Source organism: Variovorax sp. Sphag1AA (assembly GCF_014192575.1).
Taxonomy (GTDB): Bacteria; Pseudomonadota; Gammaproteobacteria; order Burkholderiales; family Burkholderiaceae_C; genus Variovorax.
Window position 1 is genome coordinate 54,328 of sequence record NZ_JACHYC010000007.1, and the last position, 111,544, is coordinate 165,871.

106 protein-coding genes and 1 pseudogene (2 of these 107 running past the window's edge) are annotated in these 111,544 nt (G+C 65.2%); 52 read left to right on the forward strand and 55 right to left on the reverse strand.

Annotated elements, in window-relative coordinates:
• The 3 genes from FHW64_RS26240 to FHW64_RS26250 all read right to left on the reverse strand — a co-directional run.
• Positions 1-814, reverse strand: the 5' portion of a protein-coding gene (locus FHW64_RS26240) for an ABC transporter substrate-binding protein (protein WP_184531180.1). It extends 356 nt beyond the left edge of the window; the window shows 814 of its 1,170 coding nt (coding positions 1-814); it begins with the start codon at positions 812-814; the stop codon falls past the left edge of the window.
• Positions 815-919: 105 nt separating this feature from the next.
• Positions 920-1,252 (reverse strand): hypothetical protein, encoded by a 333-nt coding sequence (locus FHW64_RS26245; protein WP_184531181.1) that lies wholly within the window; start codon positions 1,250-1,252, stop codon positions 920-922.
• A gap of 124 nt (positions 1,253-1,376) precedes the next feature.
• Positions 1,377-1,874 carry a low molecular weight phosphatase family protein gene (locus tag FHW64_RS26250; RefSeq protein ID WP_184531182.1) on the reverse strand — a complete coding sequence of 166 codons (498 nt, stop codon included), beginning with the start codon at positions 1,872-1,874 and terminating at the stop codon, positions 1,377-1,379.
• A gap of 166 nt (positions 1,875-2,040) precedes the next feature.
• Between FHW64_RS26250 and FHW64_RS26255 the strand changes: the two genes are divergently transcribed.
• Positions 2,041-2,487: a MarR family winged helix-turn-helix transcriptional regulator gene (locus FHW64_RS26255; RefSeq protein ID WP_184531183.1), complete on the forward strand. Its 447-nt coding sequence runs from the start codon at positions 2,041-2,043 to the stop codon at positions 2,485-2,487.
• A gap of 16 nt (positions 2,488-2,503) precedes the next feature.
• Positions 2,504-3,625: an FUSC family protein gene (locus FHW64_RS26260; RefSeq protein WP_221210524.1), complete on the forward strand. Its 1,122-nt coding sequence runs from the start codon at positions 2,504-2,506 to the stop codon at positions 3,623-3,625.
• Positions 3,626-3,630: 5 nt separating this feature from the next.
• On the opposite strand, the gene FHW64_RS26265 is transcribed toward FHW64_RS26260, so the two are convergent.
• Positions 3,631-5,028, reverse strand: a complete 1,398-nt coding sequence (locus FHW64_RS26265) for a replication initiation protein (protein WP_184531184.1) — start codon at positions 5,026-5,028, stop codon at positions 3,631-3,633.
• A gap of 651 nt (positions 5,029-5,679) precedes the next feature.
• On the opposite strand from FHW64_RS26265, the gene FHW64_RS26270 reads away from it, so the two are divergent.
• Together FHW64_RS26270 and FHW64_RS26275 are read left to right on the forward strand one after the other, a co-directional pair.
• Positions 5,680-6,894, forward strand: a complete 1,215-nt coding sequence (locus tag FHW64_RS26270; RefSeq protein WP_260306372.1) for an AAA family ATPase — start codon at positions 5,680-5,682, stop codon at positions 6,892-6,894.
• Between the two features lies 1 nt (position 6,895).
• Complete coding sequence (locus FHW64_RS26275; RefSeq protein WP_184531186.1) at positions 6,896-7,957, forward strand: ParB/RepB/Spo0J family partition protein; 1,062 nt, start codon at positions 6,896-6,898, stop codon at positions 7,955-7,957.
• Positions 7,958-8,048: 91 nt separating this feature from the next.
• Here the strand turns inward: FHW64_RS26275 and FHW64_RS26280 are convergent, their stop codons facing one another.
• Both FHW64_RS26280 and FHW64_RS26285 read right to left on the reverse strand, forming a co-directional pair.
• Positions 8,049-8,825, reverse strand: a complete 777-nt coding sequence (locus tag FHW64_RS26280) for a hypothetical protein (RefSeq protein WP_184531187.1) — start codon at positions 8,823-8,825, stop codon at positions 8,049-8,051.
• Positions 8,826-9,013: 188 nt separating this feature from the next.
• The gene (locus FHW64_RS26285) at positions 9,014-9,913 is read right to left on the reverse strand and encodes a LysR family transcriptional regulator (protein WP_184531188.1); all 900 of its coding nucleotides are present in this window, start codon (positions 9,911-9,913) and stop codon (positions 9,014-9,016) included.
• A gap of 104 nt (positions 9,914-10,017) precedes the next feature.
• Between FHW64_RS26285 and FHW64_RS26290 the strand changes: the two genes are divergently transcribed.
• Positions 10,018-11,481, forward strand: a complete 1,464-nt coding sequence (locus FHW64_RS26290; protein WP_184531189.1) for an aldehyde dehydrogenase family protein — start codon at positions 10,018-10,020, stop codon at positions 11,479-11,481.
• Positions 11,482-11,519: 38 nt separating this feature from the next.
• Here the strand turns inward: FHW64_RS26290 and FHW64_RS26295 are convergent, their stop codons facing one another.
• From FHW64_RS26295 to FHW64_RS26325, 7 genes are all read right to left on the reverse strand, one after another.
• On the reverse strand, positions 11,520-12,527 hold the full coding sequence (locus tag FHW64_RS26295; RefSeq protein WP_184531190.1) for an aromatic acid exporter family protein: 1,008 nt from the start codon (positions 12,525-12,527) through the stop codon (positions 11,520-11,522).
• The gene (locus FHW64_RS26300) at positions 12,524-13,039 is read right to left on the reverse strand and encodes a MarR family winged helix-turn-helix transcriptional regulator (protein WP_260306373.1); all 516 of its coding nucleotides are present in this window, start codon (positions 13,037-13,039) and stop codon (positions 12,524-12,526) included. Before FHW64_RS26300 ends, FHW64_RS26295 begins: the two co-directional genes overlap by 4 nt.
• 48 nt (positions 13,040-13,087) lie before the next feature.
• On the reverse strand, positions 13,088-13,552 hold the full coding sequence (locus tag FHW64_RS26305; protein WP_184531192.1) for a DUF6790 family protein: 465 nt from the start codon (positions 13,550-13,552) through the stop codon (positions 13,088-13,090).
• An 11-nt stretch (positions 13,553-13,563) separates the two neighbouring features.
• Positions 13,564-14,925, reverse strand: a complete 1,362-nt coding sequence (locus FHW64_RS26310) for a sigma-54 dependent transcriptional regulator (protein WP_184531193.1) — start codon at positions 14,923-14,925, stop codon at positions 13,564-13,566.
• 8 nt (positions 14,926-14,933) lie between these two features.
• Positions 14,934-16,787, reverse strand: coding sequence for an ATP-binding protein (locus FHW64_RS26315; protein ID WP_260306374.1), 1,854 nt, complete (start codon positions 16,785-16,787; stop codon positions 14,934-14,936).
• Between the two features lie 4 nt (positions 16,788-16,791).
• Positions 16,792-18,135, reverse strand: a complete 1,344-nt coding sequence (locus tag FHW64_RS26320; protein WP_184531194.1) for a dicarboxylate/amino acid:cation symporter — start codon at positions 18,133-18,135, stop codon at positions 16,792-16,794.
• A 220-nt stretch (positions 18,136-18,355) separates the two neighbouring features.
• A complete protein-coding gene (locus FHW64_RS26325; protein WP_184531195.1) occupies positions 18,356-19,603 on the reverse strand; it encodes a cation:proton antiporter in 1,248 nt (415 codons plus the stop codon).
• Positions 19,604-19,804: 201 nt separating this feature from the next.
• Between FHW64_RS26325 and hisN the strand changes: the two genes are divergently transcribed.
• Positions 19,805-20,653 (forward strand): histidinol-phosphatase, encoded by an 849-nt coding sequence (gene hisN, locus FHW64_RS26330; protein WP_184531196.1) that lies wholly within the window; start codon positions 19,805-19,807, stop codon positions 20,651-20,653.
• On the opposite strand, the gene FHW64_RS26335 is transcribed toward hisN, so the two are convergent.
• The gene (locus FHW64_RS26335; RefSeq protein WP_184531197.1) at positions 20,565-21,794 is read right to left on the reverse strand and encodes an MFS transporter; all 1,230 of its coding nucleotides are present in this window, start codon (positions 21,792-21,794) and stop codon (positions 20,565-20,567) included. The genes hisN and FHW64_RS26335 overlap by 89 nt on opposite strands.
• A gap of 260 nt (positions 21,795-22,054) precedes the next feature.
• On the opposite strand from FHW64_RS26335, the gene nadB reads away from it, so the two are divergent.
• Genes nadB through nadA form a run of 6 tightly spaced genes read left to right on the forward strand, consistent with a single transcriptional unit; the run spans position 22,055 to position 27,812 of the window.
• Positions 22,055-23,647 (forward strand): L-aspartate oxidase, encoded by a 1,593-nt coding sequence (nadB, locus tag FHW64_RS26340; protein WP_184531198.1) that lies wholly within the window; start codon positions 22,055-22,057, stop codon positions 23,645-23,647.
• Between the two features lie 30 nt (positions 23,648-23,677).
• A complete protein-coding gene (gene panD / locus FHW64_RS26345) occupies positions 23,678-24,079 on the forward strand; it encodes an aspartate 1-decarboxylase (protein WP_184531199.1) in 402 nt (133 codons plus the stop codon).
• A 6-nt stretch (positions 24,080-24,085) separates the two neighbouring features.
• On the forward strand, positions 24,086-24,961 hold the full coding sequence (panB, locus tag FHW64_RS26350; RefSeq protein ID WP_184531200.1) for a 3-methyl-2-oxobutanoate hydroxymethyltransferase: 876 nt from the start codon (positions 24,086-24,088) through the stop codon (positions 24,959-24,961).
• A gap of 10 nt (positions 24,962-24,971) precedes the next feature.
• Complete coding sequence (panC, locus tag FHW64_RS26355) at positions 24,972-25,799, forward strand: pantoate--beta-alanine ligase (RefSeq protein ID WP_184531201.1); 828 nt, start codon at positions 24,972-24,974, stop codon at positions 25,797-25,799.
• A gap of 28 nt (positions 25,800-25,827) precedes the next feature.
• Positions 25,828-26,709, forward strand: coding sequence for a carboxylating nicotinate-nucleotide diphosphorylase (gene nadC / locus FHW64_RS26360; protein ID WP_184531202.1), 882 nt, complete (start codon positions 25,828-25,830; stop codon positions 26,707-26,709).
• Positions 26,706-27,812, forward strand: a complete 1,107-nt coding sequence (gene nadA, locus FHW64_RS26365; RefSeq protein WP_184531203.1) for a quinolinate synthase NadA — start codon at positions 26,706-26,708, stop codon at positions 27,810-27,812. The genes nadC and nadA overlap by 4 nt, the downstream gene beginning before the upstream one ends.
• A 1-nt stretch (position 27,813) precedes the next feature.
• Here nadA and FHW64_RS26370 read toward each other — a convergent pair whose 3' ends face one another.
• Both FHW64_RS26370 and FHW64_RS26375 read right to left on the reverse strand, forming a co-directional pair.
• Positions 27,814-28,737, reverse strand: coding sequence for an alpha/beta hydrolase (locus tag FHW64_RS26370; RefSeq protein ID WP_184531204.1), 924 nt, complete (start codon positions 28,735-28,737; stop codon positions 27,814-27,816).
• On the reverse strand, positions 28,737-29,489 hold the full coding sequence (locus tag FHW64_RS26375) for a YoaK family protein (protein ID WP_184531205.1): 753 nt from the start codon (positions 29,487-29,489) through the stop codon (positions 28,737-28,739). The genes FHW64_RS26370 and FHW64_RS26375 overlap by 1 nt, the downstream gene beginning before the upstream one ends.
• A gap of 162 nt (positions 29,490-29,651) precedes the next feature.
• Here FHW64_RS26375 and FHW64_RS26380 point away from each other — a divergent pair, with 162 nt between their 5' ends.
• The 6 genes from FHW64_RS26380 to FHW64_RS26405 all read left to right on the forward strand — a co-directional run bounded on the left by FHW64_RS26380 (position 29,652) and on the right by FHW64_RS26405 (position 35,232).
• A complete protein-coding gene (locus tag FHW64_RS26380; protein ID WP_184531499.1) occupies positions 29,652-30,965 on the forward strand; it encodes an MFS transporter in 1,314 nt (437 codons plus the stop codon).
• A 22-nt stretch (positions 30,966-30,987) separates the two neighbouring features.
• Positions 30,988-31,707, forward strand: a complete 720-nt coding sequence (locus tag FHW64_RS26385; RefSeq protein ID WP_184531206.1) for an aspartate/glutamate racemase family protein — start codon at positions 30,988-30,990, stop codon at positions 31,705-31,707.
• Positions 31,704-33,140 (forward strand): dihydropyrimidinase, encoded by a 1,437-nt coding sequence (gene hydA / locus FHW64_RS26390; protein ID WP_184531207.1) that lies wholly within the window; start codon positions 31,704-31,706, stop codon positions 33,138-33,140. Before FHW64_RS26385 ends, hydA (FHW64_RS26390) begins: the two co-directional genes overlap by 4 nt.
• Entirely contained in the window at positions 33,137-33,892 is a 756-nt protein-coding gene (locus FHW64_RS26395) for an aspartate/glutamate racemase family protein (RefSeq protein ID WP_184531208.1), read from the forward strand. The genes hydA (FHW64_RS26390) and FHW64_RS26395 overlap by 4 nt, the downstream gene beginning before the upstream one ends.
• Before the next feature lie 55 nt (positions 33,893-33,947).
• The gene (locus FHW64_RS26400) at positions 33,948-34,664 is read left to right on the forward strand and encodes a GntR family transcriptional regulator (protein ID WP_184531209.1); all 717 of its coding nucleotides are present in this window, start codon (positions 33,948-33,950) and stop codon (positions 34,662-34,664) included.
• Positions 34,665-34,740: 76 nt separating this feature from the next.
• Positions 34,741-35,232, forward strand: a complete 492-nt coding sequence (locus FHW64_RS26405; RefSeq protein WP_184531210.1) for a VOC family protein — start codon at positions 34,741-34,743, stop codon at positions 35,230-35,232.
• 21 nt (positions 35,233-35,253) lie between these two features.
• Here the strand turns inward: FHW64_RS26405 and FHW64_RS26410 are convergent.
• From FHW64_RS26410 to FHW64_RS26440, 7 genes and pseudogenes are all read right to left on the reverse strand, one after another.
• Positions 35,254-35,442 (reverse strand): annotated as a pseudogene (locus tag FHW64_RS26410) (VOC family protein); the annotation flags it as partial.
• Positions 35,443-35,485: 43 nt separating this feature from the next.
• Positions 35,486-36,073, reverse strand: a complete 588-nt coding sequence (locus FHW64_RS26415) for a class I SAM-dependent methyltransferase (protein ID WP_260306375.1) — start codon at positions 36,071-36,073, stop codon at positions 35,486-35,488.
• A gap of 90 nt (positions 36,074-36,163) precedes the next feature.
• Positions 36,164-36,700, reverse strand: coding sequence for a hypothetical protein (locus tag FHW64_RS26420; protein WP_184531212.1), 537 nt, complete (start codon positions 36,698-36,700; stop codon positions 36,164-36,166).
• Between the two features lie 89 nt (positions 36,701-36,789).
• On the reverse strand, positions 36,790-38,184 hold the full coding sequence (locus FHW64_RS26425; RefSeq protein WP_184531213.1) for an amidase: 1,395 nt from the start codon (positions 38,182-38,184) through the stop codon (positions 36,790-36,792).
• A complete protein-coding gene (locus FHW64_RS26430) occupies positions 38,181-38,933 on the reverse strand; it encodes an aspartate/glutamate racemase family protein (RefSeq protein WP_184531214.1) in 753 nt (250 codons plus the stop codon). The genes FHW64_RS26425 and FHW64_RS26430 overlap by 4 nt, the downstream gene beginning before the upstream one ends.
• A complete protein-coding gene (locus FHW64_RS26435; protein WP_184531215.1) occupies positions 38,930-39,862 on the reverse strand; it encodes a polysaccharide deacetylase family protein in 933 nt (310 codons plus the stop codon). The genes FHW64_RS26430 and FHW64_RS26435 overlap by 4 nt, the downstream gene beginning before the upstream one ends.
• Positions 39,859-41,367, reverse strand: a complete 1,509-nt coding sequence (locus FHW64_RS26440; protein ID WP_184531216.1) for an amidohydrolase family protein — start codon at positions 41,365-41,367, stop codon at positions 39,859-39,861. Before FHW64_RS26440 ends, FHW64_RS26435 begins: the two co-directional genes overlap by 4 nt.
• 32 nt (positions 41,368-41,399) lie before the next feature.
• Here FHW64_RS26440 and FHW64_RS26445 point away from each other — a divergent pair, with 32 nt between their 5' ends.
• Positions 41,400-41,879 carry a nucleoside deaminase gene (locus FHW64_RS26445; RefSeq protein WP_184531217.1) on the forward strand — a complete coding sequence of 160 codons (480 nt, stop codon included), beginning with the start codon at positions 41,400-41,402 and terminating at the stop codon, positions 41,877-41,879.
• 17 nt (positions 41,880-41,896) lie between these two features.
• Here FHW64_RS26445 and FHW64_RS26450 read toward each other — a convergent pair whose 3' ends face one another.
• Genes FHW64_RS26450 through FHW64_RS26460 form a run of 3 tightly spaced genes read right to left on the reverse strand, consistent with a single transcriptional unit; the run spans position 41,897 to position 44,723 of the window.
• The gene (locus FHW64_RS26450) at positions 41,897-42,775 is read right to left on the reverse strand and encodes an ABC transporter permease (RefSeq protein WP_184531218.1); all 879 of its coding nucleotides are present in this window, start codon (positions 42,773-42,775) and stop codon (positions 41,897-41,899) included.
• Positions 42,768-43,628: an ABC transporter permease gene (locus FHW64_RS26455; RefSeq protein ID WP_184531219.1), complete on the reverse strand. Its 861-nt coding sequence runs from the start codon at positions 43,626-43,628 to the stop codon at positions 42,768-42,770. Before FHW64_RS26455 ends, FHW64_RS26450 begins: the two co-directional genes overlap by 8 nt.
• Before the next feature lie 3 nt (positions 43,629-43,631).
• Positions 43,632-44,723 carry an ABC transporter ATP-binding protein gene (locus tag FHW64_RS26460; RefSeq protein ID WP_184531220.1) on the reverse strand — a complete coding sequence of 364 codons (1,092 nt, stop codon included), beginning with the start codon at positions 44,721-44,723 and terminating at the stop codon, positions 43,632-43,634.
• Between the two features lie 276 nt (positions 44,724-44,999).
• Between FHW64_RS26460 and FHW64_RS26465 the strand changes: the two genes are divergently transcribed.
• The 10 genes from FHW64_RS26465 (at position 45,000) to FHW64_RS26510 (ending at position 55,741) form a co-directional block, all read left to right on the forward strand.
• A complete protein-coding gene (locus tag FHW64_RS26465) occupies positions 45,000-46,055 on the forward strand; it encodes an ABC transporter substrate-binding protein (RefSeq protein WP_184531221.1) in 1,056 nt (351 codons plus the stop codon).
• A gap of 68 nt (positions 46,056-46,123) precedes the next feature.
• Positions 46,124-46,846 (forward strand): GntR family transcriptional regulator, encoded by a 723-nt coding sequence (locus FHW64_RS26470; RefSeq protein WP_184531222.1) that lies wholly within the window; start codon positions 46,124-46,126, stop codon positions 46,844-46,846.
• 102 nt (positions 46,847-46,948) lie between these two features.
• Positions 46,949-48,304 carry an amidohydrolase family protein gene (locus tag FHW64_RS26475; protein ID WP_184531223.1) on the forward strand — a complete coding sequence of 452 codons (1,356 nt, stop codon included), beginning with the start codon at positions 46,949-46,951 and terminating at the stop codon, positions 48,302-48,304.
• Positions 48,305-48,513: 209 nt separating this feature from the next.
• The gene (locus FHW64_RS26480) at positions 48,514-49,515 is read left to right on the forward strand and encodes an ABC transporter substrate-binding protein (protein ID WP_184531224.1); all 1,002 of its coding nucleotides are present in this window, start codon (positions 48,514-48,516) and stop codon (positions 49,513-49,515) included.
• A gap of 76 nt (positions 49,516-49,591) precedes the next feature.
• Positions 49,592-50,401, forward strand: coding sequence for an ABC transporter permease (locus tag FHW64_RS26485; RefSeq protein ID WP_184531500.1), 810 nt, complete (start codon positions 49,592-49,594; stop codon positions 50,399-50,401).
• 3 nt (positions 50,402-50,404) lie between these two features.
• Positions 50,405-51,178 carry an ABC transporter ATP-binding protein gene (locus FHW64_RS26490; RefSeq protein ID WP_184531225.1) on the forward strand — a complete coding sequence of 258 codons (774 nt, stop codon included), beginning with the start codon at positions 50,405-50,407 and terminating at the stop codon, positions 51,176-51,178.
• Positions 51,162-52,181: an NAD(P)-dependent oxidoreductase gene (locus FHW64_RS26495; RefSeq protein ID WP_260306376.1), complete on the forward strand. Its 1,020-nt coding sequence runs from the start codon at positions 51,162-51,164 to the stop codon at positions 52,179-52,181. The genes FHW64_RS26490 and FHW64_RS26495 overlap by 17 nt, the downstream gene beginning before the upstream one ends.
• Complete coding sequence (locus FHW64_RS26500) at positions 52,174-52,959, forward strand: SDR family NAD(P)-dependent oxidoreductase (RefSeq protein WP_260306377.1); 786 nt, start codon at positions 52,174-52,176, stop codon at positions 52,957-52,959. Before FHW64_RS26495 ends, FHW64_RS26500 begins: the two co-directional genes overlap by 8 nt.
• Before the next feature lie 24 nt (positions 52,960-52,983).
• The gene (hydA, locus tag FHW64_RS26505; protein ID WP_184531226.1) at positions 52,984-54,405 is read left to right on the forward strand and encodes a dihydropyrimidinase; all 1,422 of its coding nucleotides are present in this window, start codon (positions 52,984-52,986) and stop codon (positions 54,403-54,405) included.
• A 49-nt stretch (positions 54,406-54,454) separates the two neighbouring features.
• Entirely contained in the window at positions 54,455-55,741 is a 1,287-nt protein-coding gene (locus FHW64_RS26510) for a cation:proton antiporter (RefSeq protein ID WP_184531227.1), read from the forward strand.
• Positions 55,742-55,747: 6 nt separating this feature from the next.
• Here the strand turns inward: FHW64_RS26510 and FHW64_RS26515 are convergent, their stop codons facing one another.
• On the reverse strand, positions 55,748-56,584 hold the full coding sequence (locus FHW64_RS26515) for a YihY family inner membrane protein (RefSeq protein WP_184531228.1): 837 nt from the start codon (positions 56,582-56,584) through the stop codon (positions 55,748-55,750).
• A gap of 89 nt (positions 56,585-56,673) precedes the next feature.
• Between FHW64_RS26515 and FHW64_RS26520 the strand changes: the two genes are divergently transcribed.
• A complete protein-coding gene (locus FHW64_RS26520) occupies positions 56,674-57,138 on the forward strand; it encodes a bacterioferritin (protein WP_184531229.1) in 465 nt (154 codons plus the stop codon).
• Between the two features lie 12 nt (positions 57,139-57,150).
• Here FHW64_RS26520 and FHW64_RS26525 read toward each other — a convergent pair whose 3' ends face one another.
• A complete protein-coding gene (locus FHW64_RS26525; protein ID WP_184531503.1) occupies positions 57,151-58,128 on the reverse strand; it encodes a tripartite tricarboxylate transporter substrate binding protein in 978 nt (325 codons plus the stop codon).
• On the reverse strand, positions 58,128-59,570 hold the full coding sequence (locus tag FHW64_RS26530; protein WP_184531230.1) for a M20 family metallopeptidase: 1,443 nt from the start codon (positions 59,568-59,570) through the stop codon (positions 58,128-58,130). Before FHW64_RS26530 ends, FHW64_RS26525 begins: the two co-directional genes overlap by 1 nt.
• A gap of 111 nt (positions 59,571-59,681) precedes the next feature.
• Here FHW64_RS26530 and FHW64_RS26535 point away from each other — a divergent pair, with 111 nt between their 5' ends.
• Positions 59,682-60,635 (forward strand): LysR family transcriptional regulator, encoded by a 954-nt coding sequence (locus FHW64_RS26535; RefSeq protein WP_184531231.1) that lies wholly within the window; start codon positions 59,682-59,684, stop codon positions 60,633-60,635.
• On the opposite strand, the gene FHW64_RS26540 is transcribed toward FHW64_RS26535, so the two are convergent.
• The 5 genes from FHW64_RS26540 to FHW64_RS26560 are packed head-to-tail and all read right to left on the reverse strand — an operon-like array spanning position 60,610 to position 65,472.
• Entirely contained in the window at positions 60,610-61,431 is an 822-nt protein-coding gene (locus FHW64_RS26540; RefSeq protein ID WP_184531232.1) for a GntR family transcriptional regulator, read from the reverse strand. The genes FHW64_RS26535 and FHW64_RS26540 overlap by 26 nt on opposite strands.
• Positions 61,432-61,470: 39 nt before the next feature.
• Positions 61,471-61,977: a MaoC family dehydratase gene (locus tag FHW64_RS26545; protein WP_184531233.1), complete on the reverse strand. Its 507-nt coding sequence runs from the start codon at positions 61,975-61,977 to the stop codon at positions 61,471-61,473.
• On the reverse strand, positions 61,974-63,089 hold the full coding sequence (locus FHW64_RS26550; protein ID WP_184531234.1) for a CaiB/BaiF CoA-transferase family protein: 1,116 nt from the start codon (positions 63,087-63,089) through the stop codon (positions 61,974-61,976). The genes FHW64_RS26545 and FHW64_RS26550 overlap by 4 nt, the downstream gene beginning before the upstream one ends.
• Complete coding sequence (locus FHW64_RS26555) at positions 63,086-64,297, reverse strand: CaiB/BaiF CoA-transferase family protein (protein ID WP_184531235.1); 1,212 nt, start codon at positions 64,295-64,297, stop codon at positions 63,086-63,088. Before FHW64_RS26555 ends, FHW64_RS26550 begins: the two co-directional genes overlap by 4 nt.
• Positions 64,294-65,472, reverse strand: a complete 1,179-nt coding sequence (locus tag FHW64_RS26560) for an acyl-CoA dehydrogenase family protein (RefSeq protein ID WP_184531236.1) — start codon at positions 65,470-65,472, stop codon at positions 64,294-64,296. Before FHW64_RS26560 ends, FHW64_RS26555 begins: the two co-directional genes overlap by 4 nt.
• Positions 65,473-65,658: 186 nt before the next feature.
• On the opposite strand from FHW64_RS26560, the gene FHW64_RS26565 reads away from it, so the two are divergent.
• Genes FHW64_RS26565 through FHW64_RS26575 form a run of 3 tightly spaced genes read left to right on the forward strand, consistent with a single transcriptional unit; the run spans position 65,659 to position 68,055 of the window.
• Positions 65,659-66,174 carry a cupin domain-containing protein gene (locus FHW64_RS26565; RefSeq protein WP_184531237.1) on the forward strand — a complete coding sequence of 172 codons (516 nt, stop codon included), beginning with the start codon at positions 65,659-65,661 and terminating at the stop codon, positions 66,172-66,174.
• Between the two features lie 22 nt (positions 66,175-66,196).
• Entirely contained in the window at positions 66,197-67,162 is a 966-nt protein-coding gene (locus FHW64_RS26570; protein WP_184531238.1) for a tripartite tricarboxylate transporter substrate binding protein, read from the forward strand.
• Positions 67,163-67,170: 8 nt separating this feature from the next.
• The gene (locus tag FHW64_RS26575; protein WP_311733366.1) at positions 67,171-68,055 is read left to right on the forward strand and encodes an amidohydrolase family protein; all 885 of its coding nucleotides are present in this window, start codon (positions 67,171-67,173) and stop codon (positions 68,053-68,055) included.
• 5 nt (positions 68,056-68,060) lie between these two features.
• Here FHW64_RS26575 and FHW64_RS26580 read toward each other — a convergent pair whose 3' ends face one another.
• Entirely contained in the window at positions 68,061-68,921 is an 861-nt protein-coding gene (locus tag FHW64_RS26580; RefSeq protein WP_260306378.1) for a CoA ester lyase, read from the reverse strand.
• A 103-nt stretch (positions 68,922-69,024) separates the two neighbouring features.
• Here FHW64_RS26580 and FHW64_RS26585 point away from each other — a divergent pair, with 103 nt between their 5' ends.
• From FHW64_RS26585 to FHW64_RS26625, 9 genes are read left to right on the forward strand one after another with little or no spacing between them, the layout of a single operon-like run.
• Complete coding sequence (locus tag FHW64_RS26585; RefSeq protein WP_184531239.1) at positions 69,025-70,521, forward strand: aldehyde dehydrogenase; 1,497 nt, start codon at positions 69,025-69,027, stop codon at positions 70,519-70,521.
• A gap of 4 nt (positions 70,522-70,525) precedes the next feature.
• Positions 70,526-72,148, forward strand: a complete 1,623-nt coding sequence (locus FHW64_RS26590; RefSeq protein WP_184531240.1) for a thiamine pyrophosphate-binding protein — start codon at positions 70,526-70,528, stop codon at positions 72,146-72,148.
• A 36-nt stretch (positions 72,149-72,184) separates the two neighbouring features.
• The gene (locus tag FHW64_RS26595; RefSeq protein WP_184531241.1) at positions 72,185-73,159 is read left to right on the forward strand and encodes a tripartite tricarboxylate transporter substrate binding protein; all 975 of its coding nucleotides are present in this window, start codon (positions 72,185-72,187) and stop codon (positions 73,157-73,159) included.
• Between the two features lie 5 nt (positions 73,160-73,164).
• Entirely contained in the window at positions 73,165-74,091 is a 927-nt protein-coding gene (locus FHW64_RS26600) for an SMP-30/gluconolactonase/LRE family protein (protein ID WP_184531242.1), read from the forward strand.
• On the forward strand, positions 74,088-75,299 hold the full coding sequence (locus FHW64_RS26605) for an alpha-hydroxy acid oxidase (protein ID WP_184531243.1): 1,212 nt from the start codon (positions 74,088-74,090) through the stop codon (positions 75,297-75,299). Before FHW64_RS26600 ends, FHW64_RS26605 begins: the two co-directional genes overlap by 4 nt.
• Entirely contained in the window at positions 75,296-76,582 is a 1,287-nt protein-coding gene (locus FHW64_RS26610) for an acetyl-CoA hydrolase/transferase family protein (RefSeq protein WP_184531244.1), read from the forward strand. The genes FHW64_RS26605 and FHW64_RS26610 overlap by 4 nt, the downstream gene beginning before the upstream one ends.
• A gap of 55 nt (positions 76,583-76,637) precedes the next feature.
• A complete protein-coding gene (locus FHW64_RS26615; protein WP_184531245.1) occupies positions 76,638-77,600 on the forward strand; it encodes a tripartite tricarboxylate transporter substrate binding protein in 963 nt (320 codons plus the stop codon).
• A gap of 27 nt (positions 77,601-77,627) precedes the next feature.
• Positions 77,628-78,317 carry an aldolase/citrate lyase family protein gene (locus FHW64_RS26620; RefSeq protein ID WP_184531246.1) on the forward strand — a complete coding sequence of 230 codons (690 nt, stop codon included), beginning with the start codon at positions 77,628-77,630 and terminating at the stop codon, positions 78,315-78,317.
• A gap of 51 nt (positions 78,318-78,368) precedes the next feature.
• A complete protein-coding gene (locus FHW64_RS26625) occupies positions 78,369-79,214 on the forward strand; it encodes an amidohydrolase (protein ID WP_184531247.1) in 846 nt (281 codons plus the stop codon).
• Positions 79,215-79,232: 18 nt separating this feature from the next.
• Here FHW64_RS26625 and FHW64_RS26630 read toward each other — a convergent pair whose 3' ends face one another.
• The 3 genes from FHW64_RS26630 to FHW64_RS26640 form a co-directional block, all read right to left on the reverse strand.
• Positions 79,233-79,838 (reverse strand): nuclear transport factor 2 family protein, encoded by a 606-nt coding sequence (locus tag FHW64_RS26630; protein ID WP_184531248.1) that lies wholly within the window; start codon positions 79,836-79,838, stop codon positions 79,233-79,235.
• A 65-nt stretch (positions 79,839-79,903) separates the two neighbouring features.
• Complete coding sequence (garD, locus tag FHW64_RS26635) at positions 79,904-81,502, reverse strand: galactarate dehydratase (RefSeq protein WP_260306379.1); 1,599 nt, start codon at positions 81,500-81,502, stop codon at positions 79,904-79,906.
• A gap of 4 nt (positions 81,503-81,506) precedes the next feature.
• On the reverse strand, positions 81,507-82,805 hold the full coding sequence (locus FHW64_RS26640) for an MFS transporter (RefSeq protein WP_184531249.1): 1,299 nt from the start codon (positions 82,803-82,805) through the stop codon (positions 81,507-81,509).
• Between the two features lie 319 nt (positions 82,806-83,124).
• Here FHW64_RS26640 and FHW64_RS26645 point away from each other — a divergent pair, with 319 nt between their 5' ends.
• Positions 83,125-83,913 (forward strand): FadR/GntR family transcriptional regulator, encoded by a 789-nt coding sequence (locus FHW64_RS26645; protein ID WP_184531250.1) that lies wholly within the window; start codon positions 83,125-83,127, stop codon positions 83,911-83,913.
• Here FHW64_RS26645 and FHW64_RS26650 read toward each other — a convergent pair.
• The 8 genes from FHW64_RS26650 to FHW64_RS26685 form a co-directional block, all read right to left on the reverse strand.
• The gene (locus FHW64_RS26650) at positions 83,910-85,007 is read right to left on the reverse strand and encodes an OmpA family protein (RefSeq protein ID WP_184531251.1); all 1,098 of its coding nucleotides are present in this window, start codon (positions 85,005-85,007) and stop codon (positions 83,910-83,912) included. The two genes, FHW64_RS26645 and FHW64_RS26650, sit on opposite strands and share 4 nt — an antisense overlap.
• Before the next feature lie 189 nt (positions 85,008-85,196).
• Positions 85,197-85,703 (reverse strand): septal ring lytic transglycosylase RlpA family protein, encoded by a 507-nt coding sequence (locus FHW64_RS26655; RefSeq protein ID WP_260306380.1) that lies wholly within the window; start codon positions 85,701-85,703, stop codon positions 85,197-85,199.
• A 19-nt stretch (positions 85,704-85,722) separates the two neighbouring features.
• Positions 85,723-85,875, reverse strand: a complete 153-nt coding sequence (locus tag FHW64_RS26660; RefSeq protein WP_184531252.1) for a hypothetical protein — start codon at positions 85,873-85,875, stop codon at positions 85,723-85,725.
• A 357-nt stretch (positions 85,876-86,232) separates the two neighbouring features.
• On the reverse strand, positions 86,233-86,739 hold the full coding sequence (locus FHW64_RS26665; RefSeq protein WP_184531253.1) for a DUF4262 domain-containing protein: 507 nt from the start codon (positions 86,737-86,739) through the stop codon (positions 86,233-86,235).
• Between the two features lie 77 nt (positions 86,740-86,816).
• Complete coding sequence (locus FHW64_RS26670) at positions 86,817-87,365, reverse strand: GNAT family N-acetyltransferase (protein ID WP_184531254.1); 549 nt, start codon at positions 87,363-87,365, stop codon at positions 86,817-86,819.
• On the reverse strand, positions 87,366-88,010 hold the full coding sequence (locus tag FHW64_RS26675) for a helix-turn-helix domain-containing protein (RefSeq protein ID WP_184531508.1): 645 nt from the start codon (positions 88,008-88,010) through the stop codon (positions 87,366-87,368).
• Positions 88,011-88,240: 230 nt separating this feature from the next.
• Positions 88,241-89,332: a TniQ family protein gene (locus FHW64_RS34890; protein ID WP_409350648.1), complete on the reverse strand. Its 1,092-nt coding sequence runs from the start codon at positions 89,330-89,332 to the stop codon at positions 88,241-88,243.
• A 231-nt stretch (positions 89,333-89,563) separates the two neighbouring features.
• Positions 89,564-90,262, reverse strand: coding sequence for a hypothetical protein (locus FHW64_RS26685; RefSeq protein ID WP_184531256.1), 699 nt, complete (start codon positions 90,260-90,262; stop codon positions 89,564-89,566).
• A 517-nt stretch (positions 90,263-90,779) separates the two neighbouring features.
• Here FHW64_RS26685 and FHW64_RS26690 point away from each other — a divergent pair.
• From FHW64_RS26690 to FHW64_RS26705, 4 genes are all read left to right on the forward strand, one after another.
• Complete coding sequence (locus tag FHW64_RS26690; protein WP_184531257.1) at positions 90,780-91,532, forward strand: hypothetical protein; 753 nt, start codon at positions 90,780-90,782, stop codon at positions 91,530-91,532.
• 410 nt (positions 91,533-91,942) lie between these two features.
• On the forward strand, positions 91,943-92,431 hold the full coding sequence (locus FHW64_RS26695; protein WP_184531258.1) for a hypothetical protein: 489 nt from the start codon (positions 91,943-91,945) through the stop codon (positions 92,429-92,431).
• A gap of 1,042 nt (positions 92,432-93,473) precedes the next feature.
• Positions 93,474-93,983 carry an antirestriction protein gene (locus tag FHW64_RS26700; RefSeq protein WP_184531259.1) on the forward strand — a complete coding sequence of 170 codons (510 nt, stop codon included), beginning with the start codon at positions 93,474-93,476 and terminating at the stop codon, positions 93,981-93,983.
• A 331-nt stretch (positions 93,984-94,314) separates the two neighbouring features.
• Entirely contained in the window at positions 94,315-94,782 is a 468-nt protein-coding gene (locus FHW64_RS26705; protein ID WP_184531260.1) for a hypothetical protein, read from the forward strand.
• A 111-nt stretch (positions 94,783-94,893) separates the two neighbouring features.
• Here FHW64_RS26705 and FHW64_RS26710 read toward each other — a convergent pair whose 3' ends face one another.
• Positions 94,894-95,589, reverse strand: a complete 696-nt coding sequence (locus FHW64_RS26710; RefSeq protein ID WP_184531261.1) for a hypothetical protein — start codon at positions 95,587-95,589, stop codon at positions 94,894-94,896.
• Between the two features lie 523 nt (positions 95,590-96,112).
• On the opposite strand from FHW64_RS26710, the gene FHW64_RS26715 reads away from it, so the two are divergent.
• The 3 genes from FHW64_RS26715 (at position 96,113) to FHW64_RS26725 (ending at position 101,907) form a co-directional block, all read left to right on the forward strand.
• On the forward strand, positions 96,113-96,637 hold the full coding sequence (locus FHW64_RS26715) for a thermonuclease family protein (protein ID WP_184531262.1): 525 nt from the start codon (positions 96,113-96,115) through the stop codon (positions 96,635-96,637).
• 141 nt (positions 96,638-96,778) lie between these two features.
• Positions 96,779-96,952 (forward strand): DUF1328 domain-containing protein, encoded by a 174-nt coding sequence (locus FHW64_RS26720; protein WP_184531263.1) that lies wholly within the window; start codon positions 96,779-96,781, stop codon positions 96,950-96,952.
• Between the two features lie 602 nt (positions 96,953-97,554).
• A complete protein-coding gene (locus FHW64_RS26725; RefSeq protein ID WP_184531264.1) occupies positions 97,555-101,907 on the forward strand; it encodes an ATP-binding protein in 4,353 nt (1,450 codons plus the stop codon).
• A gap of 223 nt (positions 101,908-102,130) precedes the next feature.
• Here FHW64_RS26725 and FHW64_RS26730 read toward each other — a convergent pair whose 3' ends face one another.
• Entirely contained in the window at positions 102,131-102,772 is a 642-nt protein-coding gene (locus tag FHW64_RS26730; RefSeq protein WP_184531265.1) for a hypothetical protein, read from the reverse strand.
• 242 nt (positions 102,773-103,014) lie between these two features.
• Positions 103,015-103,938, reverse strand: a complete 924-nt coding sequence (locus FHW64_RS26735) for a hypothetical protein (RefSeq protein ID WP_184531266.1) — start codon at positions 103,936-103,938, stop codon at positions 103,015-103,017.
• A 792-nt stretch (positions 103,939-104,730) separates the two neighbouring features.
• Here FHW64_RS26735 and FHW64_RS26740 point away from each other — a divergent pair.
• A complete protein-coding gene (locus FHW64_RS26740) occupies positions 104,731-105,405 on the forward strand; it encodes a hypothetical protein (protein ID WP_184531267.1) in 675 nt (224 codons plus the stop codon).
• Positions 105,406-105,599: 194 nt separating this feature from the next.
• On the opposite strand, the gene FHW64_RS26745 is transcribed toward FHW64_RS26740, so the two are convergent.
• The 6 genes from FHW64_RS26745 to FHW64_RS26770 all read right to left on the reverse strand — a co-directional run.
• Positions 105,600-106,307, reverse strand: a complete 708-nt coding sequence (locus tag FHW64_RS26745; protein WP_184535991.1) for a tyrosine-protein phosphatase — start codon at positions 106,305-106,307, stop codon at positions 105,600-105,602.
• An 11-nt stretch (positions 106,308-106,318) separates the two neighbouring features.
• Positions 106,319-106,612 (reverse strand): BMC domain-containing protein, encoded by a 294-nt coding sequence (locus tag FHW64_RS26750; RefSeq protein ID WP_184531269.1) that lies wholly within the window; start codon positions 106,610-106,612, stop codon positions 106,319-106,321.
• Positions 106,612-109,125 carry a pyruvate, phosphate dikinase gene (locus FHW64_RS26755; RefSeq protein WP_184531270.1) on the reverse strand — a complete coding sequence of 838 codons (2,514 nt, stop codon included), beginning with the start codon at positions 109,123-109,125 and terminating at the stop codon, positions 106,612-106,614. The genes FHW64_RS26750 and FHW64_RS26755 overlap by 1 nt, the downstream gene beginning before the upstream one ends.
• A 3-nt stretch (positions 109,126-109,128) precedes the next feature.
• Positions 109,129-109,698 carry a hypothetical protein gene (locus tag FHW64_RS26760; RefSeq protein WP_184531271.1) on the reverse strand — a complete coding sequence of 190 codons (570 nt, stop codon included), beginning with the start codon at positions 109,696-109,698 and terminating at the stop codon, positions 109,129-109,131.
• Positions 109,699-109,762: 64 nt separating this feature from the next.
• Entirely contained in the window at positions 109,763-111,169 is a 1,407-nt protein-coding gene (locus tag FHW64_RS26765; RefSeq protein WP_184531272.1) for a hypothetical protein, read from the reverse strand.
• Positions 111,170-111,205: 36 nt separating this feature from the next.
• Positions 111,206-111,544, reverse strand: partial view of a PEP-utilizing enzyme gene (locus tag FHW64_RS26770; RefSeq protein ID WP_184531273.1) — the 3' portion only. Its footprint extends 78 nt past the window's final position; 339 of the gene's 417 nt are visible here — the last part of the coding sequence; its start codon lies beyond the right edge, outside the window; its stop codon occupies positions 111,206-111,208.

Consider the following 111,544-nt stretch of genomic DNA (forward strand, 5'->3'; position numbering starts at 1 on the left):
TGCCGTTGACCGCCGCGCCGCCGAGTTCGATGAACTTGGGCGAGTACACCGAGCCGCTGGCCGCGATCGGCTGCTTGAGGCCGACGCTGCGCACCTGCCCTGCGATCAGCGCGCCGTCGGGGTAGTACGAGATGAGGACGAGGCCGTCGGGATTCGCATCTCGCACGCGCACCAGGGTCGAGCGGAAGTCCTTCTCGTCAGGCTGGTAGCCCTCGGCGACCACCACCTGCGCGCCACGCTCCTGCGCTGCCTTGACGAAGACATCGCGGCTGGTACGGCCCCAGTCGGTGTTGAGATAGAGCACTGCCACGCGCTTGAAGCCCAGCGTCTTGACCGCGAGGTCGGCGAGCAAGGGCTGCGAATCGGACTGGCTGATCGAAGGACTCCACACATAGTCGCCGCCCTTGGTGAAGTCAGGATGCGAATTGGTGAAGCCCAGTTGCACGAGGCCCGCGCGTTGATAGATCGGCGATGCCGCCATCGAGGCCGGGCTGGAAAAATCGCCGAGCTCGATGCGGATGCGCTTGTCGTTGACGAACTTCTGCGCGAGGCCGACCGCCTGGCGTGGGTCGCTCTGGCTGTCTTCGAACACGTAGGCGAGTGGGCGACCGTGGATGCCGCCGTCGGCATTGATCTGATCGAGCGCGAGGTCGAAGCCCGCCTTCCATTGCGCGCCGTACTGCGCGTTCTGCCCCGTCAGGGGACCGCTGACGCCGAAGAGAACGGGCTCGCCGGTGGCGGGCGCCGCGATGGCGAGCATGGGAGCCAGCAGCAACGTGGCCGCGAAGCGGAGAAAGCGCTGTCGATGAAGCATGGAAGTCTTGCTCTGGAAGTGCGAAAGACGTCCATTCTTGGAACGCGGGGCTGGCGGGTGAACGAATAAAAAGGTACAGGCTTAGCACCTTTTCATATATGCCGATCAGGTCGAGTCGGGCTGCTCTGTGCGGGCCTGGCGCAGGGTGGCTGCGGCCATGCCAATGCCGGCGCGCGTGCAGATCTGCTCGAGCTCTTCGATCAAGCGATCGATCTGCATGAGAAAGGCCCTTCGGTCGATCGGCAGCGGCTGGATCGAAAGGCGCCACGAGAGGTCGGCCAGCCGGCCTTCACCGGCGCGACGGGCCCATGGACGGACCTCGCAGAAACACAGCGCCGCGAGGTGCCCCAGCTCCATGCCCTTTCGCGCATGCCCGATTTCCGCCGCCAGGTCTTCAAGGCGGTCGCGGAGCTGGACGGTGACGCTCTCATCGTTCATGTTGCAATGCAACATTGTCAGTACCGACCGAAGTGCGTCAAGCGCGCGATTAGAGCGGTATCCCTCGGACAGCACTTGACAGAGCCTCCGAAGAACTTCCGCGAAGCGCTTTCGAGCGATTCCGTTACTGCATGTATGCGAGATCGCGCACGTCCGACCGGATCGCATCCCGGTCTGCGCCGTGCAGCGGCAGGCTGATCATCAACTCGAGCCGTCGGCGCAATGCGTAGAGCATCTGGAGCGCTGCACGAGAGGCGTCGTCAGGGTTGCTCATCGCAGCGACGTCCGGAAAGTCCCAGAGCGCGGCGTCAGGCTGACCGGGCCAGTTTGGCTGCAGCGACAGCATCTCGGCGTCGAGCGTGATCACGAAATTGGCCTGCGGCGAACCACTGCGCACCAATTCACCCCAGCTGCGAGGCGTCACTGACGGCACGGGCATGCGCGCGGTCGTGAGTGCGCTGATGGCAGCCGGATCGATGCTGTCGCCGAAATACGCGGGGTGGCCGCACGAGTACGCCGCAAAGCGGTCGCTTCCGAGATGGGTGAGGCAGGCCTGGGCGAGGATGCTGCGCAGGGTGTTGCGACGCGAAACAAAGATCACGACGAACCGCTTGAGGGCCATTGCAAACTGTCTGAAACGAACGGTAAGACGTAGCGTAGGCAAGCCGGACGAAGTCGGCAAGCGATGATTGCCCTGGGGCCCGATGCTGGCCCCTTCTTTTTGCACTGCCGCATGAGCGAAGCACCAAAATCATTTGAATTCAAATGATTTGGATATAATCCCATCCATGGCCACGAAATCCCCCGAACACCATCGACGCATCGGCATCCGTCTCGTCGGGCTCGCCCGTCGCTGGCGGCAGGCGCTCGACGCGCGGCTTTCTTCAGCGGGACTGAGCGACGCGACCTGGTCGGCGCTGGTCCACCTGCACGAACTGGGCGACGGCATCTCGCAAAGCCAGCTTGCCGCCGCCGCGGGGCTCGACGGATCCAGCCTGGTCCGGCTGCTCGACATCCTGGTCGACCAGCAACTGGTCGAGCGCCGGCCGCACCCCTCCGATCGCCGGGTGAAGTTGCTCCATCTCACGCAGGCCGGACGCCGCGCGCTTGCCTCGATCCGCAAGCGACTGGCAGCGATCGAAGACGAGTTGCTCGCAGATATCGACGACGAAGAGGCCGGCGTTCTTCTGCGTGCGTTCGAGAAGATCGAAGCGCGCATCGCCGCATCGAACTGATCCACGCGCACGCTCCATGACTGCCCAATCTGATACCCGGAAGCCGCGCCATGTCGGGCGGGGCGAATCGATCCGCCTCCTGCTGGCGCCGGCCCGCATTCGCGAAAGCCTCTCGGTCGCACCCCGCCCGCCGCTGCGCAACGCGGCAGTCGCGGGCATGCAGGTGTCGATTTCGGTGCTGATCGCGGTAGCGCTCGCGCATTTTTCGCCGTGGGCACATCTCGAGGGCTTTACCGCGCTGGGCGCCCTGGCCGCGCTGTTTGGCCGATTCGCGCCCGCCGGCCGACGCATGCGCATCGTCGCCCTCGCGGGTGCGCTGCTGCTGGTCTCTGTCGGCCTGCCGTCGCTTGTCGCGCACGCTGGCGCGTCGCCCGCATCGATGCTGCTGTGCCTCGCGCTGCTCGCCGGCGCGTTGACCGTGGCGGTGACACAGTGGCGAATCGGCGGACCAGGGGCGGTCATCTTCGTCTTCGCGGCCTCCGCAGCGCTGGGGCCGGTGGATTCATGGGACACCGTGGTCGTGCGCACGGCGCTCACCGCCGCCGGCGTCGCGGTGGCCCTGATCGTGTGCCGCCTCACGGACGGTCTTCGATCCGACAGCACGCCGCCCTCCCCTGCGCCCGGGAGTGTCCGGCCAACGGGTCACTGGTTGATCGCGGCCGGCCGCGTCGCTCTCTGCACGGCCATCGCATCGATGCTGGCGCACGCCGCGGCCCTGCCCTTCCCCGCCTGGGCCGCGATCGGCGCGACGGCAGTCCTGCAGGGCGGCCACTTGCACATCACGATGCACCGGGCAGTGCAGCGGATGGTCGGAACGGTCCTCGGTGCCGCCGTCGCGGGGCTGATCCTCGCCAACCATCCGTCGTTCTGGATCGTGCTTCTTGCCGTGGTCGTGCTGCAGTTCATCACCGAGGTGGTGATCGGCTTCAACTACGCCTTCGGCTTGGTGTTCGTCACGCCGATGGCCTTGCTGATGACTTCGCTTGCATCACCCGCCGCTGCGTCGGCGATGCCCATGGCGCGGGTGCTCGACACGGCGCTCGGCGCGGTAGTCGGCATTGCTTTCGCGCTGGTGTTCTCGACGATGGACGACCGGGTGCATCTGGCGACGCACCACGCCAGGAAGCAGCCCGGCTGAGCCGGTCAGATCACGCCGGCGTCGCCCAGGTGCGCGGCGACGGCGAGCAGGTCTTCGTCGCTGGGGACGTTCCAGCCCGTGCCGATGGTGGCTTCGGCATACATCGCCAGAAAGCGCCCTTTCACCAGTGGATGGGACCAGCCGTCCTTCTTGAAGCGCTTGATGATCTGCGGATGCAAATCCTGCGCTTCCATGGCCGCGAGCAGATCGTGGATGGTCTGCTGCTGGCTCTCGGGTTGGCGCGCGCGGAAGTCCGCCTCGATGTTCGCGAGGCGGCGCTCTTTCCATGCGGTCTCGTAGGCTTGGCGGCGGCGACCCTGGATTTCGAGCGACTCGGGGCTGTCCGGATCCTTGCGGGCTTCCCGCGCGACGGCATTGGCCACCGCGCGTTGTGCATGGCCGGGCATCAGCGACATCAGATAGCGCTCGGGATCGCGCACTGGCGCCGGAAAGGTGCTCTCGACGCGTCGGCGCAGTTCCGGCAGGGCACTCGCGAGCGCTTCCGAGCCGTAGGTGTCGACGATCTTTTCGACGCGGGCATCGGTGATACCCATCTCCCGTGCCTGGCGCATCGATTCGAGGTCGGCTTTTTCGGGCGCCTGCTGCAGTCCGGGCAGGCGCTGGTCCTTCACCTTGATGTTGAACTGGATCTCGTTGATGAAGCGGCCGCTCTTGTGCTCGACCAGTTCGATCGTGAAATCGGTGTTGGCGTTGACCTGCGCGATCGCAGGCTTGAGTACGTCGCGTTTAAAGAACGAGTAGTCCAGCTTCTCGAGCCGATCGGGATCGGGCACCCGGCCGGTCATCGGATCGTGCCACCAGCGCCACGCTTGGCGGGGGCTCTTGGTGACGTTCTGGTAGCGGCAGGCCAGCTCGTAGAGAAAGACGGCGGCATGGGTCGTGAGCTGCGAGACCATGGCGAGGTTCATGCGCGCGAAGACGCGCGGATTCAGCAGCTCGTGGCGCAAGGCCGGCGCGAAGGCCCATGACACCCAGACCTGGTTGCGCACTTTCTCCAGTTCGCATTGGGAAAGCAGGCCGCAGACCGTCCAGCGACTCCCCTCCCCCGTTGTCGGCGACTGCCATTCGACCGTGGTCTTGACCATCGAGCGCAGGTGCTTCTTGACGACCGCGATGTCGTTCGAGTCGTAGCGCAATAGATGAACCACTTCTTCGAGCGGCGCGCGGTGGACTTCCACCTCGGCGCCCTTCCGCAATTCGTCCTGGGCCAGGCTCAGCAACACGTTGTAGGTCTTGCGCGCGAGCACCGTGATTCGCTCGCTCTGCGCCACTACCGCAAGCGCGTTGACCGGCTTCTTGAGCGGTTGGTAGTCGTCGACGACGCCCACTGGCGTGACGTCCTGGCGCAGTTCGGTGTCGACGGATGAGTAAGTAAGGGGCATGTGGAAAGAGCGGTGCGCGGACTGTAACCGCCTTCAGCGTCAGATGAAAGCGCATTTTCATGTATGGAGACCCGGGTCGCGGGCGATGTGAACCGGGGGCCACACACGTGGCGGACAGGCGGCATCACCCTGAATCCCGTGGAAGCTCATGTTGCTTCGCACCAAATTGCCGCATCAGGGGGCCAACTTTTCCCGTTGAAGCTCAGGTCAAAGCCCTCGGAATGAGTCCGCAGCGCCGTTTTTTGGTCTTTTTGCGACGTTTGGGCGCCCCCGAACCCACACAGCTGGGCTCCTGCGGGGCCTCGGATCTGATCCCGAGCCCACCCCGGTTGAATCCTGCAAAAGCTCGAATGCCTCCTGTTGATTCTCGAAAAAGCAATGTAAGTCGTTGATTTTATTAGATATTTTCTCGCCTAAAGGTATTAGAGGCTTTGAAAGGATTTCTATCTCTTCAACCCGTACCCAGGGGGGTTTCAAACCAGAAGAACTCCTCCGGTCCTCTCACATGAGCGATTTCGGGATTTGTGTTGGAGGATTTTGTGCGATCGGGGACAATTTGCCCAAATCACACAAAATGGAATGTGTGAAATGCATCTGAGCAAAGGAGTGTGGATGAACGAACTAACTCAAACAAGTCCGACCGAGATCTTTTTGAAGACTTCGACCATGGCGGACATCAAGCTGCAGGCGCAGCGGGCCAGCGAGATGGTCGGCGCGGTGCGGGCCAAGATGCTGGCGCCGTCGGCCCAGAAGACGAGCCCTGTCTTCATCCAGAAGGAGGTGGCCGAGCGTTGCGGGTTGGAGCCCGGCCAGTTCAGCTATCGGATGAAGAACAGCGACCTTTCTCCCCTGCCCCAAGGCAACTTCGACGCCAAGAGCCGCCGCAGGGAATTCAGTCTCGCGGAGACGCGAACCTGGGTCAAGGAGTTCCGTCGCAACCGGCTGCGGCCGGCTGGCGCCGAGGCAGTGGTGATCAGCATCGCCAACTTCAAGGGAGGGGTCGGGAAGTCGACCACGGCGATGACGCTGGCCCAGGGGCTCACGCTGCTGGGGCATCGGGTTCTGATCATCGACGCAGATCCCCAGGGTTCGTTGTCGACGCTGACCGGCCTGGTGCCGGATCTGGACGTCCAGGAGGAAGACACCTTCATGCTGCTCGCGCTCGGCGAGGAGGATTCCATCCGCTACGCAATCCGCCCGACCTACTGGGACGGTCTCGACATCGTGGCCGCGGCGCCCCTGCTCTTCGGCATCGAGTTCAACCTGCCGGCCCGGCAGGTCAAGGAAATGGCCAACGGATTCGAGTTCTGGAATGTGCTGAACCTCGGCATCGACGATGTACGCGAAGACTACGACGTGATCATCATCGACACCGCGCCGGCGCTTTCCTATGGCACCGTCAACGCGCTGATGGCGAGCAACGGGATCATCATGCCGTTGCCGCCGAATGCCCTGGACTTTGCTTCGGGCGCGCAGTTCTGGACCTTGTTCACCGACCTCACCGAGAACCTGATCGGCGCCGGCGGCAGCACCAAGACCTTCGATTTCATCAACGTATTGCTGTCGCGGGTCGACAGCGATGACGCCAGCACGATGGTGCGTAAGTGGATCATCCAGACCTACGGCGACAAGGTGCTGCCGGCGGAGATTCCCCGAACGGTGGTCACTTCGGCTGCGAGCGCGGAGTTCAACACGGTCTATGACATTTCCAGGTACGACTGGAACGCGCGGACCTACAAGCGCGCCCGCGAGGCCTATGACAACCTGGTGGCTTACATGGAGGGCGTGGTTCGTGCGGTCTGGCTCAAGAACCTGAGTCATGCGTCTGAAGCTCCGGTTCGTCCCGTGATGATGGAAGGAGTCTGAGATGGCGAGTCGTCGATTTCTCGAGAAGGGCAATGCGATCACTTTGCCGTCCGACGCGGCGAGCTTGCCGGAGTCACACCCGCCGGCTGCCAATTCGCCAGTGCCGGCGGCAGTAGCGCCCAGCATCGCAGCGCGGCCACCGCGCACCGCGATCGGCGGCATGGCGGCGTTCATGCAAGCGGAGTCCGTGGCCAACAAGCGGTTGGAGCAACTCGAAAGAGATCATGCGCCGTTTGTGGGTGCGGATCCGGTCAGGCAGTTGGACCCGCGGACCATCCGCCGTTCACGCTGGGCGAATCGCCACCAGACCGCTTTTGCGATGCGCGAGTTTGCCGAACTGAAGGAAGACATCCGAAGCGCTGGCGGCAACGTGCAGGCGATCAAGGTTCGGCCGGTGCGCGAAGAAGATCTGAGCGAAGCGGAGAAGGGCGCGGAACCGCCGATTCAGTATGAAGTTGTGTTCGGGCATCGCCGTCACGCTGCGTGCCTGGAACTGGGCTTGCCGGTCAGTGCGGTGATCAAGTCGATGAGCGACCGCGAGCTGTTCGGTGAAATGGATCGTGAGAATCGCAAACGGGAAGATCTTTCCGCGTACGAACAGGGCGTGATGTATTTGAATGCGCTGGAATCCGGCCTGTTCGAATCGATGCGGAAGCTGGCTGAGGCGGTGGGCGTGGACCATGGACTGGTCAGCAAGGCTGTGGGCGTTGCCCAGTTGCCGGACGTGGTGGTGCAGGCTTTCGATTCGCCGGTCGAGATTCAGTATCGCTGGGCAAAGCCTTTGAGCGAAGCCTTGCAGCGAGATCCCGATGGACTGATGGAGCGTGCGCGGCGCGTGCGGCACAGCGGTGCGACCGTGACGCCCGGGACTATCTATGCTGCCCTGATTGGGGAAGCATCGGATGCGGCTCCCGTCTCTTCGGCGTCCGAGATCGTGGGACGCGCCGGCAAGGTCTCCGTAGTCAAGGACAAGAAGGGCCGATTGCTGCTGAAGTTCGATCGACCAGTCAGTGCGGCCCTTCAGGCCGAAGTGGAAAAGGCACTGCGATCAGTTCTGAGTTGACGCGAGCGAAGCTAACAAGAAGGGGGTGGTGAACGGTTCACCACCCCCTTTTTTCATGGAGCCGGGCAGGGTGGTGAACCGTTCACCACCCTCACGAGCCAGGCGCGCCTCGATTCTCAATACGCTCGATGGCCTCCAGGATGTCGCTCATCATCGACTTCAGTACGCCCATGTCGCGATCTCGTCGGGCCTCGACGAGCGGATCGGGTCCGGCGCCGGGAGCATGTCCCGACAGTGCGTCCTGGGCACGCGCGACTGCCTCATCGAGCCTGGTGATGAGGTTGTTGCGCAAGGCGGAGAACTGCGCGAGCTCGCGTTTGACGGCCACCATTTCTTCATGGAGCGTGGCGAGTTGCTCCTCCACCTTTTCCAGAATGACACTGGTTCTGGAGTGGGGCGCCGGGGAAGCTTCGGCAACAGAACCCGACGGCGAGAGTCGCGCAACAGCGGACTGCAGGCGATCGGCTGTGCGGGCGACCGCCAGTTCGACGATGGCCTGCGTGTCGGCATGCACGAGATGAGGCCATTGAATTTGGACGCGCTCGATCGCCAACTCGGTGTTCAGGCGCAGCCCAGGGCGTCCGGCACGTCGTGGTCGACGCAGGCTTTCCTGGGTGAATGACACGCCGGCGTCCGCGATCGCGCCCAGCTCGTCGGACGCGCATCCTTCGAAGATGCCCATGGCGTTCCACTTCTTGAGCGAAGATTCCGAGGGCGCCTGAGGCCCATGCATCATCGTCAGGATGCGTCCCAGCTCTGCGAGTGTGCAAGTCGTCGGCCAAGGCGGAGCGGTGGCTGAAGCCGGAGACGAGGAGGAGGGCGGTGCGTCGGGTTCAATCGGCGCCGACAGGATGTGCGATTCGGTCATGGGCGCTCATAGTATGGTTATTCAATAACCTAATTATGGTCCACTAGCCTGCTCAACAGCAACAAATTCCTTTGTCGACCTCAGTTTCCGTGGAACATCTCGATCAAAACACCTGAAAAAGCACGTAACTTCTTGTCGCGTAAAGAAAAAAACGCACGTATCAAAATGTCGTGAAACAGTGCGGTCGACTAGCGCCGGTTCATCTCGCGAATGAGGTCGATCAATGCGCGCAGCCCCACCGGGACGTGGCGGTGCCCTGAGTAATACAGGCACAGCTCGGGCAGCGGTGCCGCCCATTCGTCAAGCACGCGACGAAGGCGACCGTTGGCGACGTCGTCGGCCACGTACCAATCCGCGATCTGCGCAAGGCCCACGCCCTCGCGTGCCGCTTCGAGCATCAGCAGCGGCGAATCCAGCACCAGAGGGCCCGGCACGTCGATCGTCTCGCCGTGCTTTGCTGAAGGCGCGAAAGCCCAGGGCGAGGGCAGTCCGCTGGGCAACCGCGCACGGATGCAGGCGTGATGGGCAAGTGCCGAAGGCGTTTCCGGCGTGCCGTGGCGCTCGAAGTAACCAGGCGAGCCAACGACTGCCATCCGGACCGGCCGGCCGATCGCGACCCGGATCATGTCTCGCGGCACGTTCGGGCTCAGCCGCAAGCCGGCGTCGAAGCCCTCGGCGACGATGTCGACGAGGCGCCCCTCGGTCACGACGTCGACCGTCATGTCCGGATAACGGCGAAGGAACTCGGCCAGGATCGGCCGAAACACCATGAGCGCCGCGCCCAGCGAGCTGTTGATTCGAAGCGTGCCAGCCGGCGCACCGGAGCGATCGCCGGCCGTGGCCACCGCTTCCTGAATCTGCGCCACCGCCGGCCCGATGCGCGCGACGAAGTCCCGGCCCGCTTCGGTCAGCGAGACGCTGCGCGTCGTGCGGTGGAACAGCCGCACGCCCAGCCGTGCCTCCAATCCCGCCACCGCGTTGCTGACGGCGCTCGTCGACATCTCCAGCTCGACGGCGGCCAGCCGGAAACCTTGCCGGCGCGCGACCGCGAGCACTACTTCGAATTCGGTCAGGCTGTCCTTCTGCATGTGGGGATTGTTCCGTCTTTCTGGATGAATCATCCACCAATGTCCGGCTTATCGAAACACGCCTCAACGCCTAGATTTGCCTCGTTCATCCACGAGGAACAGCCTTGCAGACCATCGACCAGATCTACATCGACGGCGCCTTCGCCTCCGCGACCGGGGACGAGGTCGTCGACATCGTCAACCCGGCCACCGAGGAGGTGATCGGCCGTGCCCGACTCGCGGGCCTCGACGACGCGCGCCGCGCGATCGACGCAGCGATGCGGGCGCAGCCCGCCTTCGCGCGGACGACGAAGGCGGAGCGCATGGCGATGCTGGAGCGCCTGCAAGCCGCGCTTCTGGCGCATGCCGACGCGATCCGCGACGCCACGATCGAGGAGTACGGCGGTCCCGTGTCGCGCGCCCGGTGGGTCGCCAACTACGCGTCGCAATGTTTCGGAGACGCGGCGCGGACATTGGCGGCGTACGAGTTCGAGCGTCCGGCGGGCGTGGATGGCGTGTCCACGGTCGCGATGGAGCCGGTTGGTGTCTCCGGACTCTTCGCGCCCTGGAACAGCACGGCGGGCACGATGTGCAGCAAGCTCGCCTCCGCGATCGCGGCCGGCTGCGCGACGGTGCTCAAGCCGAGCGAGCTCAGCCCGATTCAGGCGCACGTCGTCACGCGCGCGCTGCATGACGCAGGACTGCCGCCGGGCGTCGTCAACGTCGTGACCGGCCGCGGCGCCGATGTGGGCGCGGAGATCGGCAGACACGGAAGCGTGGCGAAGCTGTCATTCACCGGCTCGACGCCGACCGGCAAGCTGATCGCGCGCGCGGCGGTGGACACGATGAAGCGCGTGAGCCTGGCACTGACCGGCAAGTCGGCGTCCCTGGTGCTGGAAGACGCCGACCTCGACGCGGCGATCCCGCTGGCGATCGCCGCAGCCTTCATGAACAGCGGCCAGGCCTGCGTAGCCGGCACACGGCTCCTGATCCCAGGCGCTCGAATGGCCGAGGCAATCGAGCGCGTGAAGGTCGCCGTCAGTGCGCTGCGCGTCGGAGATCCGCGCGATCCGGCGACCGTGATCGGCCCGATGGTCAATCGCGCTCAGTTCGACCGCGTCCAGCACTTCATCCGCCGTGGCCTCGAGCAGGGCGCGACGCTGGTCGCTGGCGGGGAGGGGAGGCCCGAGGGGCTCGGGCGCGGCTGGTTCGTGCGGCCGACTGTGTTCGCCGGCGTCCGCAACGACATGGACATCGCGCGCGAGGAGATCTTTGGCCCGGTTCTGTCGCTCGTCGCGTTCGAGTCCGAGGACGAGGCCGTCGCGATCGCCAACGATTCGGCCTACGGACTGCAGGCGTATGTGTTCTCGACCGACGAGGCCCGCGCTCGCGGCGTCGCGTCCCGGTTGCAGGCGGGGACAGTACTGATCAATCGCGTTGTGCCAGATCTGCTGGCGCCGTTTGGCGGCGTCAAGCAGTCAGGCGTGGGACGCGAGTTCGGAGTGCTTGGGCTGGAGGCATTCCTGGAGCCCAAGACGATCACGCGCAGTCCCGCCAGTCGCAGTGACGTGGCCATCAAGTACACCTGAAATTCCGTCACGTGGCGGTCAGCAGCCAGTGCCGACCCTCAGCGCACGCGCATTCGCGCAAGACCGATCAGGTCTTGGGACAGCAGCTTTACAGCCACGGCGGTCCATGCGGCTTGAGAGGCACAGCGTTTCAACGGCTGCAGATCCTGCGCTCCGAGACCGGCGATCTGGTCTGCGGTGCTGACGAGCGCGTGCTTCAAGGCCTCGACGAGTTCGCACCGCTCAGGTTCGTTGCTTGGTCCGCCGGCAAGCCGATCAAACAGCCCGACATCATGTGAGAGACGCGCGAGCAATCGCGCGGCCGTCCGGTGCGGACGCGCGGGCGGTGTTTGCGTCCTGCGTTCCCAGAACTGCCGCCAGCGCATCTCGCGGTCCGCGCCCTCGGCCAGCACCGCAAGCTCCCGCAATGCAGCGCGTGCCGCATCGGAAGCTGCTTCGCGCTTCGCAGATGGACGGATATCTTCGAAGATCAGCATGCCCGTGTCGTTCGCGAGCCGGCGCAGGATCGCGCTGCATTCCTCGTCGAAGCGCGCAGCGGCACGCGCGCTCCCGTCAGTCAGCGAGATCAACAGGCCGACCCCGACCCCAACCGAAATCTCGAGTACACGCAGCAACGCAATCTGCAACGCCGAGTGCCCGGCGACTGCGGCGCCGCCTAGAACGATCAGTGCGGCGATCGGCGCGCTGCGCAGCGCTGGCAGCATTGCGCTGCCATAGGCAAGCGCCCCAACGACCCCAACCGTCGCCACTGCGCTGTTCATCCCGTGCTGGTGCAGCCAGACCCCGACAAGGGCGAGCAGCGCACCGAGCACCGTGCCCTGCACGCGCTGCCAGCCGACGCCGAGACTCGAGCCGATCGTGGGCCGCACCACGATGACCGCGCTCATCACCGCCCACAAGCTCTCAGGCAGGCCCATCGCAGCCGAGGCACCGTAGGAAAGCAGCACTGCCGCGACGAGTTGTCCGCCATGGCGCGCCTCCGGCCTGCGCCACCAGCGCGCAGACTCGAGTGCCGCCGCCTCCGCGGAGGCCGGCAACTGGCTCATCGCGCGATGCCCTCGGTGCGCTTCGCCCTCGTGGTGTCCGAGGGTTCTCCGGCGTGCAGTTCTTCCCCAAGACGCTCGAGCAGTGCACAGGCGCGCAAAAGCGCTGTGCGCTCGGCGCCATCGAATCCTCCTGCGATCGCGGCAGCAAGGACCGCCTCGCGCCTACGCGCTTCCCTGGTGATTTCGCGCGCCCCCCGCGCGCTCAGCGCGAGCACGGTCTGGCGGCCGTCCTGCGGGTGCGGGCGGCGCGTGATCCGCCCGTCAGCCTCGAGTTCGGCGAGCAGACGCGTGAGGGTCTGCAGCCGCACGCCTTCATGTTGGGCGAGCTGAGTGGGTGTCAGCGATCCGAAGCGGTGGAGCTGTCCGAGCGTGCTGAGCGCTGCGCGGCCGAGCGTTGAGGGCGTCATTCCGGCGCGCAGTTCGCGGTTGATCTGGGACAGCGCAGCGCGCAGGCGGATGGCGACGGGCGCAGTGTCGGGCGATGGAGACGTCATCGCCAAATAGTAAGACAAATCTTCCTTTTTGAGGAGTCGCCCAGCGTCCGGGTCAGACCGCGTTGGTCAGCGTCCCATGAAGGCAGCGATGCAAGTCCCCAGCAGCACGGCTGCAGCGAACAGGTCGGAAAGCATGGCCACGTTCTCAAGGCGATTGCGGTGCGGCTGCAGCACGTGGGCCACGCCGGCCAGCGCATAGAAGATGCCTCCAGCCAAAGCGGCCGCCAGCTGCCATGACGGGATGGCGATGCTCGCGATGCCTAGCGTGCCGATCGAGAGATTGGCGAATCCAAGCTCGCGCACGACAACCAGGGAGTCGTCGCTCTTCAGTCCCAGGATCGCACGCGCGGTATAGCTGGGCTGGGCGACCTGCCGGACGCCCGCAAGGAACAGGCGCCATCCCACCGCCCAGAACACGTACCACTTCGCAACGAGGAGTGGCGTCAGCGCCGCACCGCCTTGCACCATCTCGCTGACGATCGAGAACAAGGGCAGGGCGAACATCAGCGCAGCCACCACGACGTAGTACATGTGCAGGTCCTCTACTTGAACTCGTCCGCCGAAATGCCGAACCTGCGCAGCTTGTCGAAGAGCGTCTGGCGCGCAATGGCGAGCGCGGTGGCGGTCGCGGTCTGGTCTCCGCGATGCCGGCGAAGTGCCTCGACGATGACTGCACGTTCAAAGGACTCCACCTGTTGCGGCAGTCCGCGCGGAAGATCGTCCGGCGCCTCTGCCACGCCGCGCAACTGCGTGAGGCGTTCCCCCAGCAGGCCCAGCACGAACCGGTCGGCGACATTGCGCAGTTCGCGCACATTGCCGGGCCATGCGTACGCCATGAGGTCGCTCAGCTGGGCGCTGCTCAACAGGGGCGCTGGACGGTCGTACTTGCTGGCCGCGAGCAGGGTGAAATGCTCGAAGAGCAACGGGATGTCTTCGCGACGCTCGCGCAGCGGCGGCAGCTCGATCAAGGCGACGCCGATGCGGTAGTACAGGTCGGCCCTGAACTTCTGCTGGTCGCTCAGCGACTTGAGGTCTTCCTTGCTGGCGGCCACCACGCGGCAATCGAAGGGAATGGGCTTGTTGGATCCGATGCGCTCGATGCTTCGCTCCTGCAGCGCCCGCAGCAGCTTGATCTGCACGGCCATCGGCATGCTTTCGATCTCGTCGAGGAACAACGTGCCGCCGTGCGCATATTCGAACTTGCCCACCCGCATGCGGTTCGCGCTCGTGAAGGCGCCCGCCTCGTGCCCGAAGAGTTCGCTCTCGGCGAGTGCTTCGGGCAGGCCGCCGCAATTGAGCGGCACGAAGTGCTGGCGCCTGCGATTGCCGTGGTCGTGCAGGCAGCGCGCGACGAGTTCCTTGCCGGTCCCGGTCTCGCCGTAGATGAGAACGTCCGCCGACGTTCCGGCCAGGGTCATGACGGTCGCGCGGACTTGCTGCATCTGCGCGGAACGCCCGATCAGCACACCCTGGATGCCGTTCCAGTTGTCGAGCGCGTCGTGCAGCGCGCGCACTTGCAGCGTCAATTGCCGGCGCTCCACGGCGTGGCGCACCGTGGCAATCAGGCGTTCGGACGTGAAGGGCTTCTCGACAAAGTCGTAGGCCCCCTCGCGCATCGCCTGCACCGCCATCGCGATGTGGCCATGACCGGTGACCAGGATCACGGGGAGTTCAGCGTCGATGGTGCGGATTTCCGGCAGCCAGTCGACGCCGCTCGCACCGGGCAAGCGCACGTCACAGACCACCACCACGGGGGCGCCGAGACTGATGTGCCCGCGCGCCCGCTCGACACTGGGGAACGACTCGACCTCGATGCCGGCCAGGCCGAGCGCCTGCGCCGTGCTCTGTCGCACGTCCTCGTCGTCCTCGACCAGCAATACACGAATGGAAATGGACTCTTTCACTGCCTTGTCTACTCCTGGCCCGCAGCGATCGGAAGATCGACCGTAAAGCACGCGCCACCCGCTTCGCGATTGGTCGCTCGAAGCGAGCCGCCGGCGGCAAGCACCAATTGTGACGAGATGACGAGACCCAGGCCCAGGCCAACGCCGGCCGACTTGCTGGTGACGAAGGGCTCGAAGAGCCGCGGCAGGATGTCCGCGCGAATGCCCGGACCGGTATCGCTGACGGTCAGGATCACGCGACCGTCCTGCACCCGCGCGGCGACTATCAGCTTGCGCAGCGGGGCATCCTGCATGGCGTCGATCGCATTGCGCATCAGGTTGACGAGCAGGCTCTCCATCGCCGCCGCATCGGCCATCACGCTGAGCTCTTTCGGCTGCACGTCGACTTCGATGTCGACGGCGCGGGCCTTCGCTTCGGCGTCGATGACGGTCTGCGCATCGGCGATGCTCCGCGCGAGGTGCACCGGCGCGCGCGGCGCGTCGCTCTTGTGCGCGAAGGTCTTCAGCTGGGAGGTCAGCCGCGCAAGTCGGTCCACCATGCCTGCAATGCGGCGGAGATTGCCGCGCACGTCATCAGGGCGGTCCTGATCGAGAAGGATGCCGGCACTGTCCGACAGCGTGCGAAGCGCCGTCAGCGGCTGGTTCAGCTCATGGACCAGGCTCGCGGACATCTGGCCCAGGGCCGACATCTTGCCGGCATGCACCAGCTCGTTCTGCGCTGCTCGCAGTTGCGCAGTCCTTGCGACGACGGTCGATTCGAGGCTGTCATGCGCCGCCTGCAGCGCGGCCTGGTTCGCGAGTTTCTGGCGCACCGCGCGCCGGCGCTGCCACAGCGCAACGACCACCAGCAGCAGGACCGCCATGGCCAGGCTTGCCGTGACTGCGGCGTAGCGCGCCGCCGCCCGCACCGGGGCCATGTCATCCAGCACGACCAATCGCCAGGGCGCGGCCTGAAGTGTTCGCGTCGACGCGAGACTCGTCCGGCCATCGAGGGCAACGATCTGCGCATCGCCATCGAGCGCTTCCACCACGGTCCAGCGAAGCGGCTGCAGGTTCGCGTCGCCGTAGGGGCGGGATCGCGAAACCTCGTCGCGCTGACCTTCGCCCAGCGGCGCCAGTGGCTTGAACTTCAGATCGTCGCGCGTGGAGAGGATGACGACCCCGCGCTCGTCGATCAGCAACACGTCGCCGGGCAGCTTGCGCCATGCATGCTCCGCTTCCTCGAGATTGACCTTGACCGCGACCACGCCGCCCACGTGCGTGCCGCGTCGCAATGCATACGAGAGGTAGTAACCGGGCTTTCGGCTGGTGATGCCTACGCCGTAGAAGCGGCCACGTCCCGCCTTCATCGCATCGATCACGTAGGGGCGAAACGAGAGATCCTGGCCGACGGTGGTGCCGGGCTTGTCCCAATCCGATGCGGCGAGCGAGGTTCCACCGGCATCGAGCAGATAGAGCATCTCGGCCCCGGCGGTGGCGTTGACCCCGTCGAGATAGCGATTGACGGTGTCGCGGAGTTGCGCGTCGGATGGCGTCTCGAGCAGCGCCGGCACGACCGGCGTCATCTGCAGCAAGGCGGGCAGATAGTCGTAGCGCGCGAGGTCGGCACCCAAGCCGGCCGACAGCATGTCCAGCCGGTGCGCGGCCGTCTCGCGCAGGCTCCTCAAGCCGGCCTGCAGTGTGACCTGATGGCCGATGTAGGCGGCGGCCGCGATCAGGGCCAGCGCGCCGATCCACCGCGGCCATCCGCGCTTGCGCTTCGATTGCTTCTGGTGCGATGGAGGGGCGGCCGCTGTCGACATGCGCCATATATGGCACAAGGGATGGCGGGCCGCATCAGTGGGAATCCCGTTCTGCTTCATGCGCTCAGCGCGCCGGGCTCGTGGGCATGTGCGCCACGATGGGGTCGAGGACGCGCTCGGGCTCGTCGGATTCGGCGCTCGTCTCCTGGTCGAGGTGCCGGCGCATCTGCTCGGTGTCGAGGTCGCCCGTCCACTTGGCGACGACGAGGGTAGCCACGCCATTGCCGATCAGATTGGTCAGCGCGCGCGCTTCCGACATGAAGCGGTCGATGCCGAGAATCAGCGCCAGCCCGGCCACCGGCACGTGGCCGACTGCAGAGAGCGTGGCCGCAAGCACGATGAAGCCGCTGCCCGTGACGCCTGCGGCGCCCTTCGAGGTGAGCAGCAGCACCAGCAGCAGCGTGACCTGCTGGCCCAGCGTCATCGGCGTGTTGGTCGCCTGCGCGATGAACACGGCCGCCATCGTGAGGTAGATCGAGGTGCCGTCCAGGTTGAACGAGTAGCCCGTCGGGATGACCAGGCCGACGACCGACTTCTTGGCGCCCAGGTTTTCCATCTTGGCCATCATCCGTGGCAGCGCGGCCTCGCTGGACGACGTTCCGAGCACGATCAGCAGCTCTTCCTTGATGTACCGGATGTACTTCCAGATCGAGAAACCATGGAGTCGGGCGATCGTGCCCAGCACCACGAAGATGAAGAAAAGGCAGGTGGCATAGAAGGTCGCCATCAACGCGCCGAGCGAGACCAGCGAGCCGACGCCGTATTTGCCGATCGTGAACGCCATCGCGCCGAACGCGCCGATGGGAGCGACCTTCATGATGTAGCCGACGATGGAAAAGAGCACGTGCGAGAACTTCTCGATGAAGTCGAACACCAGCGTGCCGCGCCCGCCGAACTTGTGCAGCGCGAAGCCGAACATCACGGCGAACAACAGGACCTGCAGGATCTCGCCCTTGGCGAAGGCATCGACCACGGTGTTGGGAATGACGTTGAGCAGGAACTCCGTCGTCGTCGCCATCTTGCCGGGCCCGGTATATGCAGCGATGGCCTTGGTGTCGAGCGTGCTTGCGTCGACGTTCATGCCCACGCCGGGGCGTACCAGGTTGATGATCACCAGGCCCACGACCAGCGCGATGCTGCTGACGATCTCGAAGTACAGCAGCGCCATGCCGCCTGTCTTGCCGACCTTCTTCATGTCTTCCATGCCGGCGATGCCGACCACGACAGTGCAGAAGATGATCGGCGCGATGATCATCTTGATCAGCTTGATGAAGCCGTCGCCCAGCGGCTTCATCGCCTCGCCGGTAGCGGGATAGAAGTGCCCGACCAGCACGCCGATGACGATGGCCGTGACGACCTGGAAATAGAGCGATCTGTAGAAAGGTTTGGGAGCGGATGAATGGTCCATTGGGGTCTCCTTTGTAGGCATTGACGCTTGACGCACGATGGTGTGCGGCGACCCCTGGCTCAGTGCAACGGGTGTGCCATGCCGCGCGAGCGGCATCGGCCGTGCTAAGTCCTTGATTTGTCAGGGATTTGCATGCGCGAGCTGCGACCCCTTTGCCGGCCTCCCGGAACCCGGTCTGGCCGGCTGTCCGGCCCACCGGACCGGCATGTCAGTGCAAACCCTAGGTTCGCGACGGATGCGCCACCGAGTGGCGGCTCAGGCCGGCGAAGAGGGCCATCAGTGGCGTGGTCATCGCGGTCGTGACCAGTGCCATGACCAGGAGCATGGTGAACATTTCCGGGCCGATCAGGCCGGCGTCGAGACCGATCTTCATGACGATGAGTTCCATGAGCCCCCGGGCGTTCATCAACGCGCCGGTCGCCAGACTGTCGCGCCAGCCGTAGCCGCTGATTCGCGCACCGATCGTGCCGCCGGCGATCTTGCCGATGGTGGCCATTGCCAGCACCAGCAGCATCGCGCCGAGGCCGCCACCGACGAATGCGCCGGGCGTGGTGCCGAGACCCGCGAGCGCGAAGAACAACGGCATGAGCACGACGATGGCGAAGGGCTCGATGCGTTTCGCAAGCGCGTCCAGCAGGCGGTCGTCGCGCGGCAGCGTCGCGCCGAACAGGAATGCGCCGAAGACTGCGTGCAGGTGCAGCCATTCGGTCGCCAGGGCAGTGGCGAGAAGCCCGATCATGAGCCAGGCGAGCACCGGGAGGTTGGGTTCGCCCTCGGGCGCGTGGGTACGCAGCAGCCATGCGAAGACAGGCCGAACAACCCAGACCAATACGCCGAGAAGCACCAGAACGCCCCCGCTGATCTTCGCCAAACCTAGATAGCCATCGCCCGCGCCGACCATCGCCACCACGAAAGCGAGAAGCACCCAGGCGAAGACATCGACGACGGCGGCCGATGCGAGCGAGAGCTGCCCGAAGGGCGTCTGTGTCAATCCGCGGTCCTTGAGGATTCGGGCCATGACCGGAAAGGCGGTGATCGAGAGCGCGGCGGCGATGAAGAGGGCGAAGGGCCAGAACCCCACGCCCGCTGGCGCCAAAGCAGGATGGAGCGCCGGCGCAATGGCAAGGCCGAGGGCCAAGGGCACGATCACGCTGAGGATGCCGACGGAGCCCGCCGAGCGCAGTTGTTCGCGGAAGCTCTTGTGAGAGCGCAGTTCGAGCCCGACGATGAACATGAACATCACGAGGCCGACGGTCGACAGCGCCGACAACCCTGCCAAAGAGTCTTTGGCAAACAGTTGCGCATGCAGGGAAGGGAACAGTGCCCCCATCACGACCGGGCCGAGCAGCATGCCGGCGGCCATCTCGCCGACCACGCTGGGTTGTCCCAGGTAGCGAAGCAGCCATCCACAGGCGCGTGCCGTGGCAAGGATGACGATCAGCTGCAGCAGTAGGGTGGTCGCGGACATTGCTCTCTCGACGATGAAACGAGCGCGATGTTAGCTGCCGATGCGCAGGCGGTAGCCGGCGTCCCGACCACACTCAGGCCACGATGACCTGGCTGGAACCTTTGCGCAGCGCCGCCAGCGTGGGCAGTGCTCGCGCGCCTGCGTCGGTGACGATGACGTCGATGTCCGCATTGCGTGCATAGGTCACGCGGCTGCTCTGGAATGCCCTCCAACTCCGAACTCATCGACCTCGCGGCGCGTCTTGCAGACTGCGCGGCGCAACATTCGCTCGGCTGCTTCCGTACGTCGCTCGACATCGAGATCAAGGCCGACGCGAGTCCGGTGACGCTTGCCGATCGCGGCGCGGAAGCCGCGATGCGCCGTTTGTTGAACGACACGGTGCCCACGCACGGCATCCTTGGCGAAGAGCACGGCCGCGAGCGTCTCGATGCCGACCTCGTGTGGGTGCTCGACCCGATCGACGGAACCAAGAGCTTCATCACCGGCTCGCCGCTGTGGGGCACGCTCATTGCCGCGGTGCATCGCGGGCGCGTCGGGCTCGGCATGATCGACATGCCCGTGCTGCGCGAGCGCTGGCTGGGCCTACCGGGCGAAGGCGCCACCTGCAACGGCAGGAAGGTGCGCACCAGCGGTTGCATCGAACTGGCGCACGCACGGATCATCACGACCTCGCCCGACGCTTTCGATGCGGACGAATGGCTGGCCTACGACGCGCTGAGCCGCCGCTGCGCGATGCGGCGCTTCGGTGGCGATTGCTACGCTTATGCGCAACTCGCGGGCGGCCACGTCGACCTCGTCGCCGAATGCGGGCTGCAACCCTACGACTACATGGCGCTGGTCGGCGTGGTGGAAGGCGCGGGCAGCGTGATCACCGACTGGCAGGGCCGTCCGCTCACCGTCGAATCAGATGGACGCGTGCTGGCGGCGGCAACGGCCGCGCTTCATCGGCAGGCTCTGGAGTTCACCGCACGCTACCGCCCGCAAGCGCGCGTCGCGATGGAATCCAGTAAGCCAGCGCCCCAGCCGCTGCCAGTGCAATCAGCCCTGTGACGGCAATGCCTGCGGACAGCGACAGGCTGGCCGCCAGGAACGACAGCAGCGCCGGACCGCCGGATGAGCCGATATCCGACATCAACCGCCACACGCCCAGGAAGTGCGCGCGCCCGTTTCTTGGCGCGTGGTCGGCGCCCAGCGTCATGATCATTCCGGAACCGATGCCGTTGCCGAACCCGATCGCCAGGGCGGCGATCAGCAGCGTGGTGAACCCTGTGGTCAGCGGCATCAGCAGCATCGCGATGCCCATGATCACCATCGATGGCACGGCCACCCAGCGCCGGCCCTTGTGATCCATGACCTTGCCGGCCGGATAGAACACCAGCATGTCGATGCCGCCGGCCAGCCCGTAGATCAGGGAGGCCACCGCAGGCGCCAGCGCCAGATGCTCGGCCCACAGCGGGATGACGGCCTGACGCGATGCGCGCACCGCGCTGACCAGAACCACCCCGATGCCCACGGTCAGGAACACGCGGTAGTGGTCCTTCATCGTGGAGAAGAGGGTGGCGGACGCGGGCGCGCTCTGTCCGGCAGGAAGGGGCGGGGCTTCCAGATCAGGAATGCGCGCGCCAACGGCCGCCGCGCCCAGCACGCCGACGATCCCGACGACATAGGCCGCCGAAAGACCGAAGGTGTGCACCGCCGCCGCGGCAAGAAAGGGCCCGGCAAACATGCCGATGCGCATCACGCCGCCGAGCGTCGACAGCGCCCGCGCTCGATACATGACGGGAACCGCTTCCGACATGTAGCTCTGGCGCGCCAGGTTGTAGACAGCCTGCGACATCCCCACCATGAGGCAGCCCGCAGCGAACAGGCCCAGATGCGAGGTCCACAGGCACAGGAGCATCCCCAGGCCACTCCAGATGCCGGCGACGACGATCGCCCAGCGCTCGCCCCAACGCATCGTGATCAGCGATGCCGGGATGTTGTTGAGCAGGGAGCCGATGCTGATCAGCCCAACGACCAGCGCCGCCATCGACACTGATGCGCCGAGGTCGCGCGCCGTGAGCGGAACGATGGGAAGGATGGCGCCTTCGCCCACGCCGAAAAGCAAGGAAGGGCCGAAGGCCGGAACGGCGATCTTCCGGAGGGAAAAAGTGGTCGAGGCGGAGGAAGCGGGGGCTGGAGGGGAAGACATGCGCGAAAACAGGATTCGGTCCGGGCCGCAAATACTCAGACCGCCGCCGCGAACGCGAAGTGTGCTTGAAATCCGCCCGGTGCGTGGTCGAACGGCCCGGTGGCGGCTGCGCGCAGGCCGTCGCGTCCCGTCCGTAAAAGTGACGGACCGCCGTTTTTCGGAGCAGTCGGCGTTGCCAGAATCGCGCCTTTTGCTTCGCGACACCCTCCGTGCATGAGGTGGGGCGATCCATCCAGATTCATCTTTCCGTTCGTTCCCCGATGGCTCACACCCATTCCAATGCTTTCGACGTGCTCATCGTCGGAAGCGGCCTCGCCGGCCTGACCGCCGCCCTCCATCTCGCACCCACGCATCGCGTCGCGGTGCTCACCAAGCGGACTGTTCCCGACGGCGCGAGCCAGTGGGCGCAAGGCGGCATCGCTGCGGTGCTCGATGCCGATGACAGCATCGACAGGCACATCGACGACACGCTGGTGGCCGGCGCAGGCCTTTGCGACGTGCCGGCGACGCGCCTCGTGGTCGAAGAGTCACCGGGCTGCATCGCGTGGCTTCGCAAGCTGGGCGTGCCTTTCACGCTCGAAGATGGTGACTTGCACCTGACGCGCGAAGGCGGCCACAGCCATCGGCGCATCGTGCACGCGGCGGATGCGACCGGTGCCGCGGTCCAGCGAACGCTGATCGAGGTCGCGCGGCGCGAGCCCAACATCACCTTCTTCGAGCACCACACGCTGGTCGACCTCATTCCGGCGCGCAGCCTCGGTCATGGCGCACCGGCCTGCGCGGGGCTCTATGCGCTCGACGAAGCAAGCGGCGAGGTGGTGGCGTTCAGCGCGCCCGAAGTCGTGCTCGCCACCGGCGGCGGGGGCCGTGTCTACCTGCACACGACGAACCCCGAGACCGCGACCGGCGACGGCATCGCGGCCGCATGGCGGGCGGGCTGCAGGGTGTCGAACATGGAGTTCATCCAGTTCCATCCGACTTCGCTCTTTCATCCGGAGTCGAACTCCTTCCTCATCAGCGAAGCGGTGCGCGGGGAGGGCGGTGTTCTGCGGCTTCCGCCTTCGGCGGGCGGCGATCGCTTCATGCCGGCGCACGACCCGCGCGCCGAACTCGCGCCGCGCGACGTGGTGGCGCGGGCCATCGATGCGGAGATGAAGAAGCACGGGCTGGACTGCGTGCACCTCGACATCTCGCACCAGAGTCCTGAATTCCTGCGCCATCACTTCCCGAACATCCTCGCGCGCTGCGCGCAGCTTGGGATCGACATCACGCGCGAGCCCATCCCGGTGGTGCCTGCGGCGCACTACACCTGCGGCGGTGTCGTCACCGACCTTCAGGGGCGTACCGACATTGCAGGTCTCTATGCGATTGGCGAGACGGCGTGCACGGGCCTGCATGGCGCCAACCGGCTGGCAAGCAACTCGCTGGTCGAGTGCATGGTGTTCGCGCGGGCTGCGGCCCAAAGCATCGCAACGCACCCCAACGAGGCGACGGCTGAGCCTCTCTCGTGGAAGACCGCATCTGCAATCGCTGCAGATGCCGCAGCGATTGCAGACAGCCTTGGCGACCTGCGTTGCCTGATGTGGAACTTCGTCGGCATCGTGCGTTCCGGTGCGCATCTGGAGCGCGCCTCGAATCGCATCGCCAAGTTGCGACGCGATGTGGATGCGCTCCATGCGAGCGCCAGGATCACGCGCGACCTGCTCGAGCTGCGCAACCTCGTGCAAGTGGCCGACCTGATCGTGCAGTCCGCGCAGGCGCGCCACGAGAGCCGGGGGCTCCACTACCGCATCGACCATCCCTCGCTCGCGCCGACCGCGCAGCCGACGCTTCTCGCGCCTGCGGGCGCCTGACACAGTTTCTGACTTCTGGGACCCACCCCCATGTTCCGAACCCTGCTCAAGTCCAAGATCCACCGCGCCACGGTGACCGACTGCGAACTGCACTACGAAGGCTCATGCGCCATCGATGAAGACCTGCTCGATGCCGCGGGCCTCGCCGACAACGAACAGATCCACATCTGGAACGTGAACAACGGCGAGCGCTTCGTGACCTACGCGATCCGCGCCCAGCGGGGCTCGGGGATCATCTCGGTCAACGGCTCCGCTGCGCGTCGCGCATGCGCGGGCGACCTGCTGATCATTGCGGCCTTCGGGCTGGTCGGCGAGGAGCGCGTCGCCTCGCACAAGCCGAAGCTCGTGTTCGTCGATGCGGCGAATCGCATCAAGGAAGTGCACTCGCAAGTCCCGGTGCAGACCGCCGAGACCGAAGCGCTGACGGTCTGATCGCTCATGTCGATCTCCGAAACCACCGCGCCCTACGGCGCGGCGCGCGGCGCGGCTGTCGCTGCGCCACGCAAGGCCGTGACGCTGTCGCGCCTCGCGGACATGCACGCGAGCGGCGAGAAGATCGCGATGCTCACCGCCTACGACGCCACCTTTGCGGCGGTGGCTGATGCGGCGGGCGTCGATTGCCTGCTGGTCGGCGATTCGCTCGGGATGGTCTGCCAGGGCCTGGACAGCACCGTCGCCGTGTCGATGGAAGCGATGCGCCATCACACAGAAAGCGTCGCGCGGGGCCTTCGTCGCGCGCAAGGCACTGCATGGCTCATCGCGGACCTGCCCTTCGGCAGCTACCAGGAATCACGCGAACAGGCGCTGCGCAGCGCGATCACGCTGATGCAGGCCGGCGCGCAGATGGTGAAGCTCGAAGGCGGTGGGTGGACCATCGATACGGTGCGCTTCATCGTCGAGCGCGGCGTGCCGGTGTGTGCGCACCTTGGGCTCACGCCGCAGACGGTGCATGCGCTGGGCGGCTACAAGGTGCAGGGCAGGGACGATTCCTCCGCGGCGCGCTTGCAGGGTGACGCGCGTGCATTGCAGGATGCCGGCGCGGCGATGCTCGTGCTCGAGATGGTCCCTGCCGCTCTCTCCGCAAGGATCACCGATGAACTCGCGCGCTGCGCCACGATCGGCATCGGTGCCGGCCGGGGCACGGCCGGGCAGGTGCTCGTGATGCATGACATGCTCGGCATCAACCTCGGCAAGCCGGCGAAGTTCGTCCGCAATTTCATGGCCGGCTCGGACGGCATCGAACAGGCCCTGCGGGCCTATGTGCAATCAGTCAAGGACGGCACCTTCCCTGACGACAACCTCCACGCCTGGTAAGGACACCCTCATGCAAATCGCAAGAACCATCCCCGAACTGCGCGAGATCCTGGGCAGCCGGCGTCGCGCCGCGTTCGTGCCGACCATGGGAAACCTTCACGAAGGCCATCTCTCGCTTGTCAGGACGGCTCGCAAGCTCGGCGAGGTGACGGTCGCGAGCATCTTCGTCAACCGGCTGCAGTTCCTGCCGCACGAAGACTTCGACACCTATCCGCGCACCTGGGAGAGCGACTGCGAGAAGCTGCGCGCCGCGGGCTGCGACGTGCTCTTCGCGCCCGATGAAAAGGCCCTCTACCCCGAGCCGCAGACCTGCAAGGTGCATCCGGACCCGGCGCTGGCGGACATTCTCGAAGGCCACTTTCGTCCCGGCTTCTTCGTCGGTGTCTGCACGGTGGTGATGAAGCTCTTCGCCTGCGTGCAGCCGCAGTTCGCGGTGTTCGGCAAGAAGGACTACCAGCAGCTCATGGTGATCCGCCACATGGTGCGCCAGTTCGCCTTGCCGATCGATGTGGTCGGCGTCGAGACGCATCGCGCGGACGACGGCCTCGCGCTGTCGTCGCGCAACGGCTATCTGGGCAAGGATGAACGTGTCGAGGCCACGCAGTTGTCGCTCTTGCTGCAATCCGTCGCTGCGGCGGTGCGCGAAGGCGAGCGCGACTTCGCCACCATCGAGGCACGCGCAAGGACATCGCTCATGGCGCGCGGATGGAAGCCCGACTACGTGGCCATACGCCGCCGCAGCGATCTGAAGGCGCCCGTCGCAGGCGACCCGCTGGTGGTGCTGGCCGCGGCGCGGCTTGGGAGTACGCGACTCATCGACAATCTGGAGTTCGACTGAGCCGCTCGTGGCTCGCTTCACCCCCAAAATGACCATCAGTTTTGATTTCTCACCGGCCAGCGTGGCCGAACTGGCAAGCGCCGACGTGCGCCGAGCCCTCCTGGAAGATGTAGGCAGCGGCGACCTGACGGCCACGCTGGTGCCCGAAGGCAAGCGCGCCGTGGCGCGCGTGATCACCCGCGAGAACACCGTGCTGTGCGGGGCGCCCTGGGTCGAGGCCGTGTTCAGGCAGGTCGATCCGCGCACCCGCATCGTCTGGCAACGCACGGAAGGCCAGCATTGCGAACCCGGCCAGACCGTGTTCACGATCGATGGCGATGCCCGTGCGCTGCTCACTGCCGAACGGACCGCACTCAACTTCCTGCAATTGCTCAGCGCCGTGGCCACACGCACCGCGCAGTACGTCCGGGCCGTGCAAGGCACGCGCGCCAAGATCGTCGACACACGAAAGACGCTGCCGGGGCTTCGCCTGGCACAGAAGTACGCGGTGAGCGTGGGCGGCGGCACCAACCATCGCATTGGCCTCTATGACGCCATCCTCATCAAGGAAAACCACATCGCAGCGGCTGGTGGCATCGCCCCGGCGTTGAAGGCTGCGGCCCAGGCCGCGCCCAATGCGAAGTTCGTCCAGATCGAGGTCGAGACGCTGGAGCAGCTCGACGAGGCCCTGCGCCACGGGGCCCGCATGGTGCTGCTCGACAACATGGATCTGCCCACCCTGCGCGAAGCCGTCCGCCGCAACGACGCTGCCGGCGACGCACGCGCCGTGCTCGAGATTTCCGGCGGCGTCACGCTCGAAGGCCTTCGTGCGTTGGCAGAAACCGGGGTCGACCGCATCTCGGTCGGCGCGCTCACCAAGGACGTGAAGGCGATCGACTTCTCGATGCGCTTCGCGGCGGAGCAAGCATGAGCGCGGTCTTCGAAGTCGAATTCGAGCAGCCCGTCGGCGAGGCATGCAACACGCGCCACGCATGGGCGCGCGTGCCGGCCGAGCCGTCGCGGGCAGAGCGCGATGTTCTCAAGGACCGCATCCGCCGCCTGCTGGTGGAGCGCAATGCCGTCATGGTGTCGCACTACTACGTGCACCCGGACCTGCAGGACCTGGCCGAGGAAACCGGTGGTCTGGTGGGCGACTCGCTGGAGATGGCGCGCTTCGGCCGCGATCATCCCGCGCGCACGCTCGTGGTGTCCGGCGTGCGCTTCATGGGCGAGACCGCCAAGATCCTCTCGCCCGACAAGCGCGTGCTGATGCCCGACCTGGGCGCCGACTGCTCGCTCGACCTGGGCTGCCCGATCGACGAATTCAGCGCCTTCTGCGATGCGCATCCTGACCGCACCGTGCTGGTCTACGCCAACACCAGTGCCGCCGTGAAGGCACGGGCCGACTGGGTGGTCACTTCAAGTTGCGCGTTGGACGTGGTGAGCGCACTCAAGGCCGAGGGCCACAAGATCCTGTGGGCGCCGGACCGCCATCTGGGCGACTACATCCGCCGTGAGACCGGCGCGGACATCGTCAGCTGGCAAGGCGCCTGCATCGTGCATGACGAATTCAAGGCGCTTGAACTCGAGCTGCTGAAAGAGCAGCACCCCGATGCCAAGGTGCTGGTGCATCCCGAGTCGTCTGCCGACGTGATCGCGCTCGCCGACGCGGTGGGGTCCACCTCCGCGATCCTGCAGGCGGCTCAGCGCATGGACGCCAAGACCTTCATCGTGGCCACCGACAACGGCATGCTGCACAAGCTGCGCACGCTCAACCCGGGCAAGACCTTCATCGAGGCGCCGACGGCCGGCAACGGTGCAACCTGCAAGAGCTGCGCGCATTGCCCGTGGATGGCGATGAACGGCCTGGCCAACGTGGCAAATGCGCTGGAGACCGGCGCCGGCGAGATCCAGGTGGATCAGCACCTGGGCGTGCGCGCACGCGTGCCGATCGACCGCATGCTGGCCTTCACTGCCGCGCTGAAGAAGGGCGCGCCCGTCGGAGCCCTGGTAGCCGGTATGGGCGCGGTGTGATCTAGGTCGAATGGAGCAGCTTGCGCAGCCACGCGTCGACCGCCGCGGTGGCCGGAAAGTCGGCGCGACCGAGCAAGCGGTTGATCTCCAGATGGCCGATCAGGCCCGTGCCCCCGGCGGCGTAGACCTCCGCCGGTATGCCGGCCTGCCCGAGCGCCTTCGCCAGGGCCTCGGATTGCGCCTTTCCGTCGGCGCGATCGATGTGGGCGATGAGGAATGCAGGCGAGTCGGGTTTGAAGACCTGCAGGGCAGGCGACAACGCACGCTGGCGTGCGGGCTCCAGTCCAAATGCTTCCATGTAGGTTCCGCGCATGAGGCGGCCCGCCGAGGCAACTTGGCGCGGAATGTCATAGCCCGCGCCGTCCAGCGCGACGACGCCGCGAAGATCCGATAGCGAGAGGCCCGCCGCCGCCAGGTACCTCGGGTCGGTTCCGACCAGGGCCACCAGGTGCGCGCCCGCGCTGTGGCCCATCAGGACGATGCGCGACGGATCGATGCCCAGCCGAGAGGCCTGCCTCCTGAGCCAGGCGACGGATGCGGCCACATCGGCTGCCTGCTGCTCCACGGTTGCATCAGGGATCAGTCGATAGTTGATAGAGGCAAATGCAAACCCCTCACGGGTCAGATGCTCGACCTTCTGCATGCCCGTGGCCGTGCGCTTGTCGCCATGCTTCCATCCGCCGCCGTGGACGAAAACAATGAGCGGCGCCGGCTTGGCAACCCCGGCCGCAGGCCAGAAGTCGAGCTTCTGCAGGACATCGGCTCCGTAGGCGTATTCGATGCGCCCGGCGGTCGGCGCCTCGGGCGCGCCAACTGCGCTGTCGGTCGGCGGATCTTCCTGGGGCTGGGCGGCCAGGACCTGGGTAGAAAGTGATGTCGACAGCAGTGTCGAAGCAATCAGGGTTCGTGCAATTCGATGCTTCATCACGATGCTCCCGGCGCCCTGGCCATTTCCCGATAGAGCGGCGGAACCGCCAGCGCAAGCAGCAACGCCGCGAACGGCACCACGCACACGTAGCCGACGTACTTGAACCCCATCGCACCCACCGCGCCGCCGATCACGAACATGGCGATCAGCCCGCCGGCATTGCGAAGTCGCGACCGGTCGTGACGCACGGGGCGGGTGCTTTCCGACCGACGACGGTTCCAGTAGAGCAACTTGCCGAGCTCCATGCCGAAGTCGGTGATGTTGCCGGTCATGTGCGTCGTGCGGATGCTTCCGCCCGAAGTCTTGGAGACCACTGCGTTCTGAAGCCCCATCACGAACGACAGGAGAAGCACCGTGATCGGCAGCGCGAACGGCGTCATCCAGCTGAGCGTGCTGGCGCTTCCAAGCACCCCGAACGGCAGCAGCAGAAGCGCCTCCAGCAACAAGGGCGGTGCGTAGACCGTGCGCAGCCGGTGCTGCCGCGCCCAATTGACCAGCACCGCTGTGACCGCCGCGCCAGCGACGAAGGCCAGGATCGCACCGGCGGCGTTCAGTACCAGCCGGGCGTTGCCCAGCACGAGCCCGTCCGCGAACTGGGAAGCGAATCCCGTCATGTGCGAGGTGTACTGGTGCAGCACCAGGAATCCACCGGCGTTGATGGCCCCCGCATTGAAGGCAAGGATGAGGCCCATCGCGCGATTGGTCGACGGCGCGCGGTGGCGGTGGGTCAGCAGGTGGATTCGACGCATCGGTTTGTAACGAGAACGTCTGCGGAGTATGAGCCCGTAAGCGTCGGATAGGTGCTTTCACTAACTGTCAACGTAATTGTCAACAATGATGTTGACCTCAATTTCGACAGGACCTAAAGTCCACCTCACCACCCGCAAGGAGACAAACCGATGCAACCCACCATGACGGCCGGCGCGACGGCGACCGCCGCAGCACCCGACACCGCCCTCCAGCCCTCGAAGGTCCGCTGGAAGATCTTCCTGATGATGTTGTTCCTCATCTCGATCAACTACATCGACCGCGCCTCGCTCTCCGTGGCCATGCCGCTGATCGCGAAGGAATTCGACATCGGCCCCGCCGTGCAGGGCCTTCTGCTCAGTTCCTTCTTTTGGACCTACGCGCTCATGCAGATCCCGGGCGGCATGCTGGCCGACCGCTTCGGCCCGCGCGTGGTGATCGCCGGCGCAACGCTCGGCTGGGGCTTCTTCCAGGCCATTGCTGCCGCCTGCACCGGCTGGATTCCGCTGCTGCTCACCCGCCTCGGATTGGGCGCGGCCGAGGCGCCGATCTATCCGGCGGGCGGCAAGCTCAACGGCATCTGGATGACCCAGAACGAACGCGGCCGCGGCGCGACCCTGCTCGACGGCGGTGCGCCGCTCGGGGCCGCATTGGGCGCGATCCTGATCTCGGGCCTGATCGCGATGCTCGGCTCTTGGCGTCTCGCCTTCGTCATCGCGGGCGTCGGCACGGTTCTCGCTGGTCTTTTCGCTTGGAGCTACATCCGCAACCATCCCCGCGAACATCCCGGCGTGAACGACGCCGAGGCGAAGTACATCGAGGCCAGCCACGCAGCGGACGCCGCCAGCGAGCCGCAAGGCGCCAGCGGCCGCCTGCTCGACTTCCTGCGCTTCCGCTCGGTCTGGGGCATGTTCTTCGGCTGGATGTGCTTCAACGCACTGTTCTACGGCCTGCTCACCTGGATGCCCAACTACCTCTCCAAGGTCCATGGCTTCGACATCAAGCAGATGGGCGGCGCCGTGTTCATCATGTTCTTCTCCGGCTTCGTCGGCGAAATGTTCGGCGGCTGGCTGGCCGACAAGTGGAAGGCCGCCGGCGCATCGAACTCGAAGGTCCTGCGCACGCTCTTCGGCATCGCCTCGGTGATCGCGACCGTCGCGATCTACACGGTCTCGCAGATCACCAGCCCCGTCGCCGTGGTGGTGCTGCTGTCCGTCACGTTGTTCTTCCTGCGCTGGTGCGGCCTCTTCTGGTGCGTGCCTTCGATCCTCGGTCGCAGGCAGCACGTCGGCTTCCTCGGTGGCACCATGAACCTCGGCGGCAATGTCGCGGGCATCGGCGTGCCGATCGTGGTCGGCCTGATCGTGCAGGCCACCGGTTCCTACTTCCTGGCGCTGATGCTCTTCGCAGCGGCCGGCGCCGGTCTCTTCGTCTGCTCCACGCTGCTCATCGACTACAGCAAGAAGCTTCCCGTCTAGTCCACTTTTCGAGATCCGCGAAATGTCCCAGCAAAAACGCATCGGCGTGTTGACGCCTTCCTCCAACACGGCGCTCGAGCCGTTGACCAGCGCGATGGTCGCCGGCGTGCCGGGCGTCACTGCGCACTTTTCGCGGTTCCGCGTGACCGAGATCTCGATGGGCGACAAGTCGCAGAACCAGTTCGACGAGCGCACCATCCTCGACGCAGCCAAGCTGCTGGCCGATGCGAACGTCGACGTCATCTGCTGGAGCGGCACTTCCGCGAGCTGGCTCGGCTTCGAGCGCGACCGTGCGCTGTGCGCACGCATCACCGAAGCCACCGGCATTCCGGCGACCACGTCGGTGCTGGCGCTCAATGACCTGCTGGCCGCGCAGGGCGCACGCACGCTGGGGCTGGTGTCGCCCTACGTGGAAGACGTGCAGCGGCGCATCGTCGCCAACTATGCGGCGCTCGACATCGAATGCGTGGCCGAACGCCATCTCGACCTGACGGTGAACTTCTCGTTTGCCGAAGTCGATGCGGACACCTTGCGCAAGATGATCCGCGAGGTCGCGCAGCACAAGCCCGACGCCATCACCGTGATGTGCACCAACCTGCACGGCGCACCGCTCGTCGATGAACTGGAGCGCGAACTCGGCATTCCGATCTACGACTCGGTGGCCACCGTGGTGTGGAAGGCCCTGAAGATCACCGGTGTCGACACCGGGATCGTCAAGGGCTGGGGAGGGCTCTTCGCATGAGCGCCGACACCTTCGACTTCGTTGTGCGCAATGCACGCGTCGCCACCGCCAGCGACACCTTCGACGCCGACATCGGCATCACTGGAGGCCGCATCGTGCAGCTCGGCATGGGCCTGCCGAAAGGCCGCCGCGAGATCGACGCGGCCGGCGCATTCGTCACGCCGGGTGGCGTCGATGCGCACTGCCACCTCGACCAGCCGATGGAAGCGCCGGTCCGCATGGCCGACGATTTCGACACCGGCACACGCGCTGCCGCCTGCGGCGGCACGACCACGGTGATCCCCTTCGCCGCGCAGCAGAAGGGCCAGTCCCTGCGGGCCGCGGTGCGCGACTACCACCAGCGCGCCGAAGGCCGCGCGCATGTCGACCATGCCTTTCACCTGATCGTCAGCGACCCGACGGAGGATGTGCTCAAGAACGAGCTGCCGCAGTTGATTGCCGAGGGCTACACGTCGTTCAAGATCTACATGACCTACGACGACCTGAAGCTCAACGATGGCCAGATCCTGGATGTGCTCGCGGTTGCGCGCGAGCATGACGCGATGGCGATGATTCACGCCGAGAACGCAGACTGCATCGAGTGGCTGACGCGTCGCCTCGAAGCCAGCGGACGCACCGCACCGCGATTCCATGCGCACGCACGCCCGATGCTCGTCGAGCGCGAGGCCACGCATCGCGCCATCGCGCTGTCGGAGCTGGTCGACGTGCCGATCATGATCGTGCACGTCTCCGGCAAGGAAGCCGTCGAGCAGATCCGCTGGGCGCGTTCGCATGGCCTGCACGTGTTCGCCGAAACCTGCCCGCAATACCTCTTCCTCACGGCCGAAGACCTCGGCATCGACGACAGCTACGGCGGCGCACGTTGCGTGTGCAGCCCGCCGCCGCGCAACAAGGACAACCAGCAGGTGATCTGGAACGGGCTGGCAGATGGCCTGTTCACGATCTTCTCGTCGGACCATGCGCCGTTCCGCTACGACGCGCCCGAAGGCAAGAAGCCGGGCGGCGAGGAAGTCGCGTTTCGCCACATTCCCAACGGCATTCCCGGCATCGAGACGCGTCTTCCGCTGCTGTTCTCGCATGGGGTGCTCGACGGGCGCATCACGATCAACCGCTTCGTCGAACTCACTTCGACCAATCCCGCGAAGGCCTACGGCCTGCATCCGCGCAAGGGGACGATTGCGATCGGCGCCGATGCCGACCTCGTGATCTGGAGCGCGACGCCGAGGCAGGTGCGCAATGCCGACCTGCACCATGCGGTCGACTACACGCCCTACGAAGGCATCGAAGTGAAAGCATGGCCCGCGGTCACGCTCGCGCGCGGCGAAGTCGTGTGGGACGGCAGCACATTCCATCCCCGCGCCGGGCGCGGGCAGTTCCTGCGCCGCGGCCGGCCTTCACTGCTGCCCGCACCGCAACAGCGAGGCACGCCATGAAGATCCTGCTCATCAATCCGAACACCTCCCAGAGCGTCTCCGATCTCATCGAGGCCGAAGCGCGCCGCGCCGCCGCGCCGGACACGCAGATCAGCGTGCTCACCGCGCCCTTCGGCGTGGCCTACATCGAGACGCGCTTCGAGTCGTTGATCGGTGCCTACGCTGCCGCCACGCTCGCCGCCGAGCATTGCGACCAGCACGACGCGATCGTGGTCGCGGCCTTCGGCGACCCGGGCATCGACGGCCTGCGCGAAGTGCTGGACATCCCCGTCGTGGGCCTCACCGAAGCCGCGCTGATGAGCGCCTGCCTGCTGGGCAAGCGCTTCTCGATCATCGCGATCTCGCACCGCATCACCGCGTGGTACCGCGAATGCGTGGCCGCCAACGGCCTGAGCGACAGGCTTGCGAGCATCCGCAACCTGGACAACCCGCTGAAGGACATCGGCCGCGTGCAGGAAGACCACACCGCGCGCCTCGAAGCGCTGTGCCTCTCGGCCGTGCAGGACGATGGCGCCGACGTGATCATCATCGCGGGCGCGCCGCTCGCGGGGCTGGCAAGGTCCATCCGGGACCGCATCCCCGTGCCGGTGGTCGACGGCGTGTCGAGCGCCGTGTGCCATGCGCAGACGCTGGTGTCATTGGGCACGCTGCCGGCGCGGCAAGGCAGCTTCGCGCCGCCGCCGAACAAGCCGAACCAGGGCCTGCCAGAGGGCATCGCGCGCCTGCTGGCCCGCGACCGCACTTCGCGATAAGGCCTTGTGGCGACGGCGCGCATGCCGCGTGCGTCGTCGCTAAGATCCGACCGCAATGCCAAAGAAATCAAGTTCAACCCCAGAGACAACAACGGCCAGCCCGGGCCGTGAACAGGGCGTCGATGCCATCGCCGAGAAGATCTCGACGGCCATCCTCGAACACCGGCTGGCGCCGGGCACCAAGCTCGGCGAAGACCGGCTCGCCACGATCTTCAACACCAACCGCGCCAAGATTCGCGAGGTGCTCACGCGCCTCGCGCACGAACAGATCGTCGAACTGGTGCCGCAGCGCGGCGCGCACGTCGCGAAGCCAACCATCGAACAGGCGCGTGACGTCTTCGAGGCCCGCCGCTTGATCGAACCCGGCGTTCTGCGCCGGCTGATCGGCACGATCGACGACTTCAAGATGCAGCGCCTGCGCAGGCACCTCGAGCTCGAGGCCGATGCACGCCAGCGCAACGACGCACGCGCCGTGGTGCGGCTGTCGGGCGAATTCCATCTGCTGCTGGCCGAGTTGGCAGGCAACTCGGCGCTCGCGCGCACCATGCGCGAGCTGTCGACGCTGACCTGCCTCATCATCTCGCTCTACGACGCACCGACGGCCACCAGCTGCCGCGCCGACGAGCACGAAGAGATCGTCGAAGCCATCAAGCGCAAGGATGCGCGCAAGGCCGAGGCGCTGATGCTGCATCACCTGGAGCACATCGAGGAGAGCCTCAAGCTGGATGCGGGCAGCGACGAAGCCGATCTTGAGAGCATCCTGGGCGAGTAGGCCTGTTCGTTGCAGATGCCCGTCTGAGTGGGCCTGACCTTCAGAGGAAATACTGATGAGCGCAACGAAATTCCGAATGGGGCGACTGGACCACGTGCACATTCGTGTGCCCAACCGTGCAGAGGCGGCACGGTGGTACGCCGAGCATCTCGGCTTCGAGCCTGTGGAGAGGTTCGACTTCTGGGCCAATGGTTTCGAGGGCGGCCCGCTCCAGATGTCGGCCGATGGTGGTCGGACGATGCTTGCGCTATTCGAGGCGAGCGAAGGGCACCCAATGGTTCGGCAAACACTCGGCGTTGCCTTCAGCTTGGACGCCGACGGCTTCATCGCCTTCGCCCGCTCCCTCCCCTGCGGGATTGCCAGCCCATCGGGTCAGCCGCTCGCTGTAGATGACGTCGTCGATTTCGACTTGTGCTGGGCCTTCAACCTGGTTGACCCATGGGGCAATCAGTACGAACTCAACTGCTACGAGTACGACCGCATCAAGACGGAACTCATCGACGCCGATGGCGTCGAGCCGGAGCGGTATTGGCCGCGCGAGCAGTACAGGGACTTTCGAAACAGCTGACGCGTTCGAGTCCTTGCGCGTTCAGATGCCGTCAAGCACCGGAGCATGGCAGGCGACGCAGAGCTTGTTCCCGTCCGGGTCGCGAAAGTAGGCGCCGTAATAGTCGTCGTGGTACTGCGGGCGAAGCCCTGGAGGGCCTTCGCAGGTGCCGCCGTTCTCCAAGGCCGCTTGGTATGCCGCCCGGACCGACGCCCTGGTGGCTGCGGAAAACACGTCGGCTCCTCAGGAAAGTTGGGGGTTGGCTTTCGACGGACTATGCAGCCAAGGTGTACTCCAGCGCCCAGAAGTAATCCCACTCCCGGTAGGCCGCAGAGCTTGCATAAGGCCCGACCAAACTCAGCAGTTCCTCGCGCGAAGGGAAGTTCTTCAGGACGCGGTGCTTCGAGCCGTCCGACAGCGAGCGGTATTGGTAGGTATTCCCGTCGTCATCCCGTTCCGAAATAGGCGTACTGCTGCCTTGCACGAAGCGGTTGTCGACAAAGACCACCGTGGCGCCTGGTTCGAGCGCCCTGTGCAGTCCGCGCAGAAACTGGTCGATTCGCTCCAAGGGAATATGAGACCACCAGAAACCGGCGAAGGCCGCGTCGAAGGACTCGGTGCGCGCAGGAAGCTCGTATGCGTCGCCCTGGATGAATTCGACCTTGCCGGGGGGAACGCGATGTCGTGCGATTGTCAGCGTCTCTTCCGCCGCATCGAGGGCGACGACCTTGTTGGCATTGGGCGCGAAGAACTGCGTCCAGTATCCGGTGCCACACGCAATCTCAAGCACGAGTCGCCCGGCGAACACGCCCGAGATCCAGGTCTCCATCTCGCGCAGGTTGGGCTGACGCTCGGGCTTCAAGTAGATCTTGTCGTACTCGGCGGCTCGTGCTGAATAGTAGTCACGCATGGTTTCAGTTGGGGTTGGGTTGGTTCCGCATGCTACGGACCGCTAGTTCACCGTGACCATGACGTGGGTCTCCGGTCCCGCTCGCATGACGTAGTTGACCGGATGCAGCGCCTCGCCGGGACCGCATGCGCCTGCCGGGTTCAACATGGCCGCGAGCGCGCCGGGCAGCTTCTTCTTGAATGGTCCGACGGGCAGGCACACGGTGACGTTGGCCACGCCGGAATTCTTCTCGTCCCTGTCCTTGTAGAACCTGTCGTTGATTTGGAAGGTCTCGGGCCTGTACTGGCCGGCGGGCGTGTCCTTGATGAAGATCGACAGATAGGACTCCCAGCCGGTTCCCATCTCGACGTCCATGCAGACGCCCGGCTTCATGGTGTACCAACCCTGGAGCATCACCTGGCAATTCGATCCGCGAAGCTCGCATCTCGAACCGGGATTGTCCGAGTCCTCATGGATGACGGCAAAGACGATGTCCGTCGGTCGTCCATTGCAGAGCTTGTTCGTGCCCGCCGCGCCAGCGTGAATTGCTACAGCAGAAAACAGCAGAGCGCCGAACGCGAGATGCACGAGTGATTTCATCGGTTCCCCTGGAGAGTGCGCTTGCCGCTTGAAACGGAGTGTGCTCCAACCTTCCAGATCGCGATGTCAGCCGAGGACTCGCCGACGCTCTACCCTCGCAGATCCGTCGATTCGATGACCTTGGCCATGCGCAACACGGTTGCATCTTCGTACCGCGGCGCCACCACCTGCAAGCCGACCGGCAGCCCACGCACGAGTCCGGCCGGCACCGAGCATGCGGGAACGCCACAGTAGTTGAACAACGGCGTGAAGGCTGCGTGACCTCGTGGACCGGCCGGCTGGCCGCCGATGAGCGGCGGGCCGAGCTGGTCCAGCGGCCATGCAGTCACCGGTGCGGTGGGACTCAGCAGCAGGTCGTACCGCTCGAAGAAGCTGCCCAGCGCATGGCCGATGCGTTCGCGCAGACGCAATGCGCGTGCGATGTCTGCAGGCGTGCAGCGCGCTCCCGCTTCGATCTGCATCACGAGATTCGGATCGATGCGGTCGCGCTCCGACGCCAGCCGGTCGCCGTACAACGCGTGAAGACCGGCTTGCTGAAGCGCAAGCAGCGGGTATTCGCGAGCCTCGGCGGGCCATGCGGGGTCGGCGTCGTCGATGCGCCAGCCTTCGGCGCGCAGTGCATCGACGCGTGACTGAAGAGCCGCGAGCACGTCGTCGTCGATCGCGAAGTCGCAACCGAGCCGAGGGCTCCACGCAATGCGCAGGTCGCGCGGTGGCGCGGCGAGCGGTGTGCCGGCTTCCAGACCACTGGGAATGGGGACGCCTGCCGGATCACCTGCGTCGTAGGCAGCCAGCAGGTCGTAGACCCATGCGCAGTCGGCGACGTCGGTTGCGAGCACGCCGATGACCGAGAGGCCGTAGTTGGGCTCGGCGAAGCCCCACGGGTGGGGAATCATTCCCGCGCTGGGCTTGAGTCCGACGAGCCCGCAATGCGCGGCCGGCCGTCGCGTGGAGCCGCCCGCATCGGTGGCCAGCGCGAGCAGACCCAGCCTGCTTGCGAGGGCCGACACCGCGCCGCCGGACGAACCGCCTGGCGTGAGGGCGGGGTCCATCGGGTGGCGTGTCGCCCCGTAGATCAGATTGCTGGTCACGCCCTTGCAGGCGAACTCGGAGCAATTGGTGATGCCGAGAACCACCGCGCCCAGTGCGCGCAGCCGCGCGACCGCCCAGGCATCGCGCGGTGCGATGAAGTGCTCGAACAGCAGCGACCCCTGCGTGATGCGGTAGCCCTCGACCCAGAGGTTGTCCTTGATGGTGACCGGCACGCCGGCGAGCGGCAATGATTCGCCCGCGGCCAGGCGGCGATCGACATCGGCAGCCTCGCGCAGCACGCGATCGGGATCGAACTGCACGATGGCAAGCAACGCCGGGTTCAGGGCTTCCGCGCGTGCAATGAAGTGCCGTGCCACATCGACCGCACTGAGAGCGCCGTCGATGACCTGCGACGCCAGCGCTCGCGCGGACAGGGAATGCAGCGCGGTCATGATGCGCGCTTTCCTGCGAAGAGAGAGGCCAGCGATGCGGAGACGTCCGTCACGTCGCGACCGACGATCGGCGCGAGGCTCCCGGCCCGCGCGGCGGGCAGCGCGAGTCGATGGCGTGCTTCGGCCAGGGCGACCGCGCAGGCGACGCCGTCCAGCAGTGGCACCGACGCGCGGGACTGCAGCGGCCCGGCCATCGACGCCATCGCGGCGCCGGCAAGCAACACAGCTTCGGCACCATCGCGCTGCACCAGCCGTTCGATGCCTTCGAGTACCTGTGCCTGGACCAGCTCGGGTGTCGTGAAGGTCTGCTCGGGCGTCACGTCGAGCGCCTCGACGCCGGCCAGCCGCGCGGCCATGCCGTGCTGCGCGACCAGTTCGCGATACAGCGGCGCCATGCGCGCGCCATAGGTCAGCACGCCAATGCGGCTCGCCAGCGTGGCACCGACCAGCAGCCCGGCCTCGGTCATGCCGATGACCGGAATGTCGAGCAACTCGCGGCACGGCCAGAGCGCGCTGTCCAGCGACACACCGAGAACGATCGCATCGACTTCGCCCGCATGCTGCGCCGCGAACTCCAGCACCTCCTGCTGCGCAATCGCGTTCTCGGCACGCGAGGCGATGATGGCGGGGCCGCGCCGTCCGGTGACGGGGATCAGCTCCGTGTCCGGCCGCGCCACGGCGCGCGCAGCGGCCAGCACTGCATCCGTCACCGCCTGTGTACGGTTCGGATTGATCAACAGCAGCTTCATGCCACTCCCTTCATCGATGCCGGCGGTGGCACGTGTTCCAGCCAATGCCGCGCGATCTGCTCGCGGGTCGCGAACCACACGCCCTGGCGGCCCGCCATGCGATCCGCCAGTGCCTTCAGGCCGCCGATGCGTGCGGCCCGTCCGATGATGCGGGTGTGCAGGCCGATGGACATCATGCGCGGCGCTTCGCGCGATTCGGCCAGAAGCCAGTCGAAGGCATCGCCGCAGTAGCGCGCGAAATCGTCGCCATGCACGAAGGCGTGGCTGTCGAAGAAGCGCATGTCGTTGGTGTCGAAGGCGTAGGGCACCACGAGGTGCGGCTTCCCGCCGACGGCCCGGTAGTAGGGAAGGTCATCGTTGTAGGCGTCGCTGTCGTAGAGAAAGCCGCCGTGCTCCACCAGCAGCCGGCGCGTGTTGACGGACGCCGACGACTTGGTGTGCCAGCCCACGGGCGGCCTGCCGTAGAGGCGCTCGATGGTGGCGACGCTGCGCGCGATGCGTGCGCGTTCCTCGGCCTCGGGCATTCCTGCGTGCGATTCCCAGCGCCAGCCGTGGCAGGAAATCTCGAAGCCGCGATGCCGTGCGTCTTCGGCGATCCACGGGGTGGCTTCCAGCGCGCGGGCGCAGCAGTTGAGCGTGAGCGGAACGCCGGCATCCGCGAGCACGCGCGTGATGCGTCGGTAGCCGACGCGCGCGCCGTACTCGAAGTGGCTTTCCATGCAGAGGTCCTGCGCGCCGACCACTTCATGGTTGACTTCGTGGCGCGCTTCGTTGCATTCGTCGCCGGCGCTCAGCGCGAACTCCGCGCCTTCCTCCACGTTCAGCACGAATGAGACCGCGAGGCCCGCGCCACCGGGCCAGCGCACAGCCGGGGCGGTGTCGCCATACCCGATGAGGTCGCGCGGCAGGTAGTTGGCAGAGGTGTTCATGGCAGTCGGGCCTTGTAGGTGTCGGGTGCGATCGGCGTGGCGAGCCCCTGGCGGTGGATTCGCTCCACCGCTTCGAGGACCGGCGCCATGTCGGCTTCGGCGCGCGCGAAGCGCGGCAACAAGTCGGCGAACTCGCGCTCGATCTCTGCGAGCAGCGCGGCTTCGTCGATGCGCGCGAGGCGGCCATCGCGGATCGCGACCTCGCCATCAACCATCGAGAAGTCCAGTCCGGCGCCGCGCTCGGCATAGACGAGCTGCCGCACCGGATCGTTCATCGGCGTGAAGGTGATGCTGTCGGTGCGATACGCGACGAGATCGGCGGTGGCGCCCACGCGCAGGCTGCCGAGCCGCTCTCCGAAGCCCAGAGCCCTCCCACCGGCGATCGTGCCTGCGTGCAGCGCTTCTTGTGCGCTGAGCCAGCGCGAATGATCGTCGCCGCGGATCTTGGACAACGCCGCGGCGCTGCCGAGCACATTGAGCATGTTGACCGTGACCGTCGAGCAGGAACCGTCGGAACCGAGGCTCACGTTGACGCCGGCCTCCAGCAGCTCGCGCACCGGCTGCACGCCCGAGCCCAGCAGCAGGTTGCTCCACGGGTTGTGCTGCGCAGTCGCGCCGGTGCGGGCCAGCGCGTCGATCTCGCGCGGATTGAGCCACACCGCGTGGATCAGGCTCGTGGCCGGCTTGAGGAAGCCGATGCGGTCGAGATACTCGACGATGGGGCAGCCGTAGAAAAGCTGGCCGGTCACCACCTGCAGCCGCGTCTCCTGCACGTGGGTGATGACGGGCAAGGCCAAACCGTCGGCGAGTGCGCGCACTTCGCGCAGAAAGGGTTCGGTGCAGCGCTGCGGTGCCGATGCGGAGACCAGCACGCCCACGCGGCGGCTCGCGGGATGGCGGTCGCGCGCCAGGTCGCGCACGAGTGCAAGGCAGTCTTCCGGCGCCGGCCGCGGGGCGTTGCGAAGCTCCGCCGCCAGTTCGGGCGGCACCAGCGATTCGACGAAGGGGAAGTTGTCGACGATGGGCTTGTCCATCATCGCGAAGCCGACCAGCGCGCGGATGCCCACGTCGTCGTAGGCCTGCAGGCTGGCCTCGATGCGCTCGCGGTCGATCGCGCCGCCGAGCGCCATGTCGTCGACCAGGGTGGTGCACCCGGTGCGCAGCGATTCGATGGCGCCGATCAGCGTGCGCAGATAGGCCTGTCGCGGCGTGAGTGCCACCGGCATGCGCGTGCGCACCAGATGCATCCACAGCTCCAGCGGCAGGTTTTCGGTGCGCCCGCGCTGGAAATGCTCATGCGAATGCTGGTGCCCGTTGACCAGCCCTGGCACCAGCAGCCGGTTGGTCAGATCGATGACCGTGTCCGCGCCGGCGAGGGTGCCGGCCGGCTCGATCGCCGCGATGCGATCGCCCTCGACCAGCACATCGAGAGGACGCGGTTCGTAGACATGGCCATCGCCCAGCAGGGCGCGCGCATGGCGCAGCAGGGTGCGCTTCTTGCTCATGGGAATGCTCCGTGTTCGAAGAAAGGAAAGACATGACCAGCAACGAGACCGAAGACACCCGCTGGATGCGCATCGCACTCGACGAGGCGATGGAGGCCTTCGAGCGCGGCGACTGGCCCACCGGTGCGGTGCTGGTCAGGGACGGCGAGTTGCTGGCCCGGGGCCAGAACCGGCAGAACACGCGCAGCGACCCGACCGCGCATGCAGAGACCGACGCGCTGCAGATCGCATTCGCGGTGCATGGCGCCGATGTGGCGAGGGGCGCGACGCTCTACTGCACCATGGAGCCGTGCCCCATGTGCGCGGGCGCGCTCAAGCTTGCAGGCGTGCGCACGCTGGTGCTGGCGTTGCGCCATGCAACGCTGCGACGCACCGATCTCGGCCACTACGACCTCGAGGCGTTCTGCGCGATGACGGGCTACGAGGTGGAACTGCGCCAGAACGTGCTGGAGGCCGACTATCTTGCGCTGCGGCTGCGCTGGGGTCGCGACCCGGTCGCGCCCGCGCGCTGAGCCGACCGCGCGTCGCCTCATCGCATGTGGCGGGAGATGCCCGCCACCCGTTCCATCACCACCATCAACACCACGGTCGCCGCGACCAGCACGCCCGAGACCGCCGCGGCGCGCACATCGAGGTTCGATTCGATGATGTGCCACATGCGGATCGGCAGCACCTCGCTGCGCGCGTCCGACAGGAAGAGCGACACCGCCACGTTGTCGAACGAATACATGAAGCCGATGAAAGCGCCGGCCGCGATGCCCGGTGCGATCAGCGGCAGCGTGACGGTGCGGAATGCGTGCACGGCCGAGGCCCCGAGTGAATGCGCGCTTTCCAGCAGCGCGCCGTCCATCTGCGAAAGGCTGGCCGAAGTGGTGCGCAGGATGTAGGGCGCGGTGATCGCAACATGGCCCAGCACCAGCGTGGCGAACGAGAGGCCCGTACCCGCAAGGTTGAACAGCATCAGCAGCGACAGCCCGATGGCAAGCGCCGGCAGCATCAGCGGCGACAGGAACACCGCTTCCGCCGCACGCGCCCATGTTTCGCGCCGCCGCGCGAGCGCCAGCGCCGCGGAGACCGCGAGCGCGATGGAGATCGCGGTGGCCGTAGCGGCAAGTTCCAGCGAGAGCACAAAGGCCTCGATCAGTTCGGGCGAGTCGTTCCACAGCGCCTCGTACCAGCGCGTCGAGTAGCCCGGCGGCGGGAACTTCAGCGAGTAGCCGCTGGTGAAGGAGGTGATGACGACGATCACCGTGGGTGCCAGCAGCAGCACTGCAGCGAGCGCGCCGAGCAGGCCGAAGACGAGCTGGAACGACACGCGCTCCGCGAGACCGCCGAGCCGGGCCTGCGCCGCGGGCTGCACCGGCGCCGAAAGCGGCACCGGGGTGCCGGAGACGAACTGATCAGGCATGCACGAACCCCTTGCTGCGCCGGCCGAGCGCGTTGATGGCGGCCACCACACCGAGCACGCAAACCAGCAGCAGTATGGCGATGGCAGCGGCGAAGGGATAGTTGCCGGCCTGGATGGCCTGCTGGTACATGTAGAAAGGCATGAACATCTGCTGCCCGCCACCCACGAGCGTCTGCGTGACGAAGGCGCTCACGCTCGAGGCAAAGACCAGCAGGCTGCCGGCGAGCAGGCCCGGCATCGACAGCGGCAGCGTGATCTGTCTGAAGGTGCGCCAGTGGCCGGCACCCAGCGCCAGCGATGCCTGCCGGAGGTTGGCGTCGAGGTTCGACAGCGCGGTGATCAGCGGCAGCACCATCAGCGGCAGTTCGATCTGCGCCAGCGCGACCACCACGGCGCCCGGCGTGTAGAGCAGCTTCAGCGGGTCGGCGATGAGGCCCAGATCGATCAGCGCGCTGTTGACGATGCCCTGCCGGCCCAGGATGACCACCCACGCGAAGGTGCGCACGACCGAGCTGGTCAGGAGCGGCAACAGCACCAGCAGCAGGAGCACGCCCTGCCACCGCGCCGGCGCCAGCGTGTAGAGGTAGGCGAGCGGAAAGCCGAGCAGCAGCGCGAGCAGCGTCACGCGCAGGCCCAGCCAGAGCGTGTTGCCGAGGATGCCGAGATTGAAGCCGTCACCAAGGAACTTGACGTACTGCTGCACGCCGAAGCCGGTCATGTCCGGGTTGTCGTGCAGGCTCACGTAGGCAAGCAGCAGCATCGGCGCGAAGACGAAAACGACGAAGAACAGGGCCAGCGGCAGCCCGAGCGCCAGCGGCGGCGAAAGACGGGGGACGGTGGACGCGGCGGCCATCGGTCAGCCCGCGAACACGCTTGCAGGCGAGCCCTGGCGCAGCCGCAGGCCCACCGCATCTCCGGCGGAGAAGCGGGGCTGCTCGGCTGTGCGCGGCTGCGTCACCTTGACCGTGCCGCCGCCGGCAAGGCGCAACTCGTACACCAGTGAGGGGCCTAGCGGCAGGACCATCTCGACTGTGGCGGGCACCGCATCAGTGGCAAGTGCCGAAAGCGCCAGATGCTCGGGCCTTGTCGCGAGAACCACCGCGCCGGAGCGCGAGCATGGGGAGGCATCCGCGAGCGCCACGCGGCCGCCGCCTTCGCAGTCCACCGAGAAGCCTGCGCCTTCATGCCGCGCGAGCCGGCCCGGCAGCAGATTGGCGGTGCCGATGAAGGTCGCGACGAAGAGGCTTGCGGGCCGGTCGTAGATGGCCTCGGGCGTGTCGAACTGCTCCACGCGGCCGGCGTGCATCACCGCGATGCGATCGGCCATGGACATGGCTTCTTCCTGGTCGTGCGTGACGAGGATGGTCGTGATGCCCAGCTCGCGCTGGATGCGGCGGATCTCGATCTGCATGTCCAGCCGGAGGTTCTTGTCGAGCGCAGCGAAGGGCTCGTCCAGCAACAGGACGCGCGGGCGCACGGCCAGCGTGCGGGCCAGCGCGACCCGCTGCTGCTGTCCGCCCGACAGCTCGCGTGGATAGCGCTTGCCGAAGGCCGACATCTGCACCATGGCCAGCATCTCGGCCGCCGTGGCGCGGGCCTCGGATGCGGATACGCCGCGTGCGCGCAGCCCGTAGGCCACGTTGGCCTCCACCGTCATGTGCGGGAAGAGGGCGTAGCTCTGGAAGACGATGCCGGCGCCTCGCTCGTTGGTGGGCAACGCGTCGACCGCTTCGCCGCCGATGCGTACCGTGCCGCCGCTTTGGCGCATCAGGCCGGCGACGATGCGCAGCAGCGTGGTCTTGCCGCAGCCGCTGGGGCCGAGCAGGGCGACCAGCTCGCCGGCGCCGATGTGCAGCGAGACCGACTCGACCGCCACCGAGCCCGCGTAGCGGTGGTGGATCTGGTCCAGCTCGACGGCGACGCCGGAGGCATGAGGGGAAGTGGGCATTCGCGGATTCCTGTGATGGGGCGCGGCGGTGTGTGCCGCGCGCTCCATCGTCTCAAGATCCATGCCATGTTCCAGTCTCCAATCAGAAGACAGATTGGATACAAGTCAATTGAACGAATGTGCACAACATGGTGCGCAGCAATCCAACTTGGCGCGCGCCATCCCCGAAAAAGGGGCGCATGGTTTGGATACGGATGTCTTTCACCGGGCGAAGGCATTGGCACGGAGCTTGCGCCGGGGCAGCCATCCAACCACTCCTCCAGCAAAGGAAGATCCATGAGCCTCCACCTGTCCCGCCGCCGTCTGATTCAGGGCGCCGCTGGCGCCGGCGCCCTGCAACTGGCCGCGCATTCCGGCCTGGCGCTCGCGCAAGGCAAGTCCATCTCGGCCACCACCTACCCGGGCGCGTGGGAATCGGCGCACCGAGGCATCCTGCTGCCGGCCTTCACCAAGGCCACCGGCGCGTCGGTGAGCCTGGTGCCTTCGCTGGCGGTCGATACGGTCTCGAAGGTGGTCGCGTCCAAGGCCAACCCGCCCTATGACGTGATCATCCTGGACGAGGGCCCCTACCTCGCCGCGCTGTCGCAGGACATCTTCGAGAAGATCCCCGTCGAGAAGATGCCTTACCTCAAGGACGTGCCCGCCAAGCTGGTCGACCCGCGCGGCCTGGGCGTGTTCGTGTCGGGCCAGATCATCGGCATCGCCTACAACACCGAGAAGATCAAGAACCCGCCCAAGTCGTGGAACGACCTGCTCAAGCCTGAGTACAAGGGACGCGTGGGCCTCGCGGGCATGGGCTCGACGCTGATGTCGGCGTGGATGGTCGAGATCGCCCGGCTCAACGGCGGCAGCGAAGAGAACATGGAGCCCGCTTTCCAGTTCGTGAAGAAGCTGCTGCCCAACGTGAGCGCCGTCGCCAGCAACCCGGGCGCGCTGGCCACGCTGTTCCAGCAGGGGCAGATCGACATCTCCGTGCACTACAACAACAACGTCGGCGACCTGCAGGGCAAGGGCGTGCCGGTGGCGCTGGCGAAGCCGGACACCGGCTGGATCCACATCAAGAGCGTGATGCACATCGTCAAGAACACGAAGAACCCCGATCTGGCCGCCGCCTACATCAACGCCGCGCTGAGCCCTGAGGTGCAGACGAAGATGGCCGCCGAGCCCTACTTCGTCGCGCCGGTCAGCAGCAAGGCGGTGTTCAGTCCCGGCCTGCAGGCCTACGCGAAGAACACGGCCGACATCGAGACCATGAACGGCGTCGACTGGGCCAAGCTGAACCCGCGCCGCGGCGAGTACATCGACCGCTTCAACCGGGAGATCCGCGTCTGATGACCCACACGTGCCGCACCGGGAATGCGCGGCATTGCATACACTCGGCCGAGCCACCTTCTTCCCCCATGCCGACCATCTCATCCCGCCGCGCCCTCAAGGCATCGCCCAAGACGGCCTCCAAGGCCGACATCTACCAGCGCATCTACGAGGCGATCGTCGAGCACCGCCTGCTGCCGGGCACCAAGCTCTCGGAAGAGCGGGTGGCCGAGCTCTTCGCGGTGAGTCGCACGCAGGTGCGGGGCGTGCTGCAGCGGCTGGCGGTGGAGCAACTGGTCACGCTCATCCCGAATCGCGGCGCCTTCGTCACCACGCCCAGCGTGGACGAGGCGCACGACGTGCTGGAAGTGCGGCGCACGCTGGAGCCCGCCATCGTGCGGCGGCTCATGGATCGCATCGGGCAAGGCAAGGCGCCGGGTGCGGTAAAGCAGCTTCGCGCACTCATCAAGCGCGAGCAGCAGGCCCACACCAACGGCGACAGGCGCGCGGCGGTGCGGCTGTCGGGCGAATTCCACGTGCTGCTGGCCGAGCTGTCGGGCAGCAGCATCCTCACGCGGATGATGCGCGAGCTGACGCCGCTGACCTGCCTCGCCATCCTCACCTTCGAGGCGCCCACCGGCGCGGCCTGCCCGAACGACGAGCACACGCTGCTGGTCGACGCCATCGAGGCCGGTCAGGCCAAGACGGCGCTCTCGCTCATGGTCGAGCACCTGCATCACATCGAGCGTTCGCTCAACCTGCAGGAAGAGGAAGAGCCGCAAGTGGATCTGGCCGACGTGCTGCTCGGTTGATTCAAGAACTGTATTCAAGGCGAACATGGCTTTGGATACAAATGGCATGTCGGTTGCTTGCGAAAGGGTGTCGTCCCCTGGACTCACCCCTTCGCACCGACCATGTCTTCCAGCACCCTCCATCAATTCGACCTCCTGATCCTCGGCGCCACGGCGCTGACCGCCGAGGCCTCCCGTCCCGAGATCCGCGATGCGGCCATTGGCGTTCGCGACGGACGCATCGCGTGGCTTGACGCGGCGCCGCCCGAACATTGGGAGGCAAAGCGCACCCTGCGCCTGCCCGATCACTTCGTCACGCCGGGCTTCGTCAACGTCCATACGCATTCGATCCTCAGCATGGTCCGCGGCGTCGCTGCCGACCTCGGCTTCGCGCCGTCGTACACACCGGGCATTCCCAAGGGAACGCAGGTGAATGCGCAACAGGCGAGGGCGCTTGCGCGCCTGGGCGCGCTCGAAGCGCTGCTGCAGGGTTCCACGCTCGTCGGCGACAACTTCGTGCACGCGGACGTGGGTACCGAGGCGATGGCCGAACTCGGGATGCGGCTGGCGCCGAGCTGGCGCATCCACGACGTGGACTTCGCGCGCGTCGCGCACGGTGACTGGTGCTATGACGCCGCCATCGGCAGCGCCACACTGGAAGCGGGTCTCGCGCTGTACGAACGCTGGAAGGGCCACTCTCGCGTGCGGGTGAACCTTGCGGCACACGCGGTCGATACCTGCTCGGATGGCTTTCTCCGCGAGGTCGCTGCAGCCGCTGAAGCGCATGGCCTGCGGGTGAGCACCCATCTCGGCCAGAGCAAGGTGGAAGTCGAACGCGTGCGCGAACGCACCGGCAAGACCTCCACCGAGGCGCTGCTGGATGCCGGCCTGCTCAACGAGCGACTGATGGGCGGCCATTGCATCTATGTCAGCGAGAGTGACGCACGCAAGATGGCTGAGGCGGGAGCGCATGCGGTGCACATTCCCAAGTGCAATGCGGCTTCGGGTCGCATGGCGCCGACGCCGATGCTCAAGCGCATGGGCGTGAACATCGCACTGGCAACCGATACGCAGCACGCGGACATGGTGGAGCTCATGCGATGGGCCCTCGCGACCGCGCGCGTGCAGGAAGGCGGCGTCAGCGACGAATGGCAGCCTTCGCACGTGTTCCACATGGCCACGCTCGGCGGCGCGCGAGCGCTGGGGCAGCAGGGCGACATCGGCAGCCTCGTGGTCGGCAAGGCCGCGGACCTCGTAGTGTTCGACGCGCGGCGGCCGCACCTGCGGCCGCATGTCAATCCGCTCGGCCTGATCGTTCATACGGGGCAGGGGCGCGATGTGCGCATGGTGGTGGTCGAGGGCGAAGTGCTGGTGGAAGACGGCCTGCCCACACGCGTCGACATGGAGACTGTCTGCGCCGAGGCGGAAGCGGCCGCGCGCGAACTCTGGGGGGCGGAAGGCCGGCACTACTGGCGCTAGGCGTGCGTCATGCATGGATCGAGTGCATGTATGCACCTTCAAGGTAACTTGTATCCAATCTGCAGTTGCGAGATCACAAGGAGAGCCCGGACCTATCTGTGTACATGTGCGATCCACTTTGGATACAAGCATGGCACGCGCATTGCTTGAACCCATGCATGTCCGGCTCCGATGCCGGGTCCCTTGTGTTTCAACCTACTGGGAATGCCATGCGCAAGTTCATCGCTCCTCTTCTCGTCGCCGCGGCGGCACTGATGCCGCTGGTCAGTCAGGCGCAGGACGCCATCAAGCTCGGCTATGCCAAGTGCGCCCACTGCACGCCGCTCGCCCTGACGCCGCAGAACGCCGATCCGGCCGCGGTCAAGCTGGAAGCCACCGCCTTCAACACGGGCAACGACGTGCTCACGGCGCTGCTGTCCAAGAGCATCGACGTGGCGCAGGTCACCTACCTGCACTACGCGACCGCGCTCGACAAGGGCTTCGATGTGGTCGCCATCTCGGGTCAGATCAATGGCGGCTCGCAGATCCTCGTCGGCAACGACCTGCCGCTCGCCGAGAACGACTGGGCCGGCCTGAAGAAGCTCATCGCCGACTACAAGGCCCAGGGCAAGCCCTTCCGCGTCGCGGCGTCGCGCGGCAATGCGCAGGACATCCACATGCGCGGCGCGTTCGCCAAGCAGGGCATTGACATCAACAAGGACGTGCAGTTCGTCAACATCCCCAATCCTTCGGACCATGTGCAAGCCCTGCGCCGCGGCGAGGTGGAGCTGATCTGCTCGGTCGACCCCTTCGCGACGCAGATCCGCGAGGTGAAGGCCGCGAAGTTCTTCGCCTTTCCCTATGACCAGGCCGCGGGCAAGCTGACCAACCTGATCGTCACGCGTTCGGACGTGATCGCTGCCAAGCCCAAGGCGGTGGAAGAGACGGTGCGTTCGATCGTCAAGGTCAACGCCCTCATGGCGAGCGACAAGGCGCAGTTCATCGATACCATCCAGAAGGTGACCGGCCTCGACAAGGCCATCGCCACCGGCGCTGCCGCGAACCTGTACCCCGACTACGAGATGCACCGCGCCTCGGCCGTCGCGATCGCGAAGATGATGCGCGACCTCAAGTACATCAACAACGATGTGAGCGCCGCGGTCGAGAAGAACATGGACTACCGCTTCCTCGAAGCCGCCACCGGCAAGCCGAAGAGCGCGCTGGGCTACTGAGAAGAGGCCGGACCCGATGGCACAAGCCTCCACCACCACGCTGCCGGCCGCACCTGCGGACGGGACGTCCCTTCCGATGTGGAAGCGGCTGTACCGGCGGATCGAGCGCGCTCTCGTGCCGGCCCTCCTCCTGATCGGCTGGGAGCTGTTCTCCCGCTCCGGCGTGCTGCCGCCGGCCCTGTTGCCCGCGCCCTCGCAGGTGCTCGTGGCCTGGGCCGACTGGGTCTTTGCCACGGACGGCAACACGCAGACGTACAGCGGCCACTGGATCTTCGACGTGGCATCGAGCGCCGGCCGGGTGTTCGCGGGTTTCGCGCTTTCCACGCTGCTGGGCATTGTGCTGGGCATGGCCATCGGCTGGTCGCGCACCGTGGAGAAGCTCATCGAGCCGGTGCTCCAGATCCTGCGCCCTGTGCCGCCGGTGTCGTGGATTCCCCTCGCCATCATCTGGTTCGGCATCGCCAACAAGCCGGCGATCTTCCTGGTGTTCCTCGGCTCGTTCTTTCCGGTTCTGCTGTCGACCATCCACGGCGTGAAGACCTGCGACCGCAACCTGCTGCGCGCTGGTGCGATGGCCGGTGGCACGCCTGCAATGCTGGTGAGGCACATCGTGTTTCCGGCCGCGCTGCCGAGCATCTTCTCCGGCCTGCGCATCGCGGTCGGTTCGGCATGGATGCTGACCGTCACCGCGGAGATGGTGGCCGTGAAGAGCGGCGTCGGCTATGTGCTCTGGGACTCGTACTACTTCCTGCGCTACGACATCGTGATCGCCGCCATGACCAGCATCGGCCTGCTCGGCTACTGCAGCGACCTGGGCATCAAGCTCCTCGCGGGCCGCGTGCTGCGCTGGCAGCGTGGTTCCACTCTGCAATCGAAGGAGGGCTGACCGATGAGCCTCATCACCATCCAGAACGCGTCGCGCTTTTTCGACGACGCACGGCGCGGTACGCAGGTCAAAGCACTCGACGACGTGAGCCTGCGCGTCAATCGCAACGAATTCCTTTGCCTGCTGGGCCCGAGCGGATGCGGCAAGTCCACGTTGCTCAACATGATCGCGGGCTTCGACAAACCGAGCCGCGGCACCGTGACGGTGGGTGGACGCCCGGTGACAGCGCCGGGCGTCGACCGCGGCGTGGTGTTCCAGCAGCCTACGCTGATGCCCTGGCTCACGGTGTGGGAGAACGTGGCCTTCCACCTCACGATGCGCGGCGCCTCCAAGGCAGAGCGGCGCAAGAAGGCGCAGCACTACGTCGACATGGTCGGCCTGCGCGGCTTCGAGAACCACTTTCCGAGCGAGCTCTCCGGCGGCATGAACCAGCGGGTGGGCATCGCGCGGGCGCTGCTGATGAACCCCGAGGTCATCCTGATGGACGAGCCTTTCGGCGCGCTCGACGAGCAGACCAAGATGGACATGCATGCGGAGCTGGTGCGCATCTGGCGCGACAGCCAGAGCACCATCGTCTTCGTGACGCACGGCATCGAGGAATCGCTGGCGCTGGGGACGCACATCGCGGTGATGTCGGCGCGACCCGGCCGCATCCGCGAAATGATCGAGGTCGACCTGCCGCGCCCGCGCGACTCCACCAGCCCGCGCTTCAACGACTACAAGCGTCACATCCTCTCGCTATTGCGGCCCGAGCCGGCCGATGCCGTCCATGCCTGAGGCGGGTTCGATCCTCATCACCGGGGCCTGCGGCTTCGTCGGGCTGGCGCTGGTAGAGCACCTGCTCGCGCGCGACGAGACGGTGATCGGCTGGGACCGCATGCCGCTGCCGTCGGAAGCGCTGACGCGCTTCTCTGAATTGCCAGGTTGCGTCGTGCCGATCCAGGGTCACGTGTGCGATGCCGTCGCGTTAGGCGCGGTGCTGAAGGCACACAAGCCGCGCAGCATGGTCCTTCTGGCTGCGGTAACTGCCGGGGCCCAACGCGAACGCGCGGAGCCCGAGCACATCTTCGAGGTCAATCTAGTGGCGGTGACGAAGGCACTGCGCCTGGCTGCGGAGCATGGCGTGGAGCGCGTGCTGTTGGTCAGCTCCGGGTCGGTGTATGGCGATCGCCCACAAGCCACAGCGCTGCACGAGCAGGACACGCCGCTGCGGCCCGAGGGGCTCTATGGCATCTCGAAGCAGGCAGCAGAGGCCGCGGCACTTCGGCTTGCCGCGCTGCTCGGCATCGACCTGCGCATCGGTCGCCTCGGCACCTGTTTCGGCCCTTGGGAGCGCGACACTGGCGTGCGCGACACGCCCAGCGCGCCGCTGCAGGCGTTGCGCCGACTGCGCGCCGGCGAACCAGTGCGGTTGCCGCGTCCGCTGCGGCGCGACTGGCTCTACGTGCGCGATGCTGCTGCGGCCATTGCCGCGCTGCTGGACCTCGAACGACCGGCGCAGCCGATCTACAACCTGGCGGCCGGCTTCGAGTGGTCGGTGGACGAGTGGTGCGCATGGTTCGCCGCGCAGCCCGGCTTCGAAGCGGCCGATTGGGCCGTGGCCGCCAACGCGGGCGAGGCCAACATCAACGCCTATGCCGACCACGACCGCGCGTCGATGGACATCGCCGCGCTGCGGCGCGACACCGGCTTCACGCCGCGCTTCGATCTGCCGCGCGCGGCGGCCGACTTCATCGCGTGGCTCGACATGCCGGCGCACGGAGGACTGGTCCATGCATGAGACACACGCCCGCATGGCGGGGAAGGTCTGCATCGTCACCGGTGCGGCCTCCGGCATCGGCCGCGCCATCGCGCGACGACTTGCGCGAGAGGGTGCGCGCGTGGTGCTGGCCGATATCGCCAGCGAACCCATCGAAGGCGGCACGCCCACGCTGGAGCAGATCCTTCAGGACGGCGGCGAAGCCGACTTCGTGCCGACCGACGTTGGCAGCACCGCGCAGGTCGAGTCGCTGGTGGCGCAGACCGTTGAACGGCATGGCCGGCTCGATGTGCTGGTCAACAACGCATGCATCCGTCATGCGCGGCCACTGCTCGAGCTCGACGAGGCCGATTGGCAGCGCCTGATCGACGTCAATCTTGGCGGCGCATACCGCTGCAGCCGTGCCGCCGTGCGCCAGATGATCGAACAGGCGCCGGTGGACGAAGTGCGCGGCCGCATCGTCAACATCTCGTCGCAGCACGGGATCATTGCCGCGCCCGGCGACCTGGGCTATGGCGTGACCAAGGCCGGCATCGCCTACATGACGCGGCAGATCGCGGCCGACTATGCACCGCATCAGATCGTGTGCAACGCCGTCGCGCCCGGCAAGATCCAGACCGGCCAGGGCGGCCGTGCGCTTGACCCGGTGGTGATGGACCGCGCCATCCGGCGCACTCCCTGGCCTCGCCTGGGCCGTCCCGAAGACGTGGCCGAGGCGGTGCTCTTTCTCGCCAGCAGCGAGGCGCGCTTCATCACCGGCGCCGAACTGATGGTCGACGGCGGCTGGACCGCCGCCTGAACCCTTCACCCGCAAAGACCTTCCATGCCAGCCCTCGACCTCGTCATCCGCAACGCCCGCGCCGTCACGGCGAGCGACATCTTCGACTGCGACATTGCCGTGAAGAACGGCCGCATCGTGCAACTCGGTCAGAGCCTGTCCGGCGCTGAGCGCGAGATCGACGCCGCCGGCCGCCATGTCACGCCGGGCGGCGTCGACGCGCACTGCCATCTCGACCAGCCCGAACCCCCGCCCGTGCGCATGGCCGACGATTTCGACACCGGCACGCGCTCGGCCGCCTGCGGCGGCACGACCACCGTCATCCCCTTCGCGCTGCAGCACAAGGGGCAGACGTTGCGCGATGCGGTGGCCGACTACCACCAGCGCGCGGAAGGCAAGGCGCACATCGACTACACCTTCCACCTGATCGTGAGCGACCCCACGCCTACGGTGCTCTCGGAAGAACTTCCGGCGCTGATCCGCGAGGGCTACACCTCGTTCAAGATCTACATGACCTACGACAGCCTCAGGCTGGACGACGGCCAGATCCTGGACGTGCTGTCGGTGGCGCGCGAGCACGGCGCGATGGCGATGATCCACGCCGAGAACGCGGACTGCATCGAATGGCTGACCCGCCGCCTCGAAGCCGCCGGCCGCACTGCGCCGCGCTATCACGCCCATGCGCGGCCGATGCTGGTGGAGCGCGAAGCCACGCATCGCGCGATCGCGTTGTCGGAGCTGGTGGACGTGCCGATCCTCATCGTGCATGTCTCCGGCAAAGAGGCCGTGGAGCAGATCCGGTGGGCGCGCGCGCACGGACTCAACGTCTTTGCCGAAACCTGCCCGCAATACCTCTTCCTCTCGGCCGAGGACCTCGGCATCGACGACAGCTACCAGGGCGCGAAATGCGTGTGCAGCCCGCCGCCGCGCGACAAGTCGAACCAGCGCGTGATCTGGCAGGGCCTCGCGGACGGGCTGTTCACCGTGTTCTCTTCCGACCACGCGCCCTATTGCTTCGACGGCGATGAGGGCAAGAAGGCCGGCGGCGAGGAACAGCACTTCCGCCACATCCCCAACGGTATTCCCGGCATCGAGACCCGCATGGCGCTGCTGTGGTCCGAAGGCGTGATGGCCGGCCGCATCACGCCGCAGAAGTTCGTCGAGCTGACATCGACCAATCCCGCGAAGGCGTACGGCCTGCATCCGCGCAAGGGCAGCCTCGCGGTCGGTGCCGATGCCGATCTCGTGATCTGGGACGAGCGCGAATTCGTGCTGCGCAACAGCCAGCTCCACCACAACGTCGACTACACGCCCTATGAAGGGATGCACCTCACCGCATGGCCGGGCATGACGCTGGCGCGTGGCGAAGTGGTCTGGGACGGCAAGGACTTCACCGGTCGCACTGGCGCGGGACGCTTCCTGCAGTGCGGTCTTCCGAGCCTGCTGCCAAGAGTCGGGGCGCGCTGAGCAGGGGCGGGCGCCCCATAATGTCGGGCTCGATTCCGAGCCGCGCCTGATGACCACCCCGCAACTCTCCGTCTACTTCTTCCTGCAGGCTGCAGTCATCCTGTTCGCATGTCGCATCGTCGGGCGACTTGCCCAGAAGCTGGGCCAGCCGCAGGTGGTGGGCGAGATGATTGCCGGCGTGATGCTCGGGCCGTCGCTGTTCGGCCTGCTCTTCCCGCAACTGCAGCAAGCGCTGTTCCCCAAGCCCACCTTGGGCATGCTCTATGTGGCCGGGCAACTCGGCGTCGGGATGTACATGTTCCTGGTCGGCACCGAGTTCCGCGCCGACCATTTCCGCGAGCGGGCACGCAGCGCCGTTTCGGTGTCGATGGCGGGCATCCTCGTGCCCTTCGCGCTCGCCTTTGTGCTCGCTCCATGGCTGCATACGGTGCCTGGCCTCTTCGCCGAGAAGGCACGGCTTTTCGAGGCCACGCTCTTTCTCGGCGCAGCCATTGCGATCACCGCCTTTCCGATGCTCGCGCGCATCATCCACGAGCGCGGGCTCTCCGGGACTTCGCTGGGCACGCTTGCGTTGACCGCCGGCGCCTTCGATGACGCGGCCGCGTGGTGCATCCTCGCGATCGTGCTGGCCAGCTTCAGCGGTGCCTGGGGCGGCGCATGGTTCGCCATTGCCGGAGGCGTGGGCTACGCGCTCTTCATGGTGCTGATCGGCTCGCGCTGGTTGCGCCGCCTGGGGCGCAACCTTGCTGCGGATCAGCCACTTCCCACCAGTGTGCTGGGCGCGGTGCTCATCCTGTTCTGCCTGGGCGCGTGGGCGATGGACGCCATCGGCATCCATGCGGTCTTCGGCGGCTTTCTTCTCGGCGCGTCGCTGCCCAAGGGCGTGCTGACCCAGAAGCTGCGCGAGCAGCTGCAGCCCTTCGTCGTCCTGTTCTTCCTGCCGATGTTCTTCACCTATTCGGGGCTGAACACGCGCCTCGACATGGTGATGCAGCCCGCGCTGATGCTGGCCGCCGTCGCCATCCTCTTTGCTTCGTTTGCGGGCAAGGGCATCGCCTGCTGGGGCGCCGCTCGCCTGACGGGCGAGAACAACCGCGATGCGATGGCCATCGGCGCACTGATGAACGCGCGCGGATTGATGGAGCTGATCATCATCAACATCGGGCTGCAGGCGGGCGTGATCGAGCCGGGGCTGTTCGCCATCCTCGTGCTGATGGCGATCCTGAGCACGCTGATGGCCACGCCGCTGTTCAACTGGATCACGCGGGAGCGCCTTTCGGCTCCCTCCGTTCGATTCGACGGATTGCCCGACAGACCGCGGCCCCGCTCTCGATAGGGCGCCTCAGCCCGCGCGTCCTGCGTTGCGTCTTTGTGCGCCGGCGGGCCGCCGGGAGAGCGCCAGGTTGGCGGTCATCATGGCCGCGACCAGTGTGACCAGCCACGAGAAGTAGACCCACAGGAGAAGCAGGGGAAGCGTGGCGAAGGCCCCGTAGAGCGCCTTGTAGGTCGGCACCTTGACGAGATACGCGGTGAAGCCGCGCTTGCCGAGTTCGAATGCGGCGCTGGCGACCAGTCCTCCCGCGATGGCGTCACGCAGACGCACCTGGGTATTCGGCACCAGATAGAACAGACTCGTCAGCGCGACGAACCCGAGCAGGAACGGACCGAGATCGAGCACGAATGCAAGCGCGCGCGGCAGGGTGCCCATCAGCCCCGTCGATGCGCCCAGCAGGTACGACGTCGCCCACAGGCTTAGGCCGATGACGGGCGGCCCGACCGCAATCATGAGCAGATACAGGCCGACCCGCCGCAGGAACGGCCGGTTCTTGCGCACTTGCCACATCTGGTTGAGTGCGTTCTCCACCGTCAACAGCATCGCCACCGCGGTGACGAGCAGAAAGATCGACCCGATCCAGGTCAGTCCGCTCGCGTTGGCCGCGAAATGGTTGAGATAGCGGAGCACGGTCCGCGCGATATCGGCGGGAAGCAACTTGACCAGCAGCAGTTGCTGCAGCGCCTCCTTCAGCTGTCTGAAGACGGGGAAGTGCGTGAGCAGCGCGAGGCTCGCCGCCAGCAGCGGCACGATGGAGAGCAATGTCGTGAACGTCAGGCTCCCGGCGACCTGGGGCAGGCGCTCCTTCCTGGCGCGCTGGATCGTCAGGCGGGTGAGGGTGAACATGGATCGCTGAAAGAAGAAGTCGAAAAAGCGGGACCCGCGATTGTCGTGGCCCGGCGCATAATTCGCTCCCCCTATTCGGGAGCCCTGACATGGAACAGCTCGATCAAGCGAAGGTCGTCTCCGTGCTCAACCGGTTGCTCGAGGCTGAGCTGGCCGGCGTGGTGCGCTATACGCACTACTCGTTTCTGGTGTTCGGCTTCGGCCGCATCCCCATCGTGTCGTGGCTGCGCGACCAGGCCAGCGAATCGCTGCTGCACGCGCAGCAGGTGGGCGAGTGGATCACTACGCTGGGCGACTACCCCTCGCTCGCGATAGGGCCGCTGCTCGATTCGCACCAAACCGACATCGCCGCCATGCTGCGCGAATCGCTCGAGACCGAGCTTCGCGCGCTCGCGCTCTACCGCGAATTGCTGTCGCTCGTGGAAGGCAAGTCCGTCGCGCTGGAAGAGTTCGCCCGGCAAATGATCCATGCCGAGGAACTGCATGCGGCCGATGTCGACAAGATGCTGCGCAAGCCCGGCGCTGTGGGCACCGCATCGCCCAAGCCTGCCTGAGGGTAGCTCCGGCTATTCCATCGCGATGCCGGCGCGGTGCGCGAGCGCACGGTAGCGCGCGATCTCGCTTTCCATCTGCGTGCGGAACGCGGCGGCGCCGATGGCGACGGGCTCCATGCCCTGTGCCTTCAGTTGCGCCTGCAATGCAGGGTCGGCCATCACCGCGGTGAGTTCGCGCGAGAGTCTTTCCACCACCGCGGCCGGTGTCTTCGCAGGCGCAGCGAAGCCGTACCAGGCATCGAAGGTGGCATCGGGCAGCTTCTGCTCGGCCAGCGTCTTCACGTCGGGCAGCAGGCTGGAGCGGCTCGCGCCCACGATGCCCAGTGCGCGCAGCTTGCCGGCCTTGATGTGGGGCGCCACGGTGGCGACGGTGTCGATGTCGAGGTCGATCTCGCCGCTGATCGCCGCGAGCGTGCTCTGCGCGCTTCCCTTGTAGGGAATGTCCTGGAGCTTGATGTCGGCCGCGAGCGCGAACAGCTCGCCCGCGAGGTGCGGCCCTGAACCCGTGCCGAAGGTCGCATAGCGGATGCCCTGCGGCTTCGCCTTGGCGGCGGCGACGAGTTGGTCGACCGTCTTCCACGGCGCGTTCTGCGCCACCACCAGCACCAGCGGCGTGCGCGCGACGATGGCGATCGGTGCCAGGTCGCGCATCGGCTCGTAAGGCAGCTTCGCACGCAAGGCGGGGTTGACGGTGAAGCTCGTGGAACCCGACAGCAGCAGCGTGTAGCCGTCCGGCGCCGACTTGGCGACCGCATCGGTGCCGATGATGGTCGAGGCGCCGGGGCGGTTGTCGATCACCACCGGCTGCTTGAGCCGCTCGCCCAGCTTCTGCCCCAGTGCGCGCGCCACGAGGTCGGTGCCCCCGCCCGGCGGAAAAGGCACGATCAGCCGGATCGGTTTCGCGGGCCAGGCCTCTTGTGCAAGGCTGATGGCGGGGCCGAGCACGGTGGCGGCTAGCGCGAGCGACTGAAGGAAATGCCGCTTGTTCATCATCGGGAAGGACTTTCTGTAGCTGTGAGTGGTGGGTTGTGTGTGAGCGCGCCCTCTCGCCAGGGCGCATCCGCCTCGCCGAGGTCCCAGTAGAGGCCGGCCATCACCTGGAGCCCTTCGCGGGCCACCGGCGCGAGCAGGTGCTCGTGCGGCGCGTGCTGAGCGCATGCGGGGTACGAATGCGGCACCCACAGCGTGGGCAAGCCCAGCACGCGCGCGAAGATGTCATTGGGCAGCGAGCCTGCGAGATTGGGCAGCAGATCAACCGGCTGCCCGCTGCTCGCCTCGATGGAACGAAGCGCCCAGTCGACCCAGGGGTTATCGAGATCGAGCCGCGTGGCCGCGCCGCTGAGCGTGACTTCCACCTCGACCTGCCCGAAGCCGTGCGCCGCCAGATGGTCGCGCACGATGCGTTCGAGGTCCTGCCAGGGCGTTCCCACCACGAAGCGCAACTGGCAATGCGCCACAGCCTCCGACGGGATCGCGTTGACCGGGCGTTGCGGCGCGCCGGCACCAAAGGCCAGCACTTCGAGCGTGTTCCAGCCCACGAGCCGCTCGGCGGGCGTGAGGCCCGGTTCACCCCACTCGGCGCTGAGTTCGGGATCATCTGCGCCACCGCCGATCTCCAGCGTGGCGACCGCACGGCGCAGGGCGTCGCTCATCAGCGGTGGGCGCAGCGCTTCGACGAGGATGCGTCCCCGCGCATCCACCAGCGTGGCGACCGCATGCGCCAGCACGGTGGCCGGATTGCTGAGCACGCCGCCCCAGTTGCCGGAGTGATAACCGCGCTCGCGCGCCTTGAGCCGCAGCGTGAAGTTGACCGCGCCGCGCGAGCCGAGAAAGAGCGTGGGACGCGAGGCGCGCACGCGCGGTCCGTCGCTCGCGATGAAGAGGTCGGCCGCGAGATCGTGCCGGCGCAGCGCACAGACCGCTTCGAGGCCGGGCGAAGCGGCTTCTTCGCCCGTCTCGATCAGCCAGGTGATGTTGTAGCCAAGGCGCCCGTCGCGGGCCTTGAGCGTCGCTTCGAGCGCGCCGAGTGCGATGGTGTGCTGGCCCTTGTTGTCCGCAGTGCCGCGGCCGTACCAGCGCTCGCCCCGCGCCACCAGTTGCCACGGCGAAAGACCGTCGCGCCAGAGCGCGTCCTGGCCGCTCACCACGTCGCCGTGGCCGTAGCTCAGCACGGTGGGCAGCCGCGGACCTTCCACCCGGCGGGCGATCAGAAAGGGTCCGCCGCCGGGCGCGGGGTTGGCGACGATCTCGCATTCGAAGCCGAGCGGCGCCAGGCGCGGCACCAGCTCGTCCTTCAGGTAGTCCGCCAGTGCGGGCGGGACGCTGCCGGTGTCGCTCTCGGTGCGCAGCGCCACGCGGCGGGAGAGATCGTCGAAGAAGCGGCCGCCGTCGAAATAGGCGTCGGCCAGGGCAAGGGCATCGTGTCGGTCCATGGGGCGTTTTTCCATCGCGGGGAATCACGCAAGTAGAAGGCCAGATCGGCATTGCCGGCACTATCGATTTGGCATACTGGCGTTGCCTCCAAGGCAACACCAGGAGCCCGATTGCATCCCTCGCTGCTCAGCATCCCGATGCGTTACTTCATCGAAGTGGCGCAGGCCGGCTCCGTCAACCAGGCGGCCGCGCGCCTGTTCGTGGCTGCCTCGGCCGTCAGCCGCCAGATCGCGAAGCTGGAAGACGGCCTCGGCACGCCGCTCTTCGAGCGCAACCGCCAGGGCATGGTGCTCACGGCCGCCGGACAGCGGCTGGCGGGGCACCTTCGCAATACGCTGCTCGACGCGGACCACGTGCTCGACGAAGTGCGCAGCCTCGGCGGCCAGGCAGCGGGCCGTGTGCGGGTGTGCTGCACCGAAGGCTTTGCGAGCGGCTTCATGCAAGCCTTGATGCGCGACTTCCAGCAGGCGCATCCCGCAGCCGGCATCGAGCTATACGTCGGCGCGCCCGAGGAAGTGAGCCAGCGGCTGCTGCGCGGCGAATCGGATATCGGTCTGAAGTACGTCGTGGCGCCGGAAGCCGGCCTGCGCGTGGAGCACACCGCGTCCGCGCCCGTGCTGGCCGTGATGCTGCCCACGCACCCGCTGGCGCGTGCACGCCAGGTGGAACTGGCCCGCGCGGTGCGCTTTCCACTGCTGGTGGGCAGTCCGGGTGTGACGGCGCGGCAGTTGCTCGACCTGGCGTGCAGCGCGCAGGGGCTGCAATACCGCCCGCTCTTCGTGAGCAACTTCTCCGCCGTGATGCTGCCGCTGCTGCGCGAGCACGACATCATGCTGTCGGGCCAGCTCACGGTTTCGAGCCTGATCGATGCGGGCACGGTGGTGGCGCGGCCCTTTGCCGAGCCGATGCTGCAGCAGAGGCGCCTGCAGGCGCTGTCACTGGAAGGGCGGACCCTGCCGCCGCTGGTGCAGGACTTCGTTCGCCAGATGGTGGATGCGATCGGCGCGCAGGGGCGCCGCAAGCTGGGTCGTGCTGCGCCTAGGCGCGGCGTAGCTTCATGCTGAAGCGGAACTGGTCCGCCGGATAGAGATTGACCGACACCTCCGCCACCTTGTCGGATGTCGTGCGGTAGGTCCGGCGCACTTCGACCACGCTCGCTCCGGGCTCGGCGCGCAGGCCGTCCGCCACATCAGCCGGGACGGTGCGCACGCGAATCGTCTGCTCGACTTCGACGAGGCGCTCACCGTACATGTCCTCGATGAGTTGCCAGATCGGCCCGCGCTGACGGTTCATCAGCCGTTCGACACCGGCATATTCCGAGGCGACGAAGACTTCGGTCCAGCAGATCGGCGGCGAAGCCGGCTCGTCGTTGAAGCGAAAGCCCTGGATGCGCAGCCAACGGCAGTTGGCCGGCAGCGGCAGTTCGTCTTCGGCCAATTCGTCGCTTGCGATGACGTCGGTGCGCTCGACCACATAGCGGCTCTCGGCGGCATAGGCGATCAGCTCGTCGATCGAAGCGACGCGGTGAACATTGAAAGGTGAACTCGGCGGCGGTGGCATCACCGTCGTGCCCGAACCCTGCCGCGAAGACACCAGTCCGTCGATGCGCAACTGCCGAAGGGCCTCGCGCACGGTGTGGCGGCTGACCGAGAAGCGCTCGCACAGTTCTTCTTCGGTTGGGAGCTGCGATCCGACGCGGTACACGCCCTTCAGGATGTCGCTGCGAAGCGATTGCACCAGCTGCCGCCAGAGCGGCTCACCCGGCGCGCGAAGGAGCTTCGGCGCGGCGCGTCCGCGAGGCCGTGCGGGTGCCTTGGCGCGCGTCGGCGATGGCGGAGAAGACTTCGTGGAGGTGGGCATCGCGCCATTCTGCATCACCCCCAAGCGCCTCCGGCAGCGTCAGTCGTCCACGCCGTGGCCGCGTTTCGGCACGAGCACCGTGCGCTCGAAGCTGATCACCTCGGTGCCGTCGCCCTTCCGGCCGGTGGTGCGCACGGTCACGATGCCTTGCGTGGGCCGGCTTGCGGATTCGCGCTTGCCGAGCACGGTGGATTCCGCATAGAGCGTGTCGCCGCAGAACACCGGCGCGGTGAGCTTGATGTCGTTCCAGCCGAGGTTGCCGATGGCCTTCTGGCTCACATCGCTCACGCTCATGCCGACGACGATCGAGAGCGTCAGGCAACTGTTGACCAGTGCACGGCCGAACTCCGACTTCGACGCGTATTCGTTGTCGAAGTGCAGCGGATGCGTGTTCATGGTGAGCAGCGTGAACCAGATGTTGTCGTTCTCGGTCACGGTACGGCCGGGGCGGTGTTCGTAGGTGTGGCCGACTTCGAAGTCCTCGAAGTAGCGGCCGAAGCTTTCCCTGAAGCGGTTGGGCGAGGTTTCAACGGTGGTGCGGGTCATGATTTCAGTTCGTCGAGAAGATGGTGGTGTTGGTCGAGCGCGGGCGAATCCAGGTCGTACTCGGCCGGCTCGTCGAGAAAGCGGATCGGGCTGGCGATGTGCGGACGCCCCTCCGCGTCGCGCAGCACCATGCCGCGCGCGAGCAGGTGCGGGTCCTGCAGCGCCTCGGGCAGGGTGTTGACCGGGCCGAAGCACACATCGAGCGACGAGAGCCGCTCTTCCCAGTCGCGCCGGGTGCGCTGGCGAAACGTCTGTTCAAGGAAGTCCGTCAACGGCTGCTGGTGTGCACCGGGGCCGCGCAGGCAGAGCGGTGCGAGATCTGGTCGCTCCAGCGCGGCGAGCAGCGCATGGATGAACTTCGGCTCCTGCCCCGCGAGCGCGATGCGGCCGCCGTCGCTCGTTTCGTAGATGCGATAGAAGGCGCTGCCGCCGGTGGTGCGCTCCAGCTTCGGATCGGGCTGGCGCCCTTCCGCGAAGGTTGGCCCGAGGACGTTGCGCAGCGCTGCGGCCATGCAGTCCATCATCGAGATGTCGATGCGATCGCCCTTGCCGGTTGTCTGCCGCCGCAGCAATGCCATGAGCACGCCCGACAGCCCTTGCAGGCCCGCGAGCAGATCCGCCACCGGCACGCCGGGAATGGCGGGGCTCCCGTCGCGCCCGACGTTGAGGCTCAGCACGCCGGTCAATGCCTCCACCGCGAGGTCGTGTGCGGGCCGGCTGGCGTAGGGTCCGTCCTGCCCGAACGCACTGATCGAGCAATAGACAAGACCGGGATTGCGCGCGCGCAGCGATTCGTAGTCGAAGCCGAGCCGTTCTGCCACGCCGGGCCGGAACGATTCGAGGAACACGTCGGCGCTCTCGACGAGGTCGAAAAGCGCAGCGCGCCCCTCGTCTGTCTTGAGGTCGAGCACGATGCTCTTCTTGCCGCGGTTGAGATTGCGAAAGAACACGGTGTGCGGCCCGTCGGCGAGACCGATGTGCCGGCCGGGATCGCCTTCGCCGGGCTGCTCGACCTTGATGACCTCGGCGCCGTGGTCAGCCATCTCCAGCGAAAGGTAAGGGCCGGGCAGGAAGTTCGTCAGGTCGATCACGCGGATGCCGTGCAGCTTCATGCAGCGGGCCCTTCGAGTTCGCCTGCGGGGATCACGTCGTCCGTATCGGCACCGAGTGGCGAGCAGGCACGCAGCGCAGGCCTCAGGCCGTCGAACTTCAGCGGATTCGCGAGCAGCCGCAGCGATGGCTTCGCGGGGTGTTCGACCTCGGCGAGCATCCCGCTCTCGCGGAAGAAGTCGGACTCCAGCGCATCGGAAAGACTGCGCACCGGCGCCACCGGCAGAACGCCTTGCAGTCGTGACAGCCAATGGCTGGTCGGCTGGCGCCGGAACTCCGCATCCAGAGCCTGGGTGAGCTTGCCGCGGTTTTCGTTTCGCGCGGCAGCGGTGCCGAACTCCGGCGCAGCGGCGAGATCGTGGCGTCCGAGCACGTCCACCAGCGCCTCCCAGAACTTCTGGGTCATGCACATGACGAAGATCCAGCCGTCCGCCGTCGGAAAGGTCTGCACCGGTGCGAGCGAGTAGTGCCCGCTGCGCTCCTGCCGGCTCGCGACATGGCCTTCGTTGAGCAGCCATGTTGCGGCGTACCCAAGCTGGTGGAGCGCCACGTCGAAGAGGCTCGTGTCCACGTCGCAGCCCTGGCCCGTCTCGCGTGCGCGCAGCAGCGCGGAGAGCAGGCCGATCATCGAGGTCATGCCGGTCATGTGGTCGACGATCGAAGGCGCACCGACGCGCGCGGGCGGCGTGTCCGGCTCGCCGGTGAGATGCATCAGGCCCGTCTCCGCCTGCATCAGGTAGTCGTAGCCCGGCCATGCCGCGCGGCTGTTGTCGCGGCCATAGGCAGAGATGTGCACGCAGACGATCGCCGGATTCAGCGGCGACAGGTCTTCGTATTCCAGACCGAGCCGCCCGGCCTGGTCGCCACGCAGATTGTTCAGCACCACGTCGGCGTCGCGCACTAGTTCTTCGAACGCGGCGCGGCCTTCGGGCGTCTTGATGTCGAGCGCGACGCTGCGCTTGTTGGTGTTCCAGCCCTGGAAGTACTGGCTGTCGCTCTCGCCGAGAAAGTAGGGGCCGGTGTGACGCGAAGGGTCGCCCCGCGTGGCGGGGTTCTCGATCTTGATCACGTCCGCGCCCAGGTGAGCGAGGAACATGGTGCCGTAGGGCCCCGCGCCGAACTGCTCCACCGCCAGGACGCGAACGCCCTGCAGTGGAAGCTGCGCCGGCCGCGGGCGCGCGCGTTCGCTCTTGCCGAGGTCTGCGCTCATGCTGCGGGGTTCCTCTTGATCCACTGCTTGGAGATGATGATCCGCTGCATCTCGTTCGTGCCTTCGCCGATGCAGGTCAGCGGCGCGTCGCGGTACAGGCGCTCGATGTCGTATTCCTTCGAGTAGCCGTAGGCGCCGTGGATGCGCATCGATTCGGTGCTGTTCTCCAGCGCGGCTTCGGAGGAGAAGTACTTCGCCATGCCGGCCTCCATGTCGCAGCGCTCGCCGCGATCGAAGCTCGCGGCCGCATCGAGCGTGAGCAGCCGCGCCGCGCGTGCGCGCGTTGCCATCTCGCCGAGCTTGAGCGCGATCGCCTGGTGCTCCGCGATCGGCTTGCCGAAGGTCTTGCGGATCTGCGCGTATTCCGTTGCCAGGCGCAGCGCGCCTTCGGCGATGCCCACGCCGCGCGACGCCACGTTGATGCGGCCCAGCTCCAGCCCGCCGGTGGCCTGATAGAAGCCCTGGCCTTCCACGCCGCCGATCAGATGCTCGGCGGAAAGCCGGTAGCCATCGGCCACCAGCTCGCCGCTGTCGATGGCCTTGTAGCCCAGCTTGGGCAGCTTGCGACTGCTGGAGAAGCCCGGGCCCTTGGGCGCGATGAACAGGCTCATGCCCTTGTGGCGCGGCTGGGCGTCCGGGTTGGTCTTCACCAGCAGCGCGAAGCACGAGCCTTCGACCGAGTTCGTGATCCAGGTCTTGGTGCCGTTGATGACGTAGTGGTCGCCGTCCTTGCGCGCCGTCATGCGGATGCCTTGCAGGTCGGTGCCAGCGTCCGGCTCGGTCAGCGCGAGGCCGCCACGCACCTCGCCGGAGGCCAGCTTCGGCAGCCAGTGATTCTTCTGCTCCGGCGTTCCGAACTTCTCGATGGCCAGGGCGAGCATCAGGTGCGAATTGAAGATGCCGGTGACTGCCATCCAGACCGAGGAGATCCGCATGACGATCTTGGCGTAGGTACTGGCGGGAAGGCCGAGTCCACCGTATTCGGTGCCTACGGTGGCGCCGAACAGGCCGAGCTCCTTCATTTCTTCGACGATGTGTGTCGGATAGCGATCGGCGTGATCGAACTCGCGCACGACGTCAGGAGTGAGCGAGCGCTCGATCCAGCGATCGATGGCGGCAAGCAGTTCGGCTTCGTCGGAGGCGGAGATCGTGCGATGTGTGTGTTCAGCGTGCATGTAGCATTTTCCTCAAGATGTACGGACAACTATATTGGATTGGAAATTGCCTTGTCAACGCAAGAAGACAGTGATTGCAATGGCTATTTGCTGCGGGTAAACCCTGCAAACGGGATCGATTGATAGGAATAACATCCTTCTTGTCCGTACAACATGTGCGAAGCGTTGAGTTTCGAAAGGATTTCCATGAACAACCTGGCCGACCTTCCCTCGGATGCCGCGAAGCTGCGGTTTTCAATGAGGAACCTGCCCCTGCTGGAAGGCGGGGCCACGATGGACCTGCTCGGCCTTGCGCCGGCACTGTGGGCGCATTCCAAGGTGTATTCGACCGGTGGCGAGAACGCGCTGCACAGCCACGACATCGAGGACCACGTCTTCCTGATCCTGCAGGGCGAAGCGACCTTCCACTTCGGCGACGGCAGCACGACCGACGTTCGCGCCTTCGAGGGCGTGACCGTCCCGCGCGGAACGCGCTACCGCTTCCATGCCAATGAGGCTGGCGGCAATCTGGTGATGTTCCGCGTCGGCGCGGCGCTGGTGAAGGACTCGTCGGATCTCGATCCGAAGTTCGCCATCCCGCGCGAAGCTCTTCAGAGCCGAAGCGATTCGCAGGGGCAGTACGCCGCGGGCGATGCCAAGAAGAACGGCGTGGCATCGCAGCCCACTGTCTTCAAGCCAGGCGCGTTCTTCGCCGCCGACTGAGACCCACAACACGGAGACAAACATGCAACGTCGAACTCTCTTGCGCGCGACAGGCGCGGGCCTGGCAGCGTATGCGTCGGGCGCGGCTTTCGCGCAGTCCTTTCCCACACGCACCATCACGCTGCTGGTGCCCTATGCGGCGGGCGGCAACGCCGACCTGACCGCCCGCCTGTTCGCGGATGCGCTGTCTAGGAGCATCGGCCAGCCGGTGGTCGTGGACAACCGCGCCGGCGGCGGTGGCGCGATCGGCGCGAACCATGTGATCGGCTCGCGCCCCGACGGCTACACCCTGCTGTTCTCCGCGCCCAGCGTGTTCTCCGTCACGCCGCACCTCGTCAAGGTCAACTACGGGATGAACAGCATCCGCCCCGTCGCGCTCGTGAGCAAGACGCCGCTCGTGCTGGTCGTGAAGAAGTCGAGCAAATACAAGTCGCTCGCCGATCTCGTTCAGGCGGCCAAGGCGAGCCCGGGCGGCGTCGCGATGGGCTACAGCGGCCTCGGCACGCCCAACCACCTCGCGATGCTTAACCTCGAATCGGTGGCGCAGGTGCGTTTCAACGGCATCGCCTACAAGGGATCGGGTCCGATGCTGCAGGACATGCTCGCGGGACAGATCGAAGTCGCAGCGGACCAGATCTCCACGTCAAAGCCGTACATCGAATCCGGCGACCTGCTGCCGATCGCGGTGTTCGGTGCGCGCATGCCCTCGCTGGGCGAGGTGCCTTCCGTGTCGACGCTGGGGCCGGAGCCTTTCGACGTCACCACCTACCTCGGTATTGCTGCGCCTTCTGCCACGCCGGACGCCGTGGTGGCGGAACTCCAGAAGGCAACTGCGAAGGCGCTGGAGGACGAGCGCTTCAAGGCTGGCATGTCGAAGCTTGGCGTCTTCGTGCAGAACGGCACGGGCCAGGACTACGATCGCCTGATGCGCAACGAGAACGACTTCATGGCCAAGATGGTGGCGTCGGGCCGCGTCAAGCCGGAATAGGGCAAGGCGTGTCATCACATTCATCGCGCGATCGCTTCGAGGTGGACCCGCCGCCCGATGCGCAACCGCATCCGCCGCGCAGCTTCATGCTGCCACGTGGTGCGGTCGACACGCATGCGCATGTCATCGGCACCGAGTACATCGAATCGCGAAGCTATACGCCGCATCCTGCGCCGGCGTCGGAGTATCTGCGGATGCTCGACGGCACCGGCATGACTTACGGCGTGCTGATCCAGGTGAGCGTGCATGGCACAGACAACAGCCTGATGCTGCAGGCGCTGCAAGCGAATCGCGAGCGTTTGCGCGGCATCGCCGTCACTGCCCCGGACCTCGGCGATGCAGGGTGGCGCGCTCTGAAGGAAGCCGGCGTCGTCGGGCTTCGCCTGAACACCACGACTGGTGGCGGCGTGGGCGTTGCATCCCTCGCGGACTATGAGGCCGTCTGCATGGAACTCGGCTGGCACCTGCAGTTCCTGGTCGAGCCCGAACGCATCCCGGTGCTTGCGCCGAAGATTTCGCGCCTGCGGGTTCCGGCGGTGTTCGATCACATGGGCTACGTGCGGCCGGAACTGGCTGATGCGGAAGCAGGGCGCACGCTTCTGTCGTTGGTCCGTGATGGCGCGTGGGTGAAGCTCTCCGGCGCCTTCCGTCTTTCGCAGTCCGGTGCGCCGTACGAAGACATGTTGCCCTTCACCGCTGCGCTGGCCGAGGCCGCGCCGTCGCGTTGCGTGTGGGGCTCCGACTGGCCGCATGTGAGCTTTCGCGGTCGGATGCCCAATCCGGGTGATCTTCTCGATGTGCTGGCGCGTGCGGTGCCGGATGCCGCCGCCAGGGACGCCGTCCTCGCGGGCAATCCGCAGCGGCTCTACGGATTCCCGACCCCAGCGGCCTGAGCCGCTCAGGCGGCCGCGGCTTCTGCGCGCGAGAGGATGCCGCGGGCGCGCTCGAGCAGCGGCTTGTCCACCATCTGGCCTTCGAAGCTGAGCGCGCCGCCTGATGTGGATGCCGCCGCGGCAAGCACGCCGCGCGCCCATGCGACGGCCTTGTCGTCCGGCGCGAACGCCGCCCGCACCGACGCGATCTGCGCGGGATGAATGCAGAGCTTCGATGCGAAACCCAGGCGGCGCGCGCGCAGCGCTTCGCTCGACACCACATCCAGGTCCTTCACAGCGAGCGAGACCCCGTCGACCGGCGCCGCAATGCCGGCCAGCTTCGATGCCAGCACGAGCTCGGAACGGGCGAACAGCAGTTCATCCCCGTCCCCCTCGATGCCGAGATCCTGCTGAAAGTCGACGGAGCCAAAGGCAAGTTGAGCCACGCCAGCGCATCGTGCCAGCTCGCGCGCCACGGCCAATCCCTTTGCGGTCTCGACGAGCGGGACGATGCGACGCGCGGCTCGCACTGCCGCGATGCCCTCGACTGTTTCTGCCTTGGGGAGCATGACGGCGGCGACGCCGGGCAGCGACAGGAGCGCGCAATCCTCCGCGAACCATTCGGTGTCGATGCCGTTGATGCGCACGCAGGCCTTGAACACACCACTTGCCAGTGCCGCACGCGCGTGCTCTCTGGCTGCGGCTTTGTGATCGACACCTACCGCGTCTTCAAGGTCGAGCACAACGATGTCGGCGCCGCTCCCCGCTGCTTTGGAAAAACGCTCCGGCCTGTCTGCAGGAACGAAGAGGTAGGTGACGGGTGTTGTGGTGTTCATGGTGATGCGGATCATATCCTTTATTGTCCGTACAACATTGAGACGAAGCATAGTGGGCCGCTACACGCAGGGTTTTCTCTATAAGCCGTTGACATCGACCCATTCGAGCGCGCATAGTCAAAGTTGTTCGTACAAATAGCGAGGACTTCCGGCAATGCAGACGCAACTTGAAAGTGGTCAATCCTTCGACAACTACATCGCAGGCCGATCGGTCGCGAGCCTCAGTGGCCAGCGCTTCGAAAGCATCAACCCGGCGAATGGCCAGGCGTGGGGCTCGTTCGCGGAATCGGATCGCGATGACGTGGATCTCGCGGTCGCTGCCGCGCGCGACGCACTCGCGGGTGCGTGGGGCAAGCTGTCTCCCACGCGCCGCGGGCGCCTGCTCATGGCGTGGGGCGAGAAGATCGCAGCCCGCAGCGAAAAGATCGCCCGTCTCGAATCCGCGCAGAACGGCAAGCTGCTCGCGGAGATGAAGGCCCAGGCCAACGTGGTCAAGGAGTGGCTCTACTACTTCGGCGGACTCGCCGACAAGATCGAAGGCCGCGTGATCCCTATCGAGCGGCAGAGTGTCCTCAACTACACGCTGCGCGAGCCACTTGGCGTGATCGGGGTGATCGTTCCGTGGAACTCGCCGACCTTCCTCACCATCATGAGCTGCGCGCCCGCACTGGCCGCAGGCAACACGGTGGTGCTGAAGCCTTCCGAAGTGACTTCGGCATCAGCCTTCGAGTTGGCGCGACTGGCTGAAGAAGCCGGCATTCCGCCGGGCGTCATCAACGTGGTGACCGGCGCGCGTGCTGTCGGCGAAGCACTGGTGAACCACGAGGGCGTGGCCAAGATCTGCTTCACCGGCAGCGACAGCGCAGGCCGCGCGATCGCGTCGCAGGCAGGCGCGCGGCTTGCGAGCTGCACGCTCGAACTCGGTGGCAAGAGCCCGAACATCGTGTTCGGCGATGCGCTGGTCGACAACGCGGTGGTCGGCCTGCTGTCGGGCATCTTTGCCGCTGCAGGGCAGACTTGCATTGCCGGCTCGCGTGCCTACGTGCACGAGAGCATCTATGACGAAGTGGTGGACCGGCTCGTGCAGCGCGCCAAGGGCATCCGGCTCGGCGATCCACTGGCGCCGGATACGCAGATGGGACCGGCCGCCACCGCGATGCAGTTGCGCAAGAACGAGAGCATGGTGGCGAAGGCAGTCGATGCGGGCGCGCAAATCCTGCACGGTGGTCGCCGCGCCAGCGTGCCGGGGCTGGAGCAGGGCTTCTTCTTCGAGCCGACCATCCTTCATCGGCTGGCCGCGGACAACCCGATCATGCAGGAGGAGGTCTTCGGACCGGTGCTCGCGGTGACGCCGTTCCGCGACGACGACGAGGTCGTTGCGTTGGCCAACGGCACCAAGTTCGGCCTTGCTGCCGGCGTGTGGACGCGCGAGCTGCGCCGCGCCCATTCGATGGCGCGGCGCCTGCAAGCCGGCACCGTGTGGATCAACACCTATCGCGCGATGGCCTTCAACTCGCCCTTCGGCGGCTACAAGGACAGCGGGATCGGCCGCGTCAACGGCATGGAGTCGGTGGACCAGTTCCTGCAGACGAAGAGCGTCTGGTGCGAGACCAGCGACGAGATCCAGGATCCGTTCGTGCTGAAGGTCTGAGGGCATGGAACGTATGGAACAGCTCACTGTGGCCGAGGTGATCGCGCAGGCCTGCGCGGCACAAGGCGTGAAGCGCGCCTTCGGCGTTCCTGGTGGCGGCAGCTCGCTCGATCTGATCGAAGCGTTTGCGGGCGTCGGCATTGAATTCCAGCTTTGCCGCACCGAAACCGGCGCCGCGCTGATGGCTGCTGCGGACGCCGAGATCCGCAACGGCTTTGGCGTGGCGATCGCAACGCAGGGGCCGGGCGCGGCGAGTGCAATGAACGGGCTCGCACACGCATCGCTCGATCGTGCACCGGTGCTCTTCATCAGCGACGGCTGGACACCGGCGCAGCTGGCCGGCGATACGCATCAGGTGTTCGACCAGCACGCGATGTCTTCACCGGTGGTGAAGGCCGCGTCCCGCCTCGAGTCGGATGACCCGGCGGGTGAACTCGATGCGGTGATCGGCAGCATGCTCGCGCCGCCGTGGGGCCCGTCGCACATCGTGCTCACTGGAGAGAACGCAAAGCGGCGGGTGAGCGCTTCGGCTCTCTCTCGCAGTGTGCAGGGCGCTGCGCCACCGGCAATGCAGATCCATGGCGACGCCGCGGGGCTGCTTGCATCGGCCGCACGACCCGTGCTGCTGGTGGGGCTGGAAGCACGCGACAACGGTGCTGCCGCGCACATCGCCGAGATCGCGACGCGCCTGCGCTGCCCAGTCCTCACTACCTACAAGGCCAAGGGCATCGTCAGCGACGATTCGGAGTGGCTCGTCGGTCACGTGACCGGCGGCGCGGCCGAATCGCCGTGCATCGAGTCCGCCGACCTCATCGTGCTCTGCGGGTTCGATCCGGTGGAACTCATCGGCAAGCCCTGGCCCTACCGCGCACTGGTTGTCGATGTCGCGCTTTACGCGCATCCGGTGCACTGCCTGAAGCCGGCCGCGGGCATCTATGGCCCCCTGGCCGCGGGTCTGGAGTCGCTGCTTCCGGCATGCCGGGCTTCGGACTGGCGCGAGGACGAGATCGCGGACCTGCGCTCGGCAATGTACGAGCGGCTGTCGTACGAAGGCGAGGGGCCGGGCCTGTCGCCGCAACGCGTGGTCGAGAAGGCCATGCAGGCCGCCGCACCGCAGCGCCCTGCCATCACCGTCGATGCCGGTGCGCACATGTTCTCGGCGATGGCCTTCTGGCAGGCCAAGGCCCAAGGCACCGCGCTCATCTCAAACGGCCTCGCAACGATGGCGTTCGCGCTGCCGGCCGGCATCGCGAGTGCTCTGCATGCGCCTGAAGTGCCGACGATCGTCTTCACCGGCGACGGCGGTCTGATGATGTGCGCGGGCGAACTCGCCACCGCCGCGCAAAGCGGCGCGCGCGTGTGCATCGTGGTGTTCAACGACGGCGCCTTGTCCCTCATCGCACTGAAGCAGCGCAACCGCGGCATGGCGCACGCGGGCGTCGACTGGCCGCACGCCGATTTCGCGGCGGTTGCGCGCGGCTTTGGTCTGCGCGCCTTCACAGCCCGAACCGAAGCCGAGTACGAGAGCGCATTGCAGGACGCACTCGCCGGCAACGGCCCCAGCCTCATCGACGTGCACGTCGATCCCAGCGGCTATCGAGCGCAGGCCAAGGCGCTGCGCGGCTGACACGCCTTCATTCAAGACAACCACAAGGAGATAGAGATGATCAGATGTATTCGCGGCGTCCTCGCCGCAGCATTGGGGCTCACGTTGCTGACGGCCAGCGCGCAGACCGCGCAACCGAACTGGCCGACGAAGTCCGTGCGCTGGATCGTGCCCTTCGCGGCAGGCGGCACCGCCGACGCCACGGCGCGGCACATTGCGCAGAAGCTCACCGAGAAGTGGGGCCAGCAGGTGGTGGTCGACAACAAGCCGGGCGCGAACACCATCATCGCGGCCGTCGATGCTGCGCGCGCTGCGCCGGACGGCTACACGCTGTTCCAGCCGATCAACTCGACGCTGACCGTCAACCAGTTCGCGGTGACGAAACTGCCGTACGACGCGCTCAAGGACTTCACGCCGATCGGGATGATCGCGTCGGTGCCGCTGATCTTCGTGGCCAACGACACGCTGCCGGCCAAGTCGATGAACGATCTGGTCGCGCTTGCGAAGAAGTCGCCCGACACCGTGACGATGGGCGGTGGCGTGGTCGGGGTGCAGCTCGCCGCCGAGCGCTTCATGCGGGACGCGGGCGTGAACGTCCGCTATGTGGCCTACAAGAGCGGCGCGGATGTGACCAAGGGGCTGCTCTCCAGCGAGATCCAGTCGGGCCTCGATGGCGTGCCGGCCTATCCGCCGTTCCTCAAGTCGGGCAAGCTGCGTGCGCTTGCCACCAACAGCCCGAAGCGCATCGCGTCGCTGCCCGATGTGCCGACGCTGAACGAGTTGGGCTTCAAGAATTCCGAAGCGCCGATGTGGCATGCGCTCATGGCGCTCGCCGGATTGCCGGCCCCCATCCAGAAGAAGATCGCGCAGGACCTGCAGGCGGTGCTCGAGCAGCCCGATCTGCGCGAGAAGATGTCGGCGCTCGGCCTCGAAGCCTCGTGGCTGCCGGCCGATGAGCTCGTGAAGCTCATCAAGACCGAGTCGGCCAACATGGGCCCGCTCGTCAAGGACCTCGGCATCCGGATGGAGTGAGCGACATGTACGCAGCACCGCCGAGAAAGAAATTCGAAGTCTTCGCTTCCGTTCCTGATCGATTCCACGTCAAGGCCAAGAACTCGACGTGGGTCAGCGTCCAGTTGCACGGCGCCGAAACGCCCGCCTTCCTCGAAGGACCGTCCTTCGACGCGCAAGGGAACCTGTGGGTGGTCGACATTCCCTGGGGCCGCCTGTTCAGGATCGATCCGCACGGCCGCATGAGCTGCGAGCTGGAATACGACGGCGAACCGAACGGCCTGGTCTTCCATCCCGATGGCCGCGCCTTCATCGCCGACAACAAGATCGGGCTGATGGTGTTCGATCCGCAAAGCGGCAAGGTCGAGCCGTACCTCGATCGCGCACTGGTGCAGCGGTTCAAGGGGCTCAACGACCTGACCTTCGCATCGAACGGTGACCTGTACTTCACCGACCAGGGCCAGACCGGGCTGCACGATCCCACGGGCCGTGTCTATCGACTCACAGCCGATGGACGACTGGATTGCCTGCTCTCGAATGTGCCGAGCCCGAACGGGCTGGTGCTCAATCTGCACGAGGACGTGCTGTTCGTCGCCGTCACGCGCGCCAATGCAATCTGGCGCGTGCCGCTGGTCAAGCAGCACGGGCTGGTGACGAAGGTCGGCACGCACATCCAGCTCTCGGGCGGCGGCGGGCCGGACGGGCTTGCGCTCGATGAAAGCGGCGGCATCGCGATCTGTCACGTCGGACTCGGTGCGGTGTGGGTCTTCGACGATGTCGGCCAGCCAACGCTGCGGCTCGATTCGCCGGTGGGTCGCATGACGACGAACTGCGCGTATGGCGGACCCGGGCGCAAGCAACTCTTCGTGACGGCAGGCACGCACGTGCTCGTGGCCGATGTGGATGTCGCGGGCGCACCGACGCAGGCACAGCGCGAGAGGGCGAACGCATGACCGTCAGAGTGGAGAAGTGCCTCAGCATCCGCGATCTCCAGCAGCAGGCTCGGCGCTACCTGCCGCGCGTCATCTATGACTACCTGGAAGGCGGTGCGGACGATGAAGCGTGCCTTTCGAGAAACGAAGACCGCATCCGTGCCCACACGCTGCGCCCGCGCTACCTGGTCGACATCGGAACGCGCTCGCAGGAAGTGGCCGTGTTCGGCCGCACCTATGCATCGCCGTTCGGCATCGGACCGATGGGCATGCTGGGCATGGTGCGTCACGGCGGCGACCTGATGCTGGCGGAAGTCGCGCATCGCAACGGCCTGCCCTTCGTTCTCTCGGGCGCTAGCAATGCATCGACCGAAGCGGTGGCGGCGAAGGCACCCGGCAGTTGGCTCAACTACTACCCGTGCAAGAGCGACGAGATCGAGCGCGACCTGCTGAAGCGCGCGGCCGATTCGGGGATCGAGACGCTCGTGGTCACCGTCGACGTGCCGCTGCATGCCAAGCGCGAGCGCAACATGCGAAGCGGCTGGGTGCGGCCGTACAAGCCGACGCCCGCGGTAATCGCCGAATCGCTGCGTCATCCGGCCTGGGTGGCGAGCTATCTGCGCCACGGCCTGCCGGTGATGGAGAACATCCGGCCCTATGCGCCACGCGGCACGAGCGCGCGCGACCTGACGAGCTTCTACGCATCGCAGGTGCCCACGCGGCACCAGTGGGGCCTGGTCGGTCGACTGCGCGAACAGTGGAAGGGCAACCTGGTGCTCAAGGGCATCCTGGCCCCGGAGGACGCCGAAGCCGCAGCCGCCGCTGGCGTGGACGGCGTCATCGTCTCCAACCACGGCGGGCGCCAGCTCGACCGCAGCGTTGCGGCCATCGATGCCTTGCCCGAAGTCGTCGCCGCGGTGGGTCATCGGATGGTGGTCATGTTCGACAGTGGCATCCGGCGCGGATCGGACATCGCGGTTGCGTTGAGCCTCGGCGCGAGGCTCTGTTTCGTGGGGCGCGCTGCGGCCTATGGCCTTGCTGGCTACGGTTTGGCTGGTGCTCAGCGCGCGATCGAGATCCTGCGCGGCGAGCTGGACCTCACGCTGGGGCAGATCGGCTGTCCGCGTGCGGCGGAGCTCGGCCCGAACTGCCTGTGGGAGCGCCGCGCGTCTGACGCCGTTCCGGTCCGCGTGCCTGCACGCCGAAGCGCCGCAGAGCTGGTGTCATGAGGGCGATCGACAGAGCGCGCGTGACCTCGCTCGACGAACTTGATCTCGGTGCGTACATCCGTCCCGGCGACGGCATCCTGTTCGGCCAAGGCACGGGCGAACCGCTGAGCCTCACGGAGCGGCTCGTGCAGCAGCGCGCGAGCTATAGCGGCGCTGGGGTCTTCTTCTGCACCACCGTGTTTTCCAACACGTTCGAAGCAGCGCATGCGGATCATCTGCGGTTCAGTGGCATCGGCGGCATCGGCACGCTCCGCAAGCTGGTGGCGGCCGGAAAGCTCGACCCCATGCCGTGTCACTTCTCGTCGATCGGTCCGATGCTCGAAAGCGGCGACATCCGCTCGGATGTGGTGATGCTGCAGGTCAGCCCGCCCAATGAGCGCGGCGAGCACAGCTTCGGACTTGTGAACGACCACCTCCGCACTGCGATGCGCAAGGCACGCGTCGTGATCGCGGAGGTGAACAGCCAGGTGCCGTGGACGCCGTGCGACGAGCCGTTGCGCGCTTCAGAGATCACGATCGCGGTCCATACCGATCGCGCGCCGCTGGAACTTCCTCCGGCGCGATTCGGCGATGTCGAGCGCCGCATTGCCGCGCATCTGGCGGATGCGATTCCTGATCGCGCGACGCTCCAGATTGGCATCGGCGCGATTCCGGAGGCGATCGTCGCGATGCTCGCGGACCGGCGCGACCTCGGCGTGCACTCCGGGATGATCGGCGACTCGGTGGTCGATCTCATGCAGGCGGGTGCGATCAGCAACGCACACAAGGGTATCGACGCAGGCGTGACTGTCACCGGCATGCTCTTCGGCACGCAGCGTCTCTATCGGTTTGCCGATCGCAATTCGCAGATCCGCCTGTGCCATGCAAGCCACACGCATGACCCTGCGACGCTCGCGCGCGTGCGTCGACTGGTGTCCGTCAATTCCGCGCTGGAAGTGGATCTGACGGGACAAGTCAACGCCGAAGCCATCGGCCGTGATCACATCGGCGCTGTCGCTGGTCAGGTCGACTTCGTCCGCGCGGCGTCGCAGTCGCCGGATGGCGTGTCGATCATCGCGTTGCCTTCCACGGGCAAAGGTGGCGCATCGAAGGTGGTGAGCCGCCTTTCGGGACCGGTGACGACTGCCCGCAGCGATGTCGACGTGATCGCCACCGAGCACGGGATGGCAAGGCTTCGAGGCCTGTCGATACGGCAGCGCGTGAAGGCGATGGTGTCCATCGCCGCGCCGGAGCATCGCGACGCATTGATGCGAGAGGCGCGCGAACTGTTCGGTCCGTTCTAAGACTACTGAAGAGGCAGACATGCAAACAGGAGACAAGTTTTCGCGGCGTCAACTCATGCGAACGGGCCTTGCGGCCGCGATCGCAGCGCCGCTGCCGCAGATCGTCAGCGCGCAGGACGCGAGGCCGACGCGGCCGGTCACGCTGGTCTGCCCCTATCCGGCAGGCGGGCTGGGCGATTCCACCGCACGCACGTTGGCGAAGGGCCTGGGCGAACTCTGGAAGGTACCCGTGGTGGTCGACAACAAGAGCGGAGCCACCGGCATGATCGGCGCCGCCACCGTGGCAAAAGGGCCGGGCGACGGCACGCTGCTGCTGTGCATGCTGCCGGAGGCACTTTCGGTCGCCAAGGCGCTGAACGCTCCGCTCGGCTTCGAAGTGATCACCGATCTGCAGCCCGTGGCGCTTTCGGTGGTCAGCGGCTGCGTGCTCGGCGTCAATGCCAAAGGCCGCTTCCGGAGCTACCAGGATCTGGTCGACCATGCGCGCGCCAACCCCGGCAGCCTCAATTTCGGTGTGCAAGGAACGGGCAGTGCGTTCCACCTGGCGGCCGAACGCTGGGCACTGGCCGAGAACATCCGGATCACCACCGTGCCGTACAAGGGCGGCGCGCCGGCGCTCACCGATCTGCTTGGGGGACAGCTCGATGCCATGTTCCTCGCGACCTCGCTGGGCCTGCCGTACTTCCAGAGCAAGCAGCTGCGGCCCGTCGCCATCGCGAGCCGGGAACGCATCGAAGACTTGCGCGACGTCCGCACATTGATCGAACTCGGTCTGCCGGACTTCGAAGTGCCGATCACGCTGGGCGTATTCGCTCCGGGCGCGACGCCGCAGCCGCGCGTGCAAGCCCTCAACAAGGACATGCGCCAGGTCATGCATGAGACGGAGGCGCGTACCTGGATGCAGAAGAACCTCGTCAGCACCACCGAGTTGAGTGACGTGGCATTCCGGGAGCGCATGGTGCGAGAGATCGCCGTGTTCACCGAAGTGGCTGCACGTTCGAACATCAAGCTCAGTTGATCCCGCAGCACGACCCCGCCCCAGCGAATGACAACTCAAGACTTCAAGAACCGCCTGGCCGCAGGATTGCCGGTGTTTGCCGTGAATCCTGGTGGCCGCAACGCGGACACCATCGCATCCCTGGCCCGCTACGGCGTGCATGCAGCATTCATCGATTGCGAACGCTCGGGCATCGGACTCGACGCCGCGGCTGAACTGCTGTTCGCCGCCCGTGCGGCAGGGCTGCCGTCGATCGTGCGCACGCACTCGGCTGACCCGGCAGAAATGGTCCGCTTCCTGGACCGCGGCGCCGATGGCCTCGTCGTGCCGCACTGCGACTCAGTGGCCGATGCGACCGCGGCCGTGGACCTGATTCGCTTTGCCTGCGGCAAGAACGCGGATCAGAAGGTGCTGATCGTGCAGATCGAGACGAAGAACGCCGTGGAAAACCTCGAGGCGATTACAGGGGTGCCGGGCATCGATGCCTTCCTGATCGGGCCCAACGACCTCGCATGGGACGTGTGCGGCGAGCGCGGCGCGAAGAATGCGCAGATGACGAAGATCGTCGACGACGTCTGCCGGCGGCTCCGGGCCATGGGCAAGCGCTACGGCATGCCAGGGCCGATGGCAGAACTGCCGCAGTTCCGCGACCGCGGCTGCACGCTCGTGTACTACGCCATGGACTGGCTCATCGAGGCCGGCATGCGCGAGCTGCGAGGTGCGTTCGATCCTGCCTGACGTTCATGAGGTGAGGGGGGCTCCATCAGGCGAACCTGTATCGTTGCGCCGATGAACACGCCAACAGACATCGCCGGACAGCCCAAGATCGACTGCCACTGTCACGTCTTCGATCCCGACCGCTTTCCCTATTCGGCCGACGCGGCCTACCACCCGTCGGGGGGCGAGACTGGCACGGCACGGTACTTCGAAGAGGTCCTGGACGTGCATGGCATTTGTCATGCGCTCCTCGTGCAACCCAACTCGGGCTACAACGCCGACAACAGTTGCATGCTCGATGCGATCCGGCAGGGCAAGGGCCGCTTCAAGGGCGTCGCGATCGTTTCGTCCGATGCGTCGGTGTCGCAACTGCAGGACCTCCGGGCGCAAGGGATCGTCGGCGTCGCGCACAACTTCGCGATGCTGGGTGAGGCCTTCTACGATGCATATGACGCGATGTGGGATCGGCTGGCGCAGCTCGACATGTTCGTTCAGGTGCAGGTGCGCGACGACCAGATGGCCCGGCTCGGTGCAAGGCTGCGGGGTTGCGGCGCGCGCATCCTGGTGGATCACCACGGCCGTCCCGATGTGCGGGCCGGTGTTGGCGGCGCGGGCTTCCAGGCGCTGCTCGGGCTCGCGGAAACATCGCGCGCCTACGTCAAACTCTCGGGGTACGACAAGTTCTCGCTCGAGCCGTTTCCCTTCGACGACGTGCTGCCGTTCAGTCAGGCGCTTCTCGCGCACTTCGGGCCGGAGCACTGTCTGTGGGCGTCGGACTGGCCGCATCTGCGGGCCGTTCGCCGTCTGGACTACGGACCCTTGCTTGCGCTCTTCAAGAAGCTCGTCCCCGATGAGGATGCGCGCGCATCGATCCTGTATCGAACGCCTCTGCGTGTCTTCGGATTCGGCGGCGAATGATCCCGCGAGGGTGCGGATTCAGCGCTCCAGCGCGCCTCCGGCGAGCCAGGCGGCTCCGCGCTGATACAGGTCCTGGACGGCGTCACCCTTGAGCATGGGCATGTCCATCTTGACCGTGTAGCCGATGCGCGTCTGGATCAATGCGAGGTGGCGATAGCCTTCGGGCATCGTGGCGAGTGCAGTCTGGTCGAGCGCCACGGTGGCCGACGGGTCGACCGGGTCGATACGGTCCTTCTCGTAGATCGGCTGGCGATGCAGCAGCTTCCATTGGCCTTCGTGCCGTACGACGAAGTCGTAGAAGCGCCCGGTGCACACGACGTCGCACAACACGCCGTCCACTTCGCCGCGTTGCGAGATCGTCATCTTGGTTTGCGCGATAGCGCGATCGCCCGCGATGTCGATCGCCGAGCCGCCAAGGAAGTGAAGAATGCTCACGCCCTTGGCCCAGCCTTCCTTGGTGACGCGGATGAAGTCCGCGAAGGGGCCCTGGAACCAGGTCGCCATCATCACGCCGTCCGGATGCCAGACGGTTGCGAAACGATCCCAGTCGCCCGCGTCGCGCCAGACGGCCCAGCGCTCGATCATCTGGCGGATTTCAAGTTCGTTCTTCAGTGTTTCGTTCATGGCGGTCGTCTCCTGGAGAGGAATCGTACAGTCCATGGGAATGCCGAAGAGCGGCGCAGCCGTGCTCAGGTCACCGGCGCCGGATTGAAGAGCACCAGGGCGTTGTGCAGCTTCCACTGCTCGGCCCAGGTCTTCTTCCTGCCGCTGGCAACGTCCAGCATGAGGCGGAACAGCTCCCAGCCCACCTCCTCGATGGAGACTTCGCCATCGGCGATGCGACCTGCGTTCACATCCATCAGGTCGTGCCAGCGCCGCGCCAGGTCGCTGCGCGTGGCCACCTTGATCACCGGCACTTCCGCCAGACCATAGGGCGTGCCCCGGCCCGTGGTGAACACATGCAGGTTGATGCCGGCAGCCACCTGCAGCGTGCCGCAGATGAAATCGCTGGCCGGCGTAGCCGCGTAGATCAGCCCTTTCTGCTTGACCTTCTCGCCCGGCGAGATCACCCCCGAGATCGGCGCGCTGCCGGACTTCACGATCGAGCCCATCGCCTTCTCCACGATGTTGGAGAGCCCGCCCTTCTTGTTGCCCGGCGTGGTGTTGGCGCTGCGGTCCACCCGGCCCTTGTCCAGGTAGGCGTCGTACCAGGCCATCTCGCGGATCATGGCGTCGGCCACTTCCGGCGTTGTGGCGCGCGAGGTGAGCTGGTCGATGCCGTCGCGCACCTCGGTGACCTCGGAGAACATCACCGTCGCGCCCGCGCGCACCAGCAGGTCGGTGCAAAAGCCCACGGCCGGGTTGGCCGTGACGCCGGAGAACGCATCGCTGCCGCCGCACTGCACGCCCACCACGAGCTCGCTGGCGGGCACCGTCTCGCGCTGGCGGGTGTTCAGGCGCTCCAGGTGCTCCTCGGCCTGCCGCATGATCGACTCGATCATCGACATGAAGCCCACATGGGCGTCGTCCTGCAGGCAGACCACGTCGAGCTTGCTGTCGGCGCTCTCGCCCACGTCCGCGACGTTGCGCTCGTCGATGAGAGGGATGGTCCCCGGCGGCAGCAGGCGCTCGGGCTGCAGCTTCTCGCAGCCCAGGCTCACCACCATCACCTCGCCGCCGAAGTTGGGGTTCAGGCTGATGTTGCGCAGCGTGCGGATGGGCACCACCGCGTCGGGTGCGTCGATGGCCACGCCGCAGCCGTAGGTGTGCTCCAGCGCGACGACGTCGTCGACGTTGGGAAACCTCGGCAGCAATTCCTTCTTGATGCGATCGACGGCGAACTCGGTCACGCCGGCCACGCACTGCACGGTCTGGGTGATCGCAAGGATGTTGCGGGTGCCCACGGAGCCGTCCGGATTGCGGAAGCCCTCGAAGGTGAAGCCTTCCAGCGGGGGCATCTCGGGCGGCTTGACGGTGGCGATCGGCAGGCCTTCGAGCCCGCGCGCGGCGGGCATCTTCAGGAGGCGCTCATGCACCCAGCTGCCCGCGGCGATGTCCTTGAGGGCGAAGCCGATGGTGACGTTGTAGCGGCGCACTTCGCCGCCTTCGGGGATGTCGACGAGAGCAACCTTGTGCGCCTGGGGCACCTTCTCGCGCAGGGTCAGGCCCGAGGCGAAGGCGGTGCCTGCGGGCAGGCCGCCGTCGTTGGCCACGATCGCGACGTTGTCGCGCTCGTGCATCGTGATGTAGAGGGGCGGCCTTGCGACCGCATCGAGGCGCATGTCCATCGCGTTACTTCGCAGTAGCAGGCACCAGGGGCTGTTGCAGCGTGCGCCCTGGCGACTTGTCGCCGCTGGTGGCCAGCACCCACACGACACCGGCCGCAACCAGGTCCAGCACCGCCAGCACCACGAACAACGGGCTATAGCCGACCTGCGTGACCAGCACGCCGAAGAGCGCGGTGAATGCCGCTGCACCGAGGTAGCCGGCCATGCCGCCCATGCCGGTCGCGGTTGCCACTTCGTTCTTGCCAAACATGTCGGAGGTCAGCGAATAGAGCGCACCGGAGAGCGTCTGGTGCGCGAAGCCGCCGACGCACAACAGCGCGATCGCCACGTAGGGGCTTGCCACGAAGCCGACGCTGGCCGGGCCGATCATGCAAAGCGCACCGAAGACGAAGACCATCTTGCGCGACGTGAACAGCGACACCTTGAAGTGCTTGTGGAAGAACGGGCTGAGATAGCCGCCGAGGATGCAGCCGATGTCCGCGGCCAGGAAGGGCATCCACGCGAACATCGCGATCTCCTTCAGGTTCATGTGCCGCTCGGTCATCATGTAGAGCGGGATCCATGCATTGAAGGTCTGCCAGGCCGGCTCCGACAGGATGCGCGGCAGGCCGATCGCCCAGAAGTTGCGGCTCTTGATGATCTCGGTCCAGCGGCGCTTGGTGGCCCCGGCCTCGCTGTGCTTGGCTTCCTGACCCGACACGATGTAGTCGCGCTCGGCATCGGACAGCAGCTTCTGGTCGCGCGGATGGCGGTAAAGCGCCATCCAGACCACGCTCCAGACGATGCCCAGCACGCCGACGATCACGAAGGCCCATTGCCACTGTCCGTGCAGCAGCGCCCACACGACCAGCGGCGGCGCGAGCAGCGCGCCGATGGACGAGCCGATGTTGAACCATCCGATGGCGACCGAGCGCTCCTTGGCGGGGAACCACTCGGAGGTGGCCTTGACCCCGGCTGGAATGCCGGCTGCTTCTGTAAGGCCGAGGAGGCCGCGGAAGAACGCGAGGCTCTGCCAGCCCGTGGACCATGCGGCCGCGGCACAGGCCAGCGACCATGCGAGCGCGAAGGCGAAGAAGCCGATCTTGGTGCCGATCGTGTCGAGCAGGTAGCCGGCGACCGGCTGCATGAACGCATAGCAGAGCTGCCATGACACCACGACCCAGGCGTATTGCTCGGTGGTGATGCCGAGGTCCTTCATCAGCGTCGGCGCGGCCACCGACAGGGTGTTGCGGGCGAGGTAGTTCACGATCAGGCCGGCGGTCACCAGGCCGACCATCCACCAGCGGATGCCTTTGATCTTCATGTCGCGTTATCTCCAAGTACGTGGGTCAAGATGTCTGACCTGTGCTGTCTCCGTGCCGAATCAAAGTTGGCAGGTGCTGGTCGATCTCTTGTGCGGGCGTTAGTTGTAGGTTGTCCTACAACCAAGTTGAACTATCCGTGATCTCGGCCGCGTCAAAAATAGGGATTACCCGGAGAAAGACGGCGCATGAGGCGCCTTATTGGCGAAAGTGAATGCTCAATCACAATTAGATGTCCGATGACTAGGCTCGGGAAACCATGTACGTGGCCTGCGCAGGGGTGCTACCCACGGACCGAATCCGGCGAACTATCATCCAAAGATGTCGGACATCCCACACTCTCCGCCGGAACCGCGCGCCCAGCCGCAGTCGGCGGCAAACCCGCAAATCCCCCGGACAGGCAGAAACGGCAGGGGCCTCGCGCATGAACTGGTCTCCGCGTTCACAGGCAAGCTGCGCAGCGGGGCGATCAAGCCCGGTGAGCGGCTTCCCACCGAATCGGAAATCATGCAGGCCTTCGGCGTCAGCCGCGGCGTGGTTCGCGAGGCGCTTTCCCGATTGGGCGCAGCAGGCCTCGTGCAGACGCTCCACGGCATCGGGACCTTTGCGCTGGAGTCCAGCCCGCAGAGCCGCTTCCAGATCGAATCGCCTTCGCTGGACGGCTTGGCCGACATGCTCGACGTGCTCGAGCTGCGCGCGAGCCTCGAATCCGATGCTGCAGGGCTCGCCGCCATGCGTCGCACCGACGAGCAGTTGCGCGAGATGCGCAATGCGCTGGAGGATTTCGGGCGTCACCTGACGACGGTCGGCGATACGGTCGCGCCGGACTTCCGATTCCACTTGGCGATCTCTCAAGCAGCCGGCAACCGCTATTACGGTGAGCTGATGGGGCAGCTCGGGCTGGCCGTCATTCCGCGGACCCGGGTCTCTTCATCCTGGCTCGACATCGAGCGACGTACCGAGCATCTGCAGAAGGTGAACCAGGAGCACCAGGACATCTATGCCGCGATCGAGCGGCGCGACCCGGAGGCCGCGCGCGCTGCGATGCGAATCCATCTGGTCAACAGCCGCGAGCGCCAGCGCAAGGCTTACGCGGCCGACGCGCGCTAAGGCGCCGCCTGTTGCCCGGTCACGTTGATTTCAACGCGCCGGTTCGGCTCCAGGCAGGCGATGAGGGCGGTGCGATTGCGTGCCTTGCCCTGGGCCCTGCAGTCGGCCTCGGTGATCTTGAAGTTCGATGCACCGCGTCCCTCGGTCTGGATCACGTTGGGCGGCACGCCCATCCTCACCATCTCGTCACGTACCGCATTCGCCCGCGCCACGGAGAGGCGTTGGTTGTGTTCGGCGCTGCCGAGCGGGTCGGTATAGCCGACGATGACGATCGAGCTCGGGCGCACGTTCGCAGCCTTGAGTTCGTCGACCATGCCGTCTACACGCGTGCGGCCGCTCGGTGTCAGTTCTGCCTTGTCGAAGAAGAACGTGCCGCCGGACGCCAGCTCGAACTTCCGCACCGGCGGTGGCGGCGGCGGTGGAGGAGGCGGCGGCATGGCCACGGGTGCCGCGGGCGCAGCGGCTTGAGCCACCACTGGCGGTGGTCCAAATGGAATCTGCAGGCCGACCGTGAACAGCCAGTCCTTGTTGTGGCCCTGGTCGAAGAAGACGCCGTTCCTGTTGTTGTCGTCGTAGCGGTAGCGGATGTCGCCCACCAGGCGTCCCCAGCTGGAGAACGGCCACACGATGCCGGCGCCCACGTTGGCCATGAAGCCCGTCTTGCTCTCATTCAGGAACAGCCCGTTCATCTTGTCGTTGATCGCGCCGATGCCCCCGACCAGATACGGCTGGACACTGTTCGACTGCCAGACACGGAATCCCTGGCGGCCCAGGAAGAACCACTGCGCATCGAGCGAGGCGCTCCAGATCTTCCACTTGTCCCCGCTGAGCGGGCCATTGGACTTGCCGTCCAGTTCCTCGTACTGGGTGCGTAGTTCGATGTTCCAGGCCGGGCTGATCGGTTTGCCGATGGCGAGGCCGCCGCCCCAGCCGTTGTCGGCGTGGCGGTTGCTGTCGGCATTGATGTACGTCCCGAAGGGCGTGACGTACCAGCGGTTGTCGAAGTACTGGTCCGAGGTGTACGTCTGCGCAAGGCAGGCTGCGGTTGGAACGGCGAGCAGGCAGCAGGCCGCTAAGGTGCGTCGATCGATCATGAAAGCCTCACCTCTCAGAGTTGACGAGAGCCCCAGCCGAAGCCCCCTGGGAAGGCAAAAATAGATGCGCCGCTCCGCACCGGTTGGCGCTTACGCAACCGAATGTGCCTGGCTCCCGGAAGTCGGGTACGTGTGGTTTCAGTTCTTTCAGAACGTGGGATGCGATGAGTCGCGCTCCGGCAACGCTTCCTATCGGGCTGCTTCGTTGGTTTCAGCCGTCGGTGTGGACAGCGGCACGACTTCGACGCGGGCTAGGCCGTCCGCTCTCGAGATGCCGAGTTCCCGCGCCGAGGCCGGAGAAAGATCCACGATGCGGCCCTTCACGTAGGGGCCGCGGTCCTGAATGGTGACGATCACGCTGCGGCCGTTTTCCAGGTTGGTCACCCTGGCGACGCTTCCGAGCGGCAACGTCTTGCTCGCGGCGTTGTCGTCGTTCGGGTCCATACGGGTGCCGTCCGCCATCTTTCGTCCGGCGAACTTGTCAGCGTAGAAGGATGCCTTTCCGACCTGCCGGGCTCCGCTGCGGTCCGGTCCGGGTTTGGCTGCGCTGGCGGGCTTCGGCGCGGACGGGCTCGGCGGTGCAGAGCTTCGCGCGGGTTGGCCCTCCGGCCCTGGCGCCACCGCGCAGCCGGAAAGCAGGCAGGCGACGCCGATCGCCATCGCGGTTGTGCTCCGTGAAAACGTCAGCATGCCCATGGCGACAGCGCTCCTCGCCTTAACCGTGGCGCTTGAAGTACTGCACCTCGCGCTCATGCTGCTCGGCTTGCGCGCGGGTGTCGAAAGTGCCGAGGTTGCGGCGTCGGCCGGTCTTGGCATCAACCTTGCGCGAATACAGGCGGTATTGGCCCGATGCCAGCTTGCGGATCATGGTGGCCTCTCTTCGTTCAAGAACATCCGGTGAAGAGAGCTTTGGCGCTTTGCCGCGCGCCGGGCGTCAGAAGTCGCCGATTTGGTTGGCGGATTCCTCCGAGTGGGGGTGTCGGTTCTCGGAGAACCCGACGAAATTTCGGGGGATTAGGGTTTTCCCTATGATTGCACCCATCGAACAGGAGCTTCCCATGACTGCCTTGACCTCTATCGCACTTCTTTTTCTGGTCATCGCCAATGGCGCGATGTATGCCGGTGCAATGGACGAAATGGCTGGCCTCACCGCCTCGGGACTCTCCGGTCACTGATACCGGCGCCTGTTCACCGCTTGTCTCCTCCTGTCCCTGTTGGATAGGTTCTAGCCGCGTGCAGCAATGCCCGCGGCTTTTTTCTTGCCTTCGATCTGTGAGTCCGATTCGCCGCTCAGGTCGAAAAGAAACGACTGCGACCGGAGCCTCCTCTTGTCGAAGTGGGACTCCCATGGAAACCGTCCCTTCCCGTCGGGCCAGACGACCTGCAGGTAGCGATACCTTCCGCGCGCAAGCTGGGCGGGGACCAGCAGCCTCAGACGCTCCTCGTCCGCCCAGCGGGGCATCAAGGGCATCTCCGCAGCGCCGACGATCATGACGCCTTCATGGGCCGGTTCGCCGGCTTTCACGCGCTGCGCGATGACTTCGATCACGCCCTCGGCCTGCGCTGGCGCGACGCCGAACATGATCAGGTCCGGGTGCGCGAAGTTCTTTTGCAGGCCTACCGTGTAGACGAACGTGATCGCCGCGTGGCCCGTGCCGACGCCGGCCATGGCCCAGCCTTCCTGTGCGATGCGGCGCCGGAGCGTCGCGATGACTTCGGGTTGGATGAACATCCCGCCCACCATACCGCCGTGCCGCGATGCATTCGCCGGGCATCGCGGTATCGCTCGTCACCGAAAGCAACCGGATGTCAGCCGTCTTGCGGTTCGAGCGGTGTTTCGAGGTTGAGCTGATAGAACGCCGCATCCAGCCAGCGACCGAACTTGAATCCGATCTGGGGCATCGTGCCCGAATGAACAAAGCCCAGCCGCGTGTGCAGGGCGATGCTGCCTGCGTTGGCCGCGTCGATGCATCCCACGAGAACGTGGAGCTGGGCTTCGCGCGCGCGCCGGATCAACTCGCGCAACAGCGTGTCGCCGAGTCCGCGGCCACGATGGTCGCGATGCACGTAGACGCTGTGTTCGACCGAGTACTTGTAGGCCGGAAAGGCACGAAACGTCCCCCAGCTTGCGAAGCCGAGCAGGCGACCCGAAGCGTCCACTGCGCCCACGACAGGAAAGCCGCCCGCCCGCTTGGCTGCGAACCAGGTTGCCATCGCTTCGCGCGGCCGGGGCACGTAGTCGTACAGAGCCGTCGAATTGACGATGGCGTCATTGAGGATTTCGAGAATGGCCTCGGCATGCTCGGCCTCGGTGCATTCGATCAGGCGGATCTCGTCCTGTGATTTCAAGGTACTCATTCAAACTCCTGCGGATAGTTGGGCACTGCGGCCGCCCGACGGCGCAGGCTCGCTGCAGATGGCCACGATGTAGCGCGCCGATTGCCGGGTGGGGTTGCTGTAGATCAGCGGCTGGTCGAGCTGCATCGCGAGGCAGTCGCCTTCGCGCAATTCGTGGAGCTGGCCGCCGAGCATCAGATCGATGCGGCCCTTGAGCATCCAGATCTGCTGGTGCACGACGTTCTCTCTCGGCCCGACTTCATACGCGACGCGCGCCCCAGGCGGAAAGTCCACCTCGACCAGATGCAGCGGCGATGGCCATCCCGGCGGTGAGATGTTGCGCCGCATGTAGCCGGATTCCGGATCGCGCCAGATCGGCTGCTGCGCGCGTCGCACCAGCGGCTCCATCGGCGCATCTTCACGACCGCCGCCGAAGAGGCCCGCGAGCGGAATGCCGAGGCCGGTCGCCAGCTTTTCGAGCACGACGGCTGTGGGGCTGGCGGCGGCGCGCTCGATGAGCGAGATCATCGAGCGGCTGACGCCACTGCGCGTGGCGAGCACGTCCAGGGAGTAGCCGCGTGCGGTGCGAAGCTCGCGGACACGGCGCGCGATCCGTTCGTTGACGCCGGTGTCGGTGTCGGGTGCGATTGAATCGGCCTTTTCCATCATCATGGAAATATTGTCCATGATGATGGAACGAGGCGCAAGTTGAGGCGAGGAGGGGTGAGGGTGATAAATAAAGTCGGTCGGAGACAAATAAAGACGGTCGGACGCGACAAAAAAAGTCTGTCGAGGCGATCCACGAGGTCCGAGGCCCAATCTTCAAATCGAAGGGCAACGCAGTAATCCATGCTATCCGGCGCAACTGAGTGCATTCAGACCACCTAAGCCTCAAGCTATGGCGGAGTGCAGAGCCTTTCCACTGAAAGGCATTCAGCCGCATAGGCACGAGCGAAGCTCTCCCACGAGTCGAATACCGCTGAGATCAATATTACGTGTAGGACGGGATGCGTCGCTGGATGCCCCGCGTAGAGGAGGCGCTCAAATCGAAGCGTCTCGATGCTGCCCCTCCTCTGAAAAAGGATTTCGAGACCTCGCACTCCACAGAGAACATTAGTCGCCGCAGAGAGGTACTTGCAGAACTTCATATGGCTCAGGCGGCCATCTTGCAGAGCGAGCTCCGTTTCAACCAAGCGCCTGCGGTAGGTCTGGGAGAGTATCTCCAGAGCGAAATGGAAGCCCTTGGGCAGGTTCCCAAGCCCGCATGCGCATCCGGCTAGCTTCTGAAAATAGGAGAGAGTCCTCTCACGAGGAGACTGCGCGCAAGGAGTGAATTTGAATGCGTGTGGAAGCAGCCAGTCGAAGCGCTTTCCTGTGTAGACCCTTCCAGATGCTTGGACAAGTAGCTCATTGTGGAGAGGGCAGATCACTGCACCTGGCCATTGGTGGTCGCGGTGCCAGTAGGCAAAGCAGCATCCTTCTGCATCTTCCTTCATACATCTCCGGCATGCCTTAAGCGGGTTTGATGTGCACAGTGACGTGTGTCGCAAGCCGAATATCGCCTTCCCACTTGCAACTGACTGGCCTCGTGCCGACGCAACTGCTGTCAGTGCTCGGCTTGCTGACATGAGAGGCAAAAAGTATGGAAGGAGCGTACGTTCGAAGATCAGACTAGAAGGACTTCCCAAAACGCCAGCTGTCTGGCTTACGAGAAGATCAATATGGGCGGGAAGGTCGTGAGCTATGCCAAGGCCACTCTGTCCAAAGAGTTCAAGACTCGTATCTTCTGGCCGCACGTTTCCGCTCAAGCGGTGATGCCGGCTGAGTAGGCTGTACAAGGTTTCGTCGGGTTGCCAGATTGCAGTGACGTTGGCCCTGTCTGAGATGTGGGGTGCGCTAGTCAACGAAAGGGACCTCCTCGAGTCGGTGGGGCAGGACTTCTTCCTGGACCAACTGACATGACTAACTGCGGTGCCACCGTCTCGCACGCCACACGCGATGAGTTCTTCTTGTGCAGTGATCGGATACGGCCAAGCGTGCTAGAAGAAGAGCAATCCGCCGCTAGGGGAGTCCTCCTGTCGTTCGCATGTGAGGAGAGCCTTCCATGCAGGAGATGCGCTGCAGTACCTTTTTTGGCCTCGTCAAGCGGCGAAAAGCACAGGTGCGAACAGAGCGGCGAGGGTGGGGTGGTGCTACTTCCCCCCGCCGCTGGTCACTTGCTACAACACGCAAGCCGGCAAGCGACCAATCACCCCAGCCCAATTGACCGCAAGCTTGCGCGCACCCACGCGCACGTCGTACCGCATGAACAGCCACGGCCGCTCGCCGTAGTTCGCGGCCACCTGCTTAGCCTTGGTCAAATCCGTCTTGCCAACATCGGGCTTCTTGCCTTCAGCGTGCACTGCATCCTCACATCTCCGCATCAGCTCCGGCGCGGTGCTGAACTCCGCCAAAACGAACTGCGTCCCCGCGGTGAACACAATGGGCACGGAGCCACTGCCACCAACGCTGAGGTTGTGGGCAGACAGCTCCAACACGCGAACAACCTCCAGCCAGATTGCGCGCGGTAGCTGGGGAGCGGGCAGGGGCACCGACATCGAGAGGTAGGCTGCCTGCGCATCCAGGCCGGTGTCAGGCTGGACGACGACTGCAGGCGCTGCAGCCACTAGCTGTTCGAGGTGTGGCTGCCAGTCAGGAGGCAACCGAACGAGCAGGGCCTGAGCTTCTCGATTCAGGTCACTGGCAGCAAGGGGGAGGTCCTGCGCCGAGATAACGCTGGCGGCAGCGGGAGGAGCGACCTCCTTCAGACGCGTTCGATACTGCCGACGTGAGCTGGTGTACAGCTCGAAGGAAGCCTGACGCAGATTTGGGAAGTCGGAAAGGTTATAGATGTGAGTTGAGGACATGGCATGGCGCATGTAGGTTGAAGATCCTCCTTGCGGAGGGCTGCAAACAAATAGCCAGTCGTTTTATGCGCTTGCCGGCGACCGTAGTTCCGCGGATCTCCGCGCGCTCTGAACCGATACGACATCACCTTGAGCTGGCCTTTGGCCAGCGACCGCCGAGCCGGCTGAAATCAACAAATCCTCAGTTCCCGTCCCAAGCTTTCACGACCAAGGGCTTCGAGTTCCAGGACCACCCGCGACTGGGTCTTGGTAGCAGGGGCGGCAGCGTTTTCGTGGCGCGACTGTGCTTGTCTCCAACCACGACACGGCTGAAGCCCGAGACATGCACCGCGGGGCTCACGCTGCATTCGCTACATGTTGGCCGCAGCATTGCCTCCCGAGTCTTTGCCCGTGCCAGATGAAACGACCTTCTTGCAGTGCTCGGATAAACAAATGCGTCTAGACGCTTCCATGAGTCTCGATTTCGAGCTCATTTCAGCTTGCCAGCCGGCTGGCGAGCGGGTGCTACCGCAAACACACTGGAGAAACTTTGAACCTCAGCCCCGATACGACTTTTCACCTGGCTCTGGAGGAGGCATATGAACTTGCGCCGCTCCTGCGCCCAAATGTCGAAGGCCTCTATGAGTGCGCACAGCGCGCGCCAGGGCGATTCCATCCATACGTTGTGCGGCTTTCCGGCGACGAAGGCGAGAAATCAGAGCTGACGGGAATCATCAGCGCGGGGGACGCGGCGGCGCCAGGCGCGCTACTCGTCCTGCCGGACCAAGCCGACGGCCGCCTCGACGCACTGCTCGAAAAGCAGTTCCGCGCTATGGCTGTGCCGTGTGACGGCAACATGAAGTCAATGGTTGTATTCGCTCTTGAAGACGACCAAAATGAAGTCGCGATTGCGGTACAGATGTCGGGCCTCAGGGGATTGAGCGATGGCCCGTTCATTATTGCCGTTGTCTGCAAAAACCAGCTTCGCGTTCGCCGAATCACGAATCATCCTCCTGAAGACACGGGCGGCTTGCAGGGGCTGGACTGCTCTGTGCAGAGCTACAACCCCTACAACGTCTACTCGCAGCAAGAGCTCGAGGAGGCGGCGCGAAGGGAACGAGACGGCGATGAGCCGGACTTTTGGTTGGTCGAAGAAGTCATGCGCCAAGACAAACTGGACCGACTCCGCGACCAGCAGGCGGCGCGGCTTGAGGCAATGCGGCGCCACGTCGCTCAACGCAAAGGCTTGGACTTGTCCGAAGTGCCCCCCATCCCGAGCGCCCTTTCCGGTTCCTGGCCCTGAGAGGCCATTTGAATGTGCGTGTGCCGGCCCATGAACACGAGCGGGAAGTGCGCCGGTGGTTTGGAGGCGGCGACTCGACGAAGGTGGCCGCCTCGTTGCAGCAAAGGCCTGTGCGCAAGTGGTCCATCTGGGGCCCTCTTGCGAAGGGCCCCCGGATTGAGGTCGATGCGAAGAGAGGCACCATGCCTGCATCGAGCGACTCCGGCGGCTCGATGGCCCGCTCACATTGCGTAGAGCAACTGAGGCCATAGCGGCTCGCCCGAAAACTTCGGCCGTAGTGCATCGACTAGGCTGAGTTTCGTACTGATGTCCGCGTTCTGCGGATTCTCAATCGGGTCCTCACCGGCGGCTTCAGCTCGTCAAAGGGCATCCCCGCCCCCAACGCGCCAAGCCACCTTGGTCTTGGTTCGTTGGATACCGACGGCGAGCTGCCCATCCTTGCCATCAGGTTGCAGATTGGCGCGGACATGCTGTACTGGCTGGCTAACGCCGCCGACCCTGCAATCTGGGCAATGTTGGATGCATGGCATGCGGCCGGTCGGATGGCCGTTGCTGCCCAGTTCGACAACGGACGAATGTTCTTCGTCGACAAAGAGTACACGAAAGGCCCCGCCCTCCGGGCGCTTCGACAGCGAGTGGCGTCGGCAAATCTGCAGACCTCAACCCGCGAATTCATGCAGTCCGCTGGCGAGGCTTTGCTGTCAGGTCAGCTGGCGAGCAGGGCGACCAGCGATATCCCAAGCGTCGCGTCGGTGCGGCATGTGCAGGGGTGCACCGTCTGCACCGAAACGACGGGACGCATTCTGGTTCCGCTCGAGGTCGCGGTCTCGAGTGCATGTGATTTGCTGATTCCTGAATCCCTGGCGCGCCTTGTGCCACCGCGGCAGCCGGCGCATTGACCCTGCTATCTCTTCGTGCGCGACCCTCCGGGGTCGCGCTTCTTGTGCACTGAGGGCGTGCCTGGCATGCAGCTGTGATCTCGCTTTCCGCGGTGTCGAGCAGGACGAACAGCCGTAGCCTGAAGAGGTGCAAACACAGGACGTCTGATCTGAACTTCCATTCGCAGATGACGTGCCACGGCCGGGTGAAGACGATGACTGCCGCACGTATGAAAAGGCAGCGGCTGCAACAGACAGTGGCTCCGAGGTCACCGCCGCGCGCAAGCCATACGTGGTTCTCTGCCGCGAAAACGTGGGTCTCGCAATGCTGGAGTACGAGCAGCTCCGGTCTGCATTCAAACTGCGCGCGGCGCAGACGGGCGCGCTCACGAGATGCGGGCAATCGGTTGGGCTGTGATGCGGGTACGAACGACGAACGCATGCCCACTGCGAGATGGCATCCATGCCCATGCGGGATGCCGATTTGGCGGGGACAGGCGATGCGAATCGCCCGAGAGTCGCGGTCGGCCGACGGCACAACGCCCGGCGGCGGTGCTCAAGGAGACCGTTGTCCACGATTGGAATTGCTGGTAATGTCTATATGCAAATCGCCTAACACGAATTTAATGAAGTCGCTCAATCCAAGAGGTCACCGACAGAGTCCATAGATCGCCTAACGATTCACGAAGCCCGCGTAAGCGGGCTTCAGCACTTCTGGACTTTCAAAAATGCAATTAACGGGAAGAGGATGGTCCGCATGAATACACCAGCCGCTCAAGGCGACGAGCTTTCCTCCGAAGAATTGTTTCGGACATTGCCGTCGTGCCCTACACAGACGCGCGGGTCACGCGATGTAGACGGGTTCCGGCGGTGGTCACAGGGTGCTTACAAGGCGACGTCAGTAGTAGCGGAGATGTCGTGCGATGCGGTGCCCACAGGCGCGACACATGGTTGCGCTGCTGAGTCGTTGGTGCGCATCAATCCCCGTTTGGATCCTCAGCAAGGGAGACAGTGACGGCAATCGTTGAGTCACCTTGGTTTGCCAAACCTGCGGAGATGCACCTTGGCTGCTTTTGATTCGTCAGACTGGACGTTCTACGACAAGCAAGATCTGCATCCCGGGAGGCGACGGCGGAAGTTGATCGGCTGGCGCTCCGCGGGCAAGGATCTTTGGCCAGGCTTAGTGCGCGCTCAGCTTGGAATGAGGGTTAACGAGTTTGCCGATGACGTCGCCGCCGCGCTTGCCTGGTTGTGCGATGCCAATTCACGACTGACCAACACCTCGTGGGATCTTTGGGACTTGCGGGAAACGCAGAATGGTGCCATCTACTTGGTTCCCCTTGAGGAGGGGCCATGGCGGATGAAGCGGTCCGACCGCCATTTTGACGAGACGTTGACACGTGACGGCGCGGGCGTTTGTGCCTCGATGCTGGCCATCAGCTGGATTGGCCACGAACGAACCTGCGACCTCCCTTTCTGCCCGGATGAGCGGATTCCCAAGATTCTTAAGCGTTTGATGCGATTCAGGGAAATGCATCCAGAGGGAGCCGAGATCGATCGAGTTTTGGATTGAGAGCTCGCACCACCCCCTCCAAGTGAGAGTGACAGAGCTCGCTGGAATTTCGCAGCATGAACGAAAGAAGTCGCGACTACTGCCAAATTGCGTCCACGTTGATGCGGGACGCCGAATCGCCTTGGACGTGCGATGCGAATCGCCCGCGGGTCGCCATTGACGCTGGGTACTATGCATTGTTGTCAGTGCTTTCGCGTGATGTCATCAAGCAGGTTGTCGATCACCCCTGTCCGCGATTGGCTAGAGACGGTGCTCACGAACTGAGCCTGAACGATGCGGACGTCGCGCTTTCCGAGTCGCTCGTGCGGTGCAGGTACTCTGCTGTGCTGAGTTGGCCGAGATCGGTGGTCTTCGGCTGGGCCAGGCGAGTGATAGCGACGGCCGCCGCCAGGGCGATGTAGCGTCGCCCAAGGTGATCGCTGGTCGCCAAGTCGATCTGCCTATGTGTTTCCGCTTTGCCAACATCCGACTGGCACCAGCGGTGCAATCACAGGAGATGGTGTGCGTGCGTGAATGGCGCCTTGTCGAACTACGCAATGGCACCGTCGTACTCACCGGGATGCGAGTGGGTCCGTGTGCCGACTTGACTACGGTCCGTTTGAGTTCGCCGATTGTTGCACTCGACCGGGAGCGGCGCGTCCTTCGGACCGAGTCCGGGCGGCTTTATCTGCTTGACAGCCCGCCGGCCTGGGATGATCAGTCACGCCAACTGCTCTCCGCTTGGCTGGCGGCCCGTGGACAGGAAAACGCGGTGGACCTCACGGACGCCATATGGCCGGAGCGGAAAGGCACGGAATGAGCAATCGACGACGAGGTACGGCTTGAGTTGCCATCGTGGGCCGAGAGGTGAGCACCGAGCGAAGGAAAGCGCGGACCATGGTCCGCGCATCTAGATTGAATCAGACGCCAGTCAATGAAGTGCCGCGCCACGATAGAAGGCGATGTCTCGGCCATCGGGCGTTGGAATCAGTAGCTGCCCATCGCATGGCAGGTGAGCCGGCGGAAGCGGCCAGCGGATGCCGGCAGTGTGTTCGGTCTCGACGATGACCCCCTGTACCCGCTGAACCTCTGGCAAGCCGGGCGCTTTCAAATCGTCGAGGCATCCATAGTTGCCGGTGGCCACAATTTCTCCGACAAGGGAGCGGAACGCTGCCGTTGCCCTTGCTTGGTTGCGCAGTGCGATGTCCTTGAAAGCAGCGACGTGCGCTGCTAGCTGGAACGGGACGACGGCGTCTACGACCCGACCGTCGAGGAACTGCGCGCCGAGCGCGAGCTTCCCGGTGGCGGTCCACCGGTCAATCAGCTGCCACACCGATGGGTCGGCCGCATTGGCGAACCAGTAGAGCGCGTCCGGTCCGGCTTGCAACCGACAGTGGATGCCGTAGGCGTCGCCGCATTGAAGGTCACCGCAGGCGACAAAGACTCGACCGGCGAAGCTCGGGTCGAACCTGCGGCTATCGAAGACGCCCACAAGCGCAGGGTGGTCGTCATCCAGGCTGGTGGTGTTTTGGGTGGTCGGTTTTTTCCGAAGTATGCCGATGCGACCAGGGCCCACGATACCGGAGGCAGGTTGTTGTTGCAGGGTGGGGGAGTGAAGGCGTTGCACGTGATTTCCTTTTTTGGTTGCGGCCGGCTTGCTCTTTCTAAGGCAGGGCTCAAGTCCTATAGCAACCACGTGGGAAGCGATACGTTTTAGGGTGCAGCGCCTTCTGGGTTGTCGGCCATTCGCCGTGCAGGATCGACACCGCAACTGGAAGCCTGGGCGTAGTACTCTCTCGAAATGCGTATTCCCCGAGATCCGATCGTCCGATTCCCTTGTCCTCCCTCCACTATTCTTGCGGAGGGGTATTCGGACCTGCGCACTTTGGCCGGCGAGGTCTGTGCGATCAAGAAGTTCAATTTCACGACCGCGGTGGTCGTCGGATTGCATGCACAGGGCTACGAGCGACGCTATTGCTATGAACACGCGGCCGACGCTCGCGCTGCCTTGGCTGCATGGGATGGGAGAGGGCATCCGGGTGGCCCGTGGATCAAGTGCAAGGGTGCGGGGATCGACCTCTTGAATCCGGCATTCACGTAACTCCGAAGCGCTTCGAGGAAAAGTCTCGGCACCCGACGAGAATCAGTCGATGTCTCGACTGATTGCTCTCCTTGTGCTCGCGATACCTCTTGCTCTCCATGCCGCACCGAGTCGTTGCCTCATCGTCGGCGTTTCTGACGGCGACACTCTGAAGGCTCGATGTGGCCCACGTGGAAACTACGAGGCAGTCAAAGTGCGCCTCAGCGGAATCGACGCTCCCGAGAAGCGCCAGCCCTTTGGTGAGCGGTCGAAGCGCGCGATGTCCGATCTCGTCTACATGAAAGAGGCGGACCTAGATTGCCGGAAGACGGACCGCTACGGTCGAAGCGTCTGTCGCGTGATGGTCGCTCCTCGATCCGCACCAAACGGTCCCAGAACTTTGGATGCGGGGCTGGCGATGGTCACAGTGGGGATGGCCTGGTGGTATCGCGCGTATTCGAAGGACCAGACATCACAAGAGCGGGGACAGTACGAATTCGCTCAGATTGAGGCCAAGGCAAAGCATGTGGGCCTCTGGCGCGACGCAGAGCCCGTGCCGCCGTGGGAATGGCGAAGGGCACTGCGCGAGCACTAAGTTCGCGGGAGTCAGGGCGCATGCCAGAGTCTCCTTCTAAGAGGGCGTGCGTTACCGCCGACGTCTTTCGAAGATTTGACCCTACTCGCCAGCCCTGAAAACTATCAAGAATCCGATGGTGTCCAACATGGAGAAGCATTCATGCTCAGATGGGCCATCATCTTCGCGATCATCTCGCTCGTCGCCGGCGTCTTCGGCTTCACGGGCATCAGTGCCGGTGCAGCGGGCATTGCCAAGTTTCTGTTCTTCCTCTTCCTCATCGTCACGATCATCTTCCTCGTGATGGTCGTTCTAGGCATCGGCGCTGTGGCCTGAGGACGCCAGCGAGTGCGAGGCGCTTGCGAGGGGGTGGTGGCCCGGACGGGTTGCAGACCGTGTGTGCCTAGATCACTCAAGCAGGTCGCGACGCGCTCCATGGCGGCCTCGCCTGACCTGGCGCGTTAGCCAAGTCGAGCGATTGCGCTCGCCGCGTGATCCTCTCGGAGAGGCATCCTGAAAGGGGTCCTCCCCCAGCTCTGGTAGAATGCGACCCTTGCTCGGACCACCCGAGCATGCGCCTGCGCAGGCAACGCCGAATCTCACGGCGGCACGTCGGACAAGAGCCACCACGACGAGAAAAACTATAGGTGACTCCTGCATGTGAATGTGCCGTAACGTGGGTCGCGTAAGTGCCCACGACCACATTCGTCAAAGCCCGCCTCGAGCGGGCTTTTTTATTGCTGCAGTGGTTGGTGCAGACCTTCCCGATAGCGGCAGCCGCAAAGCGGAGCATTGCAGTCATGGATCGCGACGCGACGTAGAGCGGTTCGAGATCAACAGTTCAGGTCAGGGGTATTGACCCTAGGCGCCCCGATGTCGGTAGGCCCCTCGGGGCTTCCGGTGCTTGAGCCTCAAGATGGCACCGATACACTGACCAAATGCAACGCACCTTCCGCGAGAAGACAAACGAAGAGACCACGACCGCCGGCTTCAGCACTCGCGATCACCGCTTTCTCGAACGGAATGCCGATCTCAATTGGGACCAAGTCCTTCAGTCCCGTCGTGTGCTTCTCGTCGCTGACGCTGGCGCTGGCAAGAGTTATGAGTGCGAACGGCGCGCGGCGTCGATGTTCGACCGAGGTGAGGCGGCGTTCTATCTTAGGCTAGAGAACCTCCTTGCCGATGGCGTTGTTGGCCTGCTGCGGCGCAAGCAACGGCAACGATTCGAAGCGTGGGCCGCATCCTCTTCGCAACTCGGATACTTCTTCCTCGACTCTATTGACGAGTTGCAGTTGGTCCACGGGTCATTCAAGGAGGCTCTGTATCGGCTTTCCGAGGATCTCGAGGGCGCGCTAGGCAGAGCTGTGATCGTTGTCACCTCCCGGCCGGTCCCCATCGACCGTCAAGCCATCGCGGAGATCTTGCCAGTTCCTGAGCGACCGTCAAAGCGCATGGAAGCCAAGGCATTCGTGGAGGTTGCCATGCGCTCACCTCGTGTTAACGACGGAGAGAGCCCGCCGGAAACGCTCAAGGAGATTTCCCTGCTGCCTTTGGGTGACCGGCAGATCACCGATCTCGCTCGCGAGCACGGGGTGGAATCGCCAGAGGATCTGTTGCGCCAGATTCACGCACGCAACGCTCACGATTTCGCGCGCTGGCCGCAGGAGTTGATCGAGCTGTGCGACGACTGGCGCGAGCACGGTGAGATCAGACCGCACTTCAGGCAGGTGGAGAGCCACGTGCGCGCCCGTCTGACGGCGCGAGACGACCGAAGAGAAAGGGCCGATCTGTCACTCGACAAGGCGCGCAAGGGCGCCCAGCGCCTAGCGCTGGCCGTCATGCTTTGCCGTCGGTGGACGTTTCGTTATAGCGCAGGGGCTGACGTGCCAGGATCTGGGGACCCGCCCATCGACCCTGCCGTGCTGCTGGAGGAGTGGAACACCCAAGAGGTCAGGGCTCTCCTCGAGCGGTCCCTATTCGGAGAAGGCGGCTATGGTCGAGCTCGGTTTCGCCATCGCTCCGTGCTCGAGTATTTGGCGGCGTGCCAAATCAACGACCTTATTGAACTAGGCGCGCTCAGCTTATCAGCTGCGATGCGCATGTTGTTTGCAGTGACGGACGCCAACGATAAGGTGTCCAAACCCAGCATGCGTCCCGTCGCAGCTTGGTTGGCGCAGCGTCGCCAGGACGTTTTCGATGCCGTTCTGAAGGTTGATCCAGCTACGTTGTTGCTGCACGGCGATCCAGAGTCGCTGCAATCCACTCAGTGCCAGCGCGCGTTGTGCGCTTTCGTCGAAATGCATGGTGATGGGCAGTGGCGGGGGCTTGAAATACCAAGCGTGCAGGTGTCCAGATTGGCTAGGCAGCCGCTGGGCAGCGCCGTCCTGAGTTTGTGGCAACGGGGCGTTGAGAATCCAGAAATACGCAGTCTGCTGCTGAAGCTCATCTCGGAGGGTGGGTATCAGGAATGCGCGGATCTTGCGGCATCCGTGGCCGCTAACCAAGCCGTGTCCGACAACGAGCGATTTGAAGCCCTGCTCGCGCTGTCCAAGCTGTCGGATGATCGACTGCCTGGGTATGTCGAATCCGCGATGTCGATCGCTGAGGGCTGGCCTCAGGTGCTTGGTCGCTGGCTTGGGACGTACCTGTATCCGGAACAGGTGACCGACGATCAATTGCTAAGACTGCTGGGCAAAGTCACGCGTGAATCCAGGCGTGACCTCGATTACGCGGGAAGCGTCGCACGTGTCATCGAGAAGGCCGAGCTGGATGTCGGGCGCCTCAAAGCGCTGTTGCCGGGATTGATCGAGTTGACGCGCAAACTGCTGGCAGTCCAGGAGGATGACGTGGCCGAGCCGCCAGGCCGTCTCAAGGCGTCGCTGATACTGAAGGCGACGTCTGCTCGACTACTCGGGCGCGGCGTCAGCACCGACGACGTACTTTTCGCTGCCGTGATCGCGTATAGGTCCGCTGCGCTCGCGCAGGCCGACCGCAGCGGCAACGCCGAGTTGGCCAAGCTCATCGACGAACTGCCATCGGAGCGCCGCAAGCGGATCTTTGAGATGGACTATGCATGGGTTGCCGAGCGGTATCCAGATCGCACGCCACGTGCAGTTTTCGTTCGACTTGCTTTCCGCGATGGGCTACTGACCTACTCCCTGAAGCGCGATTGGGATTGGGCAGTCAAGGCTCTTGGCGACGCCGCCGCTGCCGAGCAATTTCGTCTGGTGCTCCTCTATCTCGTTCTCTATTTGGCGCCGATCAAGAAAGGCAGGATCGTCGGGCGCAAGGCCATCGAGCGTGCAGTCGCAAAGTTCCCGGTGCTTGTCGCGCAGCTGGATGAGTCGGTCGCTGCCGTCAGCCGTCCGAACCCTGAATACATCAAGATCCAGAAGGACCAGCAGCAACGTCAAGAGCGGTCGGAGCGTAAGGCTGCCCGAGAGCGCAAACAATGGACGGAGCTCTGGCGCGAGCTGGCCAAGAAGCCTACCGTGGCGCTCGCATCAGACCGCCGGGACAGCACGATCTGGAACATCTGTCTCGCGTTGCGCCACAAGCCTAATAACCATGGCGAAGCAAGGTGGGACCTTGCTTTCCTTCGTCGGCACTTCGGAGATGTGGCAACCGATCTCTTTCGGCGGGCGCTGATGGACTATTGGCGTGGATTGCGGCCGTCGGTCCGTCGGGAGCGCAAGGCGGGTGAAAAGAACACCTACCTCGTCGTTTGGTCGAACGCTTTGATGGGCTTGTATGCCGAGGCTCAGGATCCGACATGGGCCACCAAGCTTAGCTCGGCTGAGGCCGAACTCGCCGCTCGATACGCACTGCTCGAACTCAATGGACTCCCGAGTTGGCTTGTTGCGCTTGGGACTGCGCACGCTAACGTGGTCGAGCGTGTTCTCGGCGAGGAGATCGAAGAGGAGTTGTCGGAGGCGACCGATTCCCCGAACTCGAGTTCAATTCTCCTGCAAGCGGTTCGGTACGGCCGCCGTGAAACCGCACAACTCGTCGAGCAACGGCTGATCCGCTGGCTGTCGAATGCCTCGCCCCGGGCGAGCCTGTCTCACACAGCGGAGGTCGAGAGCAAGTTGGAACAGGTCACTGGGGTGTTGCTGACCCATGGGGCAGATGCGACTAAGCAGTGGCTGGCCGAAGTGGCGACTCGAGAGCTCGGTAGGGTAGGCGATGGACCGTTCCAGTTCTTCTGGCTAGCAGTGCTGTGCCGCGCTGATCCTCACCGCGGGCTGGTCGCACTACTAGCGCTGCTAACGAGGCTGCCCGTCGAAAAGAACGGCAAGGCCGTAGAGATGGTCGGCCGACTCTTTGATGAACGAAGTAATTCACCGGTGCCGAATTGGCGTGCCAAGCTCTCACCCGAAGAGCTGGTTCAACTGGTGAAGGTGGTCTATCACCACGTCAGGCCATCACATGACATTGTCCACGAGGGCGTCTATTCGCCGGGGAGTCGAGATCACGCGGAAGACGGGCGACGGTATGTATTCAATGAACTGATGGCCGCGACAGGTCCCGGAGCAATGGAATCCAAGATGGCCTTGGCCGCAGACCCGGGTTTTGCGCACCTCCGCGACCACATAAAACAGATTGCGCGCGAGCGCCTGGCGGCCGAGATTGATGCAAGTGTCTTCAGTCCGGATGACTTGGTCCGCATGCTTCGCGGGGGCGAGCTGACGCCCAAGACTGGCACTGACATGGCGCACCTCCTCTTGGACCGACTGGACGACCTGAGGGATCTAATGCTTCAAGACACCGCGCCGCGCGAGGCGTGGGCTAGGGTGAACGACGAGAACGCGCTGCGCCCGGCCATCGCTCGCGAGTTCCAGGTCGCGGCGCGCGGTGCATACACGGTAGATCAGGAGGCCGTGACGGTCGATGGTAAGGAAACCGACATCCGACTGCGAGCCCTGTCTGACCACCAGGTCACCATCGAGCTGAAGGTCGGGGAGAAGTCTCGCTCGGGCAAAGAACTGCGTGACACCGTGGAGGACCAGTTGGTCAAAAAATACATGCAGTTCTCCAAGGCCAGGACGGGCTGCCTGATCGTGACGGTGTCAGACCCAACAAAGCGCTGGCGACATCCGGATACCGGCGTGCGCATGGACCGAGCGCAGCTGCAGGAGATGCTCGAAGAAGCGGCCCAATTGGCTCAACAGCGAATGGGCGGCGATGCCCGCGTGCTTGCACGCGTATTGGACCTCACGCCACGTTTGCCGACGGAGGCCAACGCTGCAGCACAAAGGAAGACCCGCAAGAAGCATCGTCGCGGGACATAGTCGAGGCGCCCTGCTCGAATTTCCAGTTCAGAGCGCTCGCGGTGTTTGCCGCGGCGATCTCAGCGTTAGAGAAGGAGCAACTGTCGCATGTCGAGGCCGCGCCGAGAGCCGTCGTCAACAACGACTGGGGAGAATGCGCCAGACATCACGGATCTTCTAGCGTGCTTCCTCAATGGCCCGATTCGGAGCGGCGGGTCTAGCCCGTTTTTCGCAGGCTAGCCACTCACTTGAGGTTCAAGATGAAATCGGCCGCGTCGCTCACGGTCTCACTCTCGACAAGTTCCAGTCCCTCGACCTTGGCCAGCTTGCGCAGTCGATCGAGCATGTCATTGGCTTCGTTCATCGCGCCTGCACTGATGCTAGTGAGCTTGACGTCGCTATTGACCAGCAAGACCGGAGCTATTTCGTTGTCCGACATATGCCTGCGGATCATGTCGATCTCATAGAGCTTGCTTTGCGACTCTCGCAGCGAATTGATTGCTTGGCGCTTGCTGCTCGGCAAGCTAGTCACCTGCAAAAGCCATTTGTTGTACGCATAGTCGACCGTCAGCTCCGGGAGGCCAGGTGCTGGTTGCAGGCTCCTTTCGAAGCGCGACCTGACATCGGGGTCGTTTCCTGCAACGAATCGCTTGAGCCCTGCGAGAAACGCACTGGTCTTGATGGTGTGCCGCGGCTTCTCATCCGTCTCGTCCTCATCTTCGATCATCTCCCCCGCGGTGCCAAAGGCGCTTACGCTGCGAACCGCCGCATCGAGGAGTTGATCGATGCCGTAGCCGCGCACGACGCGGCGAGGGCCGATCACAAACCCATGGAACGGAGCCTCCAGCTCTTCCAATGGCAAGCCAGCTTGCTGTCGAAGGGTCATGAACTCTGCAGCCTGCAGGAGGACGTTGTGTGCCGCATGGCCACGCTGCCGCCCCAGTAGGCTTCGAAGGCGTTCAGCCGACAGAATGGGATGGGTGGCAGCCCTAAGCGCGACAGTTGAGCCTTGGTGCGGCTCAAGACTCACGAGGGCCACGATCCGCTCGCCCGTACCGGGCACAGGTTCCCAAAACACCGGTGCGTACCGTGCTATGTACGGGGGTGCCGCGAAGTCGATGACTGGCGTTACCCCTTTGTGCTCAAGTTCGAGTTGCTGTTTGGGTCCCACAGAGCCTCCGAGCTCGGGCGCGCCATTCGCTGGCTGAGGAGATATGCCAGGGCGGGAAGGCGCAAGTCTATACCTTGCAGGTAGATATGACACATGAAAAGTACGTTGTCTACAGGAGGCATGCCCGTCGCGCCATCCCATTGACGTGACTGGTCGACCAGCCATGCCAAGCGTTGTCGAAGCTGCAGCCAACTTGGCGGAAGTGCCTCCATTTTGTGATCGGCAGAACGACGGCGCAGCATCTCCATTGCCAGTTGGTTGCGCTTGCCACGGTGCTCGATGACGCTCTGACGTGCAACAGTTTGCGCGAATTGCTTCATGACTTTCGCTACCGTGCTCAACGCCTTTTCGTGATCGATTAGCCACCAGCGTTGCCCGTCGAAGACGACGTTTTCGTGGTGCCGATCTTCATTGGCGACCAGCTCATCCCACACACCTCCGGCCGCTCCTTGAGGCGTGTTGCAGACCTTGCCCCACACCCATTCTGCTTGAGCTTCGGCGCCCTTGGGGCGTGCAACGGTATCGTCCGGCCATTGGTATTCGCTGCCGTAGCACATCACCAGATCTGCCGGGCTGCCGCGGACACGGGCTGGGATGCCGGGAAGTTGCTCGCGCTCGCAGAGGACGAGGGCACCGTTGGGTACATTGAGCTTCAGGGCGCGCGCGGCCAAAGAACACGCAAGCTCTGATGCCAGCGTTTCAGTCTTGGCCAGCCACTTGACGATCATGGGATCGCCCGATTCGATGCTTCCTGGTTCTTGGCATAGGCCACGCCAGACTTTGTTGTAGTGGTTGCCAGATAGCAGCTCGCCGGTGCTGAGCAACCGGTAGATCGGAGGTTTGCGCCATCGCTGAAGATCCGCTGCACCGTCTGTTGCCATTCTCAGCACCCGCTGTAGTTCTTGCGCCCGCTGGCGGTAATCGTGTAGGTCCCGCCGCGCGGGCCGACATAGCAGGTCTTGCCGCCGACGCTGTAGCTAGAGCCTGGCGGCCTGGTTGTAGATGCTTGCGACGAGACGGACGCGCCGCGTGACGTGCTTGGCGCATAGAGCGCCTGAGGTGCGCTCGATGGCCTGCTCGCGAACGTGGATCCAATGCTGGCGCGGGCTAATTCGTTTGCTGCACGTAGGCATTCGCCCCGTTTCGCGGCCGGCTGCATTGCGCTACACGCCTCGATCAGGATCGGTGGTGTCTGTGACCATGCGGACGCCATCGCGCCCAACGCCATGGAGACGGCAATCAACCTCATGCATCTCCTCCAAGTTGTGGGGCCCGGGCCCTCTGATGTCCCCCTGCCTGATTCTCTGCTGACCTGCGCCCGAGTCGGGCGCAACTTTTGCACAGATGAGTCGGGTTCATACCGCGCTCGGCGCGCACTACCGCTCCAATCGAAATCTCGCCAAGTGAGCCCCGCAGCTATCTTGGCGAGGTACCCTTATCCCGGTGAAGCCGACGCCATGAGCCTCATGGTTGATGTCGTGCAACATCAGCTCCCTTGTCGGCATCGACATCAAGTCTCTACGGCGACTGCTCCTTCCCCCGCATGAAGCGGGCGCAAGCGGCGGTAAACGGGGGTGACCTGGGTGCCGCGGGGAAGTTTGGGTCTTCGCGGCTGCGGTCCCCCAGGGCCACGGGGGATCGACCACGCACCGCGCTCATGCATCATCCCGGGCATGACAGCGAACCAGCAACAAAAGTTCACCGCCTTCGAAACGGCAATGCCGCTTATCGGCGTTTTCGGTGCCGTTCTTCTTACGAGCGTCGACGTTCTGAAGTCGCATCTCGTACTCCTCGCCTTTAGCGGCGTTTGGGCGATCCTCACGATCCTGCTTGCAATCGCGATAGGGGAGGAGATGATCACGGCCCGCCGGAACGGGTCCAGGTACCGCATTCCGCTCCGCACGAGTCTTTGGCTAGTCCCCACGGTAGCACTGGCGACCTCAGCGGCGATCGTCGGCCTGGGGTCAATAGCCGTGGTCGGCATCGCATTGCTGTCCATTTGGGTCAAAGACCCGACCACAAACACGAACGTTGCGCTTTGGGTGTGCGTCCCTTTGGCCTTTGTTGCGGGAGGGTGCCTGTTCCTATTCCGCTTGCGTTTCCGAATGGTCTACGGGCTCATGGAGATCGCTGCGGGGCTCGTGGTCGCCTGGTTCCAAACAACATCTGTTCGAGATAGCTCTGCATTGGGGACCGGCTTCCTCATCGCATTCACCACCGCCGCGCTGTTTCTGATCGTCCGAGGTATGGACAACGTGCATCAGGGCTACACAACGGACAACCCAGACCCTGTTGCGCGGTTCATAAGGGCAAACAGTGGCAATGAAATTGAACGGCCCGGCCTCTGACTTTGCGGGCCTGGGTATGCGGTGCGGTGACTGAGCGACGACCCCGTCCCCGCGTAACCTGGGCGGCAGCAAAAGGGGCCTTGGTCACGCTTGGCACCCATCAGGCGTTCGACGCGGCGTGGTGCGAAGTGAAGAACGCGTGCAGCGACACAGATACGGCGCTCGCTATGGCCGCATCCCAGCAACGGCGCAAACTATTCCACCCATAGTCTAGCGAGCCGCTCGATTTTCTCGGACCTCATCCCGTGGCTTGTCGCCCACTGGTGAACGCCTCCGTAGTCGCGATCCAGGCTGTTCAGGACCTCTATCAGGGGATCTGGCTCGACTGCATAGGCTTGCGGCGGCGCCTGCTCCATGTGGTCGCGATAGCGCGGCCAGGTTCTGAAGCGCTCGATCATCCTAGGCATCGCTTCGGCGCTCTTCATATAGTCGCCAACGATGTACTCGTCGGCTACGTTCAGCATTCGCAGCACTACGGCCGCCAAGACGCCCGTACGGTCCTTTCCCGCGGCGCAATGAAAGACCACCGGATGCTCCGCCATCTCGCTCAACTGTTCGATCGCGGTGACTAGAGAGGCCTCGGGCGACAGACAGCCGAGGTAGAGCCGGCGCATCACATCCTCCGGCGCGACCCCATTAGTAGCCGCCATGTCCAGTGGCGTGTTCGCGTATCGAACCTCCGTCACCTCACATAGCGGGCCTCGTCCCTCCGAAAGGACCTCTTCCCCCAGCCGAAGATCCACCACACCACGAAGTCCGACGACGGCCCGCAGGTGATTGACATCCGCGGCAGTAAGGGCCTGCAGCGTATCGCTGCGAAACACGCGGCCGCTGCGCAGCTGGTGGCCATCGCGCGTGCGCAGACCGCCCAGGTCGCGGAAGTTGTAGGCGCCTTCAAGCACGAGAGCACCGTTCAACGTACCGGCGGCCGTTCCAGAATGTCCTCGACATCCTCGTGCGGCCGTGGGATCACATGCGCAGTTCGTACCTTGCCCACGGACTGCGCCGCAGCCGCACCTGCATCGACGGCCGCTTTGACCGCGCCTACATCACCCCGGACCATGACCGTGATGATTCCACCACCGGGTTGCTGCACGGTCACGAGGCGCACATTGGCGGCCTTGACCATCGCATCCGCCGCCAGCGTCGCCGCGGTCTTTCCCATCGTTTCGACAAAGCCCAATGCGCTTCCCTGAAGCTCACTCATCACACGTTCTCCTTCATCGCGGCTTGCTTTGCCGCAAACTGCCCCAAGCCCAACCGCGCGCCTGCGATCGCACCGACAGGCAATGAAAAGATGCGCAACCCAAGCGCGTACAAATCTTCGATCAGGCTCAGGGCAGTGCCATCGCCGCATTCCACGCCGACCTGCGCCGCATTCGGGCTCTGCGCGAGCCGCTGCAGGACGCCGCGCAACTCAGGGCCCAGGCGCGTTCGCGGGTTGTAGCCGAGGTAGCCGTCGGCCAGGTAGTCTTCGAAAACCTCATCGCCGAACGAGAGCGCGCTCGGGTAGCCGTGGAAGGTCCGGATGATTTCGCGGATGTCCAGCCACAGCGCGGCCCCGGTCTGCGTCATCGCCTCGCCCGAGAACAGGCCGCTGGGGCTTTGCAGCATCACGCCGACCGAAGACAGGTCCGCGCTCCGGGCCGCGCGGCAGAAGGCTTCGAGTTCCTGCACATCGCCGAGCGCCGGCGCCAATACCGTCAACCGCGGGTGGCCGCTTTCCTGGAGGGCCTGCGCGATGCCTCGCAGCATCGACATGTAGAAGCCCTTGAGGCCCAGCGGAAGGAACAGCCTCGGCGCCAGCGAGGCCCAGGTGTCGATCATTCGTTGTGCGCGCGGCGAACCCAGGTTGGGCAGCCGCAGCGCGACCGGCGACTGCGCCGCCTTGGCCAGCAGCGGCGCACAGGCCGCCTTCGTCAATTCGGTGATGCGACGGTGCACCGTCGTGTCCTCGGGACTGCGGCTCAGGTCGTTGATGGCTTCGATGAACCGCGCCAGATCGCCGACTCCGATCATCAGGTCCGTCAAGGCCACGACGCCCAGGCCCGCCGTGGCGTGCCGCAACGCCGCATCGACATCGGCCGGACCGACATCGGCAGTCCAGAAGTTGGCCTCTGAAACATCGTCCGCCCAATCCAGCAGACGATCGATGTGCTCGCCTGCGTCGGCGCCTCCTTCGATCGGAAGATGGCCGGCGTAGATACGTCCTGTGGCACCGTCGACCGACAGGGCCATTCCTTCCTCGAACACCTGCCCGCCGATGGTGAAGCGCCCTGCGGCCGGATCGATCTCGATGCCTTCGCAGCCGACCACGCAAGGCACATCGAGCGCGCGCGAAACCACTGCTGCATGGCTCAGTGCACCGCCGCGCGCCGTGACGATGGCGTCGGAGGCCAGCATGCCACGAATGTCCTGCGGACTGGTGGTGGGACGAAGCAGAACCACGCGCTCGCCGGTGGCCGCACGTTCGCTGGCTCGGTCCGCATCCAGCACCGCCACGCCCCAGGCGTGGCCAGGGGATGCGCCGATGCCTTCGACCAGGATCGGGGCGGCCTGCAATGCGGCACTCTCGAACGACGGCCGCAGCAGCTTTTTCAGTTGCTCGACCGAAACCTTCCGCAACGCCTCCGATGGGGAAATGATGCGGTCGTCGACCAGTTCCACCGCGGTCACAACCGCCGCCTGCGCGGTTCGCTTGGCCGGACGTACCTGCAGAAAGTAGAGTTGATCGCCTTCGACGGTGAACTCGATGTCGACCGCATCGCGATACAGCTTCTCCAGACGCTGTCCGTGGGCCTGCAGTTCCTCCCGATGGGCTTCCCGCATGGCTCCAGGCTCGGTGATCGAGACGGGTGTCGCAGATCCCGACACGAGGTCCTCACCTTGCCGGCCAAGAAGGAATTCACCGTAGAGCTCACGCGCGCCGGTATTCGGATTGCGCGTGAAGGCAACGCCGGAGCCCGACCGTGCATCGAAGTTTCCGAACACCATGGCCTGCACGGTGACCGCCGTGCCCAATGCGTCGTCGATCTTGTGGTGGGCACGGTAGGCGCGGGCTCGGCGGCTGTCCCAGGACTCGAAGACGGCCCCGATGGCACGCTGCAACTGCCAGTGCGGATCGGCTTGGACATCTTCGACGCCTTCGGCACGGACCGCCTCCAGCACCGCGCGCTCGAGCCCCTGCCAGGCCGCGTCGTCGCCTTGCTCACGGACCGCCTGCAATTCAGGCGCCAGTGTCTCGGCGATCGCGTCGCCGTCCAGGTCCAACACAATGTCGCAGAACATGCGCCAGAAACGCAGCCAGGTGTCCAGCGCGAAGGCTGGGTTGCCGCTGTCATGACCGAGGCGTTGTGCGCCGCGTGCGGTGATGCCCAGGTTGAGAACCGTGTCCATCATCCCGGGCATGCTGATCTGCGCGCCCGAACGCACGGAGACGAGCAGCGGCGATGCCTCGGCGCCCATGCCGAAGCGCCGCCCCGTCGCCCGCTCCAGCAGGCCGATCGCGTCCATGGCCTGCGCGCGCAGCGCCTCCGGGAGCCCGCCTTCGTCACGGAAGGCCTGATAGCCGTCCGTGCCAATGACGAAAGCAGGCGGCACCGGGATGCCGGCTGCGGCCATGCGCGCCAAGCCAGTGGCCTTGCCGCCATAGCGCGCGGTGTCGTCGGGATCGATGTCGGCCACCGGCCGCACGAAGAGGATGTCGGTCATGGCGTTCATGGCTCAGGTCGTATCGCGAGGGCGGCCCAGCACGGCGAGGATGTCCTCGTGGAACTCGAACCAGATGTTGTGAACGGAATCGATGGTGGGCTTGCAGACGTAGTCGCGTTGGCCCTGGTCGACGCGATCCATGCTGCGCTCGAAGCGGCGCACGTACTCGGCATAGCGCGGCACCTGTGGGACGAGCGCAGCGATGTCCTTTGCCAAGCGTTCGGCGCATTGCAGCAGCTTGCGCTCGACGCGCTCGTCTCCCTCGCTCCTTTGCCAGTCCGTGACCGCCGCAATGAAGCGGCTGTTGAGCGTCTCGAAGGCCTCGTACCACTGCACGGTCCGCGGCTCGAGACGGATGTTCGCGTACTTGAGGTGGTAGTAGTCGAGCACGCCTTGCGTGCCGTCGGGGAGCAGCATCGCGCCGTCGGGCAAGGCAATGACCTGCTCCTTCTGCTGGGCCTGCGACAGCTGCTCGCCGACCTCGTCGGCGGGCAGCGAGGTCATCTCGGAAATGGTCGCTGCCGTCGCCATCTTCTTCAGGTAGATGGCGTTCAGCACAGCGAATTCGTTATCTGAAAGCATGCGGTCTTTCTCCATCGCAGCCGCGCCCGCGGCGCCGCTGCATTCCGTGAGGCGTGTGGCCCCGTCAACCCCAGAAGTACTTGGAGCGGCGCAGGTTGGCCTTCTCGCCGAAGGGAAGATAGCCCTCTCCGGAGAAGATTTTCTGCGGCACGACCGCCTGCGCAAAGCCGCGCTTGGTGATGTCGTAGTAGTAGTTGGACACCCGTTGATCCATTTCCCAGAAGTTGTAGTCGCTGCAAGCCTTGTCATACGTGCCGGCCAGGCGCAGATGTGGCAGGATCATGTCGATGTAGTAGACATAGAAGCCGTTGGTGATCAGCGTGCGGCGCGACTGCCGCGACAGCTTCGAGTACAGCTTGAAAGTGGCCTGCTGGATGTCCGCAAGGCGCTTCTCCAGGTCCTTGATCGGCACCTGGTAGACCTCTTCCATGGGGGTGTTCCACTTCTCCCGCACGAACACCGCAGCGCCCTCGACGTAGGGGATGTAGTTCTTGGGCCGGCTGAACGTAGTCGAGATGTCGTTGACCCGGATCTCGTCCAGCCCCATGGTCTTGGGGTTGATCTCGAGGACGATGGTGTAGCAGTGGGGAATGTTCTCGTGGTCGCAGACATCGCTCCACTCAAAGGCCTCTTCGTTGGTGAAGAGGTCCCGGATGATCAGCAGGTTGCCGTTGGGCAGCGGATAGGGGCCGGTGTCGCCGAGCCCAAGCCGGCAGTCGTAGTGATCGAGGAACGACAGCAGTTCGGCCGCGGCATTGAAGCGGATCAGCGCGTCGTGCTGCGGTGAGCCGTCCTCGAAGCGCTCGATCTGCGAAGCCAGCTTGTCGAGCAGCGGCTTCTCGTGGATCAGGCAGCGGTACGAATCCTGCGAGTTCAGCAGCCATCCATCCTGGCGCTTGCCCCAAAGCACCCGCTGCATGAACTTGAGGATGTCGTTGCTCTCTTCCACGTAGTCATCGGGCTGGATGACCTCAAGCGCTAGCAAGCCACAGCGGCCCATGCCAAAGCCCACGGCGCCGATGCACCAGTCGTGCACGCAGTTGACCTTGGTACCGATCTGGGTGCGCGCACTCGCGCCGATGTCGATCACGCCCTGCGCCCCGATCTCGTCGGTCGTCATGCGCAGGATTTCGGGCCAGCGGTAGAACTCCTGCATGAAGGCCAGGATCTCGTATTCCTGGCGCGGGATCATGCCCGAGGCACCTTCCGTGGCGCGCATCACGAGGACGTCCCAGATGTTCCACGCGAGGTAGTTGTTCAGGTCGTTGAGCTCGTCGATCGTGAACTGATCCTTCAGCACGTCCTCCTTGCCGACCTTCTGCAGCACCTTGGACTTGGCACGTTCCTTCATCATGCGATCACCCAGCAGGCCATCGGGCACCGGTGGCATTCCCTTGAAGTTGCCGACGTAGGTGAGGTCCTGAAAGCGCAGCCCTTCGTCTCCGGGCTGGTAGCGTTTCTGATAGTCCATCTTGCTTGTCTCCGGTTTGTCGTCGAGGAATGGGGGTCAGGCGGTGAGGAGAACCTTGCCGGTCTCGGCGCCTTCGCAGTCAAGTTGCACCCGCTTGCCGTCGAGCGCCTTGATCATGGCGTTGAAGTGCGCCGCGTTGTCTCCGCCGGTGACATAGCGCGACTCGTCGTCCACGAGATGCGCAGTCATGACGCAGGGAATCTGGAACTCCCGCGAAAGGATGCCCAGATGGGATTCGGGCGCGCCTGACAACGTGATCACGCCCAGGCAGCCCATGCTCAGCACCGGCGCGAGGAACGTGGTGGTACCACCTTGAGCGAGCACGATGTGCTCCTTGAGCTTGCCGCTCTGAATGAGGGCAATCACAGACTTTGG

What these genes read in the sequence shown, in the direction of transcription:
- hydA (WP_184531207.1), top strand. Translation starts at nt 31,704, where the DNA reads ATGAGCGCCGACACCTTCGACTTCGTTGTGCGCAATGCACGCGTCGCC.
- FHW64_RS26375 (WP_184531205.1), bottom strand. Translation starts at nt 29,489, where the DNA reads ATGCGTCGAATCCACCTGCTGACCCACCGCCACCGCGCGCCGTCGACC.
- FHW64_RS26650 (WP_184531251.1), bottom strand. Translation starts at nt 85,007, where the DNA reads ATGATCGATCGACGCACCTTAGCGGCCTGCTGCCTGCTCGCCGTTCCA.
- FHW64_RS26630 (WP_184531248.1), bottom strand. Translation starts at nt 79,838, where the DNA reads ATGAACGAAACACTGAAGAACGAACTTGAAATCCGCCAGATGATCGAG.
- FHW64_RS26620 (WP_184531246.1), top strand. Translation starts at nt 77,628, where the DNA reads ATGACAACTCAAGACTTCAAGAACCGCCTGGCCGCAGGATTGCCGGTG.
- FHW64_RS26260 (WP_221210524.1), top strand. Translation starts at nt 2,504, where the DNA reads ATGACTGCCCAATCTGATACCCGGAAGCCGCGCCATGTCGGGCGGGGC.
- FHW64_RS26560 (WP_184531236.1), bottom strand. Translation starts at nt 65,472, where the DNA reads ATGCACGCTGAACACACACATCGCACGATCTCCGCCTCCGACGAAGCC.
- FHW64_RS26555 (WP_184531235.1), bottom strand. Translation starts at nt 64,297, where the DNA reads ATGAGCGCAGACCTCGGCAAGAGCGAACGCGCGCGCCCGCGGCCGGCG.
- FHW64_RS26610 (WP_184531244.1), top strand. Translation starts at nt 75,296, where the DNA reads ATGAGGGCGATCGACAGAGCGCGCGTGACCTCGCTCGACGAACTTGAT.
- FHW64_RS26245 (WP_184531181.1), bottom strand. Translation starts at nt 1,252, where the DNA reads ATGAACGATGAGAGCGTCACCGTCCAGCTCCGCGACCGCCTTGAAGAC.
- FHW64_RS26520 (WP_184531229.1), top strand. Translation starts at nt 56,674, where the DNA reads ATGGAACAGCTCGATCAAGCGAAGGTCGTCTCCGTGCTCAACCGGTTG.
- FHW64_RS26280 (WP_184531187.1), bottom strand. Translation starts at nt 8,825, where the DNA reads ATGACCGAATCGCACATCCTGTCGGCGCCGATTGAACCCGACGCACCG.
- FHW64_RS26625 (WP_184531247.1), top strand. Translation starts at nt 78,369, where the DNA reads ATGAACACGCCAACAGACATCGCCGGACAGCCCAAGATCGACTGCCAC.
- FHW64_RS26510 (WP_184531227.1), top strand. Translation starts at nt 54,455, where the DNA reads ATGACCACCCCGCAACTCTCCGTCTACTTCTTCCTGCAGGCTGCAGTC.
- FHW64_RS26400 (WP_184531209.1), top strand. Translation starts at nt 33,948, where the DNA reads ATGCCAAAGAAATCAAGTTCAACCCCAGAGACAACAACGGCCAGCCCG.
- FHW64_RS26675 (WP_184531508.1), bottom strand. Translation starts at nt 88,010, where the DNA reads ATGGAAAAGGCCGATTCAATCGCACCCGACACCGACACCGGCGTCAAC.
- FHW64_RS26670 (WP_184531254.1), bottom strand. Translation starts at nt 87,365, where the DNA reads ATGAGTACCTTGAAATCACAGGACGAGATCCGCCTGATCGAATGCACC.
- FHW64_RS26465 (WP_184531221.1), top strand. Translation starts at nt 45,000, where the DNA reads ATGAGCCTCCACCTGTCCCGCCGCCGTCTGATTCAGGGCGCCGCTGGC.
- FHW64_RS26490 (WP_184531225.1), top strand. Translation starts at nt 50,405, where the DNA reads ATGAGCCTCATCACCATCCAGAACGCGTCGCGCTTTTTCGACGACGCA.
- FHW64_RS26500 (WP_260306377.1), top strand. Translation starts at nt 52,174, where the DNA reads ATGCATGAGACACACGCCCGCATGGCGGGGAAGGTCTGCATCGTCACC.
- FHW64_RS26730 (WP_184531265.1), bottom strand. Translation starts at nt 102,772, where the DNA reads ATGACCCTTCGACAGCAAGCTGGCTTGCCATTGGAAGAGCTGGAGGCT.
- FHW64_RS26455 (WP_184531219.1), bottom strand. Translation starts at nt 43,628, where the DNA reads ATGGCCGCCGCGTCCACCGTCCCCCGTCTTTCGCCGCCGCTGGCGCTC.
- FHW64_RS26600 (WP_184531242.1), top strand. Translation starts at nt 73,165, where the DNA reads ATGTACGCAGCACCGCCGAGAAAGAAATTCGAAGTCTTCGCTTCCGTT.
- FHW64_RS26430 (WP_184531214.1), bottom strand. Translation starts at nt 38,933, where the DNA reads ATGAAGCTGCTGTTGATCAATCCGAACCGTACACAGGCGGTGACGGAT.
- FHW64_RS26665 (WP_184531253.1), bottom strand. Translation starts at nt 86,739, where the DNA reads ATGTTCATCCAACCCGAAGTCATCGCGACGCTCCGGCGCCGCATCGCA.
- FHW64_RS26590 (WP_184531240.1), top strand. Translation starts at nt 70,526, where the DNA reads ATGGAACGTATGGAACAGCTCACTGTGGCCGAGGTGATCGCGCAGGCC.
- FHW64_RS26440 (WP_184531216.1), bottom strand. Translation starts at nt 41,367, where the DNA reads ATGAGCAAGAAGCGCACCCTGCTGCGCCATGCGCGCGCCCTGCTGGGC.
- nadB (WP_184531198.1), top strand. Translation starts at nt 22,055, where the DNA reads ATGGCTCACACCCATTCCAATGCTTTCGACGTGCTCATCGTCGGAAGC.
- FHW64_RS26370 (WP_184531204.1), bottom strand. Translation starts at nt 28,737, where the DNA reads ATGAAGCATCGAATTGCACGAACCCTGATTGCTTCGACACTGCTGTCG.
- FHW64_RS26755 (WP_184531270.1), bottom strand. Translation starts at nt 109,125, where the DNA reads ATGAACGCCATGACCGACATCCTCTTCGTGCGGCCGGTGGCCGACATC.
- FHW64_RS26460 (WP_184531220.1), bottom strand. Translation starts at nt 44,723, where the DNA reads ATGCCCACTTCCCCTCATGCCTCCGGCGTCGCCGTCGAGCTGGACCAG.
- FHW64_RS26380 (WP_184531499.1), top strand. Translation starts at nt 29,652, where the DNA reads ATGACGGCCGGCGCGACGGCGACCGCCGCAGCACCCGACACCGCCCTC.
- FHW64_RS26425 (WP_184531213.1), bottom strand. Translation starts at nt 38,184, where the DNA reads ATGACCGCGCTGCATTCCCTGTCCGCGCGAGCGCTGGCGTCGCAGGTC.
- FHW64_RS26515 (WP_184531228.1), bottom strand. Translation starts at nt 56,584, where the DNA reads ATGTTCACCCTCACCCGCCTGACGATCCAGCGCGCCAGGAAGGAGCGC.
- FHW64_RS26645 (WP_184531250.1), top strand. Translation starts at nt 83,125, where the DNA reads ATGTCGGACATCCCACACTCTCCGCCGGAACCGCGCGCCCAGCCGCAG.
- garD (WP_260306379.1), bottom strand. Translation starts at nt 81,502, where the DNA reads ATGGACATGCGCCTCGATGCGGTCGCAAGGCCGCCCCTCTACATCACG.
- FHW64_RS26420 (WP_184531212.1), bottom strand. Translation starts at nt 36,700, where the DNA reads ATGAAATCACTCGTGCATCTCGCGTTCGGCGCTCTGCTGTTTTCTGCT.
- FHW64_RS26470 (WP_184531222.1), top strand. Translation starts at nt 46,124, where the DNA reads ATGCCGACCATCTCATCCCGCCGCGCCCTCAAGGCATCGCCCAAGACG.
- FHW64_RS26685 (WP_184531256.1), bottom strand. Translation starts at nt 90,262, where the DNA reads ATGCGCCATGCCATGTCCTCAACTCACATCTATAACCTTTCCGACTTC.
- FHW64_RS26335 (WP_184531197.1), bottom strand. Translation starts at nt 21,794, where the DNA reads ATGTCTTCCCCTCCAGCCCCCGCTTCCTCCGCCTCGACCACTTTTTCC.
- FHW64_RS26545 (WP_184531233.1), bottom strand. Translation starts at nt 61,977, where the DNA reads ATGACCCGCACCACCGTTGAAACCTCGCCCAACCGCTTCAGGGAAAGC.
- FHW64_RS26265 (WP_184531184.1), bottom strand. Translation starts at nt 5,028, where the DNA reads ATGCCCCTTACTTACTCATCCGTCGACACCGAACTGCGCCAGGACGTC.
- FHW64_RS26605 (WP_184531243.1), top strand. Translation starts at nt 74,088, where the DNA reads ATGACCGTCAGAGTGGAGAAGTGCCTCAGCATCCGCGATCTCCAGCAG.
- panD (WP_184531199.1), top strand. Translation starts at nt 23,678, where the DNA reads ATGTTCCGAACCCTGCTCAAGTCCAAGATCCACCGCGCCACGGTGACC.
- FHW64_RS26450 (WP_184531218.1), bottom strand. Translation starts at nt 42,775, where the DNA reads ATGCCTGATCAGTTCGTCTCCGGCACCCCGGTGCCGCTTTCGGCGCCG.
- FHW64_RS26660 (WP_184531252.1), bottom strand. Translation starts at nt 85,875, where the DNA reads ATGATCCGCAAGCTGGCATCGGGCCAATACCGCCTGTATTCGCGCAAG.
- FHW64_RS26435 (WP_184531215.1), bottom strand. Translation starts at nt 39,862, where the DNA reads ATGAACACCTCTGCCAACTACCTGCCGCGCGACCTCATCGGGTATGGC.
- FHW64_RS26720 (WP_184531263.1), top strand. Translation starts at nt 96,779, where the DNA reads ATGCTCAGATGGGCCATCATCTTCGCGATCATCTCGCTCGTCGCCGGC.
- FHW64_RS26725 (WP_184531264.1), top strand. Translation starts at nt 97,555, where the DNA reads ATGCAACGCACCTTCCGCGAGAAGACAAACGAAGAGACCACGACCGCC.
- FHW64_RS26315 (WP_260306374.1), bottom strand. Translation starts at nt 16,787, where the DNA reads ATGAAGCAGAACGGGATTCCCACTGATGCGGCCCGCCATCCCTTGTGC.
- FHW64_RS26250 (WP_184531182.1), bottom strand. Translation starts at nt 1,874, where the DNA reads ATGGCCCTCAAGCGGTTCGTCGTGATCTTTGTTTCGCGTCGCAACACC.
- FHW64_RS26320 (WP_184531194.1), bottom strand. Translation starts at nt 18,135, where the DNA reads ATGGACCATTCATCCGCTCCCAAACCTTTCTACAGATCGCTCTATTTC.
- FHW64_RS26580 (WP_260306378.1), bottom strand. Translation starts at nt 68,921, where the DNA reads ATGCTTCGTCTCAATGTTGTACGGACAATAAAGGATATGATCCGCATC.
- hydA (WP_184531226.1), top strand. Translation starts at nt 52,984, where the DNA reads ATGCCAGCCCTCGACCTCGTCATCCGCAACGCCCGCGCCGTCACGGCG.
- FHW64_RS26570 (WP_184531238.1), top strand. Translation starts at nt 66,197, where the DNA reads ATGCAACGTCGAACTCTCTTGCGCGCGACAGGCGCGGGCCTGGCAGCG.
- FHW64_RS26760 (WP_184531271.1), bottom strand. Translation starts at nt 109,698, where the DNA reads ATGCTTTCAGATAACGAATTCGCTGTGCTGAACGCCATCTACCTGAAG.
- FHW64_RS26405 (WP_184531210.1), top strand. Translation starts at nt 34,741, where the DNA reads ATGGGGCGACTGGACCACGTGCACATTCGTGTGCCCAACCGTGCAGAG.
- panC (WP_184531201.1), top strand. Translation starts at nt 24,972, where the DNA reads ATGCAAATCGCAAGAACCATCCCCGAACTGCGCGAGATCCTGGGCAGC.
- panB (WP_184531200.1), top strand. Translation starts at nt 24,086, where the DNA reads ATGTCGATCTCCGAAACCACCGCGCCCTACGGCGCGGCGCGCGGCGCG.
- hisN (WP_184531196.1), top strand. Translation starts at nt 19,805, where the DNA reads ATGCCCTCCAACTCCGAACTCATCGACCTCGCGGCGCGTCTTGCAGAC.
- FHW64_RS26525 (WP_184531503.1), bottom strand. Translation starts at nt 58,128, where the DNA reads ATGAACAAGCGGCATTTCCTTCAGTCGCTCGCGCTAGCCGCCACCGTG.
- FHW64_RS26640 (WP_184531249.1), bottom strand. Translation starts at nt 82,805, where the DNA reads ATGAAGATCAAAGGCATCCGCTGGTGGATGGTCGGCCTGGTGACCGCC.
- FHW64_RS26285 (WP_184531188.1), bottom strand. Translation starts at nt 9,913, where the DNA reads ATGCAGAAGGACAGCCTGACCGAATTCGAAGTAGTGCTCGCGGTCGCG.
- FHW64_RS26595 (WP_184531241.1), top strand. Translation starts at nt 72,185, where the DNA reads ATGATCAGATGTATTCGCGGCGTCCTCGCCGCAGCATTGGGGCTCACG.
- FHW64_RS26325 (WP_184531195.1), bottom strand. Translation starts at nt 19,603, where the DNA reads ATGTCCGCGACCACCCTACTGCTGCAGCTGATCGTCATCCTTGCCACG.
- FHW64_RS26655 (WP_260306380.1), bottom strand. Translation starts at nt 85,703, where the DNA reads ATGGGCATGCTGACGTTTTCACGGAGCACAACCGCGATGGCGATCGGC.
- FHW64_RS26395 (WP_184531208.1), top strand. Translation starts at nt 33,137, where the DNA reads ATGAAGATCCTGCTCATCAATCCGAACACCTCCCAGAGCGTCTCCGAT.
- FHW64_RS26295 (WP_184531190.1), bottom strand. Translation starts at nt 12,527, where the DNA reads ATGAGCCAGTTGCCGGCCTCCGCGGAGGCGGCGGCACTCGAGTCTGCG.
- FHW64_RS26615 (WP_184531245.1), top strand. Translation starts at nt 76,638, where the DNA reads ATGCGAACGGGCCTTGCGGCCGCGATCGCAGCGCCGCTGCCGCAGATC.
- FHW64_RS26735 (WP_184531266.1), bottom strand. Translation starts at nt 103,938, where the DNA reads ATGGCAACAGACGGTGCAGCGGATCTTCAGCGATGGCGCAAACCTCCG.
- FHW64_RS26530 (WP_184531230.1), bottom strand. Translation starts at nt 59,570, where the DNA reads ATGGACCGACACGATGCCCTTGCCCTGGCCGACGCCTATTTCGACGGC.
- FHW64_RS26540 (WP_184531232.1), bottom strand. Translation starts at nt 61,431, where the DNA reads ATGCCCACCTCCACGAAGTCTTCTCCGCCATCGCCGACGCGCGCCAAG.
- FHW64_RS26445 (WP_184531217.1), top strand. Translation starts at nt 41,400, where the DNA reads ATGACCAGCAACGAGACCGAAGACACCCGCTGGATGCGCATCGCACTC.
- FHW64_RS26765 (WP_184531272.1), bottom strand. Translation starts at nt 111,169, where the DNA reads ATGGACTATCAGAAACGCTACCAGCCCGGAGACGAAGGGCTGCGCTTT.
- nadC (WP_184531202.1), top strand. Translation starts at nt 25,828, where the DNA reads ATGACCATCAGTTTTGATTTCTCACCGGCCAGCGTGGCCGAACTGGCA.
- FHW64_RS26550 (WP_184531234.1), bottom strand. Translation starts at nt 63,089, where the DNA reads ATGAAGCTGCACGGCATCCGCGTGATCGACCTGACGAACTTCCTGCCC.
- FHW64_RS26275 (WP_184531186.1), top strand. Translation starts at nt 6,896, where the DNA reads ATGGCGAGTCGTCGATTTCTCGAGAAGGGCAATGCGATCACTTTGCCG.
- FHW64_RS26495 (WP_260306376.1), top strand. Translation starts at nt 51,162, where the DNA reads ATGCCGTCCATGCCTGAGGCGGGTTCGATCCTCATCACCGGGGCCTGC.
- FHW64_RS26255 (WP_184531183.1), top strand. Translation starts at nt 2,041, where the DNA reads ATGGCCACGAAATCCCCCGAACACCATCGACGCATCGGCATCCGTCTC.
- FHW64_RS26715 (WP_184531262.1), top strand. Translation starts at nt 96,113, where the DNA reads ATGTCTCGACTGATTGCTCTCCTTGTGCTCGCGATACCTCTTGCTCTC.
- FHW64_RS26385 (WP_184531206.1), top strand. Translation starts at nt 30,988, where the DNA reads ATGTCCCAGCAAAAACGCATCGGCGTGTTGACGCCTTCCTCCAACACG.
- nadA (WP_184531203.1), top strand. Translation starts at nt 26,706, where the DNA reads ATGAGCGCGGTCTTCGAAGTCGAATTCGAGCAGCCCGTCGGCGAGGCA.
- FHW64_RS26585 (WP_184531239.1), top strand. Translation starts at nt 69,025, where the DNA reads ATGCAGACGCAACTTGAAAGTGGTCAATCCTTCGACAACTACATCGCA.
- FHW64_RS26750 (WP_184531269.1), bottom strand. Translation starts at nt 106,612, where the DNA reads ATGAGTGAGCTTCAGGGAAGCGCATTGGGCTTTGTCGAAACGATGGGA.
- FHW64_RS26475 (WP_184531223.1), top strand. Translation starts at nt 46,949, where the DNA reads ATGTCTTCCAGCACCCTCCATCAATTCGACCTCCTGATCCTCGGCGCC.
- FHW64_RS26305 (WP_184531192.1), bottom strand. Translation starts at nt 13,552, where the DNA reads ATGTACTACGTCGTGGTGGCTGCGCTGATGTTCGCCCTGCCCTTGTTC.
- FHW64_RS26565 (WP_184531237.1), top strand. Translation starts at nt 65,659, where the DNA reads ATGAACAACCTGGCCGACCTTCCCTCGGATGCCGCGAAGCTGCGGTTT.
- FHW64_RS26485 (WP_184531500.1), top strand. Translation starts at nt 49,592, where the DNA reads ATGTGGAAGCGGCTGTACCGGCGGATCGAGCGCGCTCTCGTGCCGGCC.
- FHW64_RS26740 (WP_184531267.1), top strand. Translation starts at nt 104,731, where the DNA reads ATGACAGCGAACCAGCAACAAAAGTTCACCGCCTTCGAAACGGCAATG.
- FHW64_RS26480 (WP_184531224.1), top strand. Translation starts at nt 48,514, where the DNA reads ATGCGCAAGTTCATCGCTCCTCTTCTCGTCGCCGCGGCGGCACTGATG.